At 43.9% G+C, this 97,239-nt stretch carries 81 protein-coding genes and 2 pseudogenes; 53 read left to right on the plus strand and 30 right to left on the minus strand.

Features of this window, described 5'->3' with window-relative positions:
• Positions 1–42 precede the first annotated feature (42 nt).
• The 5 genes from nirB to AACT42_RS22780 all read left to right on the plus strand — a co-directional run bounded on the left by nirB (position 43) and on the right by AACT42_RS22780 (position 5,285).
• The gene (gene nirB / locus AACT42_RS22760; protein ID WP_094132732.1) at positions 43–2,631 is read left to right on the plus strand and encodes a nitrite reductase large subunit NirB; all 2,589 of its coding nucleotides are present in this window, start codon (positions 43–45) and stop codon (positions 2,629–2,631) included.
• Positions 2,632–2,633: 2 nt separating this feature from the next.
• Positions 2,634–2,969: a nitrite reductase small subunit NirD gene (nirD, locus tag AACT42_RS22765; protein ID WP_094132730.1), complete on the plus strand. Its 336-nt coding sequence runs from the start codon at positions 2,634–2,636 to the stop codon at positions 2,967–2,969.
• A 142-nt stretch (positions 2,970–3,111) separates the two neighbouring features.
• The gene (locus tag AACT42_RS22770; RefSeq protein WP_094167933.1) at positions 3,112–3,924 is read left to right on the plus strand and encodes a formate/nitrite transporter family protein; all 813 of its coding nucleotides are present in this window, start codon (positions 3,112–3,114) and stop codon (positions 3,922–3,924) included.
• A 68-nt stretch (positions 3,925–3,992) separates the two neighbouring features.
• A complete protein-coding gene (cobA, locus tag AACT42_RS22775) occupies positions 3,993–4,748 on the plus strand; it encodes a uroporphyrinogen-III C-methyltransferase (protein ID WP_019283178.1) in 756 nt (251 codons plus the stop codon).
• Positions 4,749–4,811: 63 nt separating this feature from the next.
• A complete protein-coding gene (locus AACT42_RS22780; RefSeq protein WP_010319683.1) occupies positions 4,812–5,285 on the plus strand; it encodes a LabA-like NYN domain-containing protein in 474 nt (157 codons plus the stop codon).
• Here the strand turns inward: AACT42_RS22780 and AACT42_RS22785 are convergent.
• Entirely contained in the window at positions 5,274–5,474 is a 201-nt protein-coding gene (locus tag AACT42_RS22785) for a DUF2986 domain-containing protein (RefSeq protein ID WP_064626251.1), read from the minus strand. The two genes, AACT42_RS22780 and AACT42_RS22785, sit on opposite strands and share 12 nt — an antisense overlap.
• A 97-nt stretch (positions 5,475–5,571) precedes the next feature.
• On the opposite strand from AACT42_RS22785, the gene AACT42_RS22790 reads away from it, so the two are divergent.
• Positions 5,572–5,976 (plus strand): nitrous oxide-stimulated promoter family protein, encoded by a 405-nt coding sequence (locus tag AACT42_RS22790; RefSeq protein WP_202599612.1) that lies wholly within the window; start codon positions 5,572–5,574, stop codon positions 5,974–5,976.
• Positions 5,977–5,992: 16 nt separating this feature from the next.
• On the opposite strand, the gene AACT42_RS22795 is transcribed toward AACT42_RS22790, so the two are convergent.
• On the minus strand, positions 5,993–7,153 hold the full coding sequence (locus tag AACT42_RS22795) for an MFS transporter (protein WP_017047243.1): 1,161 nt from the start codon (positions 7,151–7,153) through the stop codon (positions 5,993–5,995).
• Positions 7,154–7,346: 193 nt separating this feature from the next.
• Positions 7,347–7,781 carry a thioredoxin TrxC gene (trxC, locus tag AACT42_RS22800; protein ID WP_017043322.1) on the minus strand — a complete coding sequence of 145 codons (435 nt, stop codon included), beginning with the start codon at positions 7,779–7,781 and terminating at the stop codon, positions 7,347–7,349.
• A 189-nt stretch (positions 7,782–7,970) separates the two neighbouring features.
• Here trxC and AACT42_RS22805 point away from each other — a divergent pair, with 189 nt between their 5' ends.
• Positions 7,971–9,062 (plus strand): ketoacyl-ACP synthase III, encoded by a 1,092-nt coding sequence (locus AACT42_RS22805; protein ID WP_064626233.1) that lies wholly within the window; start codon positions 7,971–7,973, stop codon positions 9,060–9,062.
• An 89-nt stretch (positions 9,063–9,151) separates the two neighbouring features.
• Here the strand turns inward: AACT42_RS22805 and glpC are convergent, their stop codons facing one another.
• Genes glpC through glpA form a run of 3 tightly spaced genes read right to left on the minus strand, consistent with a single transcriptional unit; the run spans position 9,152 to position 13,334 of the window.
• Positions 9,152–10,378, minus strand: coding sequence for an anaerobic glycerol-3-phosphate dehydrogenase subunit GlpC (glpC, locus tag AACT42_RS22810; RefSeq protein WP_094132583.1), 1,227 nt, complete (start codon positions 10,376–10,378; stop codon positions 9,152–9,154).
• Positions 10,375–11,688, minus strand: a complete 1,314-nt coding sequence (gene glpB, locus AACT42_RS22815; RefSeq protein WP_094130345.1) for a glycerol-3-phosphate dehydrogenase subunit GlpB — start codon at positions 11,686–11,688, stop codon at positions 10,375–10,377. The genes glpC and glpB overlap by 4 nt, the downstream gene beginning before the upstream one ends.
• Positions 11,685–13,334 carry an anaerobic glycerol-3-phosphate dehydrogenase subunit A gene (gene glpA, locus AACT42_RS22820; protein WP_081245084.1) on the minus strand — a complete coding sequence of 550 codons (1,650 nt, stop codon included), beginning with the start codon at positions 13,332–13,334 and terminating at the stop codon, positions 11,685–11,687. Before glpA ends, glpB begins: the two co-directional genes overlap by 4 nt.
• Before the next feature lie 529 nt (positions 13,335–13,863).
• On the opposite strand from glpA, the gene AACT42_RS22825 reads away from it, so the two are divergent.
• Both AACT42_RS22825 and glpK read left to right on the plus strand, forming a co-directional pair.
• A complete protein-coding gene (locus tag AACT42_RS22825; protein ID WP_010319894.1) occupies positions 13,864–14,718 on the plus strand; it encodes an MIP/aquaporin family protein in 855 nt (284 codons plus the stop codon).
• 52 nt (positions 14,719–14,770) lie between these two features.
• On the plus strand, positions 14,771–16,291 hold the full coding sequence (gene glpK / locus AACT42_RS22830; RefSeq protein WP_026029114.1) for a glycerol kinase GlpK: 1,521 nt from the start codon (positions 14,771–14,773) through the stop codon (positions 16,289–16,291).
• Positions 16,292–16,440: 149 nt separating this feature from the next.
• Here glpK and AACT42_RS22835 read toward each other — a convergent pair whose 3' ends face one another.
• Positions 16,441–16,692, minus strand: coding sequence for a YgjV family protein (locus tag AACT42_RS22835; protein ID WP_013867916.1), 252 nt, complete (start codon positions 16,690–16,692; stop codon positions 16,441–16,443).
• Positions 16,693–16,999: 307 nt separating this feature from the next.
• The gene (locus tag AACT42_RS22840; protein ID WP_010319897.1) at positions 17,000–17,317 is read right to left on the minus strand and encodes a DUF496 family protein; all 318 of its coding nucleotides are present in this window, start codon (positions 17,315–17,317) and stop codon (positions 17,000–17,002) included.
• A 190-nt stretch (positions 17,318–17,507) separates the two neighbouring features.
• On the opposite strand from AACT42_RS22840, the gene AACT42_RS22845 reads away from it, so the two are divergent.
• The 6 genes from AACT42_RS22845 to luxQ all read left to right on the plus strand — a co-directional run bounded on the left by AACT42_RS22845 (position 17,508) and on the right by luxQ (position 23,899).
• Positions 17,508–17,711, plus strand: coding sequence for a hypothetical protein (locus AACT42_RS22845; protein ID WP_026028336.1), 204 nt, complete (start codon positions 17,508–17,510; stop codon positions 17,709–17,711).
• Positions 17,712–17,768: 57 nt separating this feature from the next.
• Entirely contained in the window at positions 17,769–18,422 is a 654-nt protein-coding gene (locus tag AACT42_RS22850; protein ID WP_094133942.1) for a YceH family protein, read from the plus strand.
• Complete coding sequence (locus AACT42_RS22855; RefSeq protein WP_013867913.1) at positions 18,423–18,746, plus strand: GIY-YIG nuclease family protein; 324 nt, start codon at positions 18,423–18,425, stop codon at positions 18,744–18,746.
• A gap of 95 nt (positions 18,747–18,841) precedes the next feature.
• Positions 18,842–19,993 carry a conjugal transfer protein TraF gene (locus tag AACT42_RS22860; RefSeq protein ID WP_017046397.1) on the plus strand — a complete coding sequence of 384 codons (1,152 nt, stop codon included), beginning with the start codon at positions 18,842–18,844 and terminating at the stop codon, positions 19,991–19,993.
• A 243-nt stretch (positions 19,994–20,236) separates the two neighbouring features.
• Entirely contained in the window at positions 20,237–21,337 is a 1,101-nt protein-coding gene (locus tag AACT42_RS22865; RefSeq protein ID WP_094133943.1) for an autoinducer 2-binding periplasmic protein LuxP, read from the plus strand.
• A 15-nt stretch (positions 21,338–21,352) separates the two neighbouring features.
• A complete protein-coding gene (gene luxQ, locus AACT42_RS22870; RefSeq protein WP_094133944.1) occupies positions 21,353–23,899 on the plus strand; it encodes a quorum-sensing autoinducer 2 sensor kinase/phosphatase LuxQ in 2,547 nt (848 codons plus the stop codon).
• Positions 23,900–23,916: 17 nt separating this feature from the next.
• On the opposite strand, the gene AACT42_RS22875 is transcribed toward luxQ, so the two are convergent.
• The 6 genes from AACT42_RS22875 to yccS all read right to left on the minus strand — a co-directional run bounded on the left by AACT42_RS22875 (position 23,917) and on the right by yccS (position 30,686).
• Positions 23,917–24,582: a PilZ domain-containing protein gene (locus AACT42_RS22875; RefSeq protein ID WP_176428329.1), complete on the minus strand. Its 666-nt coding sequence runs from the start codon at positions 24,580–24,582 to the stop codon at positions 23,917–23,919.
• Between the two features lie 143 nt (positions 24,583–24,725).
• Positions 24,726–26,270: a glycerol-3-phosphate dehydrogenase gene (gene glpD, locus AACT42_RS22880; protein ID WP_094133945.1), complete on the minus strand. Its 1,545-nt coding sequence runs from the start codon at positions 26,268–26,270 to the stop codon at positions 24,726–24,728.
• Between the two features lie 185 nt (positions 26,271–26,455).
• Positions 26,456–27,715, minus strand: a complete 1,260-nt coding sequence (locus tag AACT42_RS22885) for a hydroxymethylglutaryl-CoA reductase (protein WP_094131652.1) — start codon at positions 27,713–27,715, stop codon at positions 26,456–26,458.
• An 87-nt stretch (positions 27,716–27,802) separates the two neighbouring features.
• Positions 27,803–28,102 (minus strand): hypothetical protein, encoded by a 300-nt coding sequence (locus AACT42_RS22890; protein ID WP_094131651.1) that lies wholly within the window; start codon positions 28,100–28,102, stop codon positions 27,803–27,805.
• A gap of 67 nt (positions 28,103–28,169) precedes the next feature.
• Complete coding sequence (locus AACT42_RS22895; protein WP_013867905.1) at positions 28,170–28,394, minus strand: hypothetical protein; 225 nt, start codon at positions 28,392–28,394, stop codon at positions 28,170–28,172.
• A gap of 138 nt (positions 28,395–28,532) precedes the next feature.
• The gene (yccS, locus tag AACT42_RS22900) at positions 28,533–30,686 is read right to left on the minus strand and encodes a YccS family putative transporter (RefSeq protein WP_094131650.1); all 2,154 of its coding nucleotides are present in this window, start codon (positions 30,684–30,686) and stop codon (positions 28,533–28,535) included.
• Positions 30,687–30,868: 182 nt separating this feature from the next.
• On the opposite strand from yccS, the gene helD reads away from it, so the two are divergent.
• Positions 30,869–32,932, plus strand: coding sequence for a DNA helicase IV (gene helD, locus AACT42_RS22905; RefSeq protein WP_094149880.1), 2,064 nt, complete (start codon positions 30,869–30,871; stop codon positions 32,930–32,932).
• Positions 32,933–33,035: 103 nt separating this feature from the next.
• Here the strand turns inward: helD and AACT42_RS22910 are convergent, their stop codons facing one another.
• Together AACT42_RS22910 and torT are read right to left on the minus strand one after the other, a co-directional pair.
• Entirely contained in the window at positions 33,036–33,491 is a 456-nt protein-coding gene (locus tag AACT42_RS22910) for a methylglyoxal synthase (protein WP_029189757.1), read from the minus strand.
• A gap of 52 nt (positions 33,492–33,543) precedes the next feature.
• Entirely contained in the window at positions 33,544–34,545 is a 1,002-nt protein-coding gene (torT, locus tag AACT42_RS22915; protein WP_088729656.1) for a TMAO reductase system periplasmic protein TorT, read from the minus strand.
• An 88-nt stretch (positions 34,546–34,633) separates the two neighbouring features.
• Here torT and torS point away from each other — a divergent pair, with 88 nt between their 5' ends.
• Positions 34,634–37,531, plus strand: coding sequence for a TMAO reductase system sensor histidine kinase/response regulator TorS (gene torS, locus AACT42_RS22920; RefSeq protein ID WP_237666850.1), 2,898 nt, complete (start codon positions 34,634–34,636; stop codon positions 37,529–37,531).
• A gap of 144 nt (positions 37,532–37,675) precedes the next feature.
• Here the strand turns inward: torS and pyk are convergent, their stop codons facing one another.
• On the minus strand, positions 37,676–39,139 hold the full coding sequence (pyk, locus tag AACT42_RS22925; protein WP_094131648.1) for a pyruvate kinase: 1,464 nt from the start codon (positions 39,137–39,139) through the stop codon (positions 37,676–37,678).
• 186 nt (positions 39,140–39,325) lie between these two features.
• Positions 39,326–40,705 (minus strand): MFS transporter, encoded by a 1,380-nt coding sequence (locus tag AACT42_RS22930; RefSeq protein ID WP_088733419.1) that lies wholly within the window; start codon positions 40,703–40,705, stop codon positions 39,326–39,328.
• Positions 40,706–40,980: 275 nt separating this feature from the next.
• On the opposite strand from AACT42_RS22930, the gene AACT42_RS22935 reads away from it, so the two are divergent.
• Genes AACT42_RS22935 through AACT42_RS22945 form a run of 3 tightly spaced genes read left to right on the plus strand, consistent with a single transcriptional unit; the run spans position 40,981 to position 45,936 of the window.
• Complete coding sequence (locus AACT42_RS22935) at positions 40,981–42,333, plus strand: ABC transporter substrate-binding protein (RefSeq protein WP_094131647.1); 1,353 nt, start codon at positions 40,981–40,983, stop codon at positions 42,331–42,333.
• A complete protein-coding gene (locus AACT42_RS22940) occupies positions 42,330–44,678 on the plus strand; it encodes an ATP-binding protein (protein ID WP_094131646.1) in 2,349 nt (782 codons plus the stop codon). Before AACT42_RS22935 ends, AACT42_RS22940 begins: the two co-directional genes overlap by 4 nt.
• The gene (locus tag AACT42_RS22945) at positions 44,668–45,936 is read left to right on the plus strand and encodes a sigma-54-dependent transcriptional regulator (RefSeq protein WP_013867894.1); all 1,269 of its coding nucleotides are present in this window, start codon (positions 44,668–44,670) and stop codon (positions 45,934–45,936) included. The genes AACT42_RS22940 and AACT42_RS22945 overlap by 11 nt, the downstream gene beginning before the upstream one ends.
• 181 nt (positions 45,937–46,117) lie before the next feature.
• Here AACT42_RS22945 and AACT42_RS22950 read toward each other — a convergent pair whose 3' ends face one another.
• Positions 46,118–47,266 carry an iron-containing alcohol dehydrogenase gene (locus AACT42_RS22950; RefSeq protein WP_026029117.1) on the minus strand — a complete coding sequence of 383 codons (1,149 nt, stop codon included), beginning with the start codon at positions 47,264–47,266 and terminating at the stop codon, positions 46,118–46,120.
• A 165-nt stretch (positions 47,267–47,431) separates the two neighbouring features.
• Between AACT42_RS22950 and AACT42_RS22955 the strand changes: the two genes are divergently transcribed.
• On the plus strand, positions 47,432–48,313 hold the full coding sequence (locus AACT42_RS22955; RefSeq protein WP_017047225.1) for an AraC family transcriptional regulator: 882 nt from the start codon (positions 47,432–47,434) through the stop codon (positions 48,311–48,313).
• 356 nt (positions 48,314–48,669) lie between these two features.
• Positions 48,670–51,825, plus strand: coding sequence for a chitinase C-terminal domain-containing protein (locus tag AACT42_RS22960; protein ID WP_094131645.1), 3,156 nt, complete (start codon positions 48,670–48,672; stop codon positions 51,823–51,825).
• Between the two features lie 112 nt (positions 51,826–51,937).
• Here AACT42_RS22960 and glgC read toward each other — a convergent pair whose 3' ends face one another.
• From glgC to AACT42_RS22980, 4 genes are all read right to left on the minus strand, one after another.
• Entirely contained in the window at positions 51,938–53,152 is a 1,215-nt protein-coding gene (glgC, locus tag AACT42_RS22965) for a glucose-1-phosphate adenylyltransferase (protein WP_013867890.1), read from the minus strand.
• A 168-nt stretch (positions 53,153–53,320) separates the two neighbouring features.
• Complete coding sequence (locus AACT42_RS22970) at positions 53,321–55,231, minus strand: sensor domain-containing diguanylate cyclase (RefSeq protein ID WP_094168005.1); 1,911 nt, start codon at positions 55,229–55,231, stop codon at positions 53,321–53,323.
• Positions 55,232–55,417: 186 nt separating this feature from the next.
• Positions 55,418–55,942 carry a hypothetical protein gene (locus AACT42_RS22975; protein ID WP_047689689.1) on the minus strand — a complete coding sequence of 175 codons (525 nt, stop codon included), beginning with the start codon at positions 55,940–55,942 and terminating at the stop codon, positions 55,418–55,420.
• Between the two features lie 136 nt (positions 55,943–56,078).
• Positions 56,079–56,450 carry a YgiW/YdeI family stress tolerance OB fold protein gene (locus AACT42_RS22980; RefSeq protein WP_026029118.1) on the minus strand — a complete coding sequence of 124 codons (372 nt, stop codon included), beginning with the start codon at positions 56,448–56,450 and terminating at the stop codon, positions 56,079–56,081.
• 157 nt (positions 56,451–56,607) lie between these two features.
• On the opposite strand from AACT42_RS22980, the gene AACT42_RS22985 reads away from it, so the two are divergent.
• From AACT42_RS22985 to modC, 4 genes are read left to right on the plus strand one after another with little or no spacing between them, the layout of a single operon-like run.
• Entirely contained in the window at positions 56,608–58,083 is a 1,476-nt protein-coding gene (locus AACT42_RS22985; RefSeq protein WP_094133425.1) for a cobyric acid synthase, read from the plus strand.
• 1 nt (position 58,084) lies between these two features.
• A complete protein-coding gene (modA, locus tag AACT42_RS22990; RefSeq protein WP_094133426.1) occupies positions 58,085–58,858 on the plus strand; it encodes a molybdate ABC transporter substrate-binding protein in 774 nt (257 codons plus the stop codon).
• Complete coding sequence (gene modB, locus AACT42_RS22995; RefSeq protein WP_161441860.1) at positions 58,848–59,537, plus strand: molybdate ABC transporter permease subunit; 690 nt, start codon at positions 58,848–58,850, stop codon at positions 59,535–59,537. The genes modA and modB overlap by 11 nt, the downstream gene beginning before the upstream one ends.
• Positions 59,537–60,643 (plus strand): molybdenum ABC transporter ATP-binding protein ModC, encoded by a 1,107-nt coding sequence (gene modC, locus AACT42_RS23000; RefSeq protein ID WP_176429075.1) that lies wholly within the window; start codon positions 59,537–59,539, stop codon positions 60,641–60,643. Before modB ends, modC begins: the two co-directional genes overlap by 1 nt.
• A 117-nt stretch (positions 60,644–60,760) precedes the next feature.
• Here the strand turns inward: modC and AACT42_RS23005 are convergent, their stop codons facing one another.
• Entirely contained in the window at positions 60,761–61,198 is a 438-nt protein-coding gene (locus AACT42_RS23005; RefSeq protein ID WP_017046416.1) for a DUF3069 domain-containing protein, read from the minus strand.
• A 138-nt stretch (positions 61,199–61,336) separates the two neighbouring features.
• Here AACT42_RS23005 and AACT42_RS23010 point away from each other — a divergent pair, with 138 nt between their 5' ends.
• From AACT42_RS23010 to AACT42_RS23050, 10 genes and pseudogenes are all read left to right on the plus strand, one after another.
• On the plus strand, positions 61,337–62,311 hold the full coding sequence (locus tag AACT42_RS23010) for a diguanylate cyclase domain-containing protein (RefSeq protein ID WP_088733409.1): 975 nt from the start codon (positions 61,337–61,339) through the stop codon (positions 62,309–62,311).
• A gap of 164 nt (positions 62,312–62,475) precedes the next feature.
• A complete protein-coding gene (locus AACT42_RS23015) occupies positions 62,476–62,781 on the plus strand; it encodes an Hpt domain-containing protein (RefSeq protein ID WP_019282211.1) in 306 nt (101 codons plus the stop codon).
• A gap of 4 nt (positions 62,782–62,785) precedes the next feature.
• A complete protein-coding gene (locus AACT42_RS23020; RefSeq protein ID WP_064626201.1) occupies positions 62,786–63,961 on the plus strand; it encodes an HDOD domain-containing protein in 1,176 nt (391 codons plus the stop codon).
• A gap of 36 nt (positions 63,962–63,997) precedes the next feature.
• Positions 63,998–64,363: a response regulator gene (locus AACT42_RS23025; RefSeq protein WP_019282209.1), complete on the plus strand. Its 366-nt coding sequence runs from the start codon at positions 63,998–64,000 to the stop codon at positions 64,361–64,363.
• Positions 64,360–64,941 carry a chemotaxis protein CheC gene (locus tag AACT42_RS23030; protein WP_088729652.1) on the plus strand — a complete coding sequence of 194 codons (582 nt, stop codon included), beginning with the start codon at positions 64,360–64,362 and terminating at the stop codon, positions 64,939–64,941. Before AACT42_RS23025 ends, AACT42_RS23030 begins: the two co-directional genes overlap by 4 nt.
• Positions 64,942–64,950: 9 nt before the next feature.
• Positions 64,951–65,593 (plus strand): annotated as a pseudogene (locus AACT42_RS24865) (PAS domain-containing protein); the annotation flags it as partial.
• 65 nt (positions 65,594–65,658) lie between these two features.
• Positions 65,659–66,258: pseudogene (locus AACT42_RS24870) on the plus strand (sensor histidine kinase); the annotation flags it as partial.
• Positions 66,259–66,284: 26 nt separating this feature from the next.
• Complete coding sequence (locus AACT42_RS23040) at positions 66,285–67,616, plus strand: sensor histidine kinase (protein ID WP_088729650.1); 1,332 nt, start codon at positions 66,285–66,287, stop codon at positions 67,614–67,616.
• Between the two features lie 4 nt (positions 67,617–67,620).
• Entirely contained in the window at positions 67,621–69,279 is a 1,659-nt protein-coding gene (locus AACT42_RS23045) for an EAL domain-containing protein (protein ID WP_094132202.1), read from the plus strand.
• The gene (locus AACT42_RS23050) at positions 69,255–70,610 is read left to right on the plus strand and encodes an HD domain-containing phosphohydrolase (RefSeq protein ID WP_094132203.1); all 1,356 of its coding nucleotides are present in this window, start codon (positions 69,255–69,257) and stop codon (positions 70,608–70,610) included. Before AACT42_RS23045 ends, AACT42_RS23050 begins: the two co-directional genes overlap by 25 nt.
• Before the next feature lie 42 nt (positions 70,611–70,652).
• Here AACT42_RS23050 and AACT42_RS23055 read toward each other — a convergent pair whose 3' ends face one another.
• Together AACT42_RS23055 and AACT42_RS23060 are read right to left on the minus strand one after the other, a co-directional pair.
• The gene (locus tag AACT42_RS23055) at positions 70,653–72,356 is read right to left on the minus strand and encodes an FAD-dependent oxidoreductase (protein ID WP_094132204.1); all 1,704 of its coding nucleotides are present in this window, start codon (positions 72,354–72,356) and stop codon (positions 70,653–70,655) included.
• A 52-nt stretch (positions 72,357–72,408) separates the two neighbouring features.
• A complete protein-coding gene (locus AACT42_RS23060) occupies positions 72,409–72,594 on the minus strand; it encodes a YgaP family membrane protein (protein WP_017042380.1) in 186 nt (61 codons plus the stop codon).
• A gap of 132 nt (positions 72,595–72,726) precedes the next feature.
• Between AACT42_RS23060 and AACT42_RS23065 the strand changes: the two genes are divergently transcribed.
• The 6 genes from AACT42_RS23065 to AACT42_RS23090 all read left to right on the plus strand — a co-directional run bounded on the left by AACT42_RS23065 (position 72,727) and on the right by AACT42_RS23090 (position 79,861).
• A complete protein-coding gene (locus AACT42_RS23065) occupies positions 72,727–73,056 on the plus strand; it encodes an ArsR/SmtB family transcription factor (protein WP_013867870.1) in 330 nt (109 codons plus the stop codon).
• 30 nt (positions 73,057–73,086) lie between these two features.
• Positions 73,087–73,506 carry a YeeE/YedE family protein gene (locus tag AACT42_RS23070; RefSeq protein ID WP_013867869.1) on the plus strand — a complete coding sequence of 140 codons (420 nt, stop codon included), beginning with the start codon at positions 73,087–73,089 and terminating at the stop codon, positions 73,504–73,506.
• A 10-nt stretch (positions 73,507–73,516) separates the two neighbouring features.
• Complete coding sequence (locus AACT42_RS23075) at positions 73,517–73,975, plus strand: YeeE/YedE family protein (RefSeq protein WP_017047210.1); 459 nt, start codon at positions 73,517–73,519, stop codon at positions 73,973–73,975.
• Positions 73,976–74,031: 56 nt separating this feature from the next.
• Positions 74,032–75,051 (plus strand): efflux RND transporter periplasmic adaptor subunit, encoded by a 1,020-nt coding sequence (locus AACT42_RS23080; RefSeq protein WP_411848012.1) that lies wholly within the window; start codon positions 74,032–74,034, stop codon positions 75,049–75,051.
• Between the two features lies 1 nt (position 75,052).
• Positions 75,053–78,199: an efflux RND transporter permease subunit gene (locus AACT42_RS23085; protein WP_094132206.1), complete on the plus strand. Its 3,147-nt coding sequence runs from the start codon at positions 75,053–75,055 to the stop codon at positions 78,197–78,199.
• A gap of 231 nt (positions 78,200–78,430) precedes the next feature.
• On the plus strand, positions 78,431–79,861 hold the full coding sequence (locus AACT42_RS23090; RefSeq protein ID WP_094132207.1) for a transporter substrate-binding domain-containing diguanylate cyclase: 1,431 nt from the start codon (positions 78,431–78,433) through the stop codon (positions 79,859–79,861).
• A gap of 126 nt (positions 79,862–79,987) precedes the next feature.
• Here the strand turns inward: AACT42_RS23090 and AACT42_RS23095 are convergent, their stop codons facing one another.
• The gene (locus AACT42_RS23095) at positions 79,988–80,113 is read right to left on the minus strand and encodes a hypothetical protein (RefSeq protein WP_254918491.1); all 126 of its coding nucleotides are present in this window, start codon (positions 80,111–80,113) and stop codon (positions 79,988–79,990) included.
• Between the two features lie 292 nt (positions 80,114–80,405).
• Here AACT42_RS23095 and nrdD point away from each other — a divergent pair, with 292 nt between their 5' ends.
• The 9 genes from nrdD to AACT42_RS23140 all read left to right on the plus strand — a co-directional run bounded on the left by nrdD (position 80,406) and on the right by AACT42_RS23140 (position 91,969).
• Complete coding sequence (gene nrdD / locus AACT42_RS23100; RefSeq protein WP_094132211.1) at positions 80,406–82,526, plus strand: anaerobic ribonucleoside-triphosphate reductase; 2,121 nt, start codon at positions 80,406–80,408, stop codon at positions 82,524–82,526.
• A 23-nt stretch (positions 82,527–82,549) separates the two neighbouring features.
• A complete protein-coding gene (gene nrdG / locus AACT42_RS23105; RefSeq protein ID WP_094132208.1) occupies positions 82,550–83,017 on the plus strand; it encodes an anaerobic ribonucleoside-triphosphate reductase-activating protein in 468 nt (155 codons plus the stop codon).
• 62 nt (positions 83,018–83,079) lie between these two features.
• Complete coding sequence (locus AACT42_RS23110) at positions 83,080–84,261, plus strand: amino acid aminotransferase (protein WP_013867862.1); 1,182 nt, start codon at positions 83,080–83,082, stop codon at positions 84,259–84,261.
• Between the two features lie 28 nt (positions 84,262–84,289).
• Positions 84,290–84,913 carry an ATP-dependent zinc protease family protein gene (locus AACT42_RS23115; protein WP_094132209.1) on the plus strand — a complete coding sequence of 208 codons (624 nt, stop codon included), beginning with the start codon at positions 84,290–84,292 and terminating at the stop codon, positions 84,911–84,913.
• A gap of 315 nt (positions 84,914–85,228) precedes the next feature.
• Positions 85,229–86,176, plus strand: a complete 948-nt coding sequence (locus AACT42_RS23120) for an exopolyphosphatase (RefSeq protein ID WP_094132210.1) — start codon at positions 85,229–85,231, stop codon at positions 86,174–86,176.
• A 251-nt stretch (positions 86,177–86,427) separates the two neighbouring features.
• Positions 86,428–88,245, plus strand: a complete 1,818-nt coding sequence (locus tag AACT42_RS23125) for an extracellular solute-binding protein (RefSeq protein ID WP_237666853.1) — start codon at positions 86,428–86,430, stop codon at positions 88,243–88,245.
• Positions 88,246–88,254: 9 nt separating this feature from the next.
• On the plus strand, positions 88,255–89,340 hold the full coding sequence (locus AACT42_RS23130; protein ID WP_013867858.1) for a microcin C ABC transporter permease YejB: 1,086 nt from the start codon (positions 88,255–88,257) through the stop codon (positions 89,338–89,340).
• Complete coding sequence (locus AACT42_RS23135) at positions 89,337–90,380, plus strand: ABC transporter permease (protein ID WP_094133588.1); 1,044 nt, start codon at positions 89,337–89,339, stop codon at positions 90,378–90,380. The genes AACT42_RS23130 and AACT42_RS23135 overlap by 4 nt, the downstream gene beginning before the upstream one ends.
• Positions 90,377–91,969, plus strand: coding sequence for an ABC transporter ATP-binding protein (locus tag AACT42_RS23140; RefSeq protein ID WP_094133587.1), 1,593 nt, complete (start codon positions 90,377–90,379; stop codon positions 91,967–91,969). Before AACT42_RS23135 ends, AACT42_RS23140 begins: the two co-directional genes overlap by 4 nt.
• Positions 91,970–92,085: 116 nt before the next feature.
• Here the strand turns inward: AACT42_RS23140 and AACT42_RS23145 are convergent, their stop codons facing one another.
• Positions 92,086–92,877, minus strand: coding sequence for an EAL domain-containing protein (locus AACT42_RS23145; RefSeq protein WP_094133586.1), 792 nt, complete (start codon positions 92,875–92,877; stop codon positions 92,086–92,088).
• 269 nt (positions 92,878–93,146) lie between these two features.
• On the minus strand, positions 93,147–93,782 hold the full coding sequence (locus AACT42_RS23150) for a hypothetical protein (protein ID WP_026029124.1): 636 nt from the start codon (positions 93,780–93,782) through the stop codon (positions 93,147–93,149).
• Between the two features lie 341 nt (positions 93,783–94,123).
• Here AACT42_RS23150 and AACT42_RS23155 point away from each other — a divergent pair, with 341 nt between their 5' ends.
• A complete protein-coding gene (locus tag AACT42_RS23155) occupies positions 94,124–94,663 on the plus strand; it encodes a cytochrome b (RefSeq protein ID WP_013867852.1) in 540 nt (179 codons plus the stop codon).
• Complete coding sequence (locus AACT42_RS23160; RefSeq protein ID WP_013867851.1) at positions 94,660–95,229, plus strand: YceI family protein; 570 nt, start codon at positions 94,660–94,662, stop codon at positions 95,227–95,229. Before AACT42_RS23155 ends, AACT42_RS23160 begins: the two co-directional genes overlap by 4 nt.
• 96 nt (positions 95,230–95,325) lie before the next feature.
• Here AACT42_RS23160 and AACT42_RS23165 read toward each other — a convergent pair whose 3' ends face one another.
• Positions 95,326–97,098 (minus strand): methyl-accepting chemotaxis protein, encoded by a 1,773-nt coding sequence (locus AACT42_RS23165; RefSeq protein ID WP_176429114.1) that lies wholly within the window; start codon positions 97,096–97,098, stop codon positions 95,326–95,328.
• Positions 97,099–97,239 lie beyond the last annotated feature (141 nt).

Genomic DNA, 97,239 nt, shown 5'->3' on the forward strand with positions numbered 1-97,239 from the left:
GGCATCTCGCTCAATGAAACGTTACCATAATTAGGAACCCATATGAGCAGGATGAAGCTGGTTGTCATCGGTAATGGCATGGTTGGCCATCGCTATATCGAAGATTTGGTCGAAAAAATGGAGGCATCAGCTGTTGATGTCACGGTTTTTTGTGAGGAACCGCGTGTTGCCTACGACCGCGTCCATCTTTCTTCCTACTTTTCACACCATACCGCTGAAGAGCTTTCGCTTGTTAAGCCGGGTTTCTATCAAAAGCATGCGATTAATGTCTTGATGGGCGAGCGGGCGGTTAACATTAATCGCGAAAAGCGCGTGGTCTATTCAAATACTGGCCGTGAAGTGAGCTATGACAAATTAGTCTTGGCGACGGGCTCTTATCCCTTTGTACCGCCGATCAAAGGCAATGAAAGTAAAGACTGCTTTGTCTACCGCACCATTGAAGATCTAAAGGCCATCGAAACGTGCGCGAAAAAGAGCAAAAGTGGCGTAGTGATAGGCGGTGGTTTACTTGGCCTTGAAGCGGCTGGCGCGCTGAAAGCGTTGGGCGTACAAACCCATGTGATTGAGTTTGCTCCGGTATTAATGGCTGAGCAACTTGACTTGCAAGGCGGTTTACAACTGCGTAATAAAATTGAGCGGATGGGGGTGCAAGTTCACACTAGCAAAAATACGTTAGAGATTGTTGCTCAAGGCGAGACCGCTCGTAATACCATGAAATTTGCCGACGGTTCGGATTTGGAAGTTGACTTCATCGTATTTTCCGCAGGGATACGTCCTCAGGACAAATTAGCTCGTGAAATGGGCTTAGACATCGCGCCGCGTGGTGGCGTTGCCATTAACGATCACTGCCAAACATCCGATCCTGATATTTACGCGATTGGCGAATGTGCTTCTTGGAATCAAACCTTCTTCGGTCTGGTCGCTCCTGGTTACAAAATGGCAACGGTTGCGGTTGATCATCTTGTGGGCAATGAGAGCCAATTTAGTGGTGCAGACATGAGCGCCAAGCTCAAACTGCTGGGTGTGAAGGTGGGATCGATTGGTGATGCCAATGGACGAACTCCTGGTTGTAAAAGCTACGTCTATCAAAATGAAGAAGATGAAGTTTATAAGCGCATTATCGTTTCTGAAGACGGTAAAAAATTGCTTGGTGCAGTTTTAGTTGGCGACACGTCAGATTACGGCGATTTACTGCAACTCAAACTCAATGATATTGAGCTGCCCAAACACCCAGACACCTTGATTCTACCCGCGCATGCTGGCGCTGAAAAACCCGCATTAGGCGCGGATGCACTACCTGATACTGCGGTGATCTGCTCTTGTTTTGATGTGACTAAAGCGAAAATTGCCCAAGCCGTGGCCGATGGTCACCATACGCTCGGCGCGATTAAAGCGGTGACAGGGGCCGGAACAGGTTGTGGTGGTTGCGTGCCTTTAGTGACGTCGGTTCTGAATGCTGAACTGGCTAAATCGGGTGTGGAAGTCAAAAACGATATTTGTGAGCACTTTGCGTATTCACGCCAAGAGCTGTTCCATTTGATCCGCATTAACGGTATCAAACGTTTTGATGAGATGTTGGCAAAACATGGACGCGGTTATGGGTGCGAAGTCTGTAAGCCAACAATTGGTTCGATTCTGGCCTCGTGTTGGGGGGATCATGTGCTCTCGCCATCGCTGGTCAGTTTGCAAGACACCAATGATAACTTCTTGGGCAACATGCAAAAAGACGGTACTTATTCGGTGATCCCACGCATGGCAGGTGGTGAAGTCACACCACAAGCGCTTGCGGTGCTAGCGAATGTCGCTCAAGAATACAAACTTTACACCAAAGTGACGGGCGCGCAGCGCATTGGTCTGTTTGGTGCTCAAAAAGACGATTTACCTGAGATTTGGCGCAAACTGATTGATGCTGGATACGAGACAGGCCAAGCCTATGCCAAAGCTCTGCGCATGGCAAAAACGTGTGTCGGTAGTACGTGGTGTCGTTTTGGTGTGCAAGACAGCGTCGGTTTGGGTGTGCTGATTGAAAACCGCTACAAAGGTATCCGTACACCACACAAGATGAAGTTTGGTGTCTCAGGCTGTACCCGCGAATGTGCCGAAGCGCAAGGGAAAGATTTAGGCTTGATTGCGACCGATGCGGGTTGGAATATGTATGTCTGCGGTAATGGTGGTATGAAGCCTCGACATGCGGATCTGCTGGCCTCTGATTTAGATGAGGCAACACTACTGAAATACATCGACCGTTTCATGATGTTCTACATTCGCACAGCCGATAAATTACAACGCACCTCAGTGTGGCTAGACAACCTAGAAGGTGGTGTTGATTACCTGCGTGAAGTGATTGTGGACGATAAGTTGGGCATTAACGATCAACTCGAAGCGGATGTGGCGAAGCTTATTGCTGATTATCGCTGTGAATGGACAGAAACGCTTAATCATCCTGAGCAATTAACTCGTTTTACTCACTTCATTAATTCTGATTTACGCGATGAGAACGTCGTGTTCGTCAGCGCTCGTGAGCAGCACCGTCCTGCGACTTATAGCGAAAAACACCCAGAAGCGAAAGGCGATATATTCCACATTGCGCTTGCTGATTCGGCAATCTCTATCCCTGTTTTGGAGAAATAACTATGGCCAATAACACAGTATTTCAAGCCATCTGTGACATTAATGACATTGTTCCCGGAACGGGTGTGTGTGCACTGGTGAATGGTGAGCAAGTGGCTCTCTTCCGTCCGACTGAGGCGCAAGAAGTGATGGCGATAAGCAATATGGATCCCTTTGCTCGAGCCAATGTGTTGTCACGCGGTTTTATTTGCCAACATCAAGAGCAGTTCTGGGTAGCAAGCCCGCTTAAAAAGCAGCGTTTCAATCTCATAACAGGCCAATGTATGGAAAATGAACGCTTTAGCGTGAAAGCTTATGCCGCGCGAGTCACCGACGGCGTGGTCGAAGTCGCGGCTTAACAGCCGCTTTTGAGACAATGAGATTCAATAGCAAAAAGGTTTCTTGTTCATCGAGTTCTCTTGGTGAAGCATCGATGGCTGGGAGCCTTTATCTATTCAATTTCCCTTTTTAATTTTAACTTTGGTGACAATAAGGACCATTATGTCTTATGTAAAACCTGCCGATTTTGTGCAAACAATGATTGACGCTGGCGAAAGCAAAATCTTCATGTCAACGCGCGATACCCTGATTCGCGGCATTATGGCGGGGGCGATTCTTGCTATCGCCGTCGCTGTGGCCATTACTGCGGCTGTGCAAACCGGAGTGCCTATTGTTGGTGCTCTGGTCTTCCCTGTGGGGTTTTGTATTTTGAACCTAATGGGCTTTGATTTATTAACGGGTGTTTTTGCTTTAGCGCCTTTAGCTTTGTTTGAAAAACGCGCCGGAGTAACCAAAGCGGGCGTTCTACGGAATTGGGGCTTGGTTGGGCTAGGTAACTTAATCGGTGCCGTTGCCGTCGCCTTTTTAGTGGCGCTAACCTTCACCATGAATTTCAGTATCGAGCCGAGCTCTGTTGGGCAAGCGTTTATCAAAGCGTCTACTGCTCGCACTCTTGGCTTTGCCGAACACGGTATTAATGGCTGGATCACCGTGTTTGTGAAAGGCATCTTGTGTAACTGGATGGTGTGTCTAGGTGTTGTCGGTGCTATGACATCAACTGCTGTGAGCGGCAAAGTGGTCGCGATGTGGCTACCTATTTTTATTTTCTTCGGTTTGGTTTTTGAACACGCCGTAGTGAATATGTACCTGTTCCCACTTGGCATGATGTTGGGCGCTAAATTCACCATCGTCGATTGGTTAGTATGGAACCAAATTCCGGCCACATTGGGTAACTTAGTGGGCGGCTTGTTATTTACCGGGTTAAGCCTTTACATGACTCACGGTAAAACCTTGCCACAACGCAACCTTGGCTAACCATTGTTAAGTGAGGTTTAACCTCGCTTAATGACGATATCCTTTTGTCGATAAGGTAGAGAGTAATCATGGTAAGCAGTGTAACGAGTCGCGGTTTTGTCTCTTTAGTAGGCGCAGGGCCAGGCGATCCCGATCTACTGACGGTTAAGGGGCTACGCGTGATCAGCCAAGCGCAAGTGGTGGTGTATGATCGTTTAGTTTCGCAAGCGATTTTAGATCTGGCGCCAAGCCGCGCGGAGATGATCTACGTTGGCAAACAGTTGGATTTTCATTGTGTGCCGCAAGATCAGATCAACCAAATTCTGGTCGATAAAGCCAAAGAAGGTAAAAAAGTTGTCCGTTTGAAAGGCGGTGATTCCTTTATTTTTGGCCGAGGTGGTGAAGAGCTCGAAACGCTGGCTGAACATCATATCGCTTATGAAGTGGTTCCGGGGATCACGGCGGCGGCAGGCTGCACGGCTTACGCGGGGATTCCGCTGACGCACCGTGATCACGCGCAAAGTGTGCAGTTCATTACGGGTCACTTACAAAAAGAAGGTAAAGCGATCAATTGGCGATGTTTAGCGCAAGATAATCAAACCTTGGTTTTTTATATGGGGTTAAAGCAGTGCCCGAATATCACACGAAACTTGTTGGATGCTGGCCTGAGCGCAGAAACGCCTTGCGCGATTATCGAACGCGGCACTACAGATAAACAGAGAGTATTGACGGGCTCGCTTGACGATTTACCCCTTTTAGCGCAACAAGCACAAAGCCCAGCCTTGATTGTGGTCGGCAGTGTGACTCGCTTGCACGACAAATTGAAGTGGTTTGGCGTATACTAAGCGCAATTTGCAAAGCAGCGGCGAACAGGCCGCTGTTTTTGTTTCTATTTGAGAAGAGAGCTCATGGAAAAAGTTGCCATTCTTGTCGACGTTCAAAACGTCTATTACACCTGTAAAGAGAAGTACCGCCAGCATTTTGATTACAACCAATTTTGGTATGTAGCCACTCAAGGGCGAGAGGTGATTAAAGCCAATGCCTATGCGATTGCTAGCCAAGATCCTAAGCAGCGCCAGTTCCACCATATTTTGCGCGGTATTGGTTTTGAGGTTCAGCTTAAGCCCTTCATTCAGCGTCGTGATGGCAGTGCAAAAGGGGATTGGGATGTCGGTATTACTCTCGATGCGATTGAGCTGGCAGAGCAAGCGGATGTGATTGTTCTGGTATCAGGAGATGGTGATTTCGAGCTATTGGTCGAACGGATTAAACAGCGTTTTAACAAAAAAGTAGAAGTGTACGGAGTGCCAAGGCTGACGGCTCAAAGCCTTATTGATGTCGCCAGCCAGTTTGTTCCAATCGAGCAAGACTTACTGTTGTAGCTCACCTTCAGCAGGCACAATCTCACTATGTTGAGTATCTACCGTGCCGGTTGAAGCGGCTTGCTCTGCGTCTAATTTTTCACGTTCAGCTTTTGAAATATAACGAGGTTTATTGCTGCCGTGCAGCTTGGCATGCTTCTTTTTAAGATGCTTTTGCAGTGTTTGGTTAATTTTCTTTTTGCGGTTCATAGTCGTCTGCTCTTTGACACAAAGTCTTGGGTACATGAGGAACAAGGTGGCGCAGGATACTTGTTTTTATCTGCGATCTCAATGGGAGTTATTGGCAATGGAAAAAATGCATAGCGATCTTTTAACGGGAGAGCAGCTCAGTGAGTTTCGCACCGTAGAGGCGATGGTGAACATTTATTGTCAGCGCCATCATCGCTGTCAATCTGGCCTCTGTACGTGTTGCAAAACCTTGTTGGAATATGCGCAAGTACGCTTAGATCGCTGTTCTTATGGCCAACATAAACCCACCTGCAACCGTTGCCCAATTCATTGCTATAAGCCTGAGCCGAAAGAACAAATGAGATTGGTGATGCGTTACGCAGGGCCAAGAATGTTGCTCTCTCACCCTATATTGGCGATCCGCCATCTACTGCATGAAAAACGTGCACTACCAGAAAAACCAAAGGCGCATGCATCAAATCGCCATCAACGATTGAACCGTGCGCCTTGCGATAAAATATGATCCGCTTTGCTGCGACTTATTTCCCCGCCACCCACTGGCGTTTGGTTTTGAGGCTTGAAGCCAACATATAAATACAAGTCGCCAGTAAAGCAATAAAGAGATAACCCATTAAGCCTTGCGATCTTTGCATAAACCAATCAGCGATCACGGGGCCAACCACAGAGCCGATACTGTAGCTAAACAGCATAACTTGTGTCGCTGAGACAATGTAATTGGCATCGAGCTTATCACAACCTAAGTTGATGGCGATTGGGTACAGGGCAAACGTCGCCATGCCTAAGAAAAACAAGCTGGCAGCTAATATCATCATCGTTGAATCGAACAAGGTTATGGTAATCGCCGCAGAGCCAATCAAGCAAAATAGTGCCATTAATAGTGTTCGGCCCAAAAACTTTGATAGCCAAGGCACCATAGGTTGCACCGCCATGCCACCCAAAACTACAAGCGCCATTAAGCTGCCAATGTCGGTATGGCTGATACCGCGTTGTTCTAATTCAACAGGCATTAGACCGTAGATAGCCCCCAAGGTGAGCCCTGAAACTCCGCAACCGAGCAAGGCGGCATGGTTTAGTTTGAGTACCTGTTTCAGTGATAGGCTGACGGCATGCTGCGTTGACGGTTGGTCTGATTCGCCATAAATCAGCACCACACTGGCGATTAATAGCAAGGTAATGATGGCAATGAAAGGCACGCCGCCTGATACGCCTAAATAACCAATCCCTAATTGGCCCAATGCTGTGCCGCCGTAAAGCGCCGCCATATAAATACCAAGGCGTTTTGCTCGGCCTTTTTCATCACCATGCAATAGCCAAGACTCGACGACTACAAAGACACCAGCCACCGCAATACCAGCAACAAAACGTGCCACTAACCAAGCACTGGCATAGTGCAGAGCAGGTAATGCAAAAATGGTTAACATGAGCAGCGCTAAGCACCATACAAAAGCGTTTCGGTGGCCAACGCGGTTGACAACAGGTTCAACGACTAATGCGCCGATCAATAAGCCAGCGTAAAAGGCACTGGCAAGCCAGCTTGCCAATGAGCTCTCAAGCCCGTAGTGCGGCAACATCAATGGGATCAGGCTCATTAAATAGCCTGAGGCAATCGCATAAAGCGATAGCGCAATGACCGGAACGGAAATGCGAGGTGAAGACGCGTTCACAGTGATGTTGTCCATTGACTTTGCCTCAAAACCAGAATTGATGGGATATTTTGCGGCGAATATGGAGCTGATATTGAGAAAGGTAAAACGAAAAATTATGTTCTTAACGATTAATTTTATTAATCGAAAATAAAGCAAGAGAAATGAGCAGTAAAGTTGGCATAAATCGATAAAAAATGCCAACTTTATTATTGGTTATAATGATTGGCTATTTCAATATGGCTTGGTTTAACCATTGATCAAATTGACTTTTTGGTAAAGCGCCATTGATCATATCGACTCGTTGACCATTTTTAAACACCATAATGGTTGGAATGCTGCGAATTTGAAATTTTGTGGCGAGGCTTTGTTCACTTTCAGTATCAATTTTTATAAAGCGAATGTTTCCTTTTCGTTCCGTCGCAGCATCACTGAATACAGGAGCAAAACCCACACACGGATTACACCAAGGTGCCCAGAAATCGACGACAACGGGTTGGCGACTATTAAGCAGTGCTTCGAAATTGGCTTCCGTTCCTTCAATGGGCGCTCCATCAAATAGGGGAGCTTGGCATTTACCGCAATTTGGGCTTTCTGTCACTCGTTCTATCGGAACTCGGTTCATTGCGTGACACGAAGGGCAACGAGTATTGAATGTTGACATGGTTTCCTCTCTTTATTTTTGCGTTTTGTTCCAGTCGCATTTGACGCACTAGACTTAACGTCGGAGTAAAAGCGCGTATACTGACTGACATCAAAAGGACCTTTTGAGTCTCATTTCTCTTTCATACGATGAGTTTTTAATTTTAGGTCTTTGGATTGCATTAGAAAATACAACAAAAACAGGTTAACAATGACAAAATTCTATGCCGAAATTACAGGTTGGGGTAAATGCCTACCACCTGCAACGCTCTCAAACCATGACCTTAGCACCTTTATTGAAACTTCCGATGAGTGGATTAAAACTCGCACCGGGATTGAACAGCGCCGCATTAGCCATGTGAATACCTCGGATTTGGCTACGGTGGCCGCCCAACACGCCATCGCTTGCGCTGGGATTGATGCAACTGAGATTGATCTCATCATCATCGCAACCTGTTCGCCAGATTCTCTTATCCCGAATATTGCCTCGAAAGTGCAGCAGAACCTTGGGATCAAAAATGCCGCCGCTTTTGACTTAAATGCAGCTTGTACCGGTTTTGTTTATGGATTAGAAACTGCGACGCGTTTAATGCAAGCAAGCCATTACCGCCATGCGTTAGTGGTGGGTGCTGAGCGTCTCTCTTTTTACATTGATTGGACCAAACGTGATACCGCCGTGTTATTTGGTGACGGTGCTGGTGCTGTTGTCTTGAGTAAAACCGATAAAGTAGTGGGTTTGCAAGATGCACAAATCGGCTGTGATGCAGAAGGGCGTGATATTTTGGCGGTGCCTAAATTTGGCTCATCGATGGATCGTTTTGCCGCTGACAATGGGTATTGGGATTTTGATTTTGTTGGGAAAGAGATTTTTAAACGTGCGGTTCGAGGCATGGGCGCAGCGGCGCAAACTGTGCTGGCGCGTTCCGGTCTTTCAACCGAACAAGTCGATGTGGTGATCCCGCATCAAGCGAATATTCGTATCATTCAAACCTTGTGTGACTTATCAGGTATTAGCCAAGATAAAGCATTCGTTAACATTCAACACTATGGTAATACGTCTGCCGCGACCGTACCTATTGCATTGTGTGAAGCGGTAGAACAAGGGAAAATCAAACCGAATGATAACCTGCTGGTGGCCGCTTTCGGGGCGGGCTTAACTTGGGGGGCTGGGCACATCAAATGGGGCGAGCGTGTTACCGCGATTAGCCGTAGCCAAGCGCAGTTACCAGAGTGTCAGTCCAGTGCGTTAGAATTATTGGCCAATGCAATTGAGCACTGCCAGCAGCGCCCGCTATCTAAATAACGTTTAGAAAACGAATGTTCACACAGTACAAGCAGTATGAGAACAGGCCACAATGTGGCCTGTTTTACTCTCAATGCTAGGTGTGTAAACTAGGCAATCGCCATGGCGAGCAGGCTAATTGGATGAATGGTTTCTAACGCGGTATTTTCTTCAATTTGCCATTTACAGGTTTCACAATCGGTAATCGCATAGTCAGCTTGCGATGTTTTGATTGTATCAAACAGGTGCGCGCCAATTTTCATTGAAACGTCATAGTTCTCTTCTTTAAAACCGTAGGTTCCCGCTAAGCCGCAGCATTCGCTGTCTAAGACCACTAACTCCAATCCTGGGATCATTTTTAATAATTCAATGGTAAAAATGACATTACCGCTGCGTTCAAGGTGGCAAGGGGTGTGGTAAACCACTTTCAAGTTAACGGGTTTCATTTTAGGCGCATTACCGCTCATGAACTCTTTGAGTAGAAAGCGCGTGACGTACTCGATTTGTTTGACCACCTTACTATTATCAACCCCTAAAACATGAGGATATTCTTGTTGCAAGGTAAACGAACACGTTGATGAGGTGGAGAGGAGCGTCGTTTGACGATCAACTACCGCGGCTTCGATATTTTTCACATTCAATAGCGCATTTTTACGTGCTTTATCGTGAAAACCATTGGCAATCAGCGGTACACCACAGCATTTCTCGTTATCCAGTAACCGTACGCCGATATTCATCGCATTCATCACAGAGACAAAATCTTTACCTAACTGCGGGTGGTTATAGTTAACGTAACAGCCGTGGAAATAGGTCACTTGCCGGTTATACAAGGGTTGGCGTGTGCAGTTCTGCTTAAACCAACGACGAAACGTGCCGTGTGAGTATTTGGGAAGTGATTTATGATCGTGCACACCAATGGTCTTGTGCATCAGTTTTTTTACCATCGGCATAGCCGTAGCAGCGTTCACTATCGGTGCAAATGGTGTGGCGATCGCGCCAAAAAGATCGGTATGGCTCAGCACGTAATCACGCACCAGCTTTGGACTCAGCGTTTTTTTGCCATGTTTGCCACGCGCCACAGCAATGATATCGCCAATTTTTACTCCGGAAGGACAGGCGGTTTCACACCGTTTGCAGTTGGTGCAGAGCTTGAGTAGGTCGTCATAATACTCTGCGCTTTTAATCCTCAAGCGTTCGCCATCCGGTCCGCACTGTTTTGGCCCCGGATAGAGTGGGTTTGCTTTCGCAACCGGGCAATAAACGGTACAAACAGTGCATTTGATGCATTGATCAAAAGAGGTATTTTTGGGTGCGGCTTCAACAAAAGAGGTGCTCATGCTAATACCTCCTGAATGGCTGGTCGAGATTGAGTTTGAGCCATAATTTGAGAGGTAGCGTGGTAAGCGCTGGCAATAGCAACGCCTCCACCGCTGCCTTCAAAGACAGGATCATAACCCGCGAGCATCGAACCACAGCAGTATAAATTGGTGATGATATTACCTTGATGAGTTGGGTTCAGTGACGTGTTGGTCAGCACACCAAAGGTCATGAAAGGGTGAGAGTTTGCTGAGAAAAAGGCATGGTTTCGCCATAGAGCGCGATCATGACAGCTCTCCGTCTCTAATTGGAACACGGGTTCGCTAATACCGTGATGAGAAGCCTGTAAACCTTGGCTGAAATAGCTCCCTGTAGCCATCACGAAATGGTCAGCTTGAATCGGCATATCATTGAGATTTTGAGTATGAATGGCGGTCAAACGGTTGCCATCAAATTCACCACTGATGACTTTATCGCCTTTTAAATGGGTACCACCCATAGTTAAAAAAGCTCGGCTGAGTGTCTCTTCAATGCGGATGCCCATTAATGATGGCGGCATGGTCGGGACTTCATGCAACTGCAAGTTGGTTTCCAATTTGAGTTTGTTCAGTAAGGTTAACCCATCACCATTGCCCATGATGGCAGGTAGGATCACTAGATCTTGCACAGTGGCATGACGGATCAGTTGATCACAAAAACTGCGCCATGCATGTGGCTGTTTGAGCAAACGAGCAATATCGATGGAGCGCAGTTCGTTGGGGTTATGGCGAAGTGCTTCGAAACCCGGAATCGTGATATTGATGATCTCACTTGGGATAGTCGAAAATGCAGGTAGAGCGCGTAAGTTATCTTGCAGCATATGTGGTTGAAAATCTCGATAACCATCGATGGCGAGCAGCACAATACGCTTAAAATCAGCATTCGTTTTATGTTGATAAACATAAGGTTGTGATAACCAAGTGGCTTTCAATGTCCCCATCGGAGTAATGCGATAGTGGTTACTGTTGTCCGCTTGGTGTGTCAGCGGCATGCCGCGCTGCTGCAGCGTTTTTTGAAACCACATTAACCCTTGCGAAATAGTGTCAGCGCCAATTTTACTGTAAGGGTGATTCGGGGCTTGTTGACGTAATGCTTCCATGGCGAGCAAAGGGGATTCAACCGCTTCGCCGCTAGGCAGTTTACCCAGAACATCGATGGAACCGGATGAAAAATGCAGAGCACTTTGGCCTTGACTGATCAGTGCTGTTTTTAGGCCCGCTTGTAAGCAGCGAAGACCTGCACTGTAACCTGCAATTCCACCACCGATAATTGTGACGTCGTATTTCATCATAACGTCTCCTCACTTTCATTTTGCTTGTGTTGCGTTGGAATGTCATTGGCTCCGAACAAGCCTTCGTAAATCCAGTAACTGAATTCAGCCTCGCGCAGTGCATCTCCCCAGAAAATCGGTTTAATGCCTTTCCAGCGCTCTTCTAAAAACTCAACCAACAGTTGGCTCGATTGGTTTCCCGAAACGTGACCATATTCTTGAAATAAGCTGGCGGCGCGATAGCTGCAAAGCTCTCCTTGGCACGGTCCCATACCTAAACGAGTGCGGCGACGTAAATCGACCAAGTTATTTACATCGAGTTGTTTAATTGCGTATTCAATTTCGCCCGCGGTCACCATTTCACATTCACAAATAACCGCTTGGCTCTTTGCATCATCAGATAAGAAATTTTGTGCGCGCTCACCATGGCGATAAAGAGCCGATTCATAGACGGGTTTGGCAATGCTGGCGGTTTTTTTGACCTGTTTTGGGGTTTCGTTGGAGCCGGGTAGGGCGCGAGTATGAGTTTCGCAAGGAGTATTATTGCCCAGTTTTTTAGCGACTAAATCGGTCGCCCATTCTGCCATTAGGCGGTAAGTCATTAATTTACCGCCTGTAATAGTGGTGAGGCCTTTCAATCCATCGCGTTGTTCGTGGTCAAGTAATACGATGCCGCGACTGATGTTTCGGCCGCTGCCATCATCATTAATAGAGACCAATGGACGCACACCCGCATAAGCGCGTAGTACACGAGTATTCGCCATGATGGGGGCCAGTTTCGCGCCTTCGGCCAGTAGTATATCGACCTCTTTTTCAGTCACGTGCAGGTTGTCAATTTGGTCGTAGTCAATGTGTTCAGAGGTAGTACCGATCAGTGAAATGGTATCACCAGGGACAAGAATATCGGCATCAGAAGGCTTGCGACAGCGGTTGATCACAAGGTTGTTGATACGATAATCAAGGATCAACAATGAGCCTTTTGCGGGGAACATTTTGATGTTGAGATCGGCGTATTCACAGATGTTTTGTCCCCATATTCCAGCTGCGTTAATCACTTCTTTGGCGAAAATCTCATATTGTTGATGAGTGCTCAGCTGTAAACAGCGTACGCCTAATACTGTGTCACCTTGGCGGATCAGCGACGTCACAATGGTTTTGTTCATGATCCGCGCACCATGCTCTTTGGCGTCTAGCACATTGGAAGCGCATAAACGAAAAGGATCGAGTGTGCCATCGGGTACTTTGACCGCGCCAACAAGGTTTGGGTTAACGTGAGGCTCTAAACGCAGTGCTTCTTTTGCAGAAAGCGGCTCGGTTGTAATCCCAGCTTGAGCGCACGCGTCGATAAACGTGCTCTGAAAAGCAAGATCGTCTTCAGGCAGAGTAATGAACAGGCCGTCGGTTTTCTCTACACAATGTCTGGCGATATTTTTTAAAATTTGATTCTCTTGGATGCACTCTTTGGCCGATTCAGGATCGGTAACTGCGTAACGTGCCCCTGAGTGTAATAAACCGTGATTTCGCCCGGTGGTACCAGAAGCAATATCATCCTTTTCTAGCAAAATACACGCAATGCCGCGCAGTGCGCAGTCGCGCATGATCCCAGTACCGGTTGCTCCGCCACCAATGATAACAACATCGGTTTCAAATCGTGTGGTTGTGGTCATGGTGAAACCTTATTCGATGAAAAACTTATATTTAGTGTGGCATTTTCAATAGAAAATGTTCGATATATTGCTCACAAAAGCGCGAATGAGCGAAATTGTGTTTCATTTTGGCGGTAATTTCATCTTTGTATGTTATTTCATATCAAAATGATGAACGGTTTAACAATTTAGGTTGGGTTAATTTAACAACTGGAGTGGATTTTAGAGAACAAATGCGCTTACGAGCTGATCCGATGACTTCATCATCATGCCTCCCTTAGCAGTATGAAATCATATCTCTATCCGTTATTGCACTTGATTATGTCGTTGTTTATAGAGACACCCTTAGTTTCCTATCATTTGTTAAGCTCTGCGTTAATGAGCAGAAGATCAAAATAATGAGTTAATTAACAAAAAACGATATTGCAAGTAACAAAATTGTGTTCGAACGCTCATAAATGCTGTTTTTTAATTTTCGTGGGAAGAAAAATGTGCAAAATTTGCCACACACAAACATTGTGTACACAAAAAATAAACAAGGACACTTACTATGACTCGAACAAAACAACATACTCTTCTCGGAGAGTGTATCGCGGAGTTTATCGGCACCGGATTGCTGATTTTTTTCGGTGTAGGCTGTGTTGCTGCCTTAGTTCTTACTGGCGCACAATTTGGTCAGTGGGAAATCAGCATCATGTGGGGCTTAGGTGTGGCAATTGCCATCTATTGCACTGCGGGTGTTTCTGGAGCTCACATTAATCCGGCGGTGACCATTGCACTGGCCGCCTTCCACGGCTTCAACAAAGCAAAAGTACTTCCCTATATTGCGGCGCAAATGCTCGGTGCATTCTGCTCTGCTGCTCTGGTTTACGGCTTGTACAGCAACCTTTTTACTGATTATGAAATCGCACACAATTTTGTACGTAGCAGTCAAGAAGCGTTAGCCACAGCGGGTATTTTTTCTACCTACCCTAATGCTTCATTATCATTTGTTGGTGCATTGGCGGTCGAATTTGTCATCACAGCAGTATTAATGTTCGCTATTTTGGCACTAGGTGATGAAAATAACGGTGCACATCGCAATGCAATGAACCCATTGCTGATTGGTATTCTGATTGCGGTTATCGGTGGTTCACTTGGCCCATTGACTGGCTTTGCGATGAACCCTGCGCGTGATTTTGGCCCTAAATTGTTTGCCTACTTAGCTGGCTGGGACTACGCACTAACAGGTGCAAAAGATATCCCATACTTCATCGTACCTATCATTGCTCCTATTGCTGGTGCCTGTTTTGGGGCATGGGCTTACCCTAAATTTATTGGCGCGTACTTACCCACTGTCGGCGTAGGCTGCACCATTCCAAACCAGTGTGATGACGTAGAAGAAAGTGAGCAAGCTCACGTCTAAAATAACGATAACACTTCATAAAACGATTAACGTGAAAGATAAGGAAAAGACCATGACTGAGCAGAAATATATTGTTGCCCTTGACCAAGGAACAACAAGCTCACGTGCTGTAGTGTTAGATCATGATGCTAACATTGTCAGTGTTTCTCAGCGTGAATTTACCCAGATCTACCCTCAAGCTGGCTGGGTTGAACATGATCCACTGGAAATTTATGCGACGCAAAGTTCGACGCTAGTAGAAGCACTTGGCAAAGCTGGTATTCGCAGTGATGAAATTGCGGCGATTGGTATTACCAACCAACGTGAAACTACGGTGGTGTGGAACAAAGAAACGGGTAAACCAGTCTACAATGCGATTGTATGGCAATGTCGACGTACCGCATCCATTTGTGAAGAATTGAAAGCACGCCCAGGGCTAGAAGAGTACATTCGCGAGAATACAGGCCTAGTGCTTGACCCTTACTTCTCTGGCACCAAAATCAAATGGATTTTGGATAATGTCGAAGGGGCTCGTGAAGACGCCGAGGCTGGAAAACTGCTGTTTGGTACAATTGACTCGTGGCTCGTTTGGAACATGACACAAGGCCGTGTTCACGTTACGGATTATACCAATGCATCTCGCACTATGCTTTTCAATATCAACAACTTGCATTGGGATGAGAAAATCCTAAAAGAGTTTGATATTCCTTTGTCTATGATGCCTGAAGTGAAGAAATCTTCCGAAGTTTACGGCCAAACCAACATTGGTGGTAAAGGCGGGACACGTATTCCTATTGCTGGAATTGCGGGTGACCAGCAAGCTGCGCTTTATGGGCAGATGTGTGTTGAGGCGGGCCAAGCAAAAAATACTTACGGCACTGGCTGTTTCTTATTGATGAACACAGGTAAAGAGAAAGTCACCTCACATAATGGCTTGCTAACAACTCTAGCTTGTGGCCCTGCTGGTGAACCTCACTACGCGCTTGAAGGTGCAGTCTTTATGGGCGGTGCATCGATTCAATGGTTGCGTGATGAATTGAAACTGATTTCAGATGCGCATGACTCAGAATATTTCGCTACGAAAGTTGATACGGCCAACGGCGTTTATGTTGTGCCAGCGTTTACTGGTTTAGGCGCGCCGTATTGGGATGCTTATGCCCGTGGTACGATTGTTGGTTTAACGCGTGGCGTGAATTCGAACCATATTATTCGTGCGACCTTGGAAAGTGTTGCTTACCAAACACGTGATGTACTTGATGCAATGCAAGCTGATTCTGGCATCAAACTGTCAGCATTACGCGTAGACGGTGGCGCGGTAGCCAATAATTTCTTAATGCAATTCCAATCAGATGTGCTTGATACCGAAGTACACCGTCCTAAAGTGACGGAAGTGACCGCGCTAGGAGCCGCCTATTTAGCTGGTCTTGCGGTTGGCTTTTGGGGAAGCTTGGATGAGCTTGCTGATAAAGCCGTGATCGATAAAACATTCGTTCCTCATCAAGATGAAGAGAAGCGCGATCGTCGCTATAAAGGTTGGAAACGTGCGGTGAAATGTGCTCAAGCTTGGGCAACTATGCACGATGACGAAGAGTAATACTTAGCCTTATGGCCTCTATGTATCCCCCTGCTAGAGGCTTTTTGCTTGGCTATTTATGCTTTTGCTCTCTGATTTATCGATAAAAAATGCTCTGTCATCGTGGCAGAGCATTTTTTTACACGTCAATTTTTATTATTTTGGGTTTATCATGCAGCGCTTTTGGCGTCAGCCGTTTTTTTTTCTCGTTGCATCTTGGCTAAAAAGTAGATGTTTACGCAGGCGATAAAACCGTTGGTGAGCACTACAGGCCATGAATCAATCATGAGTCCGTAAGCGGTAAACAGTGCACAACCAACAAAATTAAGAATACGCAGTTTAACGATATCTTTCATTGTCAGCGAGATTGCCACCATGATCGAAGCTGCATAGCCCAAAATTTCAACCACATTCATTTCCATAATTTGACCCTCTTAATATATGCCGAACGATGTCGGTACCAATCTTCTCGCCGTGAGATAAGTGAGGAAGCTCCGTGCCTCGAATGGTCATAATTGATTTACTGTGTATAAATATAACAATAGCTAATATGTGATAAAAGACTCAAAACTAGGTTCGGTGAAGGTTAGCGATTACGCAAACGTTTAATGTCTATCACATAAAATTTATCGCACTTTTTGTTGATAGAAATATTGATTTGTTTTGTGAATGTTTTGGCCATAAAAAAACCCGTCTTAAGACGGGTTTCGAAGATGGTCGGCATCAATTTTACTTTTTGCCTTGAGTCATTTGTTTATCTTTATCGGTCAGCTCGCGGATACGACGGCTAATATCACGGCGCTCTTTTGAAATTTCTGCGCTTTTGATGATGTGATCATCGACGCGATCTTCGTAATCGGCTTTCATGTTATTGATGATCGCCATGACTTCTTCGTGGGTCATATCCGGTTTCATGTAATCGAGTAAGTTTTCAAGCAATTCAACTCTTTTACGGTTATCACGAACTTTTTTCTCGTTATCTAGCAGTTCACGTTTCAGTTTATTTTTACGGCGAGCTTGGTTAACAATTTCAAATACGATACTCATAGGTTCCTTTTCCCAACTTGAATGTCAATGCCATTGATTAAATCATATCGAGCTGATTCATAACAGCCTTTAGATCAATCCTGACTCACTCTTGATTAAGAAATAATCACTCTAGTCATGAGTGATTGTATTGGTACGGATAGGCGCTATATCATGTACCTTTCAAATCGCTATCTTATGGTATTTAGAGATGCAACTTTCAGAAATTTTAGTACCTAAAAGAAAAGATGTACCTGCAAACGCTGAACTGCATCACAGTGTTAAATTGCGTGAAGCTTATATTAGCGAACGTGAGAAGCTGGAGATGACCGAGTTAGAGTTAAACCGTGCAAAGATTGTGATGATTGATAGCAATGGGAAAATCATCCGAATTTCACTGTTGTTAGAACACTAATGCAACATCGATTGTGGCCTCGATTAGGAAACTCCACTTAGAAAAAAGGAAATTATAATGAACATTGAGCTCTCTCCCCTAGAAGCACGAATTATTGGCTGCTTAATTGAAAAAGAAGTGACCACGCCTGATTACTACCCATTAACGCTCAACAGCTTGACCACCGCATGTAACCAAAAAAGTAACCGTGAGCCAGTGCTGTCATTAACCGAAGCTGAGGTTCAAGATGCCGCTGAGGGCTTGATCTCTCGTCACCTGATGAGTGATGAAAGTGGTTTTAATAGCCGAGTGAGCAAATATCAGCACCGTTTCTGCAACACCGAATTTGGCGATTTAAAGCTGTCAAATCAAGAGCTTGGTTTGGTGTGCTGCATGCTGCTGCGTGGGCCACAAACGCCGGGAGAGTTGCGCACTCGTACTAACCGATTATGCAGTTTTACCGATGTAAAAGAAGTCGAAACTATTTTAGACGCTTTAGCCAACCGTGAATCAGGCCCGCTGGTGGTGAAGCTACCCCGTGAACCGGGTAAGCGAGAGTCGCGTTATCAACATCTCTTTTCTGGAGAGGTTGACGTTGAAAGTTTAGAGCAAACCTTTGCTCATGCTCCGGAAGGTGGGGCGACTGCTCGTATTGATCAGCTTGAACATGAGGTTCACGCATTAAAAAATGAAGTCGCCGAGTTACGCGCTTTGGTGGAAAGCTTACTGTAAGTGAATAAGGTTTCCCACAAAGATAGCCCGGACTGGTGGGTTTATTTGGTTCGAACCCGCCATCAAGCACTGTATTGCGGTATTACAACTGATGTTGAACGACGCTTTGTACAACACCAAACAGGGAAGGGTGCAAAAGCGTTACGAGGTAAAGGGCCGTTATTATTGGTTTGGTCTCAACGTGTAGAAGGCGGTAAAAGCCTCGCTTTAAAAACTGAGCTAGCGATTAAAAAACTGACCAAATTGCAAAAAGAACAGTTGGTGGCAGGGCAAGAGAATGTTCATTTCTCTGTTAGTGGCATGGATGATTTTGGTGACGATTAGGTTTGGTCAGCGGCATTATTCGCCAATTTCATGTGCAATGTAAAAAATTGTATTAACCTTGTTTAGGGAATAATAACAACAAGGTTGGTTGCAATATGAACAGTTACAACAAATGGTCAGTGGTCTCGTTGCTCTTGTTGGCTTGTGCTTCTGCGCAAGCGGCGAACACGATAGCTGACGCACGTGGTAATGGAATGGGGAATACTGGCGTAACAACGGCCGATTATCTGCTAGCCCCATTCTATAATCCTGCTTTGGTGGCCGTGTATCGGAATAATGACACGTTTGGCGTGCTTTTCCCTGCGGTAGGTGGTGCGGCTAGAGACCCAGACAAAAGCCTAAAATCCATTGATGACCTGCAAGATAGCATCAAAGCGTTTGAAAATTCCGGTACACCCAATCAAAGTGATATTGATAAGCTCAATCAGTATTTGGACCAGCTTGCCGATGACAAACCTCTTGCTGCATCGGCGGGCATTGGTATGGCGATAGCAATTCCTCTCGATCTAGTTTCACTTAATATTTTTGCGCGTGGGCACGCGGAGGTGATTGCGCGTTCTGATATTGCGGCAAATACAGGCAGTAGCGGCACCGACGTTGAGAATCGTTATAAAAATTCAACCGTTGATCTGATTGCATTTGGTTACTCAGAATTTGGCCTAGCACTGGCCAAAATATACAACATTCGTGGTCAACAATTTTCATTTGGCATTACGCCAAAAATTCAACAATTAAGAACCTATAAGCAAAATGTTTCGGTAAAAGAATTCGATCTTGCTGATTATGACAAAAGCGAAACGAACGATAATGCCTTCAATCTTGATTTAGGGGCTGTGTGGTTAATTAACGATTTTCGAGTGGGTGTTGCGGTAAAGGATCTTTTTGCTCAAGAATTAAAAACCATTGACGGTTTAAGCTCATATGATTTGGATACGCAAGTCACAATCTCGGGTGGATATGTCACTGAGTTTTTCACTGCTGCAATCGATTTAGATGCAACAAAGCAGAGTCGTTTTCAAGACCAAAAAGATGATACACAATACCTACGCTTTGGCTTAGAAGGTAATGCTTGGGGATGGGCACAGCTTCGTGCGGGTTATGAAATCGATTTAGAAGATACTTTGGACAACGCCGTCACGTTTGGCATTGGCATCAGCCCCGGAGATCTTGTCAGTTTCGATCTTGCAGGAAACTATGCTGGAGATAATCAATTTGGCATTTCTGGAAATTTAGCTTTCACCTTTTAAGTATAGGAAAGCATTTTAAGTATAGGAAAGCATTCTGATGCTTTTGTTTAGTAAATGAGCGGTTATGAGTGCAAGCCAGCTTTTTTAGTGGTTTGCACTATCATTTATGAGGAACATACTTAATAATCAAGATGATATACGGGCTACTTGTTTGACCCTTCATTGGGTAGTCCGAGAATATGATGAGTGCGAAATCAGCCATTGTGTGTCATTAAATCCAGAAGTTAGTGTAACGAGAATGCCATGAGAAAAATCCTGCTCCTTTCATTTGTATTCAGTGTCAGTTTGGCAGCCTCCACTCAGGCTGCAGCGCAAGTTTTAAATGGCTATTGGCGATATCAAGAGTTTTTAGATCTTAATCCTGCGCAACAGGCTCTTACCGACCAGATGATACAGGCAGTGCGTCAACCTCCTGCTTTACTCTCAATAGAGCAAGATAAACCTATTCATATTTCTGTTGTTTATCCCGGTCAACAAGTTTCCGATTATTGGGCGCGCAATATCAAAGCCTTTGAGATGCGTTTAGATGAACTTGGGATTAGATACCAAATTAACCAAGTCTTCACTCGTCCGAATGTCGATATTCGCCAACAAAGTTTATCGTTGATGGAAGCGATCAGAAATAAATCCGATTACTTGGTGTTTACGCTTGATACCATCCGCCACCGTAAATTTATCGAGCAGTTGTTAAGTTCAAATCAAACCAAAATTATTCTGCAAAATATCACTACGCCAGTAAAAAGTTGGGGAGATCGTCAGCCTTTTATGTACGTGGGGTTTGATCATGAAATTGGCACAATGAAACTGGTGGATTACTACAAAAAGTCGGCGCCAAAGAATAGTGCTTATTCCGTCCTCTATTATTCTGAAGGCTATGTTAGCGATGCTCGCGGCGATAGTTTTATCCAAGAAATGAGTCGAGACAGCAAATATCACTTGGCCTCTTCGTTTTATACAAAAGCGACACGAGATAGTGCATTTGATGCAACTTTGCGTATTCTTAAACAAACACCAGATATTAATTTTATTTACGCATGCTCTACTGATGTTGCACTCGGTGCCATGGATGCGTTGCAGCAGCAAAATAGAGAAGATATTACGTTAAACGGCTGGGGCGGTGGTGAGGCTGAATTGGACGCGCTGCAAAATAGCACACTTGATGTGACTATCATGCGTGTCAATGATGATGCCGGTGTTGCTATGGCGGAAGCCATTAAGTGGGATCTTGAAGGAAAGCCGGTACCTACGGTTTACTCTGGTGATTTTGAATTGGTAACCAAAGAGGTCTCTTCAGCGTATATTGAAAAGCTCAAAAAACGAGCATTTCGTTACTCTGACCATTGATATATCGAGTCATTAATGAGTTTAAGGTCAAGCACCGTCAAGAAAAAACAAAAGATAGCTACCGTGATCACCAAATCAATGATTGCGGTGATTGGCGCATTGACGCTCAGCGTTTTATTTCAAAGTTATCAGATCAGTAGCAAAATCATTGCTCAAGAAGTGCAACGTACGGCTTCTCAAACCTCTAGTCTCATCCAGAACCTCTTTAACTTCCGTCTTTCATTACTGCAGATAAACCAAGATAGCAGCGCAAAAAATGCAGGTTTAGTTAAAGCAATTCGTAAGGGTGATAATGACAGCATTGATCAGTTCTTTTTTGGAGTTGACCAGCTAGAAGTAGCCAACACGCCTGACATTCGTTTCATTTCTGATTCTGACAGCCTGATGTGGGAAGATGGCAATGCTCAGTTTTATGGTATTGAACAAAACGAGCTGGTAAACATGTCTCGTAAAGTCGCGTTAAGTAATAACTGGCATATGATCAAATCGCCCTCTCAATTGGGCTATGCCTACCTAATGGTCAGACGTACTCCCGTTATTGACTCGCAGTCCGGAGAGGTGATTGGTTTTTTGCATCTTGCTACCGTACTTAACAACAATTACGTGCTGGCAGAAACATTACGTGAAGGGAGTAACTCAGAAAATCTCGTGATGACGACGGGTGAAAAGGTCTTAGCCTCAACAATTAATGGTGATGAGACCTACACGGAACGTGATGTTTTAGAAGATAATTTTGACGCCTATAGTTTTGCCGATTACATGGTAAGCCGTACCGCGTTAACCATAGAAGGCGTACCAATTTATATTAACGTCCTCAGTGTGCAGAGCAATGAGAACGTATTGCAATTACGTGAAAATTATTTTTTTTGGATGATTTTTGCCCTTTTTGCGATGGTGATAGTCTCTATTTTGACTCGTTGGTGGTTACAGCAGCGAGTGAAAAATGAAATCAGTAGCTTGATGAATTACACCCACAAAGCTGCAGAAGCTGGGAGTTATGAGCTTTTTTCTGGTTCTAAAATCTATGAATTTGATCACTTCGGCAGAACGCTAGAACACACATTTCAACGTTTATCTGAGCAAGAAAAACAATTTGAAGATCTGTTCAATTTTTCACTTTCGCCCATCATAGTATGGAGTATCGACGGTGATATCATCAAAATGAACCCATCAGCAAAGAAATATTTCATGCGTCGCAATGATCAACAGCAATGCATTCTTGATGCATTAAAGCAAGAACTGCAGCCAAAGATACGCCTTGCGGTTGAACAAGAAACGTTCCGAGAGATAAACGTTGAAGTTGGCAATAAGGTTTTTCGCTGGAATTTATCCCCCATTATTTTTGAGCAGAGAATTGAGTCAATCATCACTCAAGGGCAAGATATTACGACAATCGCCGAGGCGGCCAAACAGAGCCGACTCGCAAGGCAAGAAGCGGAAGAGTCGGCGCGTATTCGTGCTGAATTTCTTGCAAAAATGAGCCATGAGCTGAGAACACCATTGAATGGAATTTTAGGCGTTTCTCAATTACTTAAGCGTGAAATCAGTGACCATGAGCAACTTGAACAAGTGAATGTGTTATGCAGTAGTGGTGAACATTTATTGGCGGTGCTGAATGATATCCTTGATTTTTCCAAGATAGAGCAGGGACAGTTTAGAATTCAAGAGTCTGACTTTAAGCTGGTTGAGGTCATCTCTGCCGTGGAAAGTATCTATCGGCCATTATGTGCCGAAAAAGAGATTGAGTTCAGCCTAAAGAGCAATATTCCGCCTGATATGATGATCCATAGCGATCAAGTTCGCCTGAACCAAATTCTGTTTAATTTATTAAATAATGCGACTAAGTTTACCCATCATGGGTTAATTAGCATTGAGTTCCAGCAAAAGAATAGCAGCCATCTGTTGATTTCGATTAGCGATACAGGTATCGGCATCAGAGAGCAAGATCTCGCGCTTATTTTTGAGCCTTTTACTCAAGTAGAATCAAACACCACACGAGAATACGGCGGTAGCGGTTTGGGGCTTGCGATTGTCAAAAGCTTAATTGAGATGCTTGGTGGTGCTGTAAACGTGAAAAGCCAATTTGGGGTAGGTACTACATTTTCTGTTGAACTCCCTCTTGTTGCCGTCAGTGACTGCGGGAAGGATATACCATCTTATGAGCGTGCGCCGCCACATGAAATGTTTGAAAAACCAATCAAAGTGTTGCTAGTCGAAGATAATCATACCAACGCTTTTATTGCTCAAGCATTTTGCAAAAAATACGGTATGGAAGTGACAAGAGTAGAGGATGGTCTACAGGCGATTGATTATTTGAAAGATCATCCAGTGGATCTTATCTTAATGGATAACCAGTTGCCTTACTTAGGCGGGGTTGAAACAACCCATTTAATCAAACACGAGATGATGATGGATGTACCCATTTATGCGTGTACAGCTGATGGCATGCAATCGACTAACGAAGCATTTATGGCCGCAGGTGCAGAGTATGTGATAGTTAAACCTATCAAAGAGAAAGCATTGCATGAGGCTTTTTGTCATTTCCAAAAACGGCAGCAATAAAGTACCGCGCAACATTCTTATACGCTACCAGCCATAAAAGCGCGTTCTAATATTTCTTTTTTCAATGCTGCTGTCATTGCAATTGATTCAAGAAATTTAACGCCTACTAACATTCCTTTACCTTGTTGACGCACACTGACGATTTGGCAAACGAGATCTTGTGGTAGAAGTGGGGAGAGTGTGGACTTTATCTCAATAAACATATCTTTTTCTAAATGGTGCAAGCCAGGAATAAATAGCGCGCAGCCAGAAATAGAAAAGTCGATCAATTTCCCTTTAAATTGATGCTCTCCTTCATGCATAACGGCAGGCAAAGAGAGTTTATAGCGTTCGTGCTCACGGATTGGTTTGGTCACAAAGTGCTTAGGAAACTTGATAAACAGTAATCCGAACGGTTTAGAGATACTACGAATAATCGAGGTTTTGAACGCGAGTATATGACCTAATTCAGTGTCGCAAATTCCACGCAAAATGATTTGGATATTAACTATTTTTCGCATCACCAAGTCTTCACGAGCTTTAACAGGCATATCGATCAGTACGTATCTTTCACGTTTACATCCGACAATTGTCGTTGAAAAGCTGTAAGAATCCTCAGGTCCGAACTCAATAGTGGCGAGGATTTTCATGCATGGCTTAAGGAGTTTGATGAGATCGTCGCTGTTAGTATTCGGAATTGGCATTGAGTGGCATCGTCGTTACGGAAATATAGCTTTACTATACCCCGTGATTTTTACGTCACCTACTAAGAAAAAGTAAAAAACTCTCAGAAGATCATGTTTCTAAGAGCTTTTCTCAATTTTAATTCTAGTGGATACACCTTGTGTTAAGCACTGATGCGTTGACATTCACAAGTTGATGATTGGTCGATATAATCATTTAACTGATCAATTTGTTTAGTGTTAAATGTTAAGCCGAGTTTACTTCTGCGCCATAGGATATCTTCACATGAAGAAGCAAATTCATAATGTAAGAGATAATCGACTTCGCATTGATAGAGCCCAAACGCAAAATGTTTACCCAGATCAGCACTACTTTGCACATTATCGAGCATCACCGAAGCTCGGCTACCATAATTAGTGATCCAGCGGTTAATGGTCGCTTTATCAAGATCTGGAAAGCGCTGCTCAAGCTGCTGTTTGAGCTGTGCTGGGTAAAAGGCTTCTCCACCAGGCAGTGGTTTGTTTGCGGTCCAACTGTCAGACATTTGATTAAAAAATGGTTTTAATTGACCCATAGCAGATTCAGCTAACTTGCGATAAGTGGTTAACTTTCCACCAAAAATAGAAAGTAATGGCGCATTATCAGCTTGTTGATCCAATGAGAGTGTATAGTCCCGAGTAATGGCTTGTGGTGAGTCAGACTCGTCATCACATAGCGGGCGTACACCGCTGAAGTCAGCCACAATATCATCCAGTGTGACCTGATGGATAAAGTGCTTATTCACAACATCCAATAAGTACCGTTTTTCTTCGACGCTAATTTTCACTTGACGAGGATCACCTCGGTATTCGACATCGGTGGTGCCTATCATTGAATAGTGATCAAGATAGGGGATCACAAAGACGATCCGTTTATCTTCGTTTTGTAAAATATACGCCTGCTCTTCATCGTGAATTTTCGGCACGATAATATGTGATCCTTTGATAAGCCGGATACCGTAGGGAGAAGTAATTTCAATCTGCTCATCAATGAACTGTTTAACCCAAGGACCTGTTGCGTTGACAAGCGCGTGACTGCGGCGAGTAAAACGAGTTTGTGTTTTTTCATCAAACAAAGTCACATGCCATAACTCGTCAACACGACGAGCTGATTCAACGCGGCAATAGTTTTTTACTTCGGAACCGAGTTCACGTGCTTGCATCGCATTCAGTATCACTAAACGAGCATCATCGACCCAGCAGTCTGAGTATTCGAAACCCATTTTCATCTCATTTTTAGTCACCACACCCGCGTTAAGGGCTATTTTTTTGCTGGCAGGTAGTGAGGTTCGTTTGCCTAAATGGTCATAAAGAAAAAGTCCGGCACGAATCATCCAAGCAGGTCTTAGAAAAGGTCGGTGTGGTAGACGAAATCGCATTGGTTTTGCAATGTGAGGCGCTTTGCGCAACAGTACTTCGCGTTCAGCCAATGACTCACCGACTAAACGAAATTCATAATGTTCTAGGTATCTCAACCCACCATGAATTAATTTTGAGCTCGCAGAAGAGGTAGCGCTAGCAAAGTCTTTTGCTTCATACAGGCCAACTTTCAGCCCGCGGCCAGCAGCATCTACGGCGATGCCTGCCCCATTGATACCGCCACCGACAACAATAATGTCGAGCACATTGTTTTCGGCTTCAATCGAGTTGCAAACAGAATGGTTGTTCATTGAGCGTACCTATTTCGTTTTTGTTCTGTAATGTTCGTATGAAACCATTTTTTAGTCGAAATAGTTAGTTTTTTGTTTTTTTATTTTGATCTCGATCATTATTTTCTAATGCATATGCTCACTTAACCAATAAAAAAGGCGCTACGTCTTCACGTAACGCCTTTTCGGTTGTGAAAAGTAATACCTCAACGAGCGAGTTTACGATGAGCGCGTGAAAAATGGCCAGCGCAGAACGCACCGACAATAGAAAGTTCACCAGCCAGACAGAGTGATGCTGCCACTTCGGCTAACGCTTGCGAATGACCAGTACCGTGCAGACCTAGAATATCCAAACATGCTTTTTGACTCGGTAACCCTGTACCGCCACCAACGGTCCCTAACATTAAATTGGGTAAGGTTACACTGGCGTACAAACCACCATTTTTGTCCACTTCCATGCGTGTCATACCAATTGCCGATTCAGCAACGCAAGCGGCGTCTTGCCCACAGGCAATATACAAAGCAGCGAGTGCATTAGCGTAATGCGCGTTAATGCCTATCGCGCCGCTTAATGCCCCACCAACAGTCGTCATTTGGCCAAATTGCATCATAGACTGTGGCGTCGTATGCAGATGTTTATGGATGAGTTCGGCAGATAAATGCACCTCGGCAGTCACTTTTTTTCCTCTCACACTACGCAGTGTTTGGCTAGTGGCTTTTTTATCACCCGATAGGTTGCCATCAAGGAATGCGTATTCAGGCTGCACAGGAGTATTCGCCAGAATGGTTTGGAACACGGCATTGGTGGCAATAGTGACCATGTTTTGCCCTGATGCATCGCCGGTTAAAAACTCAAACACGAGGTAGACATGGTTCCCTTCAATATTGACATTAATGTCTGACAGTTTTCCGTGTGCTGTCGTGTTTTCTGCAACTTGTTTAAAGTGGTCATATTGAGTCACTATCCACGCCACAAACTGCCCAGCTTCGATTAAGTTATAAAATGCAAAGCCTGGCGTGCGAGTAACGCCTTCATTTAACAACATGGCGCTTGCACCTCCTGCCGCAGTGAGCAGTTTTGCCCCACGATGATAAGAGGCAACCAAAGCGGCTTCGGTTGTCGCTAACGGGACGAGATAATCACCTTTGGCAAACAGTCCGTTGACTCGTAATGGCCCTGCGATCCCAACTGGAACTTTGACTGTGCCAATAAAATGCTCAATATTTTTGTGGTAGCTGAGCATATCTTGCTCTGTTAAGTCATCTAAAAGCGCACTTTTGTTCGTTCGCGTGTTAAGTACTTGCCAACGGCGTTCTACATTTTTTGCGGTTAAATACGGACTTGGTGTTAATTTGAGCGTTGGAGAAGTGAGTTTGGGTTGGAGTATTTGCTCTAGCTGCTGGGCTGATATATCACCACCCAAAATAGAAACATAATCTCTTCGATGCAGGTTTAGCTTAGGCATAGCGAATCATGGTAAAGAATTTGCGGGCATTGTACTAACCATGCACATAAACACAATATTTGCTTGTGTTGCAAGTTGTGTGAAGAGTTAGGCTTGGATATCCAATATTGAACCCAGCATGTCTTGATCTCGTTGGATAATATTGGTGCCAATGCGGTTGTATTGTGTAGCTTGGTTCAATTTTAGTAGGCTATCAATTGCTTCAGGTTTTTCTTCAGCTTTAGCAACAACTTTATCAAACTCAACTTTATTAAAAGCAAGCGCTTTGTCCGTTTTATCAATAGGAGAGATGTCTTTTTCCATATTGAGCTCACGAGCCGCATCCTCAGCCATTTTATTTGACTGATTGATCAGTTGATAGCCAGAATGAACACCAGATATAGACATAAGCTTACCCTCGTCGATGTCTAAAGTTTAGGCTCCGTTTACTTTTTGCACAAGAAGAAATTCGTGACTAGGAAAAGAGGCTCGAAAGCACATTCAGCTCATCATCAGTGAGTAAGTTATTCGATTCATTTTCCAAAGAGTGCTTTATCTCGCCTTGTAATAAACGCAGTTGTTGAGGTGTTAAATGCTGTAATTGTGATTTTAAAGACTCAAATTGATTATGCGTCATCGACTCATGCCTCAGTAAAAAATGCGCTGCCTTCTCACCGCGGTAAGTTTGATGTCCTTTCATGGCCTTACACCTGTAAGAAAATACTTAATCTGAGATTATTCTCGACGTGGCGATTTTTTGTCCGAAAAATGTCAAGTTATAACAAGAGAAAGGTGAGAGCAGCCCGAAATTGAGCCGCTCTCATTATTACGACAATTGCTAGTTTACACGGACGGCAAACTTACTGGCGAGAGAGTGAAGCTCAGGTAGCATGCGATAAATAAGGTGCAGCTGTTGTAAGACCATTCTTACCGAGCTTTCATCTTCTTCACGCCATTCGGCTAAGCGTTTCTCTAAGCCTGCATCGTCAATGTCGCTGGTATCGCATTCATCACAATGTTCATAAAGTTGTTTGTGCAACACCTCTAGGTGTTGGTGGATCACTCGGTGAGTTTCAAGTACCAGTTGGTGCGTTGCTTCATCTTCGATGCGTGTCCGATGGGCTCCAAGAGCAGAGATATAGCTGAGCAGTGCATGGTTCAGTGTCAGAAAACGGAAGCTTTCATCGATTGCCGCGCGATATTTACCCGGTTCTGCCAGCATATTACTGATCGCTGCGGTTAAATTTGCGTCTTGGTTGTGGGCATTGCGCCGTGAGATGCGATAGCTCAAGTTGTCTTTTTTACCGATACGGTACTGACCAATAATTTGTCCCAAATAGGCTTTATTGGCATCGATCGCATCCGCCATGACTTTATGTAATCGTTTTGATTGCCAGTCAGGGAGGATCAGCACTACCGCTGCGACGGCCAATGCGCAGCCAATCAGAGTATCGGCAAGCCGAGGCAGTACCACGGCGTAACCTTCACCCAATTGATTAAAGCAAAACAGCACTAAAAGAGTAATAAAGCCAGTCGCATAGCCGTAGTTGTTTAGTCTAAAGGCGAAAAACATCACACCTGATAGTACGATAAAGACCAATTGGCTTTCTGGCGATGGGAACAAGGTTAAGAGCAGCACGCCTAAAAACAGCCCCGATAACGTGCCAATGATTCGGGCCGTCAGTTTTTGCCGAGTGGCTGAGTAGTTTGGCTGACAAACAAACAGTGTCGTGAGTAAAATCCAATAGCCTCGTTCAATACCAAAACCTTGGATGATTCCGTAACCGATAGTGAGTGCGATAGACATACGCAGCGCATGACGAAATAGCATGGAATCTTTATGCAGATTTGCCTTCACCCGTAACCACATGGCTTTAAGAGTGTGGGCTTCTGTATCATACAACATGCCCTCTTCGAGCTTGTTAGCATCAGGGTTGTTAACGTTATTGAGTTGTTTTTCCACTGTTGCTAAGTTATTGAAAAGATAGCCTAATTGTGCTAATGACACCCGCCAGTCAGGGCGTTGTTGTTCTTGTAGGTAGTTTAATGAGCTTTGCAATTCATCCAGAGCCATGATTGACTCTGAATGGTGCTGATAGCTTCGCCCTAACTGAATCGACTGGGCTATTTCACGGCAGGCTTTAGCCTGTGTTTCTAATAAATGTTTAAAGCGAAACAGCACATCTGAGCGGCCAAAGTGTTCGGCAAGCTCTTGATAGCGATAATGACTTGAATTGACACGTTCATGGATATCTTGTGCCATAAAATAGATGTTGAGAAATCGGTCACTGGCACCATCAATATGGCCTCTTTTTGAACGACTCAACAAAGTGGCTTTACATTGATTGAGTGCGGTAACCGTTGCCGCGTTTAAATTGGCTTCAGCAATTCGATATGGCTGAGGAACTAAGTTCGATACGGGATGGAAGAGATGGCTTTTGGACTCAAGATAATTGGCCAATTGCAAAAAAACATTCGCTAAGCTTTGCTGTACTGGTTGCATTGGCCAAAACATATGCCAAATCATCGACATGAAGTAATACCAAGCGGCACCCGTCAGGAGCAAAACGGGTTGAAACCACAAATTCACGCTTTGGTGTGCACCCAACATGGTGTAGATGGCGATAAGTAAGGAGCCAAAGGCGATGCTGGCATAGCGTGGGCCAATTGCGCCAAGAATGATAAAACCAAACGAGGAGATGAATAACCCAATCGCAAACAGTGGCGGGGTATGGAAAAGCAGTTCGATAGAAAATGCAGCGATAGCAAAGCAGATAAATGTCAGAGTGAGGGATTTTAACCGTCCACTGAAACTATCATCACTTTCAGCCAGTGCTGCGGCAATCACGCCAAGGATCAGTGGCGTAATCCAAGTATTGAGGTTGTAGTGCCACGCAGGAATGACTACACCTAATAGAGTGATCAAAATGAGAATGCTGTAATTGACAGTTTTATTCGCCCAATAAAGGCGAATTTTGCTAGAGAGCGGCACGATACTTCAACATCCAAAAAGAAAACCATAGTGTAGCAGAAGCGTTGATTAACACTCTGATCAAGATAAAGAAAAACGTCTACTTGATTACAAAATCAACAACAGTAATCTTGACATTAATTTTTCAATGCCCACTGTGATTGGTATATCATATTCACATTCTTATAAAAGAGCATAAAACCATGCAGCTGAGCGCAAATAAGCCTGCACAATTTCTCATTCAAGACGAATATAACCAAGTTGAACTTGACCAACAGCGTTTGATTATCTCCTCGGCTGTCAGCGAAGAGCGGATCCCGTTCACGGTTTGGAACGGTAAAGTCCGTGTTAAGCGTGGTTTGTTTTGGGGAGCATTGCAGTTTTTTGCGCATGAAGATGAAGGTGTTCAACAATCATGGTTGGTGCAAGGTTTGCCTTGGCCCGAGTGCCGACAGTTTGCCCATACGGCGGTAGCGGCTTATCAACAATGGCACAATCGTCAATGTGTGCAGTTGAGTCAGTATCTGCCTCGCTGGGAGCAAGAGCTCAATCGCTTGAAGCGTTTACCCTCTTTTTTGCCGCACTCCTTATTGGATGTTTGGGCTTTGCAAGTGGAAGCTGATTTTTCGACGATGGACATGAAATTAGCCGAAGCACGTCAACGGCTACCTGATGCTATTGCTCAGCTCTCGCCTTGGCTTACGGATCGCTCGGCGTCCCTTGCCCAGCGAAATCAACACTGGCTTGAATTGGAACGTCAAAACTGGGAAGTCTTATTCTCTCAAGTCGAAAGTTCTCCCCTTAATCTATCGCAGCAACACGCAGTGCTACTCAATGATGATCACAACCTCATCCTTGCGGGTGCAGGTTCGGGCAAAACCAGCGTTTTGACGGCGCGTGTTGCGTATCTACTCCAAAGTCACCTTGCACAGGCCCACGAAATTCTACTGGTGGCTTTTGGTCGCGATGCGTCGAAAGAGATGGAACAGCGATTAGATAGCAAAATCGGCATGGCGGCGGAACACGTTCGCGTTAATACCTTCCATCAGTTAGGGCTGAAAATTTTAAACGAGGTTGAAGGGCGAGAAGCGATCATTTCGCCAGTGGCTCTAGACAGTAACTTAAAGTTGGCATGGTGTATTGATTGGTTGAAGAAACATTGGATGACGCCGACCAATTTTAAGCGTTGGCAGAAGCATTTATCTAAATGGCCAATTGCTTATTTAGCTGGTGATGATGAACTGGGCAGCCATGTTGAAAACCCAAAGCTGATTGCATGGTTGGAAAAGCAGCTTGAGCAACTGGCTATGCTTGGTCTTGGGAAAAAGGAGCTGCAACAACGTTTGATTGACCATCCAGACTATTCACGGCTGAACAGTGAGCTCTCTTTGTGCTGGCCATGTTACCAAGCTTGGTTACAAATGCTCAAAGAGCAAAATCAAATCGATTTTAATATGATGATCAGCCGCGCAACGGAATACGTTGAAAAGGGTAAATTTAAATCGAATTGGAAATTCATCATGATCGATGAATACCAAGATATTTCACCACAGCGATTGGCGTTGATCCAATCTTTATGTGAGCAGCAGCCAGGAGCGTGTAACTTGTTTGCCGTGGGTGATGATTGGCAGTCAATCTATCAATTTGCTGGTTCTGACGTGGATCTTACGACTGGGTTTAGTGAACGCTTCCCACACTCGACGGTTCATTATCTGGATACGACTTATCGTTTTAATGATCAGTTGGGTGCGGTGGCTAACCAGTTTATTCAAGCCAATCCGAATCAGTTACCAAAAACACTTAACAGCTTCAAGCAGCAAAAGCAAAAATCAGTTTTTATTGCACCAAGTAACAACATTGAAAAGATCTTGGATCAACTCAATCGCCAAGCGAATAGTACGCAATCTGTGCTATTGCTTGGACGAAACCATTATCATAAACCAGAGCTGCTTAACGACTGGAAAAAGCATTACCGCTCACTCAATATAGAATTTATGACTTGTCACGCCAGTAAAGGTAAAGAAGCCGATTTTGTGATTGTGCTCGGTGTTGATGAGGGGCAGTTTCCGGCTCGAGTGAAAGCGCTGCATATCGATAGTGCATTGAGCCAATCGAATGATGATTTCCCCTATGCCGAAGAGCGCCGTTTATTCTACGTTGCAATGACCCGCGCTAAAGAGAAAGTGTGGATCACGCACTCGGGCAGTGGCTCGGTTTTTGTTCGCGAATTGCTATCAGGGGATTACCCAGTGGTGAAGCAGAAATAACGCATCCTTTGAAAGGGGATGCGTTCACGCAGGCGATCAAGTTGTCTTATGTGGTGATTTGGATTTTGACTGTGTGTCTCTGTGCGTATGTAAAGGTTATAGGTTACATGCGTTCAGCTAGATAAGCTTGGTAATCAGGGATCTCGATATCGACCTCTTGCTCTATCAACTGTGAAGAGAACAAAAATTTAGCACTGGCGCGGTTTGTGGCAACTGGAATGTTCCAAACGCTGGCAATACGTAGCAGAGCTTTTACATCGGGATCATGCGGTACGGCATTGAGTGGATCCCAGAAGAAGATCAATACATCAATTTTGCCTTCAGAAATCAACGCGCCAATTTGTTGATCGCCACCCATCGGACCGCTGATCATGCTTTTTATAGCAAGGCCAGTCTCTTTGCTGAGCATGCTGCCAGTGGTTCCTGTCGCGTATAAAAAATGGCGCTGTAGTTTTTCTTTATTTTCTTTTACCCAGCGAAGTAGTTCCGGTTTGCAGTTGTCGTGAGCGACGAGAGCGACATGCTTATGCGCAGGCATAGTCCGAGTCGTTGTTTGCATTGAAGAGTCCCTATGATTCAAATCAGTATGTTAAATAGCGAAATCGCCACTTTTATTCAATCTCTTTTACGCTAAAAGTCGGCCTATATTCAGATGGAGATAACGAATCTGCAATTATCTGCGGATTGAGTGACATAGGCGTTAAGGATTCGATAATCGGTGCGGCTTTTTTTTCATAAGGTTGCTGATTGAAAAAAGCCGCAGCTTGTTGAATGGAAAGCCTGCCTTGCTCGACCATTTTATCCGTTGGCGCAAATTCGACTCGGCCACGCAGCAGCCCGCGGTAGACGCCATGACTTAAATAGGTTGCCACCAAACCGATGTGGTTTGTCATCCCTGAGGTTCTCAATTCGCTGATCGCCGCTTCAATCGCGACGGCGCTGCCCACAATATAGCGAAGGTCAGCTCGCTCCAGCGCTTGTTGTACTAAATTACGCTGCAGTTCTTTATCATTATCTGCCCATAGGCTTTCCACTACGTTGATATCGCTGTCTTGTATTGCGCGATAAAAACCTTGGCTAACGGGTTGAGTACCACCACTGGTTTTCGGGCCAAGTAGCAAGGCTATATTGGTTTTCCCACTGCCTTGTGGGTGCTTATCAGCAAGATATTTTCCCGCGTAGTATCCCATCCAATACCAATCGACACCCACTTGACCTTGTAGCCGTGCAGCCTGCTGCTGATTGAGAATGAGCTGATTAACCGTTGCAAACACAGGCGTAGAAGCGACGTATGTGCTTAAGTCTGTCGTGTAAAGATCCGGTGCCACAGTACCGAGAATAATCGCATCAGCGCCCCAACGAACGCACAATGAAAGCTGTTCTTTTTGTCGTTCATGATTAGGATAACCACCCGATTCTAACACGCGTAAATTCAACTTCTGTTTTCTCGCCTCGTCAACCATTCCATAGTTGACTGATAACCAATAGGAATCTTTGAGGTGAGGGTATAAAGCGCAGACTTTCTTATGGGGTTCGGCGAATGTTGTGTTGCTAACCAAGCTTAAAATCAGCAGTAAAAGCGTTGGGGAAATAAGGTTTAAGATCAATTGCATTCGCTATTCGTTGGCATAACGTGAGTAAACACTGCAAAATATAGCCCATTCCGTGTTGCTTAAGAAGTAATGTTTGAGGTTGGGTGCCATGTTGTTAGCCAAAGCCAGTATTGGCCGAAAATTAATGTTGTCCTTTTCGGCAATGGCCCTGCTCGTTTTGTTATCGGCGTTGATCGGTGTGTTTGGTTTTTCGCTGGTGGCTAAAACCGAACGTAATGTGGTGAATTCTGCCATTCCTTCGATGCTGGAAGCGCGTCAAGTGTCGGAGTTAAGCACACGAATCATTACGTCTGTGCAAATGTTAACCAACTCAAAAACAGAGCAAGAGCGCCAGCAGTATGGCAAAGCGCTTTTCGATCAGCTTCAATCTTTGCTTAATCACATCAAGCAGTTGGGTGCCGATTCTTTTGATTCAGAACTGCTGACGCGCCTAGAAAATGATGTTCAAAGCGTTATCGATACACTGGCTCAGCTTGGTATTACGGTTGAGCGTAAGTTGTATCTGGCACATGACTTAAGTGTTCGAGTGGAAGAGATGCGACAACTGGCGCTGCAATTGGAAGAGCTGACGCGCACTCAAGTGCTCAATACCAGTACCATCGCAGTGGCGAATGTGACGCATATTTATGACTTGCTACAAGCCAATAAAACATCACAAGCGTACAAAGCGTTAGACGCTTTAGTGGAAGTGGACCTCGATCTTTCAGAGCGCTTGCATGAGCTTCATTTGCTGGCGTTCAAAATGCTCAGCCACATCGAAGAGACACGTACGGTTACCGATGTTGAGCGAATCCAACAAATCCAAACAGAGTTTTTGCATAACCTCACCATCATGCAGCGCAGAGTACGCGCGGTAGAAGACCCGACGCGTTCGAAGCAAATGACAGAGCTGCTTAATGAGTTAGAAAAGCGCAAAGTGGTTTTTAGTGTTTTGCAGCAACGCTATGATAACGAACAGGTCGCGAAATCGCTCACACAAAACACCTTAGTACAGTTTTCAGATCTCAATACTACCGTCAGCCGCTTAGTGGATGACTCCAATCGTACAACGACTCACGCTGTTGCGCAGCTCTCTACAACCTTGAACATGGCACAGTATACATTGACCTTATTAACCTTGGTTGGCCTTCTCATTGCAGCTTTCATTATGTGGAAGGTCGTCTATCTGTCGGTGGTAAAACGTTTAGCCGAATATTCATCGGCACTGTTATCCATCGCAAAAGGGCAACTGCAGGTTGAAGTGGCAGTCCAAGGAGAGGATGAACTGGCGCAAATGGGGCAGGCGATCATCACGGCTCGCAATACCGCGCAGTCTCTTAAAGTGGTGGCGGAAAGTGAAGCGCAGGCGAGAGAGGCGTTACAAGAACACAAAGAGCACTTAGAGGAAGTGGTTACCGAGCGAACAGAACAATTACAACACACCAATGAGAAACTCAATATGGAAGTGTTGAATCATGCCAAAGCTCGCAACTTAGCCGAGCAAGCCAATCGTGCTAAATCGGCATTTTTGGCTACCATGAGCCATGAAATCCGCACACCAATGAATGGCGTATTAGGCACGGCTCGTTTATTACAAGAGATGCCATTAACCGTTCAACAGCGCCAGTATGTGGACGTGATTAACCGCAGCGGCCACACCTTGTTGTCCATTTTGAATGATGTGCTGGATTATTCAAAAATTGAGGCCGGACACTTAGAAATTCGCAATGCCAACTTTAATTTGCATCAAATGGTGGACGATGTTTACCAACTGATGAAAGGACGTGCTGAAGAAAAGTCGCTTGAATTTACCAAGCAGATTGAACTGGATGTTGCTCCTTTTTGGGTGGGTGATATGACTCGCTTAGGTCAAGTGCTGACTAACCTTGTGGGTAATGCCATCAAATTTACCGATCAAGGTTATGTGGATATTTATGTCAGTCTTGATGCTGAAATGCCTAATCAAGTGACATTTGAAGTGTCGGATTCCGGTGTTGGAGTCAGTGAACAGGATCAAATCAGGCTGTTTGATGCGTTTACTCAAGCTTCCAGTGAGCAAAGTTACAAAGGCGGTACTGGGCTTGGTTTGGCTATCAGCAAACGGCTTGTTGAAGCCATGGGCGGCGAGCTTAAGCTTGAATCAGATTTAGGCAAAGGAAGCCGTTTTGAGTTTACTGTTCCTTTACAGCGAGGAGAGGCAGTGGATGAAGTGGTTAAAAGGCCGATAGCCGCGACGCGAGAGGCCAACATCTTGCTGGTGGAGGATAACCCGGTCAACTGCATGGTTGCTGAAGGGTTTTTGGCCAGTTTCGGTCATAATGTGCTCACCGCGAAAACAGGCGCTGAAGCTCGGGTTCTGTTTAGTGAACACAGGTTTGATATCGCACTGCTCGATATTAATCTACCTGACATTAATGGTGTTGAGCTGTTGGCGCAGCTCAAACTTATCGAACGTGAACAGTATTCGCATCTACGCCCCACACCGATGATTGCTATTTCGGCTCATGTGTTTAATGAAGAGGTGGAAAGCTATTTAGCGGCTGGTTTTGATGGCTATTTGCCCAAACCTTTAGTCAAAGAAGATCTTGCACAACTTGTCCAGCAACGTATTGAACACAATACCTTACCCGTTGAGTTGATTGTGCCTACGCACGTAACCTCGGATAGCCAAAAATCCGCTCGTCCGATTATGGACGAGCGGATCCTACTCGCGGATATTGAAGTGCTAGGGCGTGACAAGATGAATGAAATCATTGAGCTGTTCGCCGATTGCACGCATGAATACCTACACGAGTTTCGCCAATCGAGGGAACAAGCTCAGATCGTTAAGTCGTTAGCACACAAATTGAAAGGTTCAGCTGGCAGCTTAGGTTTGCATGCCTTGTTTGATCTGTGTTTAGTCATTGAGAAAAGTGCTGACTCTGCGCAAACTTATCAAGAGCTACAAGCGGAATTAGAAGCCTTAGCCGCTCAATCCATTCATTCACTCAGGTTACTGTTTATGTAAATAATTGGCTGTTGGCATCATTAAAAAGGGCCTGCGACAAGCGCAGGCCAAGTTCCCTGTGGAGCAAGGTTTTTTTAGGGGGAGGTGTTGAGATCACTGAATAATTTTAATGATCTCATGATTAGCGGCGCAGAACCCTACATTCTACGCGGCTAATTCTTTTATTACTGGCAACGTCAGTAAACGACAGACGTTAATATTACCCACGCCTTCGATCGATTCTAATTGTGTCATCAAAATGGATGAAATATGGCGGTTAGCTGCGTCTTGTGCCAGAGCGTTAAGCACTTGCTGAGACAGCAAATCCGCTTGTGTCGCTAATGATGGAATATAGGTTGGTGTAACGCCGCGCAAAATGGTTAATTTACGCAGCAGTTCAGGCCTGTCGGAGAGTGCCCAAATGGTAGCTTGGCTTTGACAGCGAGACATCAACAGGGGTGTTTCTCCCTGTTGAGTTAAAATGGCGACCCCAAGATCTTTATGAACCTTAGTCGCCGATATCATGGAGGAAAGCGCGAAGCTTTTGCCCGCATCGCTGCACAAATGATGCAGTTTATCCCATGAATTTTGCGCACAGCCTAACTCTTGTTCTGCACCGTGAGCGATACGCACCATCGCTTCCACTGCTTCAATGGGATAGCTTCCCGCCGCTGATTCTGCTGACAGCATAATAGCGTCAGTGCCATCAATAATCGCGTTCGCTACATCAAGCACTTCTGCGCGTGTTGGCAGCGGGTTGTCAATCATCGACTCCAGCATTTGTGTTGCGGTGATAACGGGTTTGCCTAAATAGTTTGAGCGCGCAATCAACGCTTTTTGTACGCCGGGTAGGCGAGCATCACCGATTTCAACGCCTAAATCACCACGAGCAACCATCACAACGTCGGATGCATTGATGACCGCGTCCATATTTTTTTGATCGCTCACCACTTCGGCTCGCTCTACTTTGGCGACAATGTGTGCATGACAGCCAGCTTGTACCGCTAACCGGCGCGCTTCATGTAAATCCTGGGCATTACGTGGAAATGAGACGGCTAGAAAATCGGCTTGGAGTTTCGCGGCAGTGATGATGTCTCGTTTGTCTTTGTCCGTCAGTGCTGGCGCGGAAAGGCCACCACCGAGCAAATTAATGCCTTTGCGATTAGACAGCTTACCGTTGTTTATGACGCGAGTTTTTACCCACTGCTGTGGTTTGTTGAGTTCTTCGATCCGGAGTTGTACTCGGCCATCATCAAGCAGTAAAGTATCACCCAACTTCAAGTCTTGAATCAGCTGCGGGTAATCTAAGCCCACACGTTCTTGGTTACCAGCCATTGTGGGGTGAAGCCCATCGAGAATAAATGAGTCACCCGCTTTTAGAGTGATCGCACCGTCTTCAAAACAGGAAATACGGATCTTAGGTCCTTGTAAATCGACTAATATGCCGACACTGACACCAAGCTTTTGTGAAATGTCACGTACTAACATCGCGCGTTCAATATGCTCGTCAGCGGTGCCGTGAGAAAAGTTTAAACGTACAACGTTAACACCAGCATTAATGAGCTTGGTGATCATCTCACGGCTTTGGCTTGCAGGGCCAAGCGTTGCAACGATTTTTGTTTTACACATAGTGGTATCCTATAACGACACTCGCTATAGCCATTTTACTTGAAGTTATGGTGGTGCTAATTGCACTTGTCCATTGCTCTCGGCCGACATTTGGTCGATTTTTCAAGTGATTTGGATATAGAAAATAAGAATGAAAATAAGAAAATAACAGGGGGGATTATCCCCCTGTATCAAGGGTGTTATAGATTAGAGACTTGGTTTCGTTTCCAGTATCTGGCCCGTAGGAGCATCAATATCCGTTACTTTCTTGGCATTCCATACCGTAGTCGCAAGCAGTAAAGAAATCACGCCAGCGGCCAACCAGAAATATTGTGCTTGAGTAAAGTCATATTTGGTTACGCCATCCACTTCCGTCATTTTAATCAGTGATGAAGACACCAGTTCTTGAGCCGAAGCGGCTAAGTAAGAGAACAAACCAATAAAGCCCTTTACGGCACCGACGGCATTTTTAGGCATTAAGTCACAAGCCGTTAGGCCAGCAAGAAATACGACAAGCCCACCAATCGCAAAGCCAATTAAGCCTAGAGCAACAGCATCTACCATACGGTTATCGGGGCCGAAGAACATCAAGCACATACCTGCAATATTGGCAAATCCGTAAAGTAGCGTTGGGATATGACGGTTAGCGTTGAATACTTTATCTGAAATGATACCAGACAAAATAGCGCCCGCGAGGCCTGCAATAGGGTAAGTGGACATTGCAAAACCAGCATCAATCAGTGAATAACCTTTGGTTTCTTGTAGGTATAACACCGCCCAAGAAGACATCGCATAGCGAGAGATATACATCGCGGCACAAGCAGCGGCAATCAGCCAGACAGTCGGTTGCTTCAAAATGAACAGTTGAGCGCGACGTGTTTCTTTTGGATCGTTGGCTTTTTTGAACTCGGGCTCTTCACCAAATGCTGTTGCAACATCAGGTAAACCATAGGTCTGCGGACGATCTTTCAGTACAAAGAACATAATCAATGCAGCGATGATGGCGGCAATGCCCGCACCGATGAAACCCGCTTGCCAACCTAAATAACTCACTAGCGTTGCTGTTAGAATCCAAGTGATGCCTTCGCCGATATTTCGAGATCCTCCCCAAATTGAATAACGGCTTCCGCGTTGTTTAGGTGAGAACCATTGGAAAAGCGAGACGCAAGAAGGCGCAGAACCCACCGATTGGAACCAACCATTGACGGCCCAAAGTAACACAAAGAAGAATGCCGTGGTGTTCAACCCCATGAATATGGCAGTGGCACCGGAAAGCAGTAGTGAGAACGACATAAATCGGCCGATGTTGGCGTAGTCAGAAAGGAAACCGTTCGAAAACTTACCAAATGCGTAGGTGAAGAAGAAGGCCGATCCCATGATCCCGAGTTCTTCTATCGATACGATGCCCGCATCAAGCATCGGTTTTTTAACGACACCTAAACTCATACGAACCACATAGAACATGGCGTATCCAAAGACTAAGCCTAAGAATACTTGCCATTGAAAACTTTTGAAACGCGATTGCATTGCGCCCTGAGAGCTATCCGATAGCGGTAGATCTGGGCGAGTTTTAAAAAAGTTAAGCATGGAGCTCTCCATTCATCAAATACTAAATAGGGTTATTACTAAATAGGGTTGTTTCGTTGTCGGAATGCATCTTCAAACAAATGGGTATGGGGCTCAAAAGTGCCAATTTGAGGCAGAAATGACTCAAATTGAGAGTGTGAATGGGTCAAAAATGGGAATTCAGCGAAGGGTAAATTATGTTTTGCTGATAAAATTGAAATTGTAATACGCTGTTTTGCGTCATAACTGACACAAATGTTTAATAATTTATTTTTAGCTAAACGGTAGAGTTTTGAGTGAACGCACAATTTTTAGGGTTTTGTGATTTAAAAGCGGTTTCCCGTTCTTGTACCTTATTACGCTGGTGCAAATGGATGGTGCTACTAGGATCGATAGCGGCGGCTATCAATACCGCTTATGCAAAAGAGAATGAGTTAGTCATACTGACCACATTTTCACGTGAACCCTTGCTACCTCTTATTGAAGAGTTCAGCAAACAGTATCAAGGGGTTGATGTGCAAGTTGTCCACCGTAGAGCACAATCGAGTATTCAACTGCTTAATAAAAGCTATATCCAGAATATTGATGTAGTGCTGAGCTCATCGCCTTTTTTAATGCAGCATTTAGCAAATAGCAATAAGCTCGCAACCTTACCTGCCCATTTGCAACCACCAGAATGGTTAAAACCCTACATGTTACCGCCAACTGATAAAGTCGTGACGATAGGCTATTCTGGCGCTGGTTTGGTATGGAATCGTGACTATCTCAGCTTACATCATTTACCGACGCCTACGTCGTTCACCGATCTGGCTAATTTTATCTATTTTGACCACATCACGATGAGTACCCCAACACGTTCGGGTACTACTCAGTTAATGGTCGAGAGCATTCTTGCTAAATATGGTTGGCAACAAGGGTGGCGGATTTTACTGAACGTGGGGGCAAATTTAGGGACAATTTCCTCACGCAGTTTTGGTGTGAGTGATTATGTAGCCAAAGGGCAATTTGGGATAGGCCCAACGATTGATAGCTATGCCAGCATATTAGAACGAAAATTTGAGCACGTGCAATTTCGCTATGATGAAAGTTTTACCCTAATGCCCACATACGTCGCCCAAGTGAGCCTGCGTGAAAATGATCAATATGCGAAGGCATTCATCGATTTATTGATGTCAAAAGCGGTACAAACGAATATGGATAGCAATGATTTTTCTAAACATGCGATAAACGATAAATCCCTGTTTAATGAGGCATATACACAGTTGTCCATGGCATCCATTACACATCGTGAGGAGTTAGTTAACTTATTGTTTGAAATTGCGATTACCAAACGCTTACCTCAGTTAAAAGACACTTGGCTCGCAATCAATCATGCTAAAACCAAGTACGCACACAATGAACCCGCTCTGAAGCTCATTGAAAATATTGAAACTCGAGTGTTCTCTTTACCTGTGACCGAAACAGAGTTAGCCGTGGTATATCAGTCATGGCAAAAAATCAGTGTTGATGATGTGCAGTATGAGACACACTCCGCCGCCATTTCTATGCATGTAGCGGAACTGACGCATCGTTGGAAGATGCAGTTGGCATTAACCTTAGAAGAAGCTTTGTCCGATCTAAAAAACTTGGACCGGGTCGATACGCCATGATTTTTCCGAAATACAACACGATTGGCGCGAGACTGGTTTTGGCCTTTGCTTGTAGTACCTTGCTGTTGACGATTGTCAGCATCGTCGCATGGGGAACATGGAATAGTTTAGATAATCAAGTGAGCGAGCTGCTTGATAAAAGTGTTCCTAAATATAATGCCAGTTATCTGCTCGAAAGCAGTAGTTCGGAAATTAAAAGACGGATCGAAATCATCTCAAATACGCGTAACAAAGTTGAGTTGGATGAGCAACGGCAACGTTTGGATAACAATTTAACGACGATCAGCAAAATATTAAGCGAGATTGAATTGAACAGCGAGCAGCAACGGCTGCTTGCTGGGTATCAACGGCTACGTAATCTTAGTGAGCAATTTGGTCTTCTGGTCGGGCAACGGATTGATCAAAGTCGTCAAATTGAGTTACTTCAAGAGCAGATCCAATGGCTACATCAAGATATTGGTTCTGAGTTGACTCCGCTGCGCCAAGAAATACAGTGGCAGCTAGAGCGTAAAATGAAAGGTAATGAAAGCGACATGCTGTTTACGAGTTTAGGGGCTGTCCAGTCTATCTTAGATGGTGAGGCTCAAACGTTTATGTTCGCAAAAGAGCTCATCCAATCTAAGCATATTAGCCAAGTGAATAATGGCATGAAAGTACTACAGTTCCGCCTTGAAGAACTGTACGCACAGAGTGCGCCGATTTTTTCACAACCTGCAACCATCGCCTATCAACAATTACTCAGTGAGCTAATGGATGTATTGAGTTTGAATGGCTCTTTCCATCAAAACTTACGTTCTATGGTGCGTTTAAATGCCCAGCTTGATGATATTCGAGCTGAAGTTCAGCAACAGCTTCTCCACCAACATACTGATATTGCGATGTTGGTCGCCAACGCCGATGAGTCGTTTGTTCAAGCGAAAAAAGAGACCACGGAACTGGTTTCTCATGGTAACCGTATTCTGTTTGTCTGCTTTAGCTTATCGATCATTATCAGTTTGTTTTTGACTTACTATTTCATCAATCGTCGGATTGTGGGCCGACTTAACCGCCTTAGCGACAGTTTAGATGCCATCATTCATAACGATCTTTCACACCCTATTGTGGTAGACGGCAGAGATGAAATTGGCCGGATCAGTGAAAAATTGGTTCAGTATGGTAAAAAAGTGGAGGAAATGGACCGAACCAACGCACTGAGTTTGATTAACAATACGCAAGCGAGTTTAATCACTTGTGATTTGGATGGTTATATTGAATCGGCTAACTTAAGCGCTCGTGTTCGCTTGAATATAGACCAGAATGAGGACCCGAAAGCCTTTTGGCTCTGTTTTTCAACGTCAACTCAATCGCAGTTGCAAGCACTGTTTAACCCAGAGGCTAAGTTGATCGAAAATGGTGCAGATGTCATTACGCTATCGTTAGGCGATGTGGATAAACCTTATTACTTGCGCTTGTATTTACGTAAGTATACCCACGGTTTAAGCGATAAAGTTATCATCACGATTACGGATGTTACCGATCAAGAGCACGCTAATCGATTATTAGAAGAGCGAGTTCGAGCAAAAACTCATTCATTACGTGAAAAAAATCATCAGTTACTCGCTGAAATTGAGCAGCACCACCGGACCGAAAACCATCTTAAAAAAACACAAAGTGAGTTAGTACAAGCCGCTAAAATGGCGGTGGTCGGGCAAACGATGACCAGTTTAGCGCACGAATTGAATCAACCATTAAGCGCAATGTCGACTTATCTCTATAGCGTAAACCTTGCTTTAGAGCAGAAGAAAACAGAGCAAATCAGACATTCCATCGATCATATTGAACATTTAACAGAGCGAATGGGCAAAATCATCAATGGGTTACGTCATTTTTCTCGTAAAAGTAGCAGTGATGAAACCCTTACCCCTGTCTTGATTACTGACGTTATCGGTCAGGCTATGTTGTTGGTTGAAACGAAAGCAAAACGTCAACAGATAGTATTGCAAAGCCATATTCATCAACCAATTCAAGTCATTGCAGATCAAATCGGCTTGGAACAGGTATTGATTAATTTGTTGGTAAATGGCTGTGAAGCGGTTGTGGGATGTGAGCACAAAAAAGTTGACGTGATATTGCTGTCGAGTACGCCAACGCATCACGTTGTTGCAGTATGCGATTCAGGGGCTGGATTTGCTCATGATGTCGTTGAAAAACTCTTTACGCCCTTTACCACGACCAAAGAAGTAGGGTTGGGCTTAGGGCTGAATATTTGCCGCTCGCTCATAGGAAAAATAAAGGGTCAAATTTATCTTGCCTCGACAGTCAGTCGAGGTGCAATGGTCGTGCTGGAGTTGCCTTATGAATCATAATTATTCTGTTTTATTGATTGATGATGACCAAGATGTCCTTGACTCATATTCGCATCTTATGTCGATAGCTAATTTGCCGTCAAAAGCACTTCTTAATCCCACCAAAGCGTGTGAGTTTATCCATTCTGATTGGGCTGGAGTGATATTGCTTGATGTCTATATGCCACAAATGAACGGCATTGAATTGCTTAAAGCGATTAAATCGATTGATGAGCATATTCCTGTGATTGTCATTACTGGCCACGGAGACATTCCTATGGCGGTAGAGGCGGTCAAAATAGGGGCATGCGATTTTCTTGAAAAGCCAATCAATCCTGCGGAGTTATTGAGCTTAGTGAAGAAAAATCTCGATATTCGTCGTCATTTTGTACAACAAAAAACGGCTATGGCCAACTCAATCAAATGCGAACTCATCGGAAAATCCGCTCAAATGGGGCAAATTCGCCACCATGTTGCTCAGTATTCAATGCTGAACAGTCATGTTGTTATTTGTGGAGAATCGGGTGTTGGAAGGCATACTATTGCATATCTCATCCACCAACTGACACAGGGTAATCATGCTTCATCGCTGGTGGAATTAACCGTTTCATCAGCGACCACGCTCGCACAGATTGAACAAAAATTAGATGCAAGTGAAAACGGTACATTGCTAATAGACCACATCGAATTACTTTCTGAAGAATTGCAGCGTTATTTGACTCAGAGGATGCTTAACCAAGAACGCCTAAGCAAAGCTCGAACGCGCGTTATTGCTATTTTAGGTACGGAACCTGAGGCCTTGATTACGGCTAATCGGTTGCAGCCAGAACTCTATTATTTGCTAAACCAAGGCGTGATAGAGGTGCCTGTACTTCGACATCGTCCCGATGATATCGCTACTTTGTTCCATTATTTTCTCAAGCAGAGTTGTAATAAATTGGCGAAACCTTTGCCAGCGGTAGAACTGAGTTATTTGTCGCTACTGCGTGCACATCAATGGCCGGGAAATGTACGAGAGCTGAGAAATGTAGCTGAATTATATGCGATAGGTATTGTAAAACTGACGGGAAAAGAGCGTTTGTACAATCAGTCTGATCTTTTATCACCGCTTGATGAATTGGTGGATGATTACGAAAAGCAAATTATTGAAGATGCATTATTTCTCCATTCTGGTCGCGTCGCTGATGCCGCAAATTATCTGCAAGTACCGCGTAAAAAGCTCTACTTACGAATGAAAAAACATGGTTTAGAAAAGGATGACTTTAAAAGTCGTTATTAGTTTTTCAATTTTAGGTGGTGGATCAGTTTGATAATGCTGACATGGTAATGAAAGGCCGCTACATAAAGTATCCAATACAAAAAAAGTACAAAAAAAGCAGCGCCCAATTGCGCTGCTTGATGTAGCTGAATCTATGCTATTGGAATGTGGAAATCACTATTCACTCGTCTAAAAAATGAGGCTAAATGATAGCTTGTTCCAAAATTTCCCGTGATTTTTCAAGCGTGATGGCTTGCTGTTCACCCAAAACAAGCATTCCATGTGCGTTCAGTTGAGCGATAACTGCGTCTATGGCCGCTTGCTTACTGCTATTATGATCCGCAAACTGAGTTGGAACATTCAAGCTGTGGTAGAAGGCTTCAATCGCATCGATTGTGCGTAAGGCAAGATCGCTAGTTTGATTGAGTCCAAAGACATTTTTGCCCATTTGCTCAAGTTTAGCGCGTTTGTTCTCAAGTTGATTGCGCAGTAGGGAAGGCTGCACAATCGCTAGCGAACGGGCGTGATCAACATGCCATAATGCGGTGAACTCGTGACCAATCATATGAGTCGCCCAATCTTGTGGAACGCCAGTACCGATCAGGCCATTTAGTGCTTGGTTCGCTGTCCACATCAGGTTTGCTCGCCATCCATCATTATCACGCTGGTCATATTGTTGACCCAATACCAGCAAGTTTTTAAGTAAAGTTTCGGCATAGCCGTCTTGAACCATTGCATTGGTTGGCAAGGTTAAATATTGCTCACAGACGTGTACCCAAGCATCAACAATACCGTTGATCAACTGGCGCTCAGGCAGTGATTTCATTACATCTGGATCAAGCACTGCGAACTTAGGCTGTACCGCTGGAGCCATAAAGGCCAGTTTGTCTTGTGTTTGTGCTTTGGTAATGACCGCGCCCATGTTGGATTCAGAACCGGTTGCTGGCAGAGTCAGAATTGCACCGATAGGCGTAGCTTCAGTAACTTGATGTTTACCCACCATGATGTCCCAGCCATCCCCATCATACTTAGCCGCCGCGGCAACGTATTTTGAACCATCGATAACCGAACCACCACCCACGGCAAGAATAAAGTCGATGTCCTGTTCTTTGACGATAGCAACCGCTTTATCTAAGGTTTCTTTGGTTGGGTTTGCTTCTACACCTGAAAACTCGACCCATTGGTGGTCAGTGAGTGCACTCACGACTTGGTCATAAACACCATTTTTTTTGATCGAACCGCCACCGTAGATCACCAGCACTTTTTGGTCAGTTGGAATCGCCTGACTGATCGCAGAGATTTGGCCTTGGCCGAAGTGAATTAGAGTAGGGTTAACATAAGTAAATTTCATTATTCTCACCTTTGCTTATAGAAAAGGAGGCGGCGCCTCCAAGGCAGTGTTTTACGATGTGCATATTAGTATTAATTATCCAGTCAATATAGACCAATTTCTCGAAATTAATTGCCTAATTCTCTAATTGTCGTATTCTTCCTTCAATTTTGATAAGGGGGCATTATGAGTAAACTGGCGCAACTGATGCAGCAATACATTGAAAAACAATCTTTAGATCATTTGGAAGGTATTCACCAAACGGCAGTGCCGGGCGTATTGTTTTATCGCAGCAGCCGCGGTAATGGTAGACAGCCCCTTGTGTATCAATCCGGTATCATATTGTTGGGGCAAGGACATAAACGCATTCATATTGGTAGCCAACCCGTAAATTATGGCCCCAATGATTACTTGGTTGTTGGGGTACCTTTACCACTTGAGTGCGAAGCTTTTGCGTCAGAAAGTGAACCGTTATTGGGCTTGACTATTAATATCGATCACTCACTTCTCCTTAAACAGGTTGATCGACTTGAGGCTTCTGGTTTTTTATCTGATTGCATAGACAAATCAAAATGCGGGCTGAAATCAGTAGAAATGGGCGCAAAGATGCAAGCAAGTGCGATTCGTTTGATGTCTGCATTGGTTGATGATCTTGAAGCTAAAGTGCTTGGCGAAAGCTTAGTCGAGGAGATTGTGTTTCGGGCATTAACCAGCGAGCACGGTTATGTGCTTTTTGATCTCGCTCATCAAGAAGGACACTACGCCCGGATAGCCAAAGCGTTGAGTAAAGTACATCAAGAATATGATCAGTCCATTACCGTTCAGTTACTCGCCGAAGAAGCCAATATGAGTGTTTCGGCGTTTCACCACGCCTTTAGGCTGGTGACGTTAGAATCTCCTTTACAATATTTAAAAAAAGTCAGGCTTAACAGAGCGAAAGAGCTGATTCGTGTGGAAGGCAAGCGTGTGAACGATGCCGCTCGTTTAGTTGGTTATGCCAGCGCATCTCAGTTTAGTCGAGAATATAAGCGACATTTTAATGAAACCCCAAGAGGAGTACAGCGTTAGAAATAGCGCATAAAGTTAAACTCTACATTTTTGTAACAATTAGTGTTGTTGCATGTTTTTTGCTCTTTTTGATGGTGTGTAAGTTAAATAACCGGCAGGCAGTCCGTACATTGTTCTGATTTCGGCGCTTTTTTTAGAATCGGAAAATTAACCAATAATTAGTTGTTGATGCAAAATAACGATGCCTCTTTTGCAGAAATAGTGCAACTTGTTGCGAGTGATTTTTGATATTTGAACAAATTGAGGTGCTTATTTATCGCTCTGTTCTACAGTTGTTTCACGTGAGAATTAAAGTCTGGTTTCTTCTTGATACGAGGCTTTTTACAGTGAAACAATAACTTAAGGAATGAGCAGCTATGCATTTAAACAACAGGACAGTGGCAAAGGGTGTTTTTACACTGAGCACTTTAACGGCCTCTTGCTTGATGGCTTTTAACAGCTATGCAGCCGTTGATTGCACGACACTAAGCCCTTGGGAATCGTCAAAAGTTTATACTGGCGGTAACAAGGTTCAGCACAGTGGTACCGCCTACCAAGCCAACTATTGGACTCAAGGTAACGATCCAGCCAACTTTTCCGGTGATTATGCCCAGTGGAAAGTGTTGGATGTTTGCGCCACTTCCGGTGGTGAGAACCAGCTACCGACCGCGAATCTCTCTTCACCTTCCGCAGCAGATGTGATTGCTGTCGGTGATACCGTAATATTAAGTGCGAACGCAACCGATAGTGACGGCAGCGTTGCTCGAGTCGAGTTTTCTGTCGATGGTGCAATTGTGGGTATAGTCACCACGGCACCTTATAAAGCCACGTGGGTCGCAACCGCTGGTCAGCATGAATTCAGTGTTGTAGCCATCGATGATAAAGGTGATGCTAGCGTGAAAAGTGCAACGACCTTAACGGTGAAAGAAGCACAACAACCAGGCAACCAGGCTCCAACTGTTGATATTACGCTTTCTGCGGTTTCCGTTGACGTGGGGGCTTTAGTCACCTTAACCGCAAACGCTGCTGATACTGATGGAAGCGTCGATAAAGTTGATTTCTTCGTTGCGGGAACGCTGGTTGGAACGGCTGTTAGTGCTCCGTATACCTTAGAATACACCGCGACAAAAGCGGGTAACTTGGCGGTGTTTGCACGCGCCACTGATAACCTTGGTGCGACGACAGATTCCACGTTAGCGACTTTAACAGTCAATGGCGCGCCAATAGCTAATAATTGTCGTCCTGATGGTTTATATCAAACCGAAGGTGTGAATGTACCTTATTGCACCGTTTACGATGCGGAAGGTCGTGAGATCATGGGTGCGGATCATCCACGTCGTGTGATCGGTTATTTCACCAGTTGGCGTGCGGGTGATGATCCGCAATCGGCTTACCTTGTAAAAGACATCCCTTGGGAGCAGCTCACGCACATTAACTATGCCTTCGTCAGCATAGGTTCCGATGGCAAAGTGAATGTGGGCGATGTGAACGATCCCAATAATGCGGCAGTGGGCAAAGAGTGGCCAGGGGTTGAGATTGATCCTGCATTAGGCTTTAAAGGTCATTTTGGTGCGTTGGCAACAGCGAAGAAAAAATTTGATGTTAAGACCTTAATTTCTATCGGAGGCTGGGCTGAAACTGGCGGGCACTTTGATACGGCAGGCAACCGTGTCGCCGATGGTGGTTTTTATACGATGACAACCAACGCGGATGGCTCTATCAACCACGCTGGTATTGAAAAATTTGCAACATCGGCTGTTGAAATGATTCGTAAATATCAATTCGATGGTGTCGATATCGACTATGAATATCCAACCTCAATGGCGGGCGCAGGTAATCCAGATGATAAAGCGATTATGGAACCTCGCCGTGCTTATTTATGGGCGTCGTACCAAGAGTTAATGAAGGTACTACGTCAGAAGCTTGATCAAGCATCGGCACAAGATGGCCACCATTACATGCTGACGATCGCAGCACCATCTTCTGGTTATCTATTGCGTGGTATGGAGACATTTGATGTCACTCAGTATCTTGATTATGTGAACATCATGTCTTATGACTTACACGGCGCATGGAATGATCACGTGGGTCACAACGCGGCTTTGTATGACACTGGTAAAGATTCAGAGTTAGCACAGTGGAACGTGTATGGCACGGCTCAATACGGTGGTATTGGTTATCTCAACACTGACTGGGCTTATCATTATTTCCGCGGTTCTATGCCCGCAGGGCGTATCAACATCGGCGTTCCTTACTACACGCGCGGCTGGCAAGGTGTCACGGGTGGAGAGAGTGGTTTATGGGGGCGAGCGGCATTACCTAACCAAGCTGAATGTGCTCCGGGCACTGGTGAGGGTGAGAAAAACAACTGTGGCCACGGCGCTGTGGGTATTGACAACATGTGGCACGACACCGATCCGAAAGGAAACGAGATGGGCGCAGGTTCAAACCCAATGTGGCATGCCAAAAACCTAGAGAAGGGGATTTGGGGCTCTTACGCCCAAGCTTATAACCTTGATCCAGTGAATGAGCCTGCCGATCAACTTGTCGGTCTTTACCAACGTCACTATGACAGCGTTGCCGTCGCGCCTTGGCTGTGGAATGCCGATAAAGGGGTGTTCTTATCAACTGAAGATAAAGAGTCTATCAACACCAAAGCCGATTATGTCATCGATAAAGAGATCGGCGGCATCATGTTTTGGGAGTTAGCGGGCGATTATAACTGTTATGTCTTGGACGCTAATGGTCAACGCACTCAAGTGGATTCAACAGAGCAAGCTTGTGCAAGCGGAAATGGCGAATACCACATGGGTAATACTATGACGAAAGCAATTTATGACAAGTTTAAGTCGGCAACGCCTTATGGTAACACGCTTGCAACAGGAATGATTGCCAGTGAAACCGTAGACATCGCGGTCTCCGTTGGTGGATTTAAGGTGGGAGATCAAAACTACCCAATCAATCCGAAAATCAGCTTTACTAACAACACAGGTCAAGATATCCCCGGAGGTACTGAGTTCCAGTTTGATATCCCCGTATCTGCACCGGATAATGCTAAGGACCAATCTGGTGGTGGTTTGAAGGTGATTGCTTCTGGCCATACTCGCGCCAACAACGTCGGTGGTTTAGACGGCGTCATGCACCGCGTAGCGTTTAGCTTACCGAACTGGAAAGCTCTGCCCGCAGGCGGCGTGTATGAACTGGATATGGTTTACTATCTGCCTATTTCTGGGCCTGCAAATTACAGCGTAAACATTAATGGTGTCGATTACGCCTTCAAGTTTGAACAACCGGATCTTCCACTTGCTGACCTATCTTCTGGTGGCAGTGACGGTGGAGATACTGGCGGTGGCGATACCGGTGGTACCACGAATCCTAGCAATGTCATTACTTGGGTTCCCGGATCCACACAGGTGAAAACTGGCGATGTTGTGATTTACAACGGGAAATGTTTTATTGCCAAAAACAACCCCGGCGTTTGGGAGTCACCGACTCAGTCAAATTGGTTTTGGGATGCAACAACGTGCCCATAACCGAGCGTGATTAATCGGTATGTTTTGAACTCAGTGTAAAGTAAGAAGCCTTAGCGTGTGCTAAGGCTTCATTTTAATGAGGGATAAATTGAGTGGGCAAAAAAATCTAGGTTTAGAATTGATAACTTTCGGGTACCACAACAATGCCATTTTCTGAAATACGGAAACGCTGGGCATCTTCAACTGGGTTTAAGCCAATTTGGGTATGTGGAGGGATTTTTACATGTTTATCAATAATACACCTCATGAGCTGACACCCTGCGCCGACTTCAACATCATCAAATAAAATGCTATCGACCACTGTTGCACCATCATCAATTCTGACGTTTGAAGAAATAATGGAGTGTTGTACAGAACCTCCAGAGTTAATCACACCGTTTGAAATGATCGAATTAATGAATATACCTTCGTTACCTGTTGCAGAAGAAACCGTGCGCGCAGGTGGGTATTGCGCTTCGTATGTTCGAATGGCCCAGTTTTTTTGGTATAAGTTCATTGGTGGAACGGGTTCGAGTAAATCCATGTTAGCGTTATAAAAAGAATCAAGTGTTCCGACATCACGCCAGTAACAATCTTTAGCGACTCGCCCCCGGTCACCGCAAAACTCATACGCATAAACAGCATGGCTTTCAATCAATTTGGGAATGATGTCATTGCCAAAATCGTGACTCGAGTTTTCCAGCTCAGCATCATTAATCAAAGCACTTTTTAATACTTCCATATCAAAAATGTAGATCCCCATAGAAACTAAGCTGCGATGAGGATTATTGGGCATGGAGGGTGGGTCACTTGGTTTTTCGATGAATGAGGTGATCTTGAAGTCATTATCCACATTCATCACGCCAAAGGCAGAAGCTTGTTCTCTTGGGACATCCATGCAGGCGATAGTTAGTGCAGCATTTTTTTGCTTATGAGCTTCGAGCATAGAGGCATAGTCCATCCGGTAGATATGATCACCAGATAAAACAACGACGTGTTTGGCATCACTGCGTGAAAGTAGCCACATATTGTGATAGATAGCGTCCGCCGTTCCTTCGTACCATTTTCCGCCTTTTCTCATCTGCGGGGGGATCACAGAAATGAATTCGCCGAGTTCTGGATTGAAAATAGACCAGCCATCACGTAAATGTTTTTGTAATGAATGAGATTTATATTGAGTCAGGACCAAAATCTTTCGCAGCCCTGAGTGTAGGCAGTTGGTGAGTGTAAAATCAATGATTCGATATTTTCCACCAAAGGGTACAGCCGGTTTTGCTCTGTCATCAGTTAGCGGAGATAGCCGCGAACCGACACCACCTGCTAACACAACGGTTAGTGTTTCTTGCATCTTATTTCTCCCTAAATATGTGCAATCTATTTACCATATTAGAGAGTAGTACAAGTTTTAAGCCAAAAGTAAAAATGATAGCGAACAATACGTTACAAACTAAGTTTGCGATAATTGCACGAAAATAAACCCATTTTATTTCTCGATGCACTTAAATGGTGCTAATTGTTAAGCAAATTCTTCCATCTCGACACTGGTCAATACCGAGACAAGATTACGCCCCGAAGCTTTTGACTCATACAATGCAATATCTGCCCGTTTATACACTTCTTCTGGTTTTTCTGTAATGTCAGTGATGCCACCGCTGATCGACACTTCTAAACGATGATTTAAGTGAACGGCTACTCGTAAACGGTGCATGACCAACTCAGCTTCTGCCAGTGGTGTATGAGGCATAATGATGGCAAACTCTTCGCCTCCGATGCGAGCTAAAAAGTCCGTTTCTCTTAGGTGCTCACTTAATTGTGTTGCGACAGAGCGAATGATTTTATCGCCTTCTGCGTGGCCTAATTTATCATTAATGCGTTTAAAATGGTCGATATCAATAATCGCTAAGCACGACTGCACTTGAGCTTGGTAACGTTTTACGCGTAAGCATTCTGAACGCATTTCTTGATCAAATTTCCTGCGGTTCCAAATGTTGGTGAGCGCATCTTTCTCGCTGAGCTCACGCAGGCGATTTTCTAGCTCTTTGCGATGACTAATATCAACAAAGGAGGCCACATAAAACTGAATAATTCCGTCTGAATCACGGATGGTTTGAATACGTAAGATCTCGGTTTGCATTGAGCCATCTTTACGCTTATTAATGACTTCACCTTCCCATAGCCCTTCGTCTTGCAGCACTTTCCACATATTCATGTAAAAAGCTTGATTGTGCTTACCGGAGGAAAAAACGGAAGGTTGTTTACCTCTTACCTCGGCTAAGGTGTAGCCGCTGATCCGGGTAAACTCATTGTTTACTTTGATAATGCGGTTATTACGATCGGTAATCACCATAGCGGACATACCATTCATCGCCGCCCTAGCCAGTTTGCTCTCGATACTGTTTTTATCGTGGTTTGCGTTCCAACGAATAAAACCGGCGGCAATCGTCATTACTAATAGCGCGATGCCAACCGCTTGAAAGCCAATTTTTAGCTCTGTGGCAGAAAGCAATTTATTGAGCGCATCACCATTTAATGACTGAATTAGATAAATTGGCTCCATTTCTGGGAATATGGATTGCAAAGGAACTTGAGTAAAACTATACCAGCAGTTGTTATCCCATACCGTGCCAGAAGCTTGCTCTTGCATACTTTTCCATAGTATAGGGGCGACACTGTTAATATTCAGCATGTGGTATTTCGACGGGTTTTCTTGCTGAGACAAGATCTCATTTTCATGATGAATATACTGACCCTTGAAACTGATGATGTCTGGGCGACTCAGTGAATTTAAACTCTGGTTAAATTTTTTGTACAATTGGGTTAAGTTAAGATTTGCTACAAAATAGCCTTGCCTTTTTCCATCAAAATCTATTGGTGCAATAATCCTAAATACTGCGGTTATCTGGGAAGCAGTACCATAATTTTCTTCTTCTCTTTCACTATCAACACCGAAGATCCCAATTTGGTTTGGGGAAAGGTTTTGCGCATACTGAAAATAGTCTCGGTGCAATTTGTTTTTTAGTGGTGATCTTGGTACTGCTTCTGTTGATCCATTACTCTGATTCACGCGAATTAATTCGTTACCCGCTATATCAAAAAGCCTGAGCCGAGAATAAAGGGTTTGAATACGAGCTGCTAATAACCAAAACGCCTGTACCGCTTCGATATTTTCGGTGGAGGGAAGACGTAATGCGCTGTACAACATGGTGTTGTTTGACAATATTTGAGTTGAATTGTAAACGTCATTAAACGCAGTAAGCAGTTCGTGCTTATTGTATTCGAGTTGAGCATGGCTTTTTTGTTCGATCATTTGCACAGTTTGTTCATGAGCTTTGTCGAATTCTTTGACGAAATAAAGAAAGGGTACAACCCCAAGCACGACACTAACAAATAGCCATTGAGCTAAGTATTTATAGAAAGAGCGAAACATAGCGGCACATATAAGTTATTGAGTGCATAGTATATCGCTGATATATGAGAAGTCGCTTCCAAATATCTGATATCGCGGAGTACATCAAATTTGTGGGGTAATTCTATTGATATAAAGAGTAAAAAGAAGCGCACACCAAGTAGTTAAGAAGCATTATGCGCTTAAGCCTGAAGGCCGTTTTACGTTTTAGAATTGAAAACGAACATTCATGACGATCTGTGAGCCGTAAACGCCGTTGTTTTTGGTTTCAGCTCCTAACGATAATTGTTCGGTAGAGTGAAAAAGTAATCCAGCGCAAAATACCGAGTGTTCATCGTTCTTACCCAGTTTAATATTGGCTTCAATTTGGCTCGATAACCAGATCCGGCTACCAATATTAAACTCCAACTGGGTTTCACTTTTGCCACCCTGTTCATCGGTAGGTCTAATGTGGTGAATAAGCACTTGTCCGTAGACATCAGCAAATTGGCTTATTGGGCCGTTAAAACCAATTCCGCCAGCGGTATCCCAATCTCCGTCAAATCTCGAATCGTAATGAACGATCAGGTGTGTATTATCGGTTAAATAAGTACTAAATTCTGCACCTGAGGATTCAGGGCTGATAGCGGTTCTGACTTCAAAGAAGTTATAATTAAAATTGTTAGCTTGCGCAGAGAAAGAAAGAACGCATGACAAACCGACTAGGCCTAGTGAGTACGCTTTTTTATACATGTACGCTTCGTCCTGAAAAGATGAAAATTAAGCTGAATAAGATACAGCAATGGCCTGCAAATTACAGGCCATTTTCACAAAAAAATCCATCTTATTTTTTGTGTTTTACCATCAAGAGAGCAATAAACAGTAATGATTATAGAACTTGGATCTGATCCACTTCGATTTCAGGTGTCAGCCCTCCTTCATATTCGCCATAAAGGCGAACCTTAGTCTCGGCATTGAGTGGCGCTGTGAAGTGGATATCATCATCCAGTTCTACTTGAATCTCACCGTTGCCATCACTGAATACGAATGTGTCTTTTCTGATTTGACGAATCAACTTTCCTTCAACCACAACATGCTTTTCTGTAAACATATTGGTGTCTTTTAGCAACGATTCCACAGACGTAAGTTCGATAGGACCATTGTAATTGATGGTATTACTGTTTTGGTTATGGTTACCTGCAAAAGCGAAAACAGGAGCAATAATCATCGAAGCTGCTAGGGCTAGTGTTGTACGTTTCATTTTTAATTCCTCTATGGGTTTGTTGTTTTGATGAAGCGATTTAAACACTAAGATGTTGAACACACTCTGAGCGGAACATTAATATTCCATTCATTTTATTGAGTGAGTAGCAGCTGTGACGGTATGATTACCAGCAAACGCCTATCGTAGAGTTAATATGGAATCAACATTAAGGTCATTGATGGTGCAGGGCACCACTTCCGACGCTGGAAAAAGTGTGCTAGTTGCAGGCTTGTGCCGAGTGTTAGCACGTCGAGGAATAAAAGTAGCCCCTTTTAAGCCGCAAAACATGGCGCTCAATAGTGCGGTGACGGCCGATGGTGGCGAAATCGGGAGAGCGCAAGCTGTTCAGGCTCAAGCGTGTGGCGTTGAGCCATCGGTACACATGAACCCTGTATTACTCAAGCCAAATTCAGACACGGGTGCGCAGGTTATCCTGCAAGGCAGAGCGCTCTCTAATATGGAAGCAACGGGTTATCACGATTATAAGAAAGTCGCGATGAATACTGTGCTTGATTCCTACGCTCGGTTACAAGCCGAGTATCAAAGTGTCATGATTGAAGGGGCGGGAAGCCCGGCTGAAATCAACCTACGCGAAAACGACATTGCTAACATGGGGTTTGCTGAAGCGGCCGATGTACCTGTGATTATCATTGCCGATATTGATAGAGGCGGTGTATTTGCTCATCTGTATGGCACGTTAGCACTGCTTTCTGAATCGGAACAGCTGCGTGTAAAAGGGTTTGTGATTAACCGCTTTCGAGGTGATATTGCGTTACTGCAATCTGGCCTTGATTGGTTAGAAGCAAAAACGGGTAAACCCGTCATTGGTGTGCTGCCTTATTTACATGGCTTTGATTTAGAAGCTGAAGATGCGATCACTCAAGCGCAAACCCTCAGAAGCAACAGTAAATTGAATATTGTGGTGCCAGTGTTGACTCGCATTAGTAACCATACTGATTTTGATGCGTTGCGTTTAAATCCTGATGTTGACTTACGTTATGTGGGAAAGGGTGAACGGATCGAAAATGCGGATCTGATTCTGCTTCCGGGCAGTAAATCTGTAAGGGACGATCTTGCGTATCTTCGCTCGCAAGGTTGGGATCAGGATATCAAACGTCACTTGCGTTTCGGAGGTAAAGTGATGGGCATTTGTGGTGGTTACCAAATGTTAGGTCGGGTAATTCGCGATCCACTCGGCGTTGAAGGTGAAGCGGGCGAAAGTGAAGGACTGGGGTTGTTGAACGTCAGTACAGAACTCACCGATGAAAAAACGCTCAGGAATGTTCAAGGCGAGCTTATTTTACCGCAAGGTAAAGCGAAGGTCTCAGGCTACGAGATCCACGTTGGACGCACAACGCTCGATGATGCATCATCCTCAGCAATCATCACGTTAGACAATGGCAACCGTGATGGTTTATTAAGTGATTGCCAGCAAGTGTTGGGGACTTACATGCACGGAATTTTTGATAGTTTTCCCGCAACTGAGCTTATCTGTCGCTGGGCTGGTGCCGCTGATATAAGTTATTACGATCATGTGGCGCAAAAAGAACAAGCCATTAACCGCATTGCGGATGCGATTGAAGAGCATTTGAACTTGGCCTTATTATGGCCAGAATTAACGGAGCGTTAACATGAGAAAAATACTGCTCTCTATCGTCGCCATGCTGTGCTGCACGGCGGTTTATGCACAAGAGAAAATCACTGTTTATGCAGCGTCATCCATGACGAATGCGGTTAATGAATTGATTGCGGCTTACCAGCCGAAACAACCGTTAGACATTGTGCCCGTTTATGCGGGTTCATCCGCGCTTGCTCGTCAAATTGAGCAAGGTGCACCAGCGGATATTTTCATTTCAGCCAATGATAACTGGGTTACTCACTTGCTTAACAAGAACATTGTGACGAGCGATAAGGTCACATTGTTGGCTGGAAATCAGCTGGTGCTTATCGCCCCTCAATCGTCGAAGCTCAATTCGCTGGCGGTAAATGATGTTGCGACATGGCTTGACGCCTTGAACGGTTCACGTTTAGCGATAGGTAACACAATGGCAGTGCCTGTGGGAATGTATGCCCAAGAGGTACTAGAAAAGTTAAAAGTGTGGTCGTCGCTCGCCCCTATGCTGGCTCAAACCAATAACGTACGTTTAGCGCTTGCGCTAGTGGAACGTCAAGAAGCCGCACTTGGTATTGTATATAAGACGGATGCATTGATGAGCAATAAGGTCAAAGTGGTACACGAATTTGATTCAAGCCTACACAGCGCCATCCATTATCCTTTAGTGCAGCTGACTGAGCGTGATACGGTGAATCAATTCATGCTTTTTTTACGCAGCGATCAAGCAAAAAGTATCTTACAGAACTACGGTTTTAGCGTGATGACAGGAACGGATTCCTTTGCTTTCTGAGTACGAATGGGTTGCACTGCAACTGAGCTTAAAAGTCGCGATTTATACCGTGCTTTGGCTCTTACCGCTGGGAATGTTTTTTGCGTGGCTACTCGCCAGAAAGCAGTTTTGGGGTAAAAGTATATTGGATAGCCTAGTGCATTTGCCGCTCGTTTTACCGCCAGTGGTCGTGGGGTATCTTCTGTTGATCACCATGGGTAAACAAGGCGTAATTGGACAGTGGTTTGATAATATGTTTGGCTTGCGTTTCAGCTTCAGTTGGCGTGGAGCCGTGTTGGCGTGTGTCATCATCGCACTGCCCTTGATGGTTCGTGCGATTCGTTTAAGCCTTGAAAGCGTCGATCCTAAGTTAGAGCAAGCGGCTCGAACCTTAGGCGCTTCACCACTCAAAGTTTTTTTGACCATTACATTACCCTTAACGATACCCGGGCTGATCACTGGCGCGATGCTCTCTTTTGCTCGCAGCCTAGGTGAGTTTGGAGCCACCATTAGCTTTGTGTCCAATATTCCCGGTGAAACACAAACGCTTCCTCTTGCGATGTATAACTTTTTAGAAACGCCAGGAGCCGAAATGGAAGCGATGCGTTTGTGTATTATCTCGATCATGATTGCCTTGGCTTCGTTATTCATTTCTGAAGTGATTAGCCGCCGAATGGCGCGGCGCTTAGGGACTCAATGATGAGTGGGTTAAAGATTCAATTTGAAAAACAGTTAGGTGATATCAAGCTTAATGCGGATTTGGTTTTACCAAGCCGTGGTATTTGTGCGGTTTTCGGGCGTTCAGGGGCGGGGAAAACCTCCTTCATCAATATTATCAGTGGATTGGTGAAGCCTGAACTTGGTGAAATCGAGATCAATGGCCGCATCCTATTTAGTCAACAAAAAAAGATTAACTTGCCTGTTGAGAAGCGCAATGTTGGTTACGTTTTTCAAGATGCTCGATTGTTTCCACATTACACCGTTCATGGCAATTTAAACTATGGTGTCAAAAAAAAGGATGCCGACCACTTCGCCGCCATCGTAAAATTATTGGCTTTAGCGCCATTACTTACACGTTATCCGCATGATTTATCGGGTGGGGAGAAACAGCGAGTAGCGATTGGCCGAGCCTTACTATCCAAGCCCGATATTTTATTGATGGATGAGCCGTTGGCATCGCTCGATATGCCGCGCAAACGTGAAGTGATGCCTTTTTTGGAAGAGCTGGCTCATAGCGTGCATATTCCAATTCTCTATGTGACGCACAGCATGAATGAAATTTTGCGTTTGGCTAATCATTTAGTTGTGTTAGAGCAGGGCGCTGTGCTGATAAGCGGTGAGCTAGAGCAAGTGTGGTCTTCAAATTATATGCGACCTTGGCAATCATTTGCCGACCAAAGCAGTCTGTTTTCTGCCCACATCTGCCAGCACAACAAAGATTATGCGCTCACACAGGTCTCGCTTGCAGATGATGTCAAACTTTGGGTGCAATATGTTGAAGGCGAGGTAGGCTCTGCACTGCGATTACAGATCCGTGCGAATGATGTTTCGGTGGCGCTTGATAAGCCAAACCGGACGTCAATTCGTAATATTCTGCCTGCGCAGATTTGTCAGATTGAAAAGCAGCCTCAAGGTACTGATAAACAGAGTGTGGGGATAAAACTCAAGTTAGGCGAAGGGTGTTACCTGTGGGCTACGGTAACCAAATGGGCGGCCGATGAGCTGCAATTGGATGTTGGTGATTCGCTGTATGTGCAAATTAAAGGCGTGAGCGTGTCGCAGCGTGATATCGTCTTAACGCATTAATATTTTTCATTATTAATGTATTGATTCAATAACCTAAGCCTCTCTTATCCCGAGTTCAGGTTCAATAGAAAAAGCCGTCATATAAAATTGACGGCTTTATGCTCAATGGTGTGCGTTTTATTTTGCAAACACGTCTTTAAAATCGCGTTTTAGAATCGGGTCGCGGCGTGCTTTTTTGATCTGTTTAACCATATCTTTCACACAGTTATGCAGCACTTGATCAAGAAGCTCTGCTCGGTATTCTTCTTTATCTTGGTCTGTCATCTCTTTCGGTAAATTCAATGTTGGGAACTCCTCCATGACATTGACACCGGCAAAAGCTTGGCTAACAGAGATCAACGCATGAAACTGTTCAAAATTATCCAACACATTTTGCGCACTGGCTGGTAGAGAGTTCCAAGACTCGCGTACCGCTTCTTCAGAGACTTCATGTATAGACACGACCATGTAGTACATCTCTTGTGGCACTTGATCAAATTCAATTACTTGGCGCAATTCTGGCGAGATGGCGTCTAAGTCCACTACAGGTTGTTCGGTTTGCTTTACTTCAGACATGAAGATATCTCTTTAGGGGAAAAGCTACATGCTAAAAATTTATAGCGAAAAGTCAATATTGTGCGCAAAATTAAACAAAGAAAGTGAATAAATCTATGTTATACGTAAGCATATGATTGAAATTTAAAGGGGTTACAGATGGTAAGTTCGGGCTCTTCTATGAGGATCTTGCTGGTCGATGACGTACAACTGGATCGAATGCAACTCACCATTCGTCTTAAACAGCTCGGTCATCACGTGGAGGCGGTTGCCAGTGGGCAAGCGGCATTGGATAGCTATTGCCAATTTGATCCAGAACTGATTCTGATGGATATTTCGATGCCCGGCATGAATGGTTTTGAATTATCGAAAAAAATACGTCAGCAATACCATGAATGGGTGCCGATTATCTTTTTAAGTGGGCATGATGAACCGTCGATGATCGCGCAAGCGATAGAGGCAGGCGGTGATGATTACTTAACCAAGCCAGTCGATAAACTGGTACTCAACTCCAAATTATTAGCCATGCAGCGTATTGCAAGTATGCGTCGAGAGCTTAAACGCGCAACGGTTAAACTTGAAGAGCTAAATCGTGTTTTGCAGCAGCAAGCAAATGAAGATGGCTTAACGCAAGTCTTTAATCGTCGATTTATAGATGACAAGCTTAAAGAGATGATCAGTTGGCATGGGCGGCACAAATTTCCCATGAGCCTCATTTTAATCGATGTGGACTATTTCAAACGGTTTAACGATAACTACGGCCATATAGAAGGAGATAACTGCTTGATTACCATTGCGCAAACGGTGAATCAGTTATTTGTGCGCACTGGTGAGTATGTAGGGCGATATGGCGGTGAAGAGTTTTTAGTGCTGCTGGGCAATGCCAATTATGAACAAGCACTGATCGCCGCTGAGCGAATCCAACAATCAATGATCAAGGCACACTATCCTCATCAATACAGCGAAATTGCTGATCATGTCACCTTATCTCAAGGTGTCATCTCGTTAACGCCGAATGGTACTGAGTCTATCGCTAATATTTACAATCTGGCCGACGAAGCCTTGTACCAAGCAAAGCATCAAGGTAGAAATTGCTTTATTTCTTACGATGTTACCAATGCAGTATTAAGCTAATACATACACTTCACTCGCTCTTTTTTGTTAGCACTTAAGCAATATGGTCTACACTAGTACTAACGCTTTGGATTAGAAGTCAGGATGCATATATCAACTTTTTTGGCTTATGGGTGCACTTTATGGACGGATTGCAGTATTTTTCACCAGAGAGGGTGGCGGATATGGTTGGTGAAGAGAATGTGAATGAGATGCTGTGCGGCTATCGAAAAAGCCTGTTGGAAGCTTTGAACAAACTTAGCAATGCGTTTTGTGGCAACCAAGTTGAGGTGATTCACCACATTTCACACACCATGAAATCGTCATCTCGGTTTGTCGGAGCGGATGTATTAGCATCTGAATTCCAGAAACTTGAAGCCGCAACTGATAATCTAACCAATGTTACTCAAGACACCGAGTTTTCAATCAGTTCGATCAATGATCAAAGTAAGTTGTTGTTGGACGAAATCAACCAATATATGAATAAATAAAACGATGAAGCTAAGTGAGAATCAAATGGAAAAAGTACATTTGAAAGTCATGTGCATAGATGATGATGTTTTTATGCTTAAAGCCATTGCTCGTTTGATCAGGCGTATTCGTCCAGAATGGGAAATTATACTCGTTTCAGAGCCACTAGATTGGTTGTCAGAATGGAATAAGCATAATTGCCAACCGCCAGCCATTATCATTTCAGATTTACTCATGCCGCATAAATGTGGCGATGAGCTTTTAAAAGAGGTAAAGCAGTCTTACCCGCAAGTAGTGAGAGCTCTTTTAACTGGGAATACGCAGGAGAATTTGCCTCAAAAAGCGCATGCGTATTCCCACTTCGTACTGCCTAAGCCATTCACTCAAGAGGACTTTGAACGCTTATTTGAATGTACCGAACGTCTTTATCAAATGCCGTTTAACAGTGAGTGTCGAACTAAACTCGGAAGCTTGAAAGATCTTCCGGTGTTACCCAATTCGATACACCGTTTACAACAAACTATTGCCTCTCCTACTTGTGATCTTCAATCGATAGCAGACACCATTAGCCATGAGCCTGTATTAGTTGCACGAGTGTTTCAAATTGCCAATTCTTCTTACTTGGGTTTTCGTCGAACCACAGATTCATTATCGGAAGCTGTTGGACGTTTAGGCGCGACTTTAGTGGAGAGTATCGCCATATCGTTATTGAGCCATCACGCTAACAGCTTAGTTTCAAAAAAGGCCCACCAAGATATTTCAGAACAGGCGCTGAGGGTGAGCTATATATCCCGTTTACTGGCTAAAAACTTGGGGTACTCTCTACAAGATAAAGATCGGGTGTTTGTCTCAAGCTTGCTTACCGCAATCGGAAAATTGATTTTGATGGAGGAAGGCGCTGATATCCATAATGTTGATTCTTTCTTGGAGCTTCAACAAGAATATGCTGATTACTACATAGTAACGGCATATATGCTGATGATATGGGGATACGGTTCAGAGATTGGAGAGATCGTTCTTAATCAAAGTAAGAGTGATTTTTTTTCAGATGACAAATCTGTTGTACTTGGCAGTATTGTGGGGCTTGCAAATCGTATAGAAACATGTAAGGAAAATGAGAGCTACCAAACACTGATTGACGGTGTACCAAGTTCCATTGCAAGCGTATTAGTTGAGCTAAAACCCATATTTATTGAGTAATTATATAATTACTTTTTTTGGTTAGAGGGAGCGAACATGGCAATTAAAATTACAATAGCAGACGATTCAAAGATGTCGAGAAAAGCGGTAATGAGGGCGATTCCTGAAGAGTGGGATGTGGAAATCAACGAAGCCCAAAATGGCAAAGAAGCCCTAGTCAATTACCAAAATGGGTGCGCTGAAGTGATGTTTTTAGATTTGACCATGCCAGAAATGGATGGCTTCCAAGTCCTTGAATATTTGCATAGCATTGATGCTAAAAGTATTGTCATTGTCATTAGTGCCGATATTCAACCTTTTGCTCAGCAGCGCGTAAGAGAACTCGGTGCAGTCACCTTTTTGCAAAAACCACTTGACCCAGCACAGCTAAAACAAACATTGCACGAGGTAGGACTATTATGACAATGGCACTTTCAGAAGACCATAAAGACGCCCTGCAAGAATTTATGAATATCTCAATGGGCAGAGCAGCAAATAAACTGGCTACCTTACTTAATTTACACGTCACTATATCTGTACCCAGTATTGGAGTGGCAACGGATGAGGATTTAGCGCAACTGCAATCTTATGAAGCCGATTATTACTACACTCGGCAGTCTTTTTTTGGTGGCATGGATGGTGAGTTAGTGACCTTAATGAGCAGAAAAGGCTGTGAACAGATAGTGAGCGATCTAAAACAATCAACAGGTGATGCTCAAGATGTCGTGAGCCTAGAGGAGAGCATTTTAGATATCTCGAATATTTTATCTGGTGCAAGTCTAAAAGGTCTATGTCAGCAAATAGACATAAAAACTAAAATTCAGTCTCCAGTGCTGTTTTATCCGTCAACACAGCCGCTCCCCATTTCTCAGTGGAAGCTATCTTTAATTATGGAAATCTCTTTTTTAGTCGAAAAAGCGTCATTCTCTGCTAAAACCATCATCTGTTTTGCAGACAACGAATTGGATAAGGTACTCATTCACCTCGATGAGTTGATGTAGGAGTTTGGAATGGGAAAAAGCCGCTTACTGCTTTCTGATCTGCTGGATCAACTCTCTTTTGCGTTGTGCATAGTACGGCAGGATTACATTATCGTGAAAGCGAATGACTATTTCCAATCCCGAGTCATTTTTGATGGTGATGTGATGCAAGGAAAGAACATACTTGAACTATTTCCCCATTCCGCAGACTACCTTAAACGAAAAATTGATACGGCATTGGTGATTGAAACTTCAAGCTTTAGTAGCTGGGAGCAAAAGCCTCATCTACTGCCCTTTAAAAGCTCCCGCCCTGTATCGGGCGAAGAAGATCAGATGTATCAAGATTTGGAGATCATCCCTATTCATAGTGAAGATGGGACCATCGAGCATGTTTGTATATGTGTCTATGACGTAACGATACAAGCTAGCCAGCAGCAGGAACTTAAGCGCATTTCTTATCAATTAGAGCAAGAACATCAAGCGCAAAAAGTGTTGATTAAAAAACTCGAAGATGCTCAAGGACAACTACTGCAATCAGAGAAAATGGCCTCTATTGGGCAGCTTTCGGCAGGCATTGCTCATGAGATCAATAATCCAGTGGGTTTTATCACATCCAATATTCAAACACTTAGTGACTATTTTCAAACGCTAGCCGCTGTTTTAGAAGGGATAAAACAACAGGTTTCACAAGCAAATAATACTGTTTTAGCGGCAAAGTGTGAGTCATTACTACAAGAGAAACAGATTGATTTTATTTTAGAAGATACGGCTGATTTGATTTCAGAATCACTAGAAGGTTCATCTCGAGTAATGGCCATTGTGAAAAATTTAAAAGAGTTTTCACACGTTGATGGTTCTGAATGGAGCTACGCAAATTTGGAAAACTGTATCGAATCAACGCTGAAAATCATCAATAACGAAATCAAATACAACATTACTTTAGAGAAAATATATCAAGAAAACGTGCCTGAAGTGTATTGCCAGCCAATGCAGATTAACCAAGTCCTTCTTAATATTCTTGTCAATGCAAGTCAGGCGATTGTCGGAGAAGGCACCATCACCATCTCATTAGCCAAGTTAAATGAGAAACAGGTAGAAATTCGCATTAAAGATACGGGAAGCGGTATTCCTGATGCGATTAAAGATCGCATCTTTGAACCCTTCTTTACCACCAAAGCTGTTGGGTCCGGCACAGGATTAGGTTTATCAGTTTCGTACGGGATCATCAAAGGTCATAAAGGCACCATTGCAGTTCATAGTGAAGTGAATAAAGGTACTGAATTCATCATTACGTTACCGATAGACGCAATCGAATTGGCTACACTAGCAATAGAGTGAAAATGATCGTTATCTGATTAGGGAGTATGCATGTGAGTAAAGCCCAGCAACAGGAAGAAAATAGACGCTTTCAAGAAGAACACAGCTTGGACTCAACATTTCACTACGTCGTACTTTCTTTGCTAGGAGTTATGTTTTCAAATCAATCACAAGAAGACAAGTTAGATCAGTTTATTACTCATGTTCAGCCTTTATTCCCTAATACACATATCGTGCTATTTTCTTACAATTCTGAGCAGAGGCTCAAGATACTGCGTTCTAGTTTTCCAATCACCGATGCAATGAAGTTAGGCACATACCCAACCTTAGCCGATACGGAGTTTAGTTACTTCCCTGATTTAGCCAATGATGCGGGGAAATTCTCAGACTATCACAATGACTTTCCTGCTTGGAAAAGTGGCGTTACCTTTTCCGTCTCCTCTCCGACGCGGCGCTATAGCCTGTTTCTTGCGCGAACAACGCTGAATGCTTTTGATTTAAGTGAATTAGAAAAAATCCAAGAAGGCATGTTACTGGTTGAGATGGCCTTAAAATTACTGTCGTCTATGCGGGAGAGCAGTAGCGATCTTCAACGAAATGAGCAAGATGCAAAAAGGGTTTCTTTAGGTAAATTGGCCGCCGGTGTTGCGCATGAAATCAATAATCCACTCGGCTTTGTGATGAGTAATTTCAACACGTTAAGTTCCTATCTTGCCCAAGTGAAGGCACACCCAGAGATCCAGCAGATCAACGACCGTCAGTTGGCAGAAATACTAGATGATAGCGAGTCTATCATTGTTGAAAGTTTAGAGGGGCTTTCGCGTATTAAAAACATTGTAGCGAGCTTGAATGTGTATTATCACGAGTCCAAATTATCAGTTGGAATGGTCGATTTAAGAGACGTGGTTAGCTCTGCAACTAATATGGTGTTGGGTGAAATGAAGCTGAAAGCACGCTTAAATTATGAACCTCCTCAAATACCATTTTATGTTCTAGGGCAAACCCATAAGCTCCAACAAGTACTGATTAATTTGTTAGTCAATGCGTTACAGTCATTCTCTCATACTGATGGTGAAGTCACTGTCGCCTTGTATATGGAAAACAGCTTATTAATCGAGAATAAATCGAGTGTCTGTCTATCTGTATGCGATAACGGTAAAGGCATTTGTCCGGAAGATTTAGTGTACGTTTTTGATCCTTTTTTTACCACCAAGCGTATCGGTGATGGCGCAGGACTTGGATTATCTGTTGCGAAAGAAATCATAGAAGAGCACCTCGGAAAAATTGAAATTCAGTCGACGATAGGTCAAGGAACCTGCGTCTATATTCGTTTACCGCTTTATGTTGCACCTCATCATTCGATGAAAGGATTGGGGTAATTGTATGTTTCGATATAAAGAAATTCTGCTTGTAGATGATGAGCCAGCGGTACTTAAAGCTTTAACTCGTGAATTCAAACCGCATTTTTCTGTGGTTCATTGTGCGAGTAGCGGCCTTGAGGCTCTGACTATTTTAGAGCGGCACCCTATCGAAATTGTGATTTCTGATTATCGAATGCCTAATATGGATGGGACAGAGCTGGTCGTCAATATTCGCAATAAGTATCCTCATGTTGTAACCATTATTCTATCTGGTCAAGCTGACATCAAAGGTTTGTCTCGTGCTTTGAACGAAGGGAAATTGCATCGTTTTCTCCAAAAACCATGGGATAGAGAGGAGCTGATTGAAACCATACGTTTGAGTTTATTGGAGCGTGAAGCATTGCTAGGTAGTGATGTGCTGACGAACTTAAAAAACCGGCGTACGTTAGATGAACAGATTATCGAATTGAAAAAACATGGTGACTCCTCATACGCTTTGGTCATGGTGAATATTGCTAATCTAGACGAAATTAACCATCAATACGGCGGAGCGCTTGGTAATCAATTTATTAAAACGCTGGCGTGGCATCTGAGTGATGGTAATACAGAGCCGGAAACCATATATCGCTACAAAGATAAGCTGTTTATGTGCATTCCATACAGCCCCAAAGGTTATCAAGTTGTGATGCGCCTATGTTCGCGACTCTCTCAGCCTGTTGAAGTCGACACACATCTTATTAAAACCAGATACACGGTTTTGCTCTGTGATGTCAAATCGTTGCATCAAGTCGATGATATATCTATTGCTGACCTTAATGAACGCTCGCGAGTGCGTTTGCATCATCAACTGCCGATTTACTGGCTCGATAATGATCCTCAATCCCGAGAGTTATTGGCGCTATTTTCTGTATTAAACGATATCGATAGACGCTATTTCTGCGCGTTTTATCAGCCGCAACTGTCGACGGTAACTGGTGATGTTTGTGGATTTGAAGCATTAGCTAGGCGCAAAACAGTTGAGAATGGGTGGCAATATCCAGCCAGCTTCTTACCCATAATTGAACAGTATGGTTTAACTACAGCGTTGACCGAAAAAATATTGGAAGACGTACTGATGTTCATCAAACAACATCAGAAACTAATTAAAGATCGAAATATCAGTGTTAATGTGCCTGGGAACATGTTGATAAATGGGCAATTTTACGAATTATTGACTAAGCTAACTACAAAGCTCAGTTGCGGTTTGAATAATTTGTCAATAGAGATAACGGAGCATGACTTTATTGAGGATTTTATTCAGGCGAAACAAGAACTCAGTAAACTGAAAGGGTTGGGATTGAGCTGTGCACTGGATGATTTTGGAACTGGATATGCGGGCTATGAATATCTGTGCGAAATGCCTTTTGATGTACTTAAAATTGATGGGCGATTTGTTCAAGCAATTGGCAAATCAGCGTCCAATGAAGTTATTTTGAGGGCAATGATAGACAGTGCTGAATCACTTGAAATGGGAGTGATTGCCGAATGGGTTGATACTCAGGAGCAAGCAGATAAATTGAAAACCTTGGGCTGTTCCATTATCCAGGGGCATTTGGTGAGTCAGGCATTATCATCAGACGACGTGGTCAGCTATTTGTCTAGAATGGAGGAGGATCGATGGAAAATGTCGCACAAAAAATAGCAATTAGTGGTGATAGACTTAGCCTTCTACTGCTAGATGATGAGAGCGAAATTCTAAAATCACTAACGAGGGTTTTGCGTACAGATTATGACATAGTTTCTTTTAATAGCGGAAAGGAAGCCTTGGAATATTTAGATCAACATGAGGTCTCTATTATTATCTCTGATATGCGGATGCCAGAGATGGATGGTGCCGATTTTCTCGCAAAATCAAAAGAATTATATCCTGAGACGATTCGTATCCTTCTTACTGGATACAGCGATATTCAGTCAACCGTAAGGGCAGTAAATTCCGGCGGAATTCATACCTATATTGGCAAACCATGGGATAACGAAAACCTAAAATTGATCGTTTCAAAAGCAGCGGAGTTTTATCGTCTGACAAAAGAGCGAGAACATTTGGCTATTGAGTTAGAAAAACGCAATAGCGAGCTCGAAGTGGTGAATCTAGCCTTGGAGGACAATAACCGTAAGCTGGCTGAATTTAATCAAGATTTAGAGCAGAAGGTAAAAGAGAGAACGTTAGAGCTGCAATCATCTAATAAAAAGTTAGAACATTTATTGATAAGTCGTAACAAGACGTTTAAAGATATACTAGGTATGGTTACTGCGATCATTCAATATCGAACGGGACACCCAGCCGATCACGCAGAGCGTATTGCCAACCAAGCGAAGGTAGTAGCGCAGCGGCTAAAACTACCTGAAAGCCAAGTAAGTCATGTCTATTTGTGTGGTTTGATGCACCAAATAGGATTAATCGGTGCGAAAGATAAAGAACTTGAAAAGTTGATTGTTGATCCAGAAACCTCAATTCCTCAGAGTCCTAACGCCAATTCGGTATTAGGCGCCAAGATTTTAGGCCGAATTAAGCGCTTTGAGCCATTAGTCGAAATCATTCGCCACCAAGATGAGTTGTATAACGGTACTGGTAAGCCAAGCCATTTACATGGTGAAGAAATACCTTTGTGTTCACGTATTATTAAAGTGGTTAAAGATTATGACTACTATATTGCATCACCAAATAATCCACGTCGTATGCATACCAAAAGTGCGCAGAGTTATATAAAAGAGCAGGCTGGAACCTTATATGACCCCACAGTCGTGGATGCTTTTTTAATGGTAGTAACTTCGTTAAAACACTTGGAGGATGGCCTAGAATTGTGCATCGGTTTGAGTGAAGTGAAACCGGGTATGAAAATTAAGCGTGATTTGTACTTACCTAATGGAAACTTAATGTTGACCGCTGGCAATCAAATTAACTCAGCTTTGTTGGCGAAATTAAAAGAGCTTGAAGAACAGACTAATATGCCAATCGCGGTTTACATCGGTTAATTTAAAAAGAGTGCCGCATCAGCAGCACTCTTTTGAATTTTTTTATTGTTTTGCAAACAGATAAGTACGGAACCCGCCAATCAAGTTACGTGCTTTAAAGCCATTATTAGCCAGTTGGCGGTAGGCTACATTACCGCGCAACCCGACTTGGCAATAAATGATGATCTCTTTGTCTTTGGGCAGTTCATTCATACGTTGACGAAGTTGGTCGACCGGGATATTGATGTCGCCTTTGAGATGATTACCATTTTCACGTTCACTTGGATTACGTACATCCAAAATAATATGCGTGTCACTTAGCGAATCGATTTGATCAAAATGGATGGCTTTTGCATCGCCTTTCATTATATTTGTTGCGACAAAAGCTGCTTGGTTAATTACATCTTTCGCGCTGCCGTATGGTGGCGCGTAAGTCAGCTCTAAATGTTGTAGTTGTTCTACTGTCATACCTGCACGTTGAGCGACAGCCATCACGTCGATACGCTTGTCGATGCCATCTTTACCAACCGCTTGTGCCCCGAAGATTTTGCCTGATTTTGGATCGAACAGCATTTTGAACGACACCACTTCAGCGCCCGGATAGTAGCTCGCATGGCTGGCTGTGTGAACGTACACTTTTTCGTATTCAACACCGTCACGTTTCAGTTGCTTCTCGTTTTTACCTGTCGATGCTACAGCTAATTCGAATATTTTACAGATGGCAGTTCCTTGTGTCCCTTGATAGCTTTCGTTACGACCAAGCATGTTATCAGCTGCCATGCGACCTTGGCGGTTGGCAGGACCTGCGAGTGGAACCAGTGTTTGTTTGCCTGTAACAAAATCCTTTTCTTCGATCGCATCGCCGACGGCGTGAATCGCTGGATCGCTGGTCTGCATCTGTTCGTTCACCCAAATGCCACCAAGTTCACCGAGTTGTAAGCCCGCTTCAGCAGCCAGTTTGGTTTCTGGACGCACACCAATCGCCATAATCAGGATGTCAGTGGTGAGTATTTCACCATTGCTGAGCACAAGATCCAGTTCACCTTCGATGTGTTTGTGCTCCAGAGTTTCACCCGATTCTGTGCTAGGTAACGTTGCCGCTGGTTTATATTCGACCGATTTTAAGGCAACACCTAAACGTAAATCGATGCCTTTAGCGCGAATCTCAGCATGAGCAAAGCCCGCCATTTCACTATCGACAGGTGTCATTACCTGATCAGCCATTTCGATCAGCGTGGTTTTGATACCGAGGTGATGGAATGCTTCCATCATTTCCAAACCGATAAAACCACCGCCGACGACAGTTGCATGCTCAGGTTTATTCATTTGCAGCGTCTGGATGATTTTATCCATATCTGGAATGTTGCGCAGCGAATGGGTCAGTGGGTTTTGAATCCCAGGAATCGACGGGACAATAGGACCCGCTCCAGGGGAAAGCAGCAAAAAATCATAGCTTTCTTGGTACTCTGACTGATCGAGCAGATTGCGTACAGTGATGGTTTTCGCTGCACGATTAATGCGCAGCACTTCATTCATAGTGCGCACATCTACATTAAAACGCGCTAAAAAGCTTTCCGGTGTTTGTAGCAGCAAATTGCTGCGCTCTTTGATGTCACCGCCGATGTGATATGGCAAGCCACAGTTAGCAAATGAAACGAAGGGGCCCCGCTCAAACATAATGATTTCAGTTTCTTCGCTGAGTCGACGAGCACGAGCCGCTGCGGATGCACCACCCGCGACACCACCAATAATCACAATCTTAGTCATAAATTACTCCAGTAAAATTAAACAAAAGCGGCATGGTAAGGTAAGTAAATCCTCAGTGCAGGCCAAGCTTTTTCAAGAAAAAGGCCGCTGGACAAATCCCTGTGAAAGCGCTTTGAATTAAGTTCACTCCAACAAATACCGTTAGCCAAATAAAGTTTGAATGGACAAACACAGTTAAAACGATCGACAGCAGTACCATGCTGCCCGCCAATATTCTTACCCCATTTTCAATCGTCATGTTGTTACCCTCCGTTGTAAATTAAAGTCACTATAAATTTATTGATTAGCAATGTCTAATGTTAATTTATCTAATTTTGGATAAGCTAAATAAGCGTTGACTAAAGCTCATTCATTAGTATTATCTAATTAAATGCAATGCGAAGGGGGAATGATGGAGATCACATCAGTCAATGTGGAGCAAATGAAAACAAATGCGATAGAGGTTTCAGAGTTGCTTAAAACGATGGCCCACCCTGAGCGTTTGATGGTGCTTTGCCAGTTAATTAATGGTGAGGTGGGCGTTGGAGAATTGCAGCAAAGCTCGATGTTAAGTCAATCAGCCTTTTCGCAACATTTAACCGTGCTTCGTAAGCAAAATATGATCAAAGCAAGAAAGGAGTCACAGCAAGTCTTCTATTCGCTATCGGATCCGCGGGTTGTACAGCTTATTCAAAGTTTGCAGACTGTTTTTTGTAATTAGTTCATTTGTCATAGGTTAAAAGGATAAATAATGTTGTTTTCTATTCCTTGGGAATCGTTGTTAGGTGGTGTTTTACTAGGGATATCAACTTCACTCATGTTGCTGTTTAACGGCAAAATTGCTGGGATAAGTGGGGTATTAACGGGATTGATGACGCCTAAAACGCGTGATTTTGCATGGCGTTTGTTATTTGCACTTGGCATGGTAACTGGTGGTGCTATTGCCGTTTGGTTTTTAAATGCACAAGTGCCGCAAACTTTTAACTTTAATAACGGTGTTTTGGCGCTTGCTGGCCTATTAGTTGGGGTAGGCACTCGATTAGGAAATGGTTGCACCAGTGGCCATGGCATCTGTGGTGTTGGTCGACTATCCACTCGCTCTATTGCGGCGACAGGTACCTTCATGGGCGTTGCTGCCATTACTGTGTTTGTACGCCTTCATCTTCTATAAGTGAGTCAAAATGAATCAGATGTTGTTTAGATTAACCTCGTTAGTGGCAGGTATTTTGTTTGGTGCGGGTATGGTTATCTCAGGAATGGCCAATCCAGCCAAAGTCGTAGGTTTTTTGGATGTGGCTGGTTCTTGGGATCCAAGCTTAATGTTTGTGATGGGAGGCGCATTAGCCGTTTTTATGCCGACCTATTTCATCGTTATTAAAGCAAGACAGCAGCCTATAAACGCAGAAAAATTCTGTTTAGCGACGACTCGCAGTGTTGATACCCGGCTTATCTCTGGTGCTGCGATTTTTGGGTTAGGTTGGGGATTAGTGGGCATCTGTCCAGGGCCAGCACTATCAAGCCTTGCACTGGGTAATATTGAGGTATGGCTATTCTTTGTCTCAATGATGGTTGGGCTTGGTGCAACTAATTTGTTGATCTGCATTAAGAATAATAAACAACAGCAAACGCAAACGGTTTAATCTAACTAGAATTCAATAAGCAAGTGGAATCGTAACGATCAACATGAGGGATGGGTATGAAAAGGCGAATTTGGATTGCGTGTATTGCCTTAATCACGAGCGGTTATTGGGCCGTTGGCTATGCTGATGATCGTTATATCGTGACCTATGAGCAGATACCACAGCAGATTGCATTTGAAGGTGTTGTCCAGCCAGTTAACAAAGGGACAGTTGCGGCTCAAACCTCTGGTCGAGTCGTTGGTGTGTATGTCGACGTTAACGATTTTGTTAAAAAGGGCGACGTGCTATTAGAAATCAGCGCTATTCAGCAATCGGCTTCTTTAGACGCATCTCAAGCTCAGTTAACCAGTGCAGAGGCTCGAAATCGTGAAGCTCAAGCTCAACTAAAGCGTTATCGACTGCTGTTTCCTAAAGGTGCGATTTCACAAGACCAAATGGATGGCGCTGAAGCTCAAGCTCGAAGTGCTGCTGCGGCCGTCAAGGCGGCAAAAGCCGCAGTCGTGCAGGCGAAGGAGTCACTTGGATACACCAATATTACCGCCCCTTATGATGGTGTCGTGACGGAGCGACATGTAGAGCTGGGTGAAACGGTGGCTCCGGGTACTGCGCTGCTCAGTGGTTTCTCATTCAATGAGTTGCGTGTTGAAACGGCCATTCCGCAGCGCTATCAGCCTGCAGTCACCAATGTTGCTCAATTCCAAGTCATTATGCCTACGGGCGATAAAATAACCCCAATCGATTACAGCTTATTCAGTTATGCAGACCCTCAATCACATACATTCAAAATCCGTCTCGAGCTGCCTCGTGCAGATCAAACTAACAAGTCCGGGCAAGTGATGCCAGGAATGTGGGTCAAGACAGAGTTTAATTATGGTCAACGTGAGGTGATGCTCATTCCTGTTGCCGCTGTGATTCGCCGAGCAGAACTGAGTGCCGTATATCGCATCGTTGATGATAAACGACTGCTAAATCCAGTGCGATTAGGGCAAACCTATGGTGAATATGTGGAAGTATTATCTGGCTTGGAACAAGGCGATACGGTTGCAAGCCGTGTATTTACACAAGTAGGTGAGTGATATGGATAATCGTTTAGGCGTCTCAGGACGTATTGCCAAAGCTTTTCAGACTTCAGCGATGACGCCGTTGCTCGCGATTGTTGGGTTACTGATGGGCGTTTTTGCGGTAATGGTTACTCCTAAAGAAGAAGAGCCGCAAATCGATGTGACCTTTGCCGATGTGTATATTCCTTTTCCCGGAGCTTCTCCGGCGGAAGTGGAAAGTTTAGTGACGAACCCAGCAGAGCAGATCATCTCTGAAATTGAGAGAATTGATAAAATTTACTCTTTTTCACAACCCGATGGTGCGATGATTGTGGCTATCTTTGATGTCGGCGTTCCTAGAAACGACGCCGTGGTTCGTATTTATAATAAACTCTATTCCAATAAAGATTGGATGCCAAAAGGCGTTGGGGTGGGCGAGCCGATCATTAAACCTAAAGGCATTGAAGATGTGCCTATCGTCAGCATTACGTTATCCGATAAAACGGGTACTTTGGACAACCAGCAGTTAACGCAAGTGGCCCATGGTTTAGAAACAGAGCTCAAACGCATTGATGGTACACGAGATATTTATACGATAGGTCGCCACCCTACTATTGTTGATGTACGTTTAGACCCCGTTAAAATGAACAGCTTTGGCATCACGTTAGATCAACTGAATCAGCATCTTCCTGCGGCGAACCACAGCTCTCCAATGTTGAAACTGACGCATGAAAATCAGCAGTTTCCCATCCAAATTGGTCAGTTTTTAACAAAAGTTGAAGAAGTAAAGCAATTGGTGATTGGGCTGCATAACCAGACACCGGTATATTTAGCGGATGTCGCTACGGTTCAATTGGGTGTTGATACATCAACCCAACAAGTTTGGACCAGTGATAAGCAAGGTATTTATCCAGCAGTTACCTTAGCCATCGCTAAAAAAGGAGGTGAAAACGCCGTTCGTGTGGCTGAGATGGTTGAGGCTCGAGTTGCAGAACTTGAAAATCAGTTAATTCCACACGGAATCAGTGTTGAAATCACGCGTGACTACGGGAAAACCGCCGCCGATAAAAGCAATACATTGATCGGTAAATTGATTTTTGCAACCACTGCAGTCGTTATTTTGGTGGTTATTGCGATGGGATGGCGCGAGGCTATCGTGGTCGGTATGGCTATTGTTGTCACCTTGATGATGACACTGTTTGCATCATGGGCATGGGGTTTTACACTCAACCGGGTCTCGCTTTTTGCGTTAATTTTCTCTATTGGCATTTTAGTGGACGATGCCATTGTTGTTGTGGAAAATATCCACCGTCATATGGCGTTAGGTAAGCGCAAGCTGGTGGATCTCATTCCTACGGCGGTTGATGAAGTGGGTGGACCCACAATCCTTGCCACCTTAACCGTGATTGCCGCACTATTGCCAATGGCCTTTGTCTCTGGGCTTATGGGCCCGTATATGAGCCCAATTCCCATCAATGCTTCGATGGGAATGCTGATTTCATTGGCGGTTGCATTTGTCTTTTCACCTTGGTTAGCGGCCAAGTTTCTTAAGCCTTCATCGCATCAAGCACAATCTCAATCAACTCAAGGCATCTTTCACCGAATCATGAATCCTTTCGTGGTCTCGGCTGCACAAAGACGTAACCGCTTTTTCTTGATGCTTGCGGTATTTGCGCTTATTGCTGGCTCCCTATTACTGCCAATCACAAAGGCCGTGGTTTTAAAAATGCTGCCTTTCGATAATAAATCAGAGTTTCAAGTGGTATTGGATATGCCTGAAGGGGCGTCGCTTGAGAAAACGCAACGCGTTTTATTTGAACTTGGCGCGGTGTTAAATAGCGTACCTGAAGTCAGTGGGTATCAGATTTACGCAGGTACAGCCGCACCGATCAACTTCAATGGCCTTGTGCGTCATTATTTTATGCGCAATCAAGCCAACCAAGGCGATATTCAGGTGAACCTGTTAGGGCGAAAAGAGCGCGATAAAGATAGTCATACGATTGCAAGTGAGGTACGCCCCAAGCTTAATGAGGTTGCCAGCCGATTTGGCGGTAAAGTCAAAGTCGTTGAAGTTCCACCGGGGCCACCCGTTTGGTCACCTATTTTAGCGGAAGTTTATGGTCCGACACATGACATTCGGGCACAAGCGGCAAGGATGCTACGCGGGATCTTCCACGAAACAGCGGATATTGTCGATATCGATATGTATCTACCGGAAGTGCATCAAAAATGGCAAGTAGTGATTGATCGCAGCAAAGCGTCACACTATCAAGTACCTTATGCTTCGATAGTCGATGCTTTGGCGACGGCCGTCGGTGGAAAGCCGATCACCTATTTGCACAGTGAGCACAGCAAGTACCCAATCCCCATTCAAGTGCAAGCTAGTGAAAATGTCAAAGTCCGATTAGATCAAGTGTTGAACATGAAAGTAGGGAGCACTGCGGGCAGTGCATATCCACTGTCTGATTTAGTCACTATTCGCCAAACTCAAATGGATGACTACATTGTGCATAAAAACCTGTTACCAATGGTGATGGTGGTGGCGGACATGACGGGTGAAATAGACAGCCCCTTATACGGTATGTTTGAAATGGTGTTCAACATCAATGCACTTGGCCTACCTGTGGAACAGTATTATATCCACCAACCTACAGGGTTAAATGGTGTCGAAATCTTCTGGGATGGTGAATGGACGATCACTTATGAAACATTCCGCGACATGGGCATTGCCTACGCGGTTGGGATGATCCTTATTTACTTACTGGTTGTCGCGCAGTTTAAGTCCTACCTTGTTCCGTTGATCATTATGGCTCCAATTCCACTGACGATTATTGGCGTCATGCCCGGCCATGCGTTACTTGGTGCTCAGTTCACCGCCACGTCGATGATTGGGATGATAGCACTCGCGGGGATTATTGTACGTAACTCCATCTTGCTGGTTGATTTCATTAATCAGCAGGTTGAAGAAGGTGTGGCATTTTCCGAAGCGGTTATTCAGTCGGCGGCTGTTCGTGCTAAACCCATCATGCTTACCGCTTTAGCGGCCATGATCGGGGCGGTATTTATTTTAGATGATCCCATTTTTAATGGCCTAGCCATTAGCCTGATTTTCGGCATCTTTGTTTCTACCGTCTTAACTTTATTGGTTATTCCTGTTTTGTATTATACGGTTATGCGTCATTGATCTTTCTGTTCTAACTATTCCCTTGCTCTAACTATAAAAAGGGCGCTGAGTAGTCAGCGCCCTTTTTGTCAGCTTTAAAATGTCAGCAGGCAATGGATATTAAAAATGCAGTTTTAAATAGGTAGATTACGGATAAATTCGCTATGATTATAACTAAAGGTGTTTCATAACAAGAAAAACGGTGCAAGCTTAATCGTGTTTGAGTCAACTAAACTCCCCAGTTAGGAAAACATGAAACTGAAATCTGCGTTATTGATGATATTTTCTCGAGTGATGGCTGTATTGGCGCTGCAGCTTCCAGTCATCGCTTCTACGGCAGAAGTCGGTGAACCACTCTCCAGCGAGCATGATCTTTCTCAACCTCTGCTTATTACAAGCTCAGCCAAGTGGAAACCGTATTCGTATATTAATAAGCAAGGAGAGCCTGCCGGGATCTTAGTCGATTATTGGAAAGTCGTTGCTGAGCAAAGCGGGTTCGATGTTGAATTTAAACTAGTAAGCTGGAACGAATCACTAGAGCTGGTTAAACATGGGCAAGCCGACGTTCATGCGGGTCTAATTCAATCACCTGAGCGAGATCTGTTCCTCGATTTTGGACCTGAAATTATGGCGATCGAGACGCACGTATTCTTAGATCAATACTTACTCGGTACGGATTTTGACAAAATATTTTCAGGTGAAATCGATATTAAGGTTGGCGTTGTATTGGGTGGCTATGAGGCGTATTACGCAGCTCAATATTTACCTAAATTAAACTTGGTCTACTTTGCCACGAATGAAGATATGTTGTATGCCGCTTCCAGTGCAAAATTAGAAGGGTTTATTAGCGATTATCAAGTCGCTAATCTCTTTATGTTTACAGAAAATAGCCAGAAAAAATATGTGCCAGTTAAGTTTCTCTATTCTGAGCCGTTGCGCTTTGGGGTGAAAGAGGGCAATGACGTTCTTTGGCAGAAGCTCGCAAATGCGACAGATAAGGTATCTGATGCCTCTAAAATGCAGTTATTTAGTCGCTGGATCTACATGGAAACGGTTTACCCAAAATATTTTATCCCGATCATCATTAGCGTAGCTCTGATGGTTCTCTGTATTTACATCTTGATGTTAAGACGCGCAATCATACATAAAACCATCGATTTAGAGAGAGCAAATCACTTGCTAGAGAATTTGGCGCAAACTGATGAACTAACAAAAATCAGTAATCGCCGACACTTCCAATCAAAGATAGCAGAATTGCAAGGAACTCCCGTTCCCTTCACCTTATTGGTATTTGACATTGATAACTTTAAGCTAATCAATGATCAGTTTGGCCATGAAGTGGGTGATCAAGCCATTATTCATGTGGTTAGACATGTACAGCGAAAGTTATCCAATAATGACTTTATTGCTCGTTTAGGTGGAGAAGAGTTCGGCATTATTCTTACTCTCTATACCTTTGAAGAGGTCAAATTGAAAGCTCAATATATCTGTCAATCTGTCTATGAAAATCCAATGCGAGTAGCCAATGATACCATCACGCTCAGTATCAGTTTGGGTGGCGCCTATTACGATCTTGTTCCTGATAAAGTCTCACTTACTGTTGCGGACAGTTTAATGTACCAAGCCAAGTCGGCGGGTAAAAATCGTGCTGTAGTTGTTAAAGTCGATCAATGTGCGGATTGAACATTCCTATTAACTTCATTTCGGCCATCTATTATCACTTGGCTCGCCCGAGGACAGTGTTTCAAGAAAAGCCATTCCAAGAAAAGTATGGATGATGTTTTTTGGCAACGAAATGACCTCGATTAATCATGAAATAGTGTGCTGGAATTCGACATTCCATGTCGCTAATGTGAGACTTTGTGCCCAAGTCGCGAAAGAGGGGATAAAGAGTATTGCTGCCGCTAATCGACACACACCTTTTGATTTTAACATCGCAATCCCTCACTGATCGAATGTGAAGGCTTCGCCCATCAGGTTTGGTGAAATTTCAAGAGGGAAAATCAAAAATTTGCAATTTTCATCGTTTCTTTTCTAAGTGAGATCTACTACCCCAAGATCGCATTGATCTTGTTCAATGCTCGGTTTTTATTGATCCAAATCAATACCCTGAGTTGGGAGTTTTCGTTAAATGCACCACAATATATTGTGTCAGTCGGATAATAAACTGCTCTATATAGTGTGTTTGTGGATAACTCTGTGAGTATGCTAGGGGTAAGGAGAAATGGTGAAACCTATCGTAATCAAACGTGACGGATCGAGAGCCCCGTTCAACCGTGATCGCATTCAATCTGCCGTCGAAAGTGCAGCTGAACATATTGATAAAGAGATCGCTATTTACGCACTCAATGTGGCGTTAGCGGTAGAACTGAAGCTCAAAGATTACGATGAAGTCCATATCGCCGAGATTCAAACCTTAGTAGAGAACGAGCTAATGCAAGGGCCCTATAAAGCATTAGCTCGTTCATACATCGAGTACCGACACGATCGTGATATCGCGCGTGAAAAGCAAAGCGCCTTGACGCAAGAGATTGAAGGCCTTATTGAAGAAAGTAATGCCGATCTGCTCAATGAAAATGCGAATAAAGACGGCAAAGTGATCCCAACGCAGCGTGACTTACTGGCTGGTATTGTGGCGAAACACTACGCTAAAACCCGCATTTTACCGCGTGATATTGTGCAAGCGCATGAAGAGGGTGATATCCACTATCATGACTTGGATTACGCTCCCTTTTTCCCAATGTTTAACTGCATGCTGATTGATTTAAAAGGCATGCTCACTCATGGCTTTAAAATGGGTAATGCGGAAATTGATACGCCAAAATCAATTTCAACCGCCACTGCAGTGACCGCGCAAATTATCGCTCAGGTTGCGAGCCATATTTACGGCGGCACCACCATCAATCGTATCGATGAAGTGCTTGAACCGTATGTGACAGCCAGTTACGACAAACATTTAGAAATAGCAAAAGAGTGGGATGTTCATCATCCCGAAGCCTTTGCTATGTCTCGTACAGAAAAAGAGTGCTACGACGCATTCCAGTCACTTGAATATGAAGTCAACACTTTGCATACCGCGAATGGGCAAACTCCGTTTGTCACTTTCGGCTTTGGTCTAGGGACCAGTCGGGCCTCTAAATTGATTCAACAGTCGATTTTGAAAAATCGCATTGCTGGCTTAGGCAAAAATCGTAAAACGGCTGTATTCCCTAAATTGGTATTTGCCATCAAAGATGGCTTAAATCATAAAGCGGAAGATCCAAATTATGACATCAAACAACTCGCATTAGAGTGTGCGACCAAACGCATGTACCCGGATATTCTCAACTACGACAAAGTAGTTGAAGTGACTGGTTCATTCAAAACCCCAATGGGTTGCCGTAGCTTCTTAAATACCTATGAAGAAGGTGGTGAGCTGATTCACGAAGGGCGGAATAATTTGGGGGTAGTCAGTCTCAATTTGCCTCGTATCGCGCTGAAAGCGGGCCGAAATATTGAACAGTTCTACACATTACTCGATAAAAAATTAAAACTGGCTCGCCGTGCTTTAGAAACTCGCATCAGCCGCCTTGAAAAAGTCAAAGCACGCGTCGCGCCTATTTTGTATATGGAAGGGGCATGTGGTGTTCGATTAAAAGCCGATGATTCTATTGCCGATATATTCAAAAATGGCCGAGCATCTATCTCTTTGGGCTACATCGGTGTGCACGAAACCATTACCGCGCTCTATGGCAGTGATACACATGTTTATGATGATAGCGAACTGCGAGATCGCGCGTTAGATATTATTAAATACCTGAAAGGGGCCGTTAACCAATGGGCGGAAGAAACCGGTTACGCATTCAGTTTGTACGGTACGCCAAGTGAAAACCTCTGCAGCCGTTTCTGCCGTATCGACACCAAAGAATTTGGTGTGATTGAAGGCGTAACGGATAAAGGTTATTACACTAATAGCTTCCATTTGGATGTGCAAAAGAAAGTTAATCCATACGATAAGATTGATTTTGAGATGCCATATCCAGAGGTTTCAAGTGGTGGTTTTATCTGTTATGGAGAGTTTCCGAATATGCAGAAAAACATCGAAGCGCTTGAAAACGTTTGGGATTACAGTTACAGCCGTGTTCCTTATTATGGGACCAATACGCCAATTGATGAGTGCTATGAATGCGGTTTTACTGGCGAATTTGAGTGTACGAGTAAAGGGTTTACCTGTCCTAAATGTGGTAATCACGACTCATCCAAAGTCTCCGTAACCCGCCGCGTGTGTGGCTACCTTGGTAGCCCAGATGCTCGTCCGTTTAACTTCGGTAAACAAGAAGAAGTTAAACGTCGCGTTAAACACTTGTAAGTGATAGTGAGTAACCTGTTGGCATGAATTATCACCAATATCATCCGATTGATGTTGTGAATGGGCCGGGAACGCGTTGTACGCTGTTCGTCTCCGGCTGTGAACATCAGTGCAAAGGATGTTACAACAAAGGGACTTGGTCGCTGCATTCTGGCCACACTTACCATGAGCAACTAGAGCAGCAGATCATCACCGACTTGAACGACACGCGCATCAAGCGCCGAGGATTATCCTTGTCGGGTGGTGATCCCTTACACCCGCAAAACCTTGCTTCTATTTTGCAGTTGGTTAAACGAGTAAAGACTGAATGTGTGGGGAAAGATATCTGGTTATGGACGGGATATACCCTAAACGAACTCAGTGATGCTCAAAGACAAGTCATTGAATATGTTGATGTCTTGATTGATGGAAAATTTGAACAGGATAAAGCCGATCCAAGCTTAGAATGGCGAGGCAGTGCCAATCAAATAATCCATCAATTTAAACTGTAAAAATTATGTATCTAGTGCTAACTTGAAGGTCATTACTTGAATTTCAAAGGGTTGTGACCTTCATGTTTTCACATTTACCAACACCAACACTCGATCCAATACTTTCATTATCGGTTGCATACCGCAACGATCCTCGCAGCGAAAAAGTTGACCTAGGCATTGGCGTTTATCGTAATAGCCAAGGAGAGACGCCGATTATGCGCGCCATTGCCAAAGCGCAAGAGCACGTGATTGCCACACAAACCACTAAATCGTATGTTGGACTTGCTGGGTGTGAAGAGTTTAACCAAAGCATGGTGAACTTATTATTGTCTGGCACTTCAGTGCTTGATCGTGTGGCTGCGATTCAAACGCCCGGAGCAAGCGGTGCGCTGCGTATGCTCGGTGACTTAATGCACGTAGCACAACCAGAAACGACGGTGTGGATTACTGACCCAAGTTACGTCAATCATAAACCTGTGATGGAAGCTGCGGGTTTAAAAGTGAAATATTATTCTTACTTCTGTCGCGAGACTAAGCAAGTCGATACTGCACGGATGCTTGATGATTTATCGCAAGCAGGGCCAAAAGATGTGGTGCTTATCCATGGTTGCTGCCATAACCCAACTGGCGCGGATATTGATTTCGCCGCATGGCAAGCGATCACCAGTCTTGCGCAGAAAAATGGCTTCATCCCTTTTGTTGATGTTGCCTACCAAGGGTTTGGTGAAGGTCTTGAAGAGGATGTGAAAGGGCTGCGTTTTATGGCAAACAACGTCGAAGAGATGTTGATCACTACCTCTTGTTCAAAGAACTTTGGTCTCTACCGAGAACGAACTGGTGCCGCGATTGTTGTCGGTAAAAACGCACAAGATGTAGCGAATGCAAAAGGTAAATTACTAACGTTAGCACGTTCGACCTACACTATGCCGCCCGATCATGGTGCTGCACTGGTGAAAACTATTTTACAAAATCAAGCATTAACCGCGATTTGGAAGCAAGAGTTAAGTGAAATGCAACAGCGTTTGTTAAACCTGCGTCAAACCTTGTGTAATCATTTGAGAAATCAGCACAATACTTCACAATTCGATTTTATCGAAAGTCACAAAGGGATGTTTACTGTGCTAGGCTTTACTCCAGAACAGATGGCTCAGCTACGTGATCAATATGGAATCTATGGGGTAGGTGATGGCCGAATTAACATTGCAGGCTTATCAGAACAACATATTCCGTATGTTGCTCAAGCCATAGTGAATGTCTCTTAAATATTTATCAGTTTGATTAGGTGGGTCAATGAAACAACACTTGAAACTTATTGCTCTTTTAATGTTGAGTACTGGTTTGATGGCATGTAGTACGCTAAACCAAACCTCAACACAACCAGAGCAAAAGCCAAAAGTTGAAGAGCCAAAACAACAAAATACTGAGGCACAAAAACCGGTTGAAAAACCCTCGAAAGAGCCAGTGGTTGTGGTGACGGTCAAAAAAACCTCTGATGGTAAGCTTATTTTGGGCGAAAAAGAGTGGGTTTATGTGCCGAGTTTGAACGAAAGCTTCAAAGCGCGTATCGATACCGGAGCGGCCACCTCTTCAATTAGTGCCGTGGATGTTGTTGCTTTTGAACGCGATGGAAATGATTGGGTCAAGTTCAGGATTGAACACGATGACATCAAAAGTGATGAGATAAGTTTACCTGTTGAACGCTGGGTCAGAATTCGGCAATCCAGTGCAGAGGGTACACAAAGACGTGCGGTCGTTGTCGCTTGGATTGAAATTGGTGATCTCAAAGAGAGAACCGAATTTACGCTTGCCGATCGTACACATCTGACTTACCCACTGTTACTTGGTCGTAGTTTCTTTAAAGATGTAGCGCTTGTTGATGTGAGCCGAAAGTACGTGCAGGATAAACGTAAATAGAGATACCTCACTTCTTAGCTCAACCTAGCAGCCAGCACTTGTTGCTGGCTTTTTCTTACCTCCAATTCCCTAGTTGTAACAGCAGTCTTCATTCCTCATTACTTTATTCGATATTTGCTCAATAAAATGATGCGCTGTGTTGAATAATGTTTGAAAACCATTGTGTTAAGTTTGTTAAAAAGACGATGGCGTCTAAAATGAAAACATACCACCTGCATTGGTAAACCTAAAAGGTGTTAACTCAGGATCTGATATACAAAACACTGCTTAAACCCACGCCGAGCAGTGATATGACTGCTAATAAGGAAATTGTCTATGTCTGAGCATCAACAAGCTGAAAGTAAATTTAGATTAGTGACACGCAGCGATTTTGATGGGCTGGTTTGTGCCGTGTTGCTCAAAAAACTCAACCTAATTGACGAGATCGTATTTGTTCACCCAAAGGATATGCAAGATGGAAAGGTGACGATAACTGAGCGTGACATTGTCACTAACCTGCCTTACGTCGCTAATGCTCACTTAATTTTTGATCATCACCTATCGGAAACTATTCGCAATCAAGGTGAAAGGCCGAATCATATTATTGATCCAAACGCGCCGTCTGCCGCGCATGTAGTATGGCAATATTATGGCGGACTAGATACGTTTCCCACTCAGTGGCAAGAGATGCTGAGTGCTGTCGACAAAGGTGACTCCGCGCAGTTTACTCGGGATGAAGTGCTTGATTCTGCGGGATGGAATTTACTGAATTTCCTGATGGATGCAAGAACAGGTTTAGGGCGCTTCCATGAATTTCGTATCTCCAATTATCAGTTAATGATGGATCTTATCGACTACTGTGCGAACCACTCCATTGCCGAGATTCTTGCTCTGCCGGACGTTCAAGAGCGCGTTACTTTGTACCGTGAGCATGAAATTCTATCTAAACAGCAGATTCAACGTTGCGCCAAAGTCTATAAAAACCTTGTCATTCTTGATTTGACGGGAGAAGAAATTATTTACGCGGGGAATCGGTTTATCATTTATGCCTTATTTCCCCAGTGTAATATCTCGATTCACAAAATGTGGGGCTTTCAGAAGCAAAATATCGTGTTTGCTACGGGGAAATCGATTTTTGATCGTGGCTCAAAAACCAATGTGGGCGGATTAATGCTCAAATATGGTGGTGGAGGCCATCAAGCGGCTGGAACGTGCCAAATTGCTCTTGAAATGGCAGAGCAGGTAGAAAAAGAGCTGATCAGCCAAATTACCACAGATGGTTAAAGCCGGTGAAGCCCTGCATGGCAGGGCTTTTTATCTCATCGCGGCGTTTTCTATACGTTTCGTTCCTAAAACCACAAAGTTACCAATTCTTATTGCGGCTCATCACCTACCAGCAATGCCAAGTTGTTTCGTTATAATTGCAGCTTGGGGTTTCGTAAATCTTATTTTTCTCTATACTTACCCAAGTGACTGAATTATTAATAGTTTACACTGATGGAATGTCGCGAAGTTATCAATGGAAGGATTCTAGTATGAGAAAAATTAAGCCTACGCTGTTAGGTGTGACTGTGCTGCTGATGAGTGCTTTGGCGACTGCGGATGTTGTAGAAACCACAACATTATCCGGCGTTGGGCAAGCCAAATATCCCGCCAATTTTTCTCATTTCGATTATGTTAATCCAAGCGCACCTAAGTACGGAAAAGTAACTTATGGCGAGGTAGGTACTTACGACAATTTTAACCGCTTTGCTTCCCGAGGCGCTCCGGCGGCAGGCAGTGGTGAGCTTTATGATTCACTGATGTTTGCGCCCAGCGACGAAATTGATACCTATTATCCATTGATTGCTTCTAAAGTCCGTTATTCTGATGACTATTCGTGGCTAGAACTAGATATTAACCCGAACGCACGTTTTCAAGACGGTAAACCGATCACCGCGCAAGATGTTGAGTTTACGTTCAACAAGTTCATGACAGAAGGGGTGCCTCAATATCGACTGTTTTACAAAGCGGTTAAATCGGTAACGGCGATCCATCCTTTAACGGTTCGCATTGAGATGTCAGAACCTAATAGAGAAAAGCTTTTTAGTTTGGCTCAATCAACTCAAGTGTTGCCTAAGCATTATTGGCAGGATAAAAACTTAGCAGAACCATTAAATGAACCGCCAGTCGGTAGCGGTCCTTACAAAGTCGTACGTTATCAAACTGGGCAGAGTGTCACTTATGAGTTGCAGGAAGATTATTGGTCTGCCAACTTACCAGTCAGCATTGGGCGACATAATTTCAAGCAGATCCAATACGACTATTACCGCGACGATACCGTAATGCTTGAGGCATTTAAAGCTGGGGAATTTGATATTCGCCAAGAGAGTTCGGCGAAGTTTTGGGCCAGCTCATACACTGGATTGAACTTCGATAAAGGATTCATCAAGAAAGAAGCGATCGCGCATAATAGTCCAGCTTCAACCCAAGGTTTTGTATTTAATATTCAACGAGAAGTGTTTAGTGATCCGAAAGTGCGCGAGGCTTTGACCTATGCGATGGATTTTGAATGGATGAACAAAAATATGTTCTACGATCAATACTCACGAACGCGTAGCTATTTTCAAAACACAGAGTATGAAGCGAAAGGTCTTCCCTCTACTGATGAGCTTACTATTCTTACACCACTAAAAGATAAGATCCCAGAACGTGTTTTTACCCAAGAATACCAACCACCAGTGACGGATGGGTCTGGTCGTATTCGTCAACAACTACGAGTCGCTTTTCAATTGCTCAAAGAGGCGGGGTGGGAGCTGAAAGATAAAGTGATGACCCATAAAGAAACGGGTAAAGCGTTTGAGTTTGAGTTATTGATCTACAGTCCGACCACGGAACGCATTGCCATTCCTTTGCAAAAAAATCTAAAACAGCTTGGTATCGAGATGAAGATTCGCTCAGTGGATACCACACAATATCTTAAGCGTTTGCGCGATAGAGATTTTGACATGCTTTCGTCGGCCTATGCGGCGAATCCTTACCCAAGTCCTAACTTGTTGATTATCTGGAATTCAAACTACATCGATTCCACGTACAATCGTGCTGGAGTGGCAGACCCAGTTGTCGACTTCCTCACTGAACAAATTGCCGCCAATCAAGAGCATCCAGAAAAATTATTGCCTTTAGGCCGAGCATTAGATCGCGTTCTACAATGGAATTTTTATCTGATCCCACAGTGGTATCTGAGCCAATATCGTATCGCAACTTGGGACAAATTCGAGCGCCCTAGCGTGATGCCAAAATATGATATTGGTCTTGATACTTGGTGGGTTTCGGAGCAGAAAGCGCAATTGCTACCAGAAAAACGCCGTTAAGAGGATGCAATGACTGCTTATATTTTCCGCAGATTGCTGCTCGTTGTGCCCACGCTGTGGGCGATTATTACCATTAATTTTTTTATCATCCAAATTGCCCCTGGAGGCCCAGTTGAGCAAGCGATTGCACAAATGGAAGGGCATGGTGACGGAATTATGGAGCGATTTACTGGAGGCGGCCAAGAGGTGGATATGTCGCTGTCGGCTAACACTGGAGGATATAAAGGTTCCCGAGGTTTAGACCCCGAGGTAGTCGAAGCGATAAAAAAACAGTTTGGTTTCGATAAGCCTCTTCATGTCCGTTATTTTGAAATGCTAAAAAATTACGCAACCTTTAATTTTGGTGACAGCTTATTTAAAGGAGGCAATGTTATTGATTTGATCACTGAGCGTTTACCCGTTTCGATCTCTTTAGGGCTGTGGAGTACGCTGATCATCTACCTTATCTCCATTCCTCTCGGAATTTTAAAAGCCATTCACCATGGCTCAAGGTTTGATGTATGGTCAAGCGCAGTGGTTATCATCGGTTACGCTATTCCGGGCTTCTTGTTTGCGATTATTTTGATCATTATTTTTGCCAGTGGAAATTATTTCAGCTGGTTCCCACTGCGTGGTTTAGTATCAAATAATTTTGCTGATCTGACTTGGTATCAACAAATTGGCGACTATTTTTGGCATTTGGCTTTGCCCATCTTTGCAATGGTGATCGGTGGGTTTGCCACTTTGAGTATGCTAACGAAAAACTCATTTCTTGATGAGATCAACAAACAGTATGTGGTGACGGCTCGAGCAAAAGGACTGGATGAAGGACGTATTCTTTATCAGCACGTTTTTCGTAATGCGATGCTGATTATTATTGCCGGTTTTCCGAGTGCTTTTATCAGCATATTTTTCACCGGTTCGATGCTGATTGAAGTGATGTTTTCACTGGAAGGTATAGGGCTACTTGGTTTTGAATCGACCATTCAACGGGATTATCCTGTAGTGTTTAGTTCTTTATACATCATGACGTTACTTGGATTAGTCCTCAGCATCATTTCCGATTTGACCTATATTTGGGTTGATCCTCGAATCGACTTTGAGGCTCGTTCATGATGGTAAAAAAAAGGCTGTCCAACCCATTAAACGTATTGCGCTGGCACGGTTTTAAGTCCAATCGGCGCGGTTTTTATTCACTATGGTTGTTTACGCTTTTATTTGTGGTGAGCCTATTTGCTGAGCTGATTGCAAATGATAAACCCCTTTTGGTTGAGTACGATCAGCAGTGGTTTTTCCCCACCTTTCAACAATATGCAGAAACTCGTTTTGGTGGTGAGTTTGAAACCGAAGCGGATTATACCGATCCTTACGTCATCGATCTGATTGAACAAAAAGGCTTTATTGTTTGGCCATTGATCCCATTTAGTTACGACACCATCAACTTTAATATCAATAATGCAGTGCCGTCAGCGCCAGATTCAGTGAACTGGCTTGGTACTGATGATAAAGGGCGCGATGTGCTGGCTCGTATTATTTACGGGTTTCGTATTTCGGTTTTGTTTGGCTTTGTATTAACACTCGTCTCGTCAGTGATAGGCGTTATCGTTGGTGCCACTCAAGGTTATTATGGCGGTTGGCTTGATTTACTTGGGCAACGTTTTATTGAAGTTTGGTCAGGGATGCCAACGCTTTTTCTGCTGATCATTTTATCGAGTTTCGTCGAACCGAATTTTTGGTGGTTGCTTGGTATTATGGTGCTTTTTAGTTGGATGAGTTTAGTGGGCGTGGTGAGAGCGGAGTTTTTACGCTGTCGTAATTTTGATTATGTGCGGGCTGCGCAAGCGATGGGTGTGAGTGATCGCCGCATTATGCTTCGCCACATGCTACCTAACGCGATGGTGGCTTCTTTAACCATGATGCCCTTTATTCTTTCAGGCTCAGTTACGACTTTAACATCCTTAGATTTTCTCGGTTTTGGCTTGCCAGTCGGATCGCCCTCTTTGGGCGAATTATTGGCGCAAGGGAAAGCCAATTTACAAGCTCCATGGTTAGGTATTTCAGCATTTGTGGTGCTCTCGTTAATGCTGACATTATTGGTCTTTATCGGCGAAGCTGTACGCGATGCCTTTGACCCGCATTCGACAGGGAGAATATGATGAGTAAAACCGTACTCTCTATCCAAAATCTTTCGGTCGGGTTTGGTCAAAAAAACAATATTGAACCTGTGATTAAAGCGGTGTCACTTTCTCTCTCCGCAGGGGAAACTTTAGCGCTGGTGGGGGAAAGTGGTTCTGGTAAATCAGTGACGGCGAATGCCATTTTGAAGTTGTTACCGAAAAGTGCTGCCCACTATTTGCAAGGGGAGATCTTTTTTGATGGTATCAATACGTTGAACTGTAGCGAGAGGCAATTAAGAGGTATACGAGGTGGGCGGATTGGTATGATTTTCCAAGAGCCAATGGTCTCACTCAACCCTCTGCACAAAGTTGGTAAACAGTTAATCGGAGTTGTGGAGATTCATCGAGGACTAAGAGGCAGCAAAGCACGTCAGTTGGCCATTGCATGGTTAGAAAAAGTGGGTATTCGATCGCCAGAAATTAAGATTAATGCTTATCCACATGAACTTTCTGGGGGAGAACGCCAGCGAGTCATGATTGCGATGGCTTTGATCAATGAGCCTGAATTACTGATTGCTGATGAGCCAACCACGGCACTGGATGTTTCTGTGCAGGCGCAAATATTAGATCTACTTAAAAACCTGCAACAAGAACTGGGTATGGCCATGTTGTTCATTACTCATGATCTCAGTATTGTTAAGCGTATCGCTGATCGCGTTGCAGTGATGCAAAATGGGCAAGTGATCGAGGTGAATGATGCCAAAACGCTGTTCTCATCCCCCTCTCACTCTTATACCAAAAAATTGATTGAATCCGATCCTCGAGGTTTGCCCGTTGACGTAAACCCTGACAACCCAATTCTAGTGCAGCTTCAGCATCTCAAAGTCTGGTTTCCCATCACTGGCGGCTTATTCAAGCGCACGGTCTCGCATATTAAAGCTGTCACCGACATGCAGTTTAAGCTTAAAAGAGGACATTCATTAGGAATTGTTGGCGAGAGCGGTTCGGGTAAATCGACCACTGGTATGGCGATACTAAAATTAGTCCATTCGGAAGGCTCGATTTGTTACGACAATAATGAGCTGCAAGGGTTAGATAGGAAAGCTATGTTACCTTATCGCAGCAAGATGCAAGTCGTTTTTCAAGATCCATTTTCAGCACTGAATCCGAGAATGTCGGTGGCGCAGATTATTGGTGAAGGGTTAGAGGTTCATAGCCGTTATGATAGACAAACTGTTGAACGAATGATTTGTGATGTGATGCGAGAAGTTGAACTCGACCCAGCCACTCGCTACCGTTATCCCAATGAGTTTTCAGGTGGGCAACGACAACGTATCGCGATTGCTCGGGCATTGGTGCTTAAACCTGAGTTCATTTTACTTGATGAACCAACTTCTTCTTTAGATCGTACGATTCAAGCGCAAGTGTTGGATTTGCTTAAATCGCTGCAACAAAAATATGGATTAACGTACTTGTTCATTAGCCATGATTTACATGTGGTGAAATCATTATGCCACTACACTATGGTGATGAAACAGGGTGAAGTCGTTGAGCAAGGGGAAACGCAACAGCTGTTTCTCAATCCTCAGCACCCTTATACCCAAGAGCTTATTTCCTTTTCTTATTAAACATCACGCTATGTCATACAGTTAAATAACGTGATGTTGTCGCTAGGAAAACAGTGAGTGAATATTGAAAGTAGCGGTAAAGTTGGGGCGCTACGCGCATGTAAAGAATATCGTTATTAAATGGCCATCTTAATGGCTGGTACTATCGCTTCCGGCATGGCTAAAAAATAGCCTTGAAACATATCAATATCGAGTTTTTGCATTGCTTCGAGTTGCGCTTGGGTTTCGATGCCTTCTACAACGGTATTGGAACCATTCTGTTTCGCAAGGGTAATGCCATCCATAAGTGGGTCACAATCACCTTGCATATATTTGAGTAATAAGCTTCGATCAAATTTGATGATATCAGGCGTCACCAAATTAACCCGTTGTGGTGTTGAGGCTTGAGTACCAAAATCATCAATGGCAATTTTAAAACCATTTGCAACCAGACTTTGCGTTGCGCATTGCAGCTTGCTTTCATTTTCTGAATCGATTTCAATCAATTCCATGACCAGTTGATTATGTTCTATATGCAGTTCTTTAAGGCGATCGCATAGCAATGCTTTGTTGATGTCGCTGATGGCAAACAATTCACCCGCGACAGGCAGTAAATTTAGAAATAATTGGCATTGACGATATTCGGAAAGGGCATAGTTTCGGATGTGGATAACTCGGCTGAGTCTTTCTACGTTAAGTTTGTCGATGGGATTAATAGTGTCGGAATGGAAAAAACAATCGGGGCGAATGGTCGTGCTGCCATTGGCAGTTATTCTCACTAGGGCTTCAACGCCCACAATACGGTTATCCCGCGAGAATATCGGCTGGAAAACGCTTCGCAGCACAAGATGCTGGTAATGAGCAATAAACTGGCCATCGGAATCCAGAGACATGCATTTTGAAAACTGAGTTTTGTTAGTTAAAAGCATACAATTTTCGACATCCTAATCATTAATTTTTGCTTGAAGCATCCGAGCGCCAATATGCCATGCCATATTATTGACTCACCTTGACCTTTGTCAATTGTACCTTTGGCTAAGATGAAAATTTGTGGGTTGTCAAAACAGCGTCACAAATATTGAATTATTTAGTGAATGTGATGTGGCAGGTTCAATTGATTGAGTGTGTGCTAAATCAGAAGACAAGAGGGTAATATAAAATCTAGAACTTGGAAGAAAATGAGGGCGGTTTGTTTACGTTACGCCCATTGTAATACGGCATATAATTGAATGTACTTTCGGACTAGTTGCTGGTTTTTAGAGCGTTTTAAAGGATGGCTAAATTTAATATAACAAGGGCTAATTTGAAAACGGTTCTCTAAAGATTGAGTTAGCAATGAGTCACTTTCATACAGCGTGATACCTTGTGCGAGGTATTGATCTATTTCATCGGGTAATTGCCCTGTCCACCAATGCAGTAACTCGCGACTTTTTTGGCTACGACTGATCCAGTGATCGGTCAGTAATAACAATAAATCATTCGGTTGAATCGCGTAAGCGTACTCATATTTCCACTGCGCAATGTCTTGCATCAACTTTTCTCGACAGGTTTTACCAGCACTGACCATATGGTGAGTCAGGATCCATACTGTTCCTGCATCACTGCTCACTCGGTAGTGGTGTGGCATGTCTCGCTGAGGGATTGATTCAATAACAGAATAGTGGCATGGGTGCCCAAATTCACTGAGTGTACGAGCCAATCTGCGAGCAAAAGCCAGTCCTAAGTGATGTTCACTCATTCCTTGGTTGTGTATGGTGGGGTAGTGCTTTTCACAAAGTTTTAGACAGTCAGCTTGAAATTCGTTGACGCTTTGCGTGAGTATATCCAATAGCAACTCGTTGTTCTCCTTTAATAAAGCCAAGCAAGATTACCACAGTTATCAACAAGCACGAGCAGCAAATGGCGAGTTCTTGATCTTTCACACTATTCTTCTAATACGAGCATTCTACAGGTGTTATACCCTTATGATTTGAAGCTACCGTTGTTTCAAGTTGTTTGAGCCTAAGTCGTGGTTATCTATATCCACAATAAGTTCCTTCAGTTTTTTCGAATAACTCAATCAGTACTAAAGTATGTCCACAATGTAAAGTATGGTAAATACTGTGTTAATAATTTAGGCTAGAATATAGATTCAATTCACTTTGTTGCTGTTTCACTTGCTGGTTTAGAAAATTTATGACAACTGAAGTTAAAAATTACAACTTAGTCACGCGTCTTATCCATTGGTTATCCGCACTCGTTATCATTGGTATGTTTGGTGTTGGGATCTGGATGGTTGAGTTAACCTATTACAGTCAATGGTATAACACCGCGCCACATTGGCATAAATCTGTCGGTTTGTTGCTGCTCGCGGTCACCCTGTTCCGCATACTATGGAAATTGGTGAGTGTCTCTCCTGCCATTGGTGGCGGCCACTATGAGCGCATTGCGGCTAAAGCGGCGCACGGATTAATGTATTTATTATTGATGACGCTGTTTGTATCAGGCTATTTGATCTCAACAGAAGATGGCCGAGGGATTGATGTTTTCAATTGGTTTACTGTACCAAGTATGGGCTTGCTGTTTGAAGGACAAGCCGATCTCTCTGGCACGGTTCACTTTTACGCAGCTTGGACGCTGATTATTTTAGCAGGCGTGCACGCTGTTGCCGCACTCAAGCACCATTTTATTGATAAAGACGATACGCTACGAAAAATGATAGGAGCTTCTAAATGAAGAAAACGTTACTTGCTACTGGATTGGCTTTCGCAACACTCATGCCGCTAGGTGCAAACGCTGCTGACTATGTTATAGATACCAAAGGTGCGCATGCTTCAATTAACTTTAAAGTCAGCCATCTTGGTTATAGCTTTACCAAGGGCCGCTTTAACAAGTTTGATGGTGAGTTTTCCTACGATCCTAACGACCTTGCAAGCTCAAAAGTGAAAGTTAATGTGGATACTCGCAGCTTGGACAGTAACCATGCTGAACGTGATAAACATATTCGTAGTGCTGATTTCATTGATGCATCAAAATATTCACAAGCCACGTTTACCAGTACTCAAGTGGTTGATAAAGGGAATGGTAAATTAGAAGTGCTCGGTGATCTTACTCTGCATGGTCAAACCAAACCCATTACTATTGATGCAGAATTTATTGGTGCAGGTAAAGACCCATGGGGTGGCCAACGCGCTGGTTTTTCGGGGACAACACGTATCGAACTCGCGGATTTCAATATTGCAGTAATGGGCGCTTCAAGCTACGTCGATATGGAACTCTATGTTGAAGGAATACAAAAGTAATCCACATCTTGTTATGCTTTAAGCAAACATGAATAAAAGGGTCTAACTCTAGACCCTTTTCACTAACTCTCGCTATATTTTATCTCTATACATTGGCTAACTGACGGATTTCTGAGTCTGGAATTCGGCGACCGCGTTGTCCATGTCGTTTGCTTGTTTGGAAACGATATCGACTTCAATCAAACACTGTTTAGCTGAGTGCATATTATTATCAGAGATAGAGTTAAGTTCGGTGATCGATTCACTGACTTGGTTCATCACAATGCCTTGTTCTTCAATTGCAGAGGCGATTCGCTCAGAGTTACTTTGTATCATTTCCATGTCAGAGAGAATCTGACGTAAACTATTATCCAGTTCTCCTGAAGCCGTTAGCGTCGCATGTCCTTGAGTATTGCATTGTGCAATATCAGTGACAACGGTGCTCATTTGGCTTTGAATTGCAGAAACGACATTGGTGATCTCTTCCGTTGACTGATGCGTGCGGCTGGCAAGTGCGCGGACTTCATCGGCGACCACAGCAAAGCCTCTTCCTTGTTCTCCGGCTCGCGCGGCTTCAATCGCGGCATTTAATGCCAGTAAATTGGTCTGCTCTGCGATACCTTGAATGATGTTAACAGCACCGCCAATTTGTTCGACATGCTTGTTCAATGAGGCGATGGAGATTTGACTTTTTTCCAATGTTCGTGAGAGTTCATCGACATTTTTTACCGTTGATTCCACCACCAAACGCCCTTGCTGAGCATTGTGCGCGGCTTTGTGTACACCTTCTACTGCTACACTAGTACTTTCTGAAATTTCGCTGATGGTGGACACCATTTCTTGAACGGCCGTTGCCATTGTCGTGGTGTGGTCAGCCTGAACGTGAAACTGTTCAATCACATCTTCTAATTCGTTATGCATACTTGATGTACTGTTCGATAGCTGGTGAGACTTTGTTTGAGAGCCAGCGATAAGAGTTTCGAACTTATCGAGTAAGATATTAAAGTAAGTTGCGATCGATACCAGCTCGTTGCGGCCAGTCAGTTCAACACGCAAACTGATGTTGTTGCTGTTTGAAATCATTTGCATCACTGATAACAACTTACTCACTTGCACGTTAATGGAGCGCGCTATTTGGAGAATAAAGCCAAGGATTAGCACGATCACTAACGCACTGAGCCCTTGCTTCACATAGTTAAGTTCTTGCTCAATACTTGTAATCTCTTTATTTAACACTTCAGAAAAGGTGACAAACTGTTGTTCAACATTATGAGAAAGGTTACGTACTTCACCAAGTAGCCCTTGATTATATTTCAAACCAATCACTTTTTTCTGATCGACAAGCTGTTGGGCGGCCTGTGCTAATGCCGGAAAACGGTTGGTCACTGTGCTGTTTTGCAGCTCTCCAACCTGCACGCTTTGATCAAACGCCATTAGCTCTAAAAGTAATGCATCATCAGCATTAGGTTTTATGGTTTCCAATGCTTGTAAATAAGTGGCTAAAAGGCCGGATTTTTCATTTAATCCGTATAGGCTATAAGCCTGCACCAATTTTTCAAAACCTTGTTTATAAGCCAAAAGATCTTGTCGGAGTTGGCTACTAGAGGGGAGATCTCGATCTAACAGGATGAGGGAAAGTTGCTGTTCCAGATCTAAAAAAAGAGTGCTGTTTTTTTTAAAGGTTTCAAGGTATTTCACGTCGCTTCGCAGAAGAAAATCTTTCTCATTGCGCCGCAAATTGAGCAGTCTAATTTCAAGTTTATCGACTAAGTTAATGGCTTGATTGAGCGTTTCGGTGGTTTGGGAAAAATGTGTGGTAGTGGCTAACATTACCAGAACCCCGATAACCGCAATAGCACCCAGTGAATATAATTTTTGTTTGATACTCATGAGATTATACACCTAAGTAAAATGACAATAATTGATGAAAATGTAATTATTAGTATGTTTAATTAGAATGTTAGGATTAAATGAAGCGTATATCAATGAACGCAAAAATATAAATTACATGCATTATCGTGACACAATAGT

This window comes from Vibrio sp. V15_P4S5T153 (genome assembly GCF_963874485.1).
Classification (GTDB): Bacteria; Pseudomonadota; Gammaproteobacteria; order Enterobacterales; family Vibrionaceae; genus Vibrio; species Vibrio anguillarum.

Coding starts and splice junctions, on each gene's coding strand:
- AACT42_RS23090 (WP_094132207.1), top strand. CDS start 78,431: ATGAAACTGAAATCTGCGTTATTGATGATATTTTCTCGAGTGATGGCT.
- AACT42_RS23145 (WP_094133586.1), bottom strand. CDS start 92,877: ATGCTTTTAACTAACAAAACTCAGTTTTCAAAATGCATGTCTCTGGAT.
- AACT42_RS22795 (WP_017047243.1), bottom strand. CDS start 7,153: ATGGACAACATCACTGTGAACGCGTCTTCACCTCGCATTTCCGTTCCG.
- luxQ (WP_094133944.1), top strand. CDS start 21,353: ATGAGTTTAAGGTCAAGCACCGTCAAGAAAAAACAAAAGATAGCTACC.
- AACT42_RS22885 (WP_094131652.1), bottom strand. CDS start 27,715: ATGCCTAAGCTAAACCTGCATCGAAGAGATTATGTTTCTATTTTGGGT.
- glpC (WP_094132583.1), bottom strand. CDS start 10,378: ATGAGCACCTCTTTTGTTGAAGCCGCACCCAAAAATACCTCTTTTGAT.
- AACT42_RS22875 (WP_176428329.1), bottom strand. CDS start 24,582: ATGCCAATTCCGAATACTAACAGCGACGATCTCATCAAACTCCTTAAG.
- AACT42_RS23070 (WP_013867869.1), top strand. CDS start 73,087: ATGTTGTTTTCTATTCCTTGGGAATCGTTGTTAGGTGGTGTTTTACTA.
- glpB (WP_094130345.1), bottom strand. CDS start 11,688: ATGATGAAATACGACGTCACAATTATCGGTGGTGGAATTGCAGGTTAC.
- AACT42_RS22985 (WP_094133425.1), top strand. CDS start 56,608: ATGGAATCAACATTAAGGTCATTGATGGTGCAGGGCACCACTTCCGAC.
- AACT42_RS23010 (WP_088733409.1), top strand. CDS start 61,337: ATGGTAAGTTCGGGCTCTTCTATGAGGATCTTGCTGGTCGATGACGTA.
- AACT42_RS23120 (WP_094132210.1), top strand. CDS start 85,229: ATGTCTGAGCATCAACAAGCTGAAAGTAAATTTAGATTAGTGACACGC.
- AACT42_RS22895 (WP_013867905.1), bottom strand. CDS start 28,394: ATGAAAGGACATCAAACTTACCGCGGTGAGAAGGCAGCGCATTTTTTA.
- AACT42_RS23125 (WP_237666853.1), top strand. CDS start 86,428: ATGAGAAAAATTAAGCCTACGCTGTTAGGTGTGACTGTGCTGCTGATG.
- AACT42_RS22805 (WP_064626233.1), top strand. CDS start 7,971: ATGACAAAATTCTATGCCGAAATTACAGGTTGGGGTAAATGCCTACCA.
- AACT42_RS23115 (WP_094132209.1), top strand. CDS start 84,290: ATGAAACAACACTTGAAACTTATTGCTCTTTTAATGTTGAGTACTGGT.
- AACT42_RS23015 (WP_019282211.1), top strand. CDS start 62,476: ATGGTTGGTGAAGAGAATGTGAATGAGATGCTGTGCGGCTATCGAAAA.
- AACT42_RS22825 (WP_010319894.1), top strand. CDS start 13,864: ATGACTCGAACAAAACAACATACTCTTCTCGGAGAGTGTATCGCGGAG.
- AACT42_RS22835 (WP_013867916.1), bottom strand. CDS start 16,692: ATGGAAATGAATGTGGTTGAAATTTTGGGCTATGCAGCTTCGATCATG.
- AACT42_RS23155 (WP_013867852.1), top strand. CDS start 94,124: ATGACAACTGAAGTTAAAAATTACAACTTAGTCACGCGTCTTATCCAT.
- AACT42_RS23160 (WP_013867851.1), top strand. CDS start 94,660: ATGAAGAAAACGTTACTTGCTACTGGATTGGCTTTCGCAACACTCATG.
- AACT42_RS22910 (WP_029189757.1), bottom strand. CDS start 33,491: ATGCAAACAACGACTCGGACTATGCCTGCGCATAAGCATGTCGCTCTC.
- AACT42_RS22945 (WP_013867894.1), top strand. CDS start 44,668: ATGAATCATAATTATTCTGTTTTATTGATTGATGATGACCAAGATGTC.
- AACT42_RS23110 (WP_013867862.1), top strand. CDS start 83,080: ATGTTTTCACATTTACCAACACCAACACTCGATCCAATACTTTCATTA.
- torT (WP_088729656.1), bottom strand. CDS start 34,545: ATGCAATTGATCTTAAACCTTATTTCCCCAACGCTTTTACTGCTGATT.
- AACT42_RS23030 (WP_088729652.1), top strand. CDS start 64,360: ATGACAATGGCACTTTCAGAAGACCATAAAGACGCCCTGCAAGAATTT.
- AACT42_RS22850 (WP_094133942.1), top strand. CDS start 17,769: ATGAACATTGAGCTCTCTCCCCTAGAAGCACGAATTATTGGCTGCTTA.
- AACT42_RS22840 (WP_010319897.1), bottom strand. CDS start 17,317: ATGAGTATCGTATTTGAAATTGTTAACCAAGCTCGCCGTAAAAATAAA.
- AACT42_RS22970 (WP_094168005.1), bottom strand. CDS start 55,231: ATGTTTCGCTCTTTCTATAAATACTTAGCTCAATGGCTATTTGTTAGT.
- pyk (WP_094131648.1), bottom strand. CDS start 39,139: ATGTGTAAAACAAAAATCGTTGCAACGCTTGGCCCTGCAAGCCAAAGC.
- AACT42_RS23025 (WP_019282209.1), top strand. CDS start 63,998: ATGGCAATTAAAATTACAATAGCAGACGATTCAAAGATGTCGAGAAAA.
- AACT42_RS23060 (WP_017042380.1), bottom strand. CDS start 72,594: ATGACGATTGAAAATGGGGTAAGAATATTGGCGGGCAGCATGGTACTG.
- AACT42_RS23055 (WP_094132204.1), bottom strand. CDS start 72,356: ATGACTAAGATTGTGATTATTGGTGGTGTCGCGGGTGGTGCATCCGCA.
- AACT42_RS23065 (WP_013867870.1), top strand. CDS start 72,727: ATGCAATGCGAAGGGGGAATGATGGAGATCACATCAGTCAATGTGGAG.
- AACT42_RS22940 (WP_094131646.1), top strand. CDS start 42,330: ATGATTTTTCCGAAATACAACACGATTGGCGCGAGACTGGTTTTGGCC.
- AACT42_RS22770 (WP_094167933.1), top strand. CDS start 3,112: ATGTCTTATGTAAAACCTGCCGATTTTGTGCAAACAATGATTGACGCT.
- glpA (WP_081245084.1), bottom strand. CDS start 13,334: ATGACCACAACCACACGATTTGAAACCGATGTTGTTATCATTGGTGGC.
- AACT42_RS23095 (WP_254918491.1), bottom strand. CDS start 80,113: ATGTTAAAATCAAAAGGTGTGTGTCGATTAGCGGCAGCAATACTCTTT.
- AACT42_RS23050 (WP_094132203.1), top strand. CDS start 69,255: ATGGAAAATGTCGCACAAAAAATAGCAATTAGTGGTGATAGACTTAGC.
- AACT42_RS23085 (WP_094132206.1), top strand. CDS start 75,053: ATGGATAATCGTTTAGGCGTCTCAGGACGTATTGCCAAAGCTTTTCAG.
- AACT42_RS23140 (WP_094133587.1), top strand. CDS start 90,377: ATGATGAGTAAAACCGTACTCTCTATCCAAAATCTTTCGGTCGGGTTT.
- AACT42_RS23045 (WP_094132202.1), top strand. CDS start 67,621: ATGTTTCGATATAAAGAAATTCTGCTTGTAGATGATGAGCCAGCGGTA.
- torS (WP_237666850.1), top strand. CDS start 34,634: ATGTTGTTAGCCAAAGCCAGTATTGGCCGAAAATTAATGTTGTCCTTT.
- AACT42_RS22960 (WP_094131645.1), top strand. CDS start 48,670: ATGCATTTAAACAACAGGACAGTGGCAAAGGGTGTTTTTACACTGAGC.
- AACT42_RS22955 (WP_017047225.1), top strand. CDS start 47,432: ATGAGTAAACTGGCGCAACTGATGCAGCAATACATTGAAAAACAATCT.
- AACT42_RS23020 (WP_064626201.1), top strand. CDS start 62,786: ATGAAGCTAAGTGAGAATCAAATGGAAAAAGTACATTTGAAAGTCATG.
- AACT42_RS22930 (WP_088733419.1), bottom strand. CDS start 40,705: ATGCTTAACTTTTTTAAAACTCGCCCAGATCTACCGCTATCGGATAGC.
- AACT42_RS22785 (WP_064626251.1), bottom strand. CDS start 5,474: ATGAACCGCAAAAAGAAAATTAACCAAACACTGCAAAAGCATCTTAAA.
- AACT42_RS22780 (WP_010319683.1), top strand. CDS start 4,812: ATGGAAAAAGTTGCCATTCTTGTCGACGTTCAAAACGTCTATTACACC.
- helD (WP_094149880.1), top strand. CDS start 30,869: ATGCAGCTGAGCGCAAATAAGCCTGCACAATTTCTCATTCAAGACGAA.
- AACT42_RS23075 (WP_017047210.1), top strand. CDS start 73,517: ATGAATCAGATGTTGTTTAGATTAACCTCGTTAGTGGCAGGTATTTTG.
- AACT42_RS22950 (WP_026029117.1), bottom strand. CDS start 47,266: ATGAAATTTACTTATGTTAACCCTACTCTAATTCACTTCGGCCAAGGC.
- AACT42_RS23130 (WP_013867858.1), top strand. CDS start 88,255: ATGACTGCTTATATTTTCCGCAGATTGCTGCTCGTTGTGCCCACGCTG.
- AACT42_RS22980 (WP_026029118.1), bottom strand. CDS start 56,450: ATGAAACGTACAACACTAGCCCTAGCAGCTTCGATGATTATTGCTCCT.
- AACT42_RS22890 (WP_094131651.1), bottom strand. CDS start 28,102: ATGTCTATATCTGGTGTTCATTCTGGCTATCAACTGATCAATCAGTCA.
- modC (WP_176429075.1), top strand. CDS start 59,537: ATGAGTGGGTTAAAGATTCAATTTGAAAAACAGTTAGGTGATATCAAG.
- glpK (WP_026029114.1), top strand. CDS start 14,771: ATGACTGAGCAGAAATATATTGTTGCCCTTGACCAAGGAACAACAAGC.
- AACT42_RS23005 (WP_017046416.1), bottom strand. CDS start 61,198: ATGTCTGAAGTAAAGCAAACCGAACAACCTGTAGTGGACTTAGACGCC.
- AACT42_RS22860 (WP_017046397.1), top strand. CDS start 18,842: ATGAACAGTTACAACAAATGGTCAGTGGTCTCGTTGCTCTTGTTGGCT.
- nirD (WP_094132730.1), top strand. CDS start 2,634: ATGGCCAATAACACAGTATTTCAAGCCATCTGTGACATTAATGACATT.
- nirB (WP_094132732.1), top strand. CDS start 43: ATGAGCAGGATGAAGCTGGTTGTCATCGGTAATGGCATGGTTGGCCAT.
- AACT42_RS22865 (WP_094133943.1), top strand. CDS start 20,237: ATGAGAAAAATCCTGCTCCTTTCATTTGTATTCAGTGTCAGTTTGGCA.
- AACT42_RS23040 (WP_088729650.1), top strand. CDS start 66,285: ATGCATGTGAGTAAAGCCCAGCAACAGGAAGAAAATAGACGCTTTCAA.
- nrdG (WP_094132208.1), top strand. CDS start 82,550: ATGAATTATCACCAATATCATCCGATTGATGTTGTGAATGGGCCGGGA.
- AACT42_RS23165 (WP_176429114.1), bottom strand. CDS start 97,098: ATGAGTATCAAACAAAAATTATATTCACTGGGTGCTATTGCGGTTATC.
- glpD (WP_094133945.1), bottom strand. CDS start 26,270: ATGAACAACCATTCTGTTTGCAACTCGATTGAAGCCGAAAACAATGTG.
- AACT42_RS23135 (WP_094133588.1), top strand. CDS start 89,337: ATGATGGTAAAAAAAAGGCTGTCCAACCCATTAAACGTATTGCGCTGG.
- modA (WP_094133426.1), top strand. CDS start 58,085: ATGAGAAAAATACTGCTCTCTATCGTCGCCATGCTGTGCTGCACGGCG.
- glgC (WP_013867890.1), bottom strand. CDS start 53,152: ATGCAAGAAACACTAACCGTTGTGTTAGCAGGTGGTGTCGGTTCGCGG.
- trxC (WP_017043322.1), bottom strand. CDS start 7,781: ATGTCAACATTCAATACTCGTTGCCCTTCGTGTCACGCAATGAACCGA.
- AACT42_RS22845 (WP_026028336.1), top strand. CDS start 17,508: ATGCAACTTTCAGAAATTTTAGTACCTAAAAGAAAAGATGTACCTGCA.
- AACT42_RS23080 (WP_411848012.1), top strand. CDS start 74,032: ATGAAAAGGCGAATTTGGATTGCGTGTATTGCCTTAATCACGAGCGGT.
- AACT42_RS22790 (WP_202599612.1), top strand. CDS start 5,572: ATGGAAAAAATGCATAGCGATCTTTTAACGGGAGAGCAGCTCAGTGAG.
- AACT42_RS22975 (WP_047689689.1), bottom strand. CDS start 55,942: ATGTATAAAAAAGCGTACTCACTAGGCCTAGTCGGTTTGTCATGCGTT.
- cobA (WP_019283178.1), top strand. CDS start 3,993: ATGGTAAGCAGTGTAACGAGTCGCGGTTTTGTCTCTTTAGTAGGCGCA.